Consider the following 108892-nt stretch of genomic DNA (forward strand, 5'->3'; position numbering starts at 1 on the left):
ATCAATCGCGGCGTCGGCAGCATTGATCTTGTCAGGCGACAGCGACGACGAATCCACCAGCGACTTGACGAGCGGCAGCGTCGCATTGACGATCGACTGGAGGTCAGGTTTCGTAACCGAGGCGCCGGCAGAGCAAACTTTGTCGACTGCGGGCTGAACGGTATCGGTCAGCGTCTTTTGGGCGCCACCTGTGAAAACGCCATCGCCTTTGAGAATAGCGATCTCACCATTGGCCGCGCCGCAAGCGATGCTGACTTGCTGAGCGAACGTGAGTTGAGGTGCGCCGGCGCAAGCGGAAAGGGTAAGCGCGACTGCGCCTGCCAGGACAACGGCTAGTTTGCGAAGCATGGTGACGTCCTTACTTGAGGATTTGAGCAGCCGAAATGGCCGTTTGACTTACAGCGCCAGCAACAGCGGAGGCCGTGGCACCTTCAGCAGCGATCGGAGCGGTCGCAACAACTGCGGACTCCGAGAAGTCGATGACGTAGTCGTTGCCGACCTTCGAAACGTGGACAGTTACGTTGCCAACGTCACGCCGAGAGAGAACGCGGGCCTCGCAGCAGAGAACCTGTCCTGACGCGGCGTCTACATACGGATGGACGTCATACACGGCAGTCCCAGCACAGCCACTGAGCAGGCAGAGCAGCGCTGCGGCTAAGGCTTTCATGCCGCAGGCGATTGCTTGGCGGCCGAGCGTGCTGCGACGACCTTGCTCACCCAATGGGCGCCAGCTACGACGAGAACGACGACTGCGCTTTGCACGTCGGCCGGCAACGTTGCATGGAAGAGGCTCGCGATATACGAGACGACAGGGGCGACGACTGCGCCGGCGCCAACGGCAGTTGCAGTGTTGAGAGGCGTGGAAGAATTCACAGATGCTCCGGGTCGTGGTGGATGGTTTCGGTGGGGCTAAAGACGTAGCCCTCGACTGCATACTTGGTGAACAGCCACACAGGGAATGGCAACCTGTGCAGCCCCTGGTCTTTTCCGATGTGCGGGCCCGCGCCGAGCAACATGCCATTGACGGTCATGTCGTCGACGAAGCGATATGGGTCGAACGGCTTGGCATTCAAAAACGAACCCCAGTCGAATGCCTGTGCATGAGGCCCCCATCTGCCGGCCTTGCAGTCGTCAGCGAAGCGTGGCCAATCCCATGCGGTCGCGAAGCAGCGTTCGACTGGATGGTGATGTGCTTGCAGCGGCGCACCGAGTTCTTCGGCGGTCATGTTGGTGATGAAGCACCGGCCGCCCTCACGCTCGATTAGCAGCTTGCGCGTGTGTTCGAAAAGGGCGGTCGTAGTGCGCGCTTCATGGCCGGGAACGAAGTAGTCGGCGGCTAGGGTGTCTTTGAGCTCGTGAGTGCCTTGAACGCTCATACTCAGTTCCCGTTCGTTAGTGTCCAGCTCGTGATGCTCACGGTCTGGCCCGTCGCGATACTCGTCGTGCCGGTCAGATTCAGGTCAGCGCCCGACGTGCCTATGCTGCCGTCGATGAGAGCGGTGCCGCCAGACGTGGTCAGGCGATACCAGGTCGCGGCGGTGCCTGCGCCTGCGCCCGCTGTGCCGGTGCCATTAGCGATCGCGCCAACAGTGAGGACGCCACTTGCAGCCGAACCGAACGTTGCGGCGCACGTGTGGGTAGAGAGCGCGACTTGCGACGTGATGGCCGTGTCGGGCGATGCGGGTTGTGTGCCGCTGTACAGCGTGAGGACAGCGGAGGCGCCGGCCTGCGTTGAAATAGCGGCCTGCATTGCGGTCTTGAGCGCCGAGCTGTATTTAAGATTCGATGCCATTCCTGCTCCAGAAATGAAAAACCCGCCAAGCGGCGGGTCTGGGTAATGAGCGAAAGATGGTTAGCGCGTAGCGCACTGGATCTGCAAAGATCGGCAGTCGGTGCGAGACGGGGTAGAGTTGGTTGTGAACTGGAAGCGGACGTTGTAAGTCGTGCCCGCTACTCCTCCTGCAAGCCATGCAATGAGAAGCGCGCCGGTCACGCCACTCGCATTCATGGCAATGCTCGAGCTATTGACTGTCAGGCCGCTATCCGCCGTGACGGTGAGTTCCACGACCTGCTCACCGGGCGCAAGCCAAGGCGATGCGAGTTGCGTTGCGACGGGAGAGAGGTCTAGGCCAAAATCCAGGACGGCATTCGGGTCTTTCGTAAGAACAGCGACTGAAGCGGAAGCCATCGAAGGCGCTCCAAGGTAAAACCGCACGCGGGGATCAGGCTGCGATTTTTATGATTCGCCTTTCAGCGGCGAGGGAAGCGATGCGTTTTTCAGAGGACGTGCTGACCGTGCGACGCTCTGCATGGATCGGGCGGATGCGACTTTCGGAGGTGATGCGTACCGTGAGATTGTCGGCATAGACCGAAAACGACAGCGGCGGGGCAGTGATGATGGCGCCAACATGGCCGCTTGCGTTACTAATGTCCGGCTGTTGCGCGCTTGCTGCTGTACCGCTAACTGGCGCCAGGATGCCTCCTGAACCAGCAGATGCGCCAGGGCTCTGAGTGTCAGTGGCGGACCCCGTAACGCTGACTGCGCCCGCCCCGACCGCAGTGTTTTGTGCCTGCGTTGCGCCGGCCAATCCGGACACCGAGACCGCTCCGGAAGCAGTGGAGATGCTACCAATCTGAATACTCGCGCCCGATCCACCAATCACGCTGCCAATCGTGGCCGCTGCGCTTGATGCGTTAGCCGTCTGGTTGCTTGATGACGTCCCGATGATGGCTAAGCCACCGATGGCCGCGCTCGCGTTGGTTTGCTGCGTATCGCTACAACTTCCGGAAATCGAGGCGGTGCCTGATGCTGTTGAGGTATTAGCCGGCTGGCTTGATGCCGCAGTGCCGCTCGTTGCGATGCTGGCCACGCCTGCGGAGGCATTCGCCCCTTGCGACGAAACGCCAGCGCCGTTAATAGAGGTTGCTCCGACTGCCGTCGAGCTGCTGCCTTTCTGGCTCGATGCTGCCGAACCGTTAGTGCTGATTGCTCCGGCTGCCAAGGTTGCATTGCCGGCCTGCATGCTGGATGCAGAGCCTGCGATCGAAACCGATCCTGCGCCAGAATCAGTGTTCGGGTTCTGTGGGTCTGATGCCGAGCCGGAAACGGACGCCGCGCCTGCCGCGGCCGATGTGTTGACCAACTGCGTGCTCGCGACCGATCCAGAGGCCTTGACTGAGGCCGCCGTTGACGAGGTATTAGCGCCTTGCGTCGAGGCACCAGAACCCGTGATCGCAGACGCACTTGCCAAATACTTAGCGGCACCGATCCACGTATTGCCGCCGCTCTGCAGCGTCTTAACCGTGCATGCAACGGTGAGTGTCTGGCTCGCGGAGTTCGCCGAGTACGTTAGCGTTGTGCTGAGATATTGCGGATTCCCGGCCCCCGCCGCTGTTGGCGTATGTGTGACTGCGCTCGCGCTACCGTCTGAGAGCGTCGCGACGAGTTGCGATGCGCAACTATTGCCACCCCAATAGATCGTGACCGTGCGCGATGTCGTATCGGCCGGCAGCGTGAACTGGAAGCCCTGTCCGACAGCCGGCGTCGTGGCCTGCTCAGCAATACCCTCTGTTACGGCGGTTCCGGTCGCCTGAGGCGTACCACCCGTCCACGTATAGCCGACACCAAAGCTGAATGTGCCCATCGACACACCCGAGCCAAGCAGGGTCGGCAGGCCGATGGTGGACCCGCCGCCACTCTTCCGGTTGGGCGTGGTCGACGAATGAAACTCGATCCAGTCCGTTTGTGCCGGCGACGAAAGATTGAAAGTCTCGGTGCCGGCGAGAACGGTTGTCGAACCTGAAAGGCTACCCATGCGCGTCTCTTAGGCGGTTCGTTGAAATATTTGCGACGCGAATAAACGGAGAATATTCGGTTCGCAAATATCAGGCTGTAGCCATGTCCAGAGCACTCAACCCATGCGCCTTGATGATCGAGACGATCTTCTGCCCGTACTGCGGATCGGTTGCATAGCCTGCGGCAGCCACTGCCAGCGCGAACGTTGAACCGCTCGTATAGGCGAAAGCGGGCCGGTAGCGCGGGTTGTCCATCAAGAATGCTGCATGGTCATCAATGCATGCCTGCCAGCCCGGATACTTGCGCCACTTGGCAGGCACAGTGATCCACTGGCCTTTCAGGAATTCACGGGTGTCCATCGTCAGAATGTCGCCGTGCCACGATGGATCTGCCTTTACACCAAACAGGTTGAAGGCTTGCTTCGACAGTGCAGAAGTGCCCCATCCGGACTCGAGCGCGCCCTGGGCGATTGAGAAACTAGCTGGAATCTTCGTGGCCTTCGCGGATGCCTTGGCGGCAGGAGAGATTGCGGCGATGAAGTCGGATGGAGTCATTTGTCGGCCTTCGTGTCGATGCGCCGGTGGATCTCCGCGAAGCCTTCGCGGGTTTCCTTCGAGTTCTGGTTGACCGCCTCAATCAGACGTTCGATGGACTTCTCAAGGCTGCCTACGGCCTTCGTCAATTCGGTCTGCGTGACGTAGTGCTCTGCGACGTGGAGCTTGTAGGCGCTCAGAGCGTCCGTGACAGACTTGATCGCGTCCCCCTGATCCTTAATCGTCTTGTCGCGCGCGGATTCGGAGCGCTGCCACAACCATCCAAAGACACCGCTAACTGCAGCAAATCCTGCGCACCCGACTTCAACAACGGCGGTGTAGTCCATTCGAATCCCGGAAATAAAAAGCCCTCCGAGGGAGGGCGTAGGTCGTGTGAAATTGTTGTTGACAGCGTACCCGATGGGTACCATAATCCGCATCACTGAGCCGCGCATTTCGTGTGGTTCGCTACTCCGAAAGGAACGACCTCAAATGAAGAAATCTCTTCGTGCGCACTTGTGCGCCTCTGGAACCGCCAATGAATTACAAGCCGCCCATCCCAGAAGACCTGGAAAGGCTGAAGAACGACCTGGGCAAGAGCAGCGGCGAAATGGCCGAGTTGTTCGGGCTTGCCAGCGGACGCCAGTGGCGTCGGTATCTGTCGACGGACGCGAGCAACAAGCGGGACATGGGCATGCACATGCTCTTCTTCGCGATAGCTCGACTGGAGCTCCCCCCAGAAGACATCGAGCGCGTCTTGGATCGCATGCGCAAAGTCGGCGCGTCGGTGGATCTATCGGAGACCACTGGAGAAGAGGACTCGTCGCAGCCCTGACTGCTTGCCTAGCGGCTTGCGGCGGTAGCGAGAAGCCACCCGAACAGGCTGTAGCGAAAGCGGTCGGTCCTGCGGTCATCGTGCCAGCGTCTGTAGCTTCGGATGCATCGGCGCCAGTGGCCGCATCAACGCCCGTTGCGCCAGCCACAGCATCGGAGCCAGCGGCATCCGCTCCGGTCTCAGCGTCTGCTCCTGAGCCTGCATCGACGCCGGTCCTGAAAATCGCCGTGTTCGGTGATGACGAGGTCGCAGGGATCGCGATCACGCCATACGGCATGCCGTCACTCGTCACGCCGACCGAACAAGCCAATCTGCAATCGGCGCTTCAGTCGCAGTTCAACGACACCGGCATCACAGTCTCGAACAATGCGACTGGCGGCACCTCGAGCAGCCTGCAAAACGAAATGGACGGGATGGATGGCGGCGGAGCAGGAGAGCCGCAGCGCATGATCGCGTCCGGAGCCGGCATCGTCATTCAGGAGCACATGCTGAACGACGCACTAGGCGGAGAAACGGTTGACCAATATTCCGGCTATCTCACGCAGTGGGTCGAAGATGCAAGGGCAGCCGGATTGACGCCAGTTCTGGAAGAAAGCGGACCTGTTTGCGATGGCAATCATCCGCAGCTTGCCAGTTACGTCGATGCGATGAACGACGTCGGAAGAAGACTCAGCGTCCCCGTCATTCATCAGTTTTCGCATATCCAAGGCATTGTCGGCTGGCAGGCTCACATGACGAGTTGCTTGTATCCCGATGCAACGCTGCTTGCCGCCAAAGCTCAACAGGAACTGGCAGTCATTGCGCCGCTAGTTCATTAGGTCATTTCTGACCGCTCCGCAAATTGCGGTAGAATCCGCGCGATCCGTCCGAGGAATAATCATGAGCCAGATATCAGAACGAAAGAATCGGCCGACTGTAGCGGTAATCATCCCGTTCTACAACGGAGCAGATTGGGTCGAACGCGCGATCAAGAGTGTGATGGAGCAAACTGTCCAGCCGAACGAATTCATCATCGTCAACGATGGATCGAAGCCTGAGGAGCGTTCAGCCCTCGGCAGGCTGGCTGAGCAGTATCCATTTAGCATTATCGACAAGGAAAACGGCGGCCAGGGGTCGGCGCGCAATGTTGGCGTCGCCGCCTCTACATCGGACTTCATTTCCCTTCTTGACCAGGATGATTACTATTTCCCGGATCACATCCGCGACCTGGTCGACGCGATCCCTGAGTCAGACTCCCGACTCGGATTCGTTTATGCCGATCTATGCGCCGCAGATGGCCCTGGCAACATCATGCATTCCAATATGCTGCGTCAGCAGCCCGGGATGCACCCCAAGCAAGGGCATATTGCAGATTTGCTGCGCCGCGATCTATTCATCCTTCCGTCCGCCGCTCTGATACGGCGTACAGCTTTTGATGCGGTGGGCGGCTTCGATGAGCAGTTCATGGGGTACGAGGACGACGATTTATTCCTACGGATGTTCCGCGCAGGCTTCACGAATCACTTCCTCGACAAGCCGGTGACGGCTTGGTGCCAGCACACCGGGTCAACGTCATGGTCTGTCAAGATGTCTCGCAGCCGATGGCGGTATTTCAAGAAGCTCGTCGCGTCATTCCCGGATGATTATTTTACGAAGGTTTATTTCTTTCGCGATTGTCTTGTACCGCGCTTCGGCCACGAATTTGTGAGGGAAGCTGCAAAGGCTGTTAAAACGTCATCGCCAAATCAGGACGAGCTTGTACAAATTCTGGTCGAGTATTCGGAAATCGTCTCGGCAAGTTCGAGCATAGACCGTCGTTACAAAAAACGCATCCGCTTGATGGCGTGGGCTCTTTCTTCGTGCCCGCGTGGACTGCTTCTGGTGGCCCGAAAAATGACGGGGCTGCCCCTGGTTGGAAGATTCGTTGCCTGACACGCGGTACGACCACACATCAAGAAGAAAGGAAAACCAAGATGCTGACCTTAGACGAAATGGTGAAAGAACTGGGAACCGTGACGATTCGTCACAGCGCAGGGATGTACCACGCAAATGCAGTCGGAATGATTAGTTGCGGGGATGCCAATAGCAGCGATTCCATCTCAGGCGCAGTCTGGAACGCCCTCAACCTGAAACGATCGCATGAGAGGGCCGCGCCGGACGCCGGGTATCCCATCGAATCGTCCGCTAACCTGTGACGGGAAGGTATTGGCGATATTCCGATCGCGGCCTTCGTCCTAACGAGCCGGGCTGCCTGTCGTCTGTAGACTCGTCGTCTGATTTACTGCGAACCACCACCAACCGTGTTGCCGGTGCCATTATTGCTGACGTTCGTGTTGTTGTTGAAGTAAGCATTCGACTGAACGTTCACACCGGAGGCGTTAGTATCCAGATAAATCGCCGGAGCCATATATCGGAACACGTTTCCGGTAATCACGCCGCCCACGCCCGAGGTGTTGTTGACATATATGCCCTGTGCACTACCCTGCGTCGGAGCGTTGACATTCTGAAACGTATTCCCGATGTACGAGAACAACACGGCAGCGCTGTTGTAAATCCCGACATTTCCAGCCGTGTTGAATAGGATGAAGAGATTGTGCGACACCATTAGATTCTGGTACTGCGACAGGATGCGGACACCAACCAGGGATGCAAACTGGCTATTGGAAATAGTCAGCTGGTCCATCCCAGTCTCACCGGTCGGGACATAAATACCCGAATAACTTTGCGCGGTGAAGTTGCACTGATTGACCGTTACCCCTTGCGTGTACGTGCCCAGAATCAGGCCGTTCGCCATAGAGTAGAAATTGCTCTCGGCGAAGTTGTACTGCACGCCGGGTGCGGTGCTCGTACTGTTGATCGTTACTCCCGTTCCCAACTGAGCAGTGCTTCCGATGATGTTCATCCCCCGGAAGTTCACATTGGAAACCTGATTCAGTACGATCCCGTTGGCCCAATAGTTTGCCTGAAAGTAACCATCCGATCCGCGAATCGTGACATTCGTGATATCAGATAGTGCTGTAGAAGCAGGGTTGGGGATCGTTCCCGTAACCTGTGATGCAACAATGGCAGCGCCTACAGCACCAGCCCCCGTCGTAGTCAGGGCAAGGTCACGGATATGGAAGGCCGTGGCAGTTCCGGAGGACGACGACGAACCTTGCAGCGATAGGGCAATGCCGTTAACTCCTGACGCGAACTGCAATTCAGTAGAATCAGCACCGGCTCCCAGAATGCTGATGGAGCCTGCCGACGACGGAAACGTGTATGAAAACTGGCTAGTGAATTTCCACAGCCCCGGACCAAAGTAGATGCAGGCTTTACTGGTCGGAGACGCCGCAATAGCCGCGGCCGCAGCCGTCGAATTGTCGCGAACGCCCGTATTGTCACCGCCGAATTCGGCAACATTCTCGCAATCGCTAGGAACAACGCCCTTTCCCGTTGAGGTGACGTACCACCCGTTCCCTGATCCGTTTGAGACAACGGTGATAGTCCTTCCCGGGGGAACATATAAGGTATTGGCTGATCCACTGGCAGCATTGATGATGACTTCGGCGGCATTGCCTTTGATAGTCCCGCCCGTAACGCCCCCCATGAAAGTCATGGTGGCACCAAAGGACACGCTGGACAGCGCGGGAAGCGTGGCAATGGCCGCATTAGCCTGAAACTGCGCCGTACCACCCAATTGGGAGGTTGTCAGCGTCGTATTGGCCGAAATTGCAATGATGTTCGACTGCTGATACGCGAAGCCCTTCGATGCCAGGAAAGCAGTAGTTGCCACTTTCGTGGAGTTGTCGCCAGCGCTCGGCGTGGGCGCAGTGGCCGAGGTCGAAGCAGCGAAGGTTGTGGTCGTAACGCCCTGCGCCGAAATAGCGCCAGTAAATGTAGCGCCGGTCAGAGATGCCGAATTCGTGTAGCAGGTAAATCCCGTTCCGCTTGTCCATTGCAGCGCGCTCGTAGATGTCGAGCAGGACGGCATTGCGAAAGCAGTGGGCGATGCGCTAGACCCCGTTGCGTTTGCAATAACGCTATTCGCCGCCTGCGCCGCCAGAGACGAAATCGTGACGAGGCCGGTTGCGGTAAAACTGCCGGTGAACGTCGGTGAGGCAATCGTTGGCGTAGTCAGTGCAGGCGAATTGGACAACACCACAGAGCCAGTCCCCGTAGACGTAGACGCGCCCGTACCGCCATTTTCCGGCGCAAGTGGGTTTTGCAGCGTCAATGAATTAAACGTCGGCGACGGGTATGTCTGCGCCAGCGCCGGAAATGCCAGCAATGCTGCCGAAAGCGCGGTGATGAGCTTTTTCATTTATGAGCGCACAAATAAAAAACCGCCCGGAGGCGGCTTATATTGATCTGGTTTGAATGTCAGGAGATTGAAACAACACCACTGTTGTTCCAGACGACTCCCGTCGAACCTGGCTGAGTGGTAGGTAATCCCGCCGCCCAGGCAGTCGAACTCAAGATTGACGCCAGATGAGAAAGTGGCATCGAGCACTGGGCTAGTTGACCGTTTTGCATCTGGTAAATCGTGACAAGTTCATCACCATTAATCGGTTGCGGTAAACCATATACGTGCATGTCAGAATCCAATGGCGAGATACACCAGCGCGAACGTGCCGGACGATTGCGTATAGAGGGACAACTGGACCTGTGATAGACCGGAAGGCGTGGCGGAAGGCGTTCCCTGAATCGGAGGAGAAATCCCGCCAAAGCTGGCTATGTCCCATAAATGCGAATTGGGAAACGGTATTGGCAAGTTGAACGTGCTGGACGTATTACCGATCCCGGATGAAACAAGTGCCGCCGTGCCATACTGGACAACCAGATTCCGCTTCGTGCCGGCGATGATGACGGGAATCTCGAAATATCCGGTGCCGCCGAGTGAGGCGACGAACTGACCGAGATTCACCGCATTTGTGGCTTCGGTAGGAGGTGCCACGTCGAATTGCTGCGTCGCCATGCCGGCCAGCAATGCAAACGTTGCATCGGCCTGTCCAAGCGTGATCGCCTGCCCAGAAGAAGCGGCGTTTCCAACTGCAACCGGATTGCTGAAAGTGTTATTTCCAGACCATGTGTTGTTATCCGCAAGTTGACCAAAAGACATTTGTTGGCCTGCGGTAGGCGGGCTGAATGCGAAGTCTCCGGTCAACCACGCGAGCGGCGATGTTCCGTCCTGTCCGCGCAATACAGTCAGCGTCGCGCCAGAAATGGCCGTAGCATAGACAATCTCGTAATTCCCTCGCGTGGCAGCATCGTTCAGCGTGAGAACTAGCGCCTTGCCGGCAGGAATCGATGCCGGCAGGTTTTGCGTGCTGGATAATGTGATAGTACCTGCGCTATTCGATACCGCCCCCGCCAACGTCGTATTGATGTTGTTGGCAAAAATGAAAATAGTCATGGGCCTGCCGAAATGGAAATTAGCCCGGAGTTATTCCAAAGCTGGTTTGTATTGTTCGGGTCTGACGTGGGCAATCCACCGCCGCCGAGTGCAAGCAGGCCTGCTGCGGTGACAACTCCGAAGTACACGGGTGCCCCGACTCCAGACCCTCCCGGCACGACCGCGACAGTGCCGCCGTTGTACCAGACGTCACCCGCAGACAGGCCGCCAGGATCGGTCGGATAGTTCAGTGGGGCTGTCATCCATAGCACGCCGCCATCATTGAAAAATCCAACGCTGTTGAAGGCGACGTCGTACTGGAATGGGAAAGCAATCAGACGCGCATTCAGCAATTCCTGAAGCGCGGAGAACACTGTGTTATCGAATGATGCGATGGTGAACGTGTTTCCCGATACCGTGATCGACGGAGGATTCTCCTGGACGGTGTAATCAGTCCCGCCTGCGCCATTTAGAAAGCGGTTAACGCGGTTCTTCAGCCATCCTATGGTGAACATCTGCCCGTCACCGCGGTACAGATTCCATGTCATCATCCGTTTATAAATGTCGTCCGATGCGATCTGAGCAGTGCCCGATGTCGAATGGGCGAGACCGTTATACGGCTCTAATTCGTTGTACGGAAACTCGTTGTACCCGGCTCGGGTGAAGCTTGTTTGCGTAGAAAGAACGGGGCGGGGAATGTTATAGATTCCCTGACCAATCCAGTCCAGCAGCGGACCCGATATATTGGGCGACGTGTAGAGCCCTAGCGGGGTGTTGTTGAACCAGTCCAGATACCCTTGCGACAGAGAGTTGTATGTCGCTACAAATGCCTGAAGGTCCTCATCATCGCTGTACTGCGCGTATAGATAACTCGGTATGATCTGCTGGAGCGGAGCCGTGCTGAATGACTCTATTTGCATGCCCTTACCCCTGTGTCACTGTTACGCCGGTAGAAGAGCAACTGAAATAACCTTCCGGGTCTGAGGGGACGATACTTGTCCCCGCAGTCGGACTGGCAACCACGCCATTGATCGTTATCACGAACTGCAGCGTAGTCACATTCGTCGGGTCAATCACCGCCGACACGGAGTCCCGGAAAACCGAACTCATATCGAGCAGATTGATCGGTTGGCCGACATAAATCGAATTGATATACGACTGGATTGCTGGCGATGCGACTTGCGCCACCGAAGTTCCTGCCGTGAAGCTGGGTAGCGTGGTATTCCACGTTATAGCAACGGTCACCGTCTGCTGCGGAGGATTCACGAACGTCACTGAATACGTGTCGGGATTCTGGTATAGCGAGACAGCCACATCGCGAGGGTTCGGCGTGAATTTGGCGCCGCCCGTATAGGCGCCGAATCCGGTCCCATTCGTTGTGGTTGTAATTGTGTCGCCGGCAATCGAGGAGACGGTATAGGTCAGGTTGTACGCGATCGGAGTTGCATCCGTCACCGTGAACGTCTGCCCGATTGCAAACCCACTCGGCAGGTTCGTGGTAATGACAACGGGGTTGGCCGCTGTCATGGTCGTAATGCCGAGTTGCGAGCCCTGAAGAACCGCGATATCAGGGACGCTTTGCAGAATTGCGGTCGCCACCGAATAGGCATCTCCGCCGCCGCAGACGATCTGCCAGCCGCCTGCCAATTGATTGATCGACACCAGGCGCTGTTGAACGCCGATGATTTTGCCAAGCAACGTTTTCACATACGCAGGCGTTCCCGTAGATGCAACTATGCCTGCTTGCAGCACGCGAGCGCGATAGTCCTGCGGGCTCTCGGTCGTGGTCGCTGGCGTCCCAGCTTCCGGGTTCGTCACTGTGACGGCGTAGGCGCTCGGAACGGACGTGACAAGCTTGGTAACCGTACCGGCCGGGATGGCGAAGGTTCCGCTGGTGGTAGCAACAGCAAACAGGAGGGGACTAATCCCCCCAGTCTCGATTACCCCCCCATCCTGCAAACTATACTGGTTAGAGCCATCGCCCACCAGAAATCCCGGCTGGAAGACATAACCGGGAGGACCGGAAAACTGCACGTAGACGCTACCGTTCGCCGCCAACCCCTGCGGAATGCCTGCCTGCGCGCCGAGTTGGGCGAGAATAAAAGCATTCGCGCCGTAAGGCGTAACACTGTTAATCGCATCGACTCTGGCCTGGTCGAGCGTGACCAGTGCGCCGACGTCCGTTGACGCGATGTCCTCAATTAAGCTGCCCGGAAGATTTGCAGAATAGTCGGGGTTTGTCGCAGCAACGCCATTGACGAGCGCCGACCGAAGCGTCGACGGCGGAGTCGTGACAGGCCCCGCACTCGTCATCACCAGAGGTATGGTCGTCGGGTTTATGGTAGATGCCATCTGGTCGGGCCATAAAAAAGCCCGCGCAAGGCGGGCTGTGCTGTTGTGGTTTCGAGGTCGGGTGGAGCGCGCTACGCTTTTAACGAATGCGGCGGGCTCGGAGAAATCCGTCTGCCGTGACAGATCCTCCGGAGAAGGTCATCTGTGCGACCAGGTACACTGTTGTCGTAGAGGAAAGGCTCAATCTCGTCACACCAGTATTGCTAACTTCGTTCGAACCCGTCGTGAAGGTTACTGAAGTATTGGCAATTCCTCCAGCGGGCCATGTCGGAGTGGTTGCCGAGACAGTGTTGATGCCTGAGATAATATTCACAGGTGCCGCGCCCGCCCCGACGTTAAATCGGATCGAACCGAATAAATCCCAATCCCCTGCTGTCAGGGAAACCGAAGTCGCATTGAAATTCGTGGCCGTGGTGATTGACGTGCCAGAGGTTGTGTTCGAGATCATCTCCCCCACACTCCCAGCATTCGCATTATCATTCGTCGTCGTGCCGACAATACCGGCAGTGCTTGACGGCGTAATCGTGCTTGTCGCTTGGAGGGTAGTGAACTTGCCGGAAGCGGCGGTCGTTCCTCCAATCGCTCCGGGAGATGCAAATGTCGCGCCTCCTAGCGTAGCCGCATTCACCGCAGTATTGCAGGTGAATCCGGTATTTATGGTCCAGTTCAGGGCGCTCGTCGCCGTGCTGCAACTCGGCATAGCAACTGCCGTGGGGCTGGCGGTGGATGCGGTTGCATTTGCCAACACCGTATTGGCTGCTTGCGTAGCCAGGTCAGTCGTTGTAACAAGGCCAGTTGCCGTGAAAGCGCTAGTGGCAGACAGTGTCGTCGCATAAACCGGCTCAGGCGTCGAACTTCCGAAACCAGTAGTCGGAGGATTTGCGAAGGTATAGCCGTTCAGCGTTGATGCATTGACGTTCGTGATGCAAGTGAATCCGGCTCCGTTTGCATACCCGAGCGCGCTAGTCCCTGAATTACAATTTGACAGACCCATAACCGTAGGAGTCGTCGTATTGTTCGTCGGGTTCCCAAGTACGGAATTCGGCGACATCGGCGCGAGGCTTGACGGGCCAACCGATCCGCTTGGTAGGGTGAATGAACCGTTGACAGTGAGATTGCCTGTTACTGTGAGAGTAGGAACCGTCAACGGTCCCGTCAGAGATCCCCCGCTCAGCGATAGCACATTGGCAAATGCATTGTTCAGTTGCTGAGCCGTCAGTATCTGTCCGGTGACGAACTGTGCATTAGCCGCAGAACTGGCAAACAGCAGGAGTAGGGCTAGTTTTCGCATTATCCGAGCGTCGAGCTATCGAGAATGAAAGTGTTATTGAGCTGAGGCGCAACGACCGAGGAGTCCACGTAGGGCGTGAGCACAGCTCCGCTGTGGCAGACGGCGTTGACCTGGTAGGCTGGAGGCCACTGGACCTGTACGCGAGAGATCGTCAGTGACGAGAAATACTGCGAGAACTGTGTCTGCGTTTGCATGACGTAATAGTCGGGAAGCACCTGCGTTACGATCGTCTGATATTGAGGAATCCCGTAATTTGCATAGAAGGGTGACTCTCCGAGGTTCAGCTTTAGGCATTGCGCAAGCGTGGTCAGCCAGATGCTGTCGTCGTAGCCTGCGCTATCCGTGTTGACCTGTACCCAAGTCTTGGTCCCGTCCTCGTTCGTGATTCGGCCATATGTACGCATTTAGTAGACCATTTTCATTTGAGCCATGCCAGATACCCGTCCGCCCAACTTCTTTTCACATGACAATCTTCTGAAGCTCTCAAGAGAATATTTGGTGCTCGTTCTGTTCCTGAGGAGCAGGTCGGACGCATTTGCATTAGCCCATGAAGTTGCCAGGCGCGCGCCATTGTTTGTGGTGCGAGATCTCGAGTCGCTGAAGATTCATGTTGCCGGGTTCGCAGCAACGTTTGACGGTGCCACCGAGGCTATGGACCTGATTCATTACGTCCGCGGATGGCGAGGGACGCACTTCTACGCACAGGGGAGAATGGTCATCGGAGAGATGGAGCAGGCATTCCAACTTGAATCGGTGTTGAAGTGCTTCGCTGACTCATGCGCAGTCCGGGACTATCGAGCTCACTGTTTCCGGCTGATAGATGATCCATTCAATCCGCTGGCTCCTTATCGAAACTTTGATCACATCGCGCCATACTTCAGGCACTATGAGGCAGCGGCAACCGAGGGGACTTATGTCTTTCCATGCCGACATATGCTTCAGTGGTTCAGGCCACAGGACGGACATCCAGCATCCATAACGGACCAGATTCAGGCTGAGGGCGTCGCCCGGCACTGCGACGTTTGCCCTCGGTTCGAGCCCAACGATTTTTTATTTAGAGAAGGAAAAACATGAAACACTGGATCTGCGTGTTACTAGCCGCATCTGTCTCATATGCCTGCAACTCTAGGACCGACGACCAGATGACGTCAGAGGACAAGCACAAACAGGAAATCTTGGCAGCAATCAAAGAGTGCGCGAACCAAGGAATCCGACAAGACTACAACCCAGGAATCTCTTATTTGAAGTGCCACGATGGATTCATGGACATGAAATTCAGCGGCAGCAACGTAAAAATTGGCGGATGAACGGAGACATTATGAAATTGAGTCGATCTGAAGATCTAAAAAAGACCGCCATTGCGTGCGTCTCGACGCTGGCGGTTCTATTTGCTCTCACGATGTTGTTTGCGATCGCTACTGGCGGCCTGTGATTCCTAGTTGATCGGCGGATCGGTCTGCGTTTTTGTACCGGTTCCCGGGAAGTATCCGTGCGTATGGTTCTCGTAACTTTCGCCGTTGATGCTGAGGCCCGAGCCGTCGAGAACGATGGTGTTCGTGCCAAACGTCATGGTGATGCCGCTCGCGTTCAGCACCAGAGAAGTCGTGCCGTAAGTCAGCGCCGTTTCCGTAGCATTCACGATGGCCGTACTGTTGCCGAACGTTATCGTCGTGCCGTTGGTGTTCGTGACAATTTCCGACGTCGTTCCGGTCGTCGTCCGGATAATCGCACCGTTCGGCCCCTGCATCTGCGCTGCGTTCTGGTCGATCGGCGGAGAACCTGAGTTGCTTACCGGAACGAAGACCAGCGCGCTTAGATTGCCGGGTTTCGTTAGCGTCGCTACGCCACCGCCAAGCCCTGATACACCACCTAGGTAGGCATCGGCAGGCATTGTCATGCCGAAGTCGCCTACCTGCGTCGGCATGCGAATCCAGTTGCTCTCAGCCTTCGGAATCGTGATCTGCGGCAGGTTAAACGGCGCAGCATTGACCTCGAACGCAACCGTCACGATCGCACCCGATACCTTCACTACCCGACACGGCAGCGCGCGGCCTAAATTCTGGATAGCCTGTTGGGCTCGATTGATCGCGACTTGATTCGCGTTCTTCTGTACCCATAGCTTGGCATAATTATCAGCCATTCCTATCCTTGACTAGCCGCTGGAACTGCTACGCAATTGATAATGGTTGACCATTGCGAGGCGTCAGGCGACCTGAAGTTTCCGACCTGACGAAGTTCAGTCACGATGAAGTTGTCCTGAAACGTCGTCTTGTATTTGATGCTGGACGAGTATGCGTTGCCGGTCGTAGTAACGAAGCCGGGCGCATTCTGCAATCCCTGAGGCATCTTTACGATCGACCCCATTTGCAGGTCGGCTCGAGCAACCATCTTTATCTGGATTGTGTTGACCGCAATCCATGTTGGCTGCCCGATGAAATCGTTAAAGTTCAGTTGGATCGGACCCGGCCGATAGGTGTTGTCATAGACAACGATCTTCCCGGCCTGTATCCCGATGTTGACCCGGTTATCGAATACGCCTTCGGTGATGTCTCCGACCATCTGAGCAAACTGATCCAGCGTCGCGCAGATGTGGGGCTCATCGTGATTCTGAGTCAGATTCGAACTGATGTTCATGACCACAGGGACGCCCGGATATGCGTTCGCGAACGTCTGCTTCAGGGCATCCGACAATTCCATGCCGGCCGACCAGTCAAGCAAGAGATTGCCCGGATTCGAGAGCGTATAGACGCCCGGGATCACAACGAAGTCCAGCGTCTGATTCGTTCCTTCCCAGTTGCCGAACGACTGGAAGATTGTCCCCTTCAAAATCGTCCCGGCCTGATTCGGGGAAATGAGCGGCAGTCCCGGCGCCTTCATTCCCGCTTTCAACTCTAGCGTCATGCCGGCGAACTGCTGCGCCTGCGTCAGGTCTTGCAGGGATATCCCGCGGACTGTGATTGTCGCGCTGTTGCCGGGGGTTCCGTAGGGCAAGACCAGAGCGTCGTATTCGACCTGCAATGCGGCCGGATCGTAGATGCCGTTTTGATGAGTCGACCATGTACGCGTTGGCGCTGTGGCACCTGCGGGCGTTAGCGCCAGTTCGTAAAATCGGCTCATGGGTTGACTTCCAGATTCCTCGTATCGGCTCGGTAAAGAATGGTTGAGGTGCCGAAGATTCCAGGCGCCAAGAGGATGTCATAGTCGAGCGGGGAGCCGATCAGAGCGCCAGTCCAGATGTTTGCTCCCGACTGATCCGTGATCGACGCGAAATATCGCTGCCCGGAAATATTCCATGCCGCGCTGAACGTATAGCTCGTGTTGTCCAGCGTAACCTGCGTCGAAAACGGAGGGGACGCGTTGTTGCTCGGCGTGAAGGGGATCAGTGTCATAGAGGTGTCGAAAGGTATTTATTGACAACACCCGACAGATTCGAGATGTTCGACACGGCATTCTGTGCAGCCGAACCGACTGCCACTGCAGCGTTAGACCAGATAGACGTCCCGGCCGTCGTCGGTGCCGTTACCTGCGCGCCCGAGGCCAGTTTCGACATCAATGAGGAATACGCCTGGATCGCCTGCATCTGCGTGGTGAGCGGCTGAACAAAATCCCACTGCGCCATAATTTGAGTTTGCTTTCCTTCGCCACCGGTCGTATCCGTGATGCTTTGCAAAATACAGCCGGTGTAGATGTACCATGGTGTGGCCACTGTGTACGTCCCACCAGCCGCGTTGTGCGCAACGAGCGAGTTTTGCAGCGAAGTCCAAATCGCAAGTTTCGTGAGGTAGCCGGCCGTATCTTTGACCGGTGCGATCATCCGGAGACTAATGTTCAACGGATTCTGAATCGTTGCATTCGCGGCCGTTGCCTGATTTGCAAATGGAAACGTCGCAGCCTGCTGGCTGATAAGCGTCGAGCCAGGGATCGGAACATACCGAGCAAAAAAGTCGTCCGTCGAAATCCCGTTTGTCAATGCGCCCTGCACTGCAGACAACGCTTGACCGCCTAATGCAATGATCGGAAGCATACCGCCAAGTGTATTCGACGCAATGCCGTCAACCAGGATAATGGGAGATATCTGGAATGCCAAGTCATATGCTATCGCGGCTGCTGGTTGTGCCATATTAGTTCGCCGCAGCGTTCATCGAGGTCGACACATTGGCTGTCGTCGAGTTGTTGATGTTGATGTTGACGTTCTGACCCTTCTGAAGAAGGAGTTGCATGAGCTTGGCGTTGTAACCCTGGGATTCTTTGGGCGCATACTTCTCCCAATCTTTTCCATGTGTAGCAATATCCTTGTCAAGGTTACCCATACCCCAGTTGTAGGCGGCCATTGCTTTCTTGACGTCTCCACCGTATCGCTTCAACAGGAAGGTGTCGTAGCGCCTTGCCGCATCTCTGGACGCCTTCGGGTCATTGACATCGCCATGCCCCCAATCCTTCCAGGTGGCGTCCATGAACTGATACGGACCTTTCGCGCCCTTCGGTGAGAGTAAGTGTTTGCCGCCAGCGGACTCCATCTGAAGCTGCGCGTCAAGAATGCTGTCTAGATTGGGCGCGGCTAGCGTGCCGCCGCTCCCTGAAAAGAAGTCTCGGATGCCGTAACCCATTCGCGCCAGGCCACTAACCACACCCCCTTGCGATGCAGCCTGTTCCCTGGACACCGGTGGGCCTTCAAGTGCGGCCATAACCGCCTTTGCCTCAGGGCCAGCGACTTTCAGCAGATTGACAGCCGCCGCTGCCGCTGCTTTGCCCATCGTCTCCAGTTCAGGAGACATTTTCGCGAGCTGACCGTTGAACTCATTCATCACCTGAGCCCAATCGGACTTGAGGGCGGCTTTGACGTCTGATGCTTGGTCGGCGGTGCCTTGATCGATCTCGTTGCGTTTTGCGTCGGCCATTTCCTTCTGCTGAGCTTTCACCCAGTCAGAATCGCCATAGCTCGCGCCAGTACGCAACTGCTGAAGCGAGAGCATGTCCGTGAAGCCGTAGGCTTGCGCCATCGAAGCGGCCGGCTTGCCGGATTTTTGCCACTCGCGGTACTTGCCGCTTGCGGCCCGCGCGAAGTCATACGTCAGTTGCTCGGCGTCTTCGTTCTGGACCTGTTGAGGTGTCAGGCCCGCCGCGATGAAGGCTCGCCACTTCGATACATCTCCCTGGGCATTGGCAACATTACCGAGGTCCGATGCGCCGAGTCCGAACTTCTCGAAGTTGGCACCGAACGCTTGCGTCTGACCGATTCTCAAGCCAAGTCCTCGGGCTTGCAGGTTCTGGCCGGCAAGCATGCTCGTAGCGCCATAAATTGCGCCGATTGCAGAGCCAATACCGCTTGCGCCAACCGTGCCCAGCTTGAGCAGGACCGAGCTCATGCCAGAGATAGATTTGTGCATTGCCGCCGACGCTTTCTGCATCCGCGTCATCTGGATAGCACCGTCTTTCGCCCGGGTGTTGAACTTGTCCTGCACACCGGTGGCGCGGTTCATCGCCTTAGAGATTGCGTCAGCCTGAACGGCTGCGATCATCAGGAATTCTTTGGACGACTTGGACGACTTGGAGAAGTCCCCCATGCCAGATCCGGCATCGTCGATCGCGCCAGTTACCTTCGCCCAGTCCTCTGGCATGCTCTCGAGCTTTTTCTGGTAGTCCTGAAAGAGAGCGTGGAAATCGCGAAAAGGTCCGTCATTAATTTCGACATCAATTATTGCTTTTTGTGTCATGACGGTCTCTTTAGGGCTTCCAACAGGTATCGATTTCTGAACTGCTGCGCCGTGTGATACGGGCTGTCGTACCGCTCGAACACTTCGCCAAAGCCCTCAGTGGCGACGTAGTTCAGGATGGAATCGACGATGGTGTCTTTGTCGTAGGCGCGTCCTGCGTCAATGTCGGCAAAGAGGCGAGGAATTCCGTAGGTGTGGATGACGTGATCGACGCACCCAGAAAGGATGCCGTGCCATTCGCTGCCGTCGCGCGATCGGCCTTTTTCGCCATCGCATAGTGACAGGTAAAAAAAGTCACGGCGGCGACCGTTTCCTCCCAATCCTCGGCGTCGATCTTCCCGCTAGAAATTGCCGTTTCGACCGGCAACATGTCCCATCCATTTGGACCCGGACACAAGATGGTAGTCAGGCGCTTGAACTCAGCGAAGAGGGCGTCTGTCTCGTCGTCATTCACGTTCCCGCGCTCGTCGATCATGCCTAGGCTGATAGCCTCCTTACGCCCTTCATCCTTGAGCGTCAGCGCTGCAATGCGCGGCCCGGAGCCCATTAGATAGTGAGCGCCCTTACTTGACAATGATGCCTTGGTTGCCGCGAGAACGCGGTAGTGCTGCTCAAAAACGGCGCGCGACACGGGCGTATGGAAGGCATGGATTCTCACCACGTCTTCGGTCACTTCCTCGGTCACGTCTTTGCCGTCAACCTTCTTCGTGACCTTCCGCGTGATTTTTTCAGTCACGACCGGAAGAACAAGATTTCTGTTTTCATCGATGCGCATCTCAATCCCTTTAATCGAGCCTTATGAGGTGCCACGGCAGCCGGTAAGGTGCCGGCGTTTCGGGTCGCGTCCCCAGCCGTGGCGTGAGGTTGTTACGTGAAACTCCAGAGGGAGGCGTTCACGTTGAACGAGCCGCGGAGTGTCAATCGAACCACTGGATCAGTGCCGTCGAATGCGCCCGGGCTGATCATGCGAATGCCCGTGTCATTCAATGTGATTGCTGGCCATGCCGAGGTATCGCTGTGAATCGTCACATCGCCCAGAACGCTGTTGTCTTGCGCCTGAGCTAGCCAGTTCGCTGCCAGCGCCTGCGATCGGAGCAGACCCACTGTAATCGTCGCCATCACATAGGGTTCGGGCGAGTTCACAACACCAGTCGCCGTCTCGATCTGCTGATTGAAATCACCCTCGAATTCAATGTGGCAGAAAGATTTGCCCATGTACTGACTCGTGATGTTCAGCGTGGGGGTTGCGGGAACAACTACCGAGCATCGGACGCGGTTCAGCGGTCCCGCATTCAGATAGGGATTAGCCATGTTGCGTCCTTAGTTCACAATCTGGGTGGCGTCGAGGTTGAAGGTGAGCGTCAGGAATGCGTTCTGACCAACCACCGTCGCCGAGAAGCCGTTGTAGATACCGGCGTTGTAGTCGTTCGGGTTTTCCGTCGTGTACGTCGAGAACGGCACAGCCGTCACAACGGCGCTCAACGCACAACCGAACTTCACAGCCGAGTTCGCTACGTTCTGCGCAACGGCGAGAAGCGTGTTGATGCCGTTCTGGTCATACAGCAGCGGGGGATTGCTGTTGGAGCCGTTGATGACTGCTGCAGCGAGCGCCTGCTTGACCTGTATGCGGAACCAGTCGATCCCGTACCACCACGCAGCCTGCTCACCATCCATCGTCGTGCCCTTGAAGACACATGCGGTGGAAATGCCGCCTTCGGCACCTGTGTAAATCAGATTGCCGTAGTTCGTCAGAACCGTATTGATGCTCGTCTGATTGCTTTTGTCCCAAGGCGTAACACCAAACGCGTAGCGATAAGACATCGGCGCAAGCGGATTGGACGAGCCCGGCTTATTTACCAGCCAGTTGTAGAAGTCCGCCGATAGTTGATGCTCGGTCGACGCCTTGGTAGGGCTCGGAACCTGCGCGTAGACCGCCTTGTTCGTGGCGTAGGTAGGTAGATTCGCAACGGTCGTCGTGACGAAGAAATACGTCTGGCCACTCGGGCTCTCGTAGTTCGCCGTCATCGTGTTCAGTGCTGCAGCCGAGGCCGCATCCCACGCAGCGGGCAGCAGGTAGGCATAGAACACTTGCGGATTGCTATTTGCCGTAATCCACGTTTGCAAGGCCGTGATTGCCGATGCGGCCGTGGTCTGCGCGCCCAGTTCGAGCACGTAGACGCCGACCGAGTTGCCTTGCGCGAAAAACGTCGTTGCGGCGTTGCTGATGAATCCAGCGTTCGACGGGAGATAGGTTCCCGGAACTGTCTCGGTGCCCGGATTCGTCGCGATGGCGAACGTGAACGTGTTGGTGCCGGTGACCGTCGCCGCATACGTCCCGTTGTAAGCCGCAGGCGTAGCGCCGGCAATGGTCGTGGTGAATGTCTGGCCCGTCGCCAGACCGATCGTGGCCGTGGTGGTAGCCGTGACCGTGCCGCTAGACCAGACCATGCCAGTCAATGCGAGAGGCGCGGCGAGCAGTGCTTGAACGGCAGAAAGCGTGCCGCAGTACTGATACGTTCCGCTGGTGAGAGTCGTGCCGCCCGCAGACACAATCGCACCACTCTGCTGCAGTTGGGAGACGGTCGGCGCGCGCGTGACGGTCGTGTTGACCGTGACGATCGTCGGAGTGATGGTTGTCGCCATGTGGGCGGACTCCTGTTATTAATCGAACGAGACGGCAACTTGACCGCCCGTGCCCGGATCAACCACGATCCCGGCGAGGCAGGGGAAATCAAGGGGGATGACGGTGCCGACTGCCGGCCACGAAGCGGTGTATTTGATGATTGCGTTTGCGGTAGCCGCGGCGCCCGTAGTGGCCACGTCATAGACTGCGAAGTTGCCGGCCGTAGCGACAGCAACGACGGTGACTTTGCAAACTCGTCCGGCGCTGGCCTTGACAGCCGTGATCGCGGTGATGTTCAGCTTGTTCGTCGAGCCATTGCCGATGAGCAAATTGCCGCTCTGGTCCATCTGAAGCGGCGAACTCTTGTTTGCTGCGCTGAGTGCTACGTTTGATTTAATGGGGCTTTGGGGCATTTTTGAAACTCCAAATGAAAAACCCCGCCGTAGCGGGGTGTTGATCTAGTCGGGGTGCCCCGCGCTAGGAGGTGGTGATCGAAGAAAATCCAGCGGACAGAATCAGTCGTCGCGCGATGGCATCAGAGGTCGTCTGGAAATACCATGCGTCAATATCGAGAGTCTTTTTCATCGCGATCACATTCAACTCGGATTGCGTTCGCTTGGCATCCTTGATAACCGGCGAGTTGCCGAAGCCAAAGTTGTCCGTGTTCAGCGAGTAATCGATCAGTGATGCATAGAACTGGATCGCCTGCTGATTTGTGAGTCCGTACAGCGTCAAACGAACCCGGTCTTTGGCTAGTTGCGAGCTCGGCATGTCATGCAGTGGAGACGCGCCCGAATTCGCCTCAACCGTTCCCGGCCAGACATAGATCGGAAACGATGGCGCCTCCGTCATATCAGGATCGACGTGCGCCACGATGTACGGAGGCACAACGTTAGCGGGCACTAGATACGACGGATACACGGGAAGCGATACGGTGCCTTGCGCCAGCCAGATCGGCAGGCTATTCGAAACGATCGGGCCATCCGGTAGATCCGCAGCACTGTCAACTAGCTGCGAAGCGAGGGCGGGATAAACCGCGTTGCCGAGATAGTGATAAAGGTTCGCCTGCTCATAGAACGAGCCGCGAACATTGAAAGAGAAACGAATTCCGTTGAAGGAACCGAGCCACATCGTATCAGGCGATACCGTGTTGAACTCGTCAATCTGGCTCAGCGCAGTGAAAATGACACGGTTGATGTCGATTGTCTCGTCTTCATTCTGCTGCTGGTCCGTGGCGTAGTGCAGCGAACCTTGGACGGTCGTTGTGACGCCAGTGTTGACCCAGAATACCGTACCGTCTTCGGAGATGACTTGGCGGGCGTACTGCGTGAATACCACGCTCTGATTATTCGAGAGCGTGTTGACGCCCGCGGCTAGATCGTTCGCAAGCTGGCTTTGAGACGAGAGTGACTCAGCTATGGATGGCATCTATTTTCCTAACTCATCCACGCGACGAAATTGGCCATATACATGCCAGTGTCTACAAATGACGGGCGCCGCGGGTTCCCCTTGGCATATGGATGCTTCAGGCGGTGATTCACGCCGTCTAGCGCTGCTTGTGTCGGCACGCCAGCGATACCCATGCTCTCAACTTGCTGCGTGAAAATGAACTGCTTGAACATGGCAGTGATTGCGGATTCAGCAGAGGCGAACGGATTGGGCGAAGGCTGTCCGCCCATCATCATCGTTTCCAGCGAACCGGCAATCGACTCCTCGAGTTCCTTCGCGATGTCAGGCAACCGGGCGAAGGCGAACGTATCCATGATGTGATACTTCTCTTCGAGGATTTCCGCGATGTCGCCGGTCGTCTTCGTGGCTGCGTCTGACTTTGGCTTGATCGGCTTGTTCGCTTTGCCTTTCTTGGCCTTCGGGACTTTCTCGTCTGTGGCGCGATCCTGATAGGGTATGTCGATGATTCCGAGGTGCAGCGTGATGCGGGCCGGCGCAGTTCTCGCGTAAATCTTGGGCGCCGAATAGCTTCCGCCGCCATCTGCGATCGGTGATTCAAAGTCGCGACCGGCTGCCATACTTCATCCTAGGAGATGCCCCAGATCGGGCCGTTATCTGCCATAGCTGCAAGCCACTGGCGCCCGAATGGGTCCTTTAGCGCCTGGAGTTGGCCGATCGTTAGACCGCTCAAAAACTCGGGCATTAGCATCGATTCCGACGTGCTCTGATCTGCCGTCGACTGGATGATGCCGCCAGTAAAGCCGGTCAGATTCCACGTCTTCCGCAGATCCGCAAAGTACGTTTGCCCCGGCTGATCCGGGCACCAGTTGATGAGGAACGACGTTGCTAAGCAGTAGACCGCGAAACAGTAATAGTCCTGCCCAACGAAACGCAGGACTTGCAGCGTCATTTCCTCGGCGTAGCTCAGCGCCCACGGTATGTAGGCGCTATCCGAAGGAAGGGCACTCGTCGGAATGCCCGCCACGGTCGTCAGGAACGTGTACAGGTCCGTGACGTTTGGTGTGGTCGACGTCTGCCAAGGCGCGAGCGCGCCCATACCCGGCAGCGGGGGAAAGCAGAACGCGCTCATGTTTGCCTTTAGTTACGACGGGGACGGCCACGCCCGCGGCGCTCTTGCGGAGCATCGTCGCCAACGGAGATGACTTCGTGAACAGTCGCTTCGACGCCCTTCTGTTCGACTTCCTGAATCTCAACTTCGAAGTTTCCGAGATGAGCGTCGGTTTCCTGTGCAGCGCGCTTCATCAGGTCATCGGACGATACAGCGGCTTCCTTGCGACGCTCGAGAGCCTGCTGCACTAGCGCATCTTCGTTTTTCGTCATGCCTGTATAGAGGCGATCGAGCGGGATCGGCGTATCGTACTGATACAACTGGCCGACAAACTCGCGATGCCGGTCCATTTCCGAAACCGGGATCAGGCCATACATGCGGTGCTGGTCGACAATGCGCTCGTGATCGACGCGATTGCCTTGCGGATAGACGCTTTCTTGTTGGCCCGGCTTGATCTTGGTGACAACCGGTTTCTTGCTGTTTTCAACCCAGTAGATCAGATTGAATTCTTGCTTTGTGAGGTTCGCAACGTATAGAGCCATGACAGTCCCTGTTAAAAGTTATCCCTGTAAGTGCCTGCGGAAACACGACAGGGGGCGTGCTTGTCAGTTGCGCAACCTATCCGCAGGGCGAGCCTTAATACGCTGCGCTGATGAGCGTGAGCGCTTCCGGACGCGGGCTCCAACCCGAAGTCGAGCGCAGTTCCGACACGACATCGACAGCGCCAGCCGTGAGCGGAGCTGTGATCTCGGTCGGAGCTGCACGGTCGACCAGCTGGATCGAGCATGCTTGCAGGCCCGGAGTGAGTTCAGCGAACGCGTTGGTGTTGATGCGGCCACCGTTCGGCTTCTTCACTTCCGGCATGGAGATGATGATCATGTCCGTGCCGCCAGCGCCCTTACCCTTGAGGGTGTCGTCACAGGCCCACGTGATCTCGTCCTCATTCCAGTCGAGCACATCATCGATCAGGCCACGCGACGACTTCGAACCCGCGCCTTCGCGCTGGAACTGGGTCAGTTGCACGATGCCCTGATAGCTGATCGCTTCGAGGATTTCCTGCGTGGTCGTGACGGCGAAACGTGCCGGCATGCCCATCTGCATCGTGCGGACCTTGATCTGGCCGATCTGCTGCAGCAGGAAGAACGCGAGTTCGCCGTTGTCGTACGTCGAGATGGTCGTGTTGCCGTTCGAGTCAGCGGGCAGGCTGATTGCCGTTGCGCCGTTCGCGTTCAGCAGACCTTCGCCGTTCGACGGGTTCGCGCCGTACAGCAGCAGGTTCCGTTGTTGCTGGAACGTTGCCTGACGCATTGCGAGACGATGTGCTTCGACCGTCGATGCGCCAACGCGGCCGAGTGCAGCCGTGTCGTGATGGTCGTATTCCGCGCGCGAGCGGATCATGTACGTCGGCGTGCTGATTTCGCTGTACACGACCGAGCACGACGGAAGCTGGTTCGACGCGAACTGGCCGGTCTGCACTTGCGTGCGAACGTCCATGCGCTTGATGTAGACAGCCAGGTCGCCTTCGCCGAGACGCACGAGCGGATCGCCCGTTGCGATCAGGTCGAACGCGCCCGATGCCTGTTGATATTGCAGAAGCAGTTCGGGGACCAGGTAATGCGGCGAGACCCGAATCTGTGCCGGTACGATATTTGCCATGTGTAGTTACCGCCTTAGATGAGAATGAGGGCAGTCGTACCCTGGCGATTCCAGGTTGCCGCACCGGTATTTGCGTTGAAGGAAACCGTCATGCTGTTGCCGACGTTGACCGAAAGAACCTTGACCGGGAGAACGGCCGTGTTCTGGACGAGGGTGATCGTGCCGGTGAGTGCGCCGGTTGCGATCGCGCCCGAAGCCGCCGTCACCTGGAACGAGAAGTGCGTGTTGTCGGTGAAAGACGTCACGGTTTGAACGCCGTTGACGAGCGCTGCGCCCGTGCCGGTCACGCCAGCAACGTCGATCGTGTCGCCAACTGCGGTGACGTTCGTTGCTGCGCCTGCGACCACTGCGAAGGTGTACACGCCGTTAGCGAACGACGAGGTGATCGACGTAACGGCAACGGTTGCCGTGCCGCCAGTCGGGACCAGCGTTTGCGTGTTGAAGTCCCAGTTCACCGCTTGCGAGACGAGACCGCCGTCCAGCGAGACGAGACCCGGGTCAGCAGCGACAGCGATACGCGCGCCGCTACCCATGCGGAAGTACGCAACGGTGGCGCCAGTCGAGCCAGCGAGCGGGACCGGGCTTTGCGGCGAGCCAACCATCGAATAGGCCTGGTTGAACACCGAGAAGCCCGCGAGGTTCGCAGATGCCGTTGCAGGAGCAATCATGCTGCCGAGCGTCACGTCGTTGCCTGCGACCGGAATGTATTCGCTGATCGCCATTCCGCCCCAGACCGGGCTGGATGCGCTTGCCGAAAGATTGCCGAGCGAGAGCGCATAGCGCACTGCCGGGTCGTCCATGAACACGCCCTGCACGTAGCCGGCGCTTTGTACCGAAAACGAGCCTTGGGCATTCGTCGTCTGGTACGGGTAGAAAGGGGTATTAATTGCCATGTTTTCTATCCAGAAATGAAAAAGGCCCGCTCAGTGGCGGGCCTCAGATGACGACGATTGCCTTAGTGGGCTTTCGGCTGAATGATCTTGCTCTTCATGCGCGGGGGACGATGTGCGTCCATCCACGACGGACGGCTGTCGAAGAACTCGGTGATCTTGTGGCCGGCTTCGGAGGTGCGGGTGCGCATGACCGGGCCGTTTTCCGACACAGCCGGGCGGCTTGCGGCGTCCATCGCATCAGCGTAGATGCGTTCTTCAGCGATCGAGAATACGGAAGCGTCGAGCTTCGACAGATCAACATCCTTCCATTGCGAGCTGTTCGACTTGACCGACGAGGCCAGGCGCTTGCGATAGGCCAGAAGGTCTTCGCCATTCAGCGCACGAGGAGCCGACTTGCCGAATGCCGAAAACACGCTATCGGCCTTGGCTTGAGCGTCAGCCATCGCCGCGTAGTCGCTATCGTTCAGCGGCTTCGGCGTGAGTTGAGCGGTCTGGACGAGCAGCTTTTCGAGGTCAGCAACGCGGGCGAGGAGGGCGCCTTCGCGCTTGGCAGCGTCAGCCTTGGCTTCCTCCTTCTCTTTCTCTTCGGCGTCGGCCTTCTTCTTTTCCTCTTCCTCGTCGGCCTTTTCCTTCTCGGCGTCGGCCTTCTTGTCGCCAACAGCGAGTTCGTCGCCAGGCATGCCATCGGCCTTCTTGCCTTCGAACGCATCGCAGCGCTTCGAGAGCGAGTCCACAGCCGACATCAGCTTGTCCCACTTCTCGGCGTCTGCCTTTGCCTTCTCTTCCTCGGCATCAGCTTTCGCCTTCAGCTCGGCGTCGGCCTTGGCACGCGTTTCGAGTTCTTGCTTCGCCTCGGCGTCCGCCTTGGCCTTACGCTCTTCTTCATTCATCTCAGGTTCCTGAACGTTAGTGGTAGATACGCCAGTCGGCGGACCGCCCTTGTCCCACACGCCAGCCTCGCAGATCGCGATGTGGTCGAGCAGTTTGGGGTTCCCCTCTATTAGCAACTTTTGCCCGCCGTCGAGGGTTACGGTGGAGTTTTCAATACTCGGATTGCGAAAAACGACGTTGGGTGATGTCGACAATTGATCCTGCGACATTAGCGTCGCGGTCGCTTCATCGTAGACGCGCGCGATCGCCCAGACCTCATCGCCCTTGATGTAGGGCAACAGAACCGAACCTACTGAACGCCTCTTGAATTCGGCGGAGTCAAGGTTGCAGTTATCGGGGTGGTCAACAATTACCGGCAAGCCGTTGCAACGCGCCAGAAACTCGTCGTTGAGGTATTCCTCGGGCGGCCGGTAGACATACTCCTCATCCTTGGATCGGTACGATGTTCCGGTGCCAGTGATGCGGATGTCGAAGAGCCACATGTTCGTGAAGAACTGTGGTGACGAATATTCACCTGAAACCATCGCACGCGCGAGGTCCGTTTCCGTCATTTGCGCTTTCTTGATCGCCTTGAAAGTGTCAGACTCGAGCACGTATCGGCAGCCCGGATGCATCGGTTCGGGCCACGATCCAATCGGCGCCCACATGCATTCCGTGCTCTCGTCGCTCAATGCGACTTCGAAGGGGCGGCACTCGTGATAGAACGTGGTGAATTCGACAGCGCCGTCGCTGGTAGCCCCGAGCCTGACTAGCTTCTCAGGCTCGTATCCGGCTTCCTCTTGCGTCTCGCGGCGGGCGGCTTGTTCGGGTGTTTCGCCTGGCTCGATCTTGCCTCCGGGTATGCACCATTCGCCAGGATGATCGCCATCAGGACCGCGGCGCAGAAACAGGACTTTCCCGTCAGCGATAATCAGCGTGCCGGCGGCTTGCATCGGCGCGCCGGCCGATCCTTCTTCTGTTGCCATAGCGTTATCTCATTGCTGCGATTTTGGAGCGGGCCTCGGCCAAGGATTCTTCACCTTTCTTGGTCAGCATGTCGCCGGGCAAGTCGCGGAGGGCATACAGCCAGGTAGCAAAGCACGAACACGAAACTTCTTGCCCGACGCTCGTAATGTCGTCGTAGTAACCGGTGGGACCGGGCTTGACCAGCCCTTTCTCTTTCGCCCAGCTATTGCGCAGCAGGTAGATTTTCTGGTCGCGTTCTTTATGATCAGGACGGGCGGCATACCCGGGCCTGCGCCACATCGAATTCCAGCGCATTGCGAGTGCGCCGCCGTCAGTGGCGATGATCTCGTTGAGGGCCGCGGTGAACTTGTGCGATTGATCAATAACGCATCGCCGCTCTTCAAACGGCATCGACGTTAGCGCCTTCCGGATGTTGTCCTTCACATCCTTAGTCTCGACCGCCCGCGAGCCTCCAGCCGGCACCGAAGAAGCCCAGCCAGCAAAGCGACGGGTCGTCTTCTCGATCATCTCTTCGCGATTTAGCTTGATCAGGTTCCGCGAGACCATGCGGCGACGGTCTAGCTCGGCGCGGAGTTTTGGTTTGAGGCGTTCGACGGTGAAGCGTGCTACGCCCTGGTGAGTCTTGAGTATCTGACCATCGTCGACGAGTCGCTTATAAATGCCGCCTAGCGTTCGGTTCAGTTCCTCGTTTAGCACGCTCTCGGGGACGAGGGAATCGATCGCCGCGCGCCTTATCAGATCCGTCCAATAGGTGAGGCGCTCGACGCTATCGAATCCGTTGAGCTCGAAGTCTCGGATGGCAGCAGTGACAGTCTCAAAGAAAGTTGCCATCAGCGTCCAAGGGAGAGTGCCCTGCCGGGTTTCGGCTCCTCATCTGGGGATGCCTCGGGAGTGGGCGGAACGTATTCGCGCAGCTCGTCGTAATCTAGAACAAGCGGATTCGTGATGAGGTGCTTGCTCTCATTCATGTTGTTCGCGAAAAACTCAATGGCCCGAGCCTGGTTGTTTGGATCGAGCGCGGGAAGCAGGATTTCAAGTGCAGACACAAGTGTCTCGAACTTAACTTTTTCCACTTCGACGAGTTTGCTTTCAGGCTCGACGAGGAGCGAAGGCCACGTTGCCTCAAAGGAGTTCGACCACTCGTAAAATGCCTCGTTGTATGACATGCCTTTGTATTTCGGCATATCAGCCTGGACCGTGGCATAAAACTCGGGGGTCCACGCCAAACGCATCACGATGCGCTCGAAGAACTTATACAGCGGCTCTACTGACAGTCGCTCGTTATCGATGTAGCGGACGACTTCCTTGGCATCTTCAGAGCCCTCGCCAAACCCCTCGGCATACGACTCCGAGTTGAGCAGCTTCGCCGGCTGAGGAACCGCTGCGGCGATGTTCTCGAGGATGTTCTTTCGCGCCGTCGTCAGTGCGCCGTCAGCGTTCAGCAGATTCAGCGTCTCGATCGCCTCTTCCGGCGTGATATTGATGACGTTGTTCGTCTGCGCTTCCTTGACCACATTGCGCTTTACACCCTGCAGCACAGCCATCGCACGGTCAGCAATCGACCCGGCTGGCTTCATCTTCGCCACGATCACGCCGACCTTGCGGGCGACCATGTCGTCAGCAATGAGCGTCTGAACGAACGATTTCAGCGGGAATAGGGCGCGCTGATAGACCGAGCGGCCCGTGTAGCCATAGGCCGAATTCGTGTACTCGATGTAGAGCGGCGATTCGTTGAAGAAAACGAGGGCGCGCGATGGGTGATATGTTTGACCCGCGGCAGTGACTAGCGTCGGCTTCTGGAAGTCAGGCGCGTTCGGATCTTGATTCAGGACCAGCGAGCCGGCCGTGTTCAGTGGGTCGAGCGCATTGAAATACAGTTCTTTCTTGGCGAGTTCCTCGGGCTTGATCGGCGTCTTGGTGTCGACACCCTTGGCGCCAAAGACGATGGCCGATGCACCGTAAATCTTCGCGAGCCGCCACGTGTTGGCGATGTACGTGTCAGCGTTGATCTCGTTCCACTTGCGCTCGAAGGCTTCGCGTACGCGCTCCTCGGGGCTGTTCGGAATCGAAATCTTGCGCTTCTGCGACATCGCCAGCTTGATCGGCTGGTCGACGATTTTGGACCCGAGGGGGTGAAACGAATAGATGGTCTTGCAGAGGTGATACGAAGGCTCGCTACCCGGAATTATTCCATCGGCCATCAGAATATCCATCAGGCTCGAACTCAGGCTAGAGCCTAGGATGGTGATTTCTGCCATGTGTGTGCCGTGAGTTAAATACTAGAGGCCGTCCGAATCTCCGAGGCCGATTGCAATTCCGTAGACTGTGGTGTCGTACGCGTCATCCGCTTGATTGGGAATGCCAAGGCGATAGCCGAATACCTGGCTCAGCAGGTGGTTCTGAGTTCGGCCCTTGTACGTGACCGTCTTGTTGTAGGCGTGCTCGCTGAGCTTGACCTTTCCGTGATGGACAAAGTCAGACACGCCCGTACCGCGAGCGTCCTTACTCATTGAGGTCAATTTGCTGTCAATTGCCTGCGCCGGCCAGCCACTACGCGCCGCACGCTGGAGTAGGGTGATACCGCTTCCCTTGTCCTCAACGAAGCTGCCGGCGCTACCTAAGCGGGCGCCGGTGAGCTTTGCCAATTCCTCGACGCGAGCCATGATGGACGGAAACCAGTCAGCAATCAGGTCACTCTCGATTTGAGTGATGTCCCAATCAAGAATGATTAGCGGATGGCCGACATATCGATTACGGGCGAAGTAGGTAACCGCCGTGCCGTCGTTCTTATCGCCTGCCTTCAGCGCTGAGTCAAGAACGGCGAATACATAGTCGCAATGCGTCGGCATCGGCACAGGAGCGCCATCCACCAGCATATTCGCCAGTTGGAACAGCGAACCCTCAAGCGGCCGCGGCAATTGCTGATAGAGCGATGCCCACGTGCGGACATTGCTCTGGAATTGCGCCCAATGCTTTTCTGTGAACCATTCCGGCCAGAGATATTCGCCAATCTTGCGGCCGAGCGGGTCGTTCTGGACTTCGCAGCGCGCCTGCAGACAGACGACTTCCCAGACGTTGCCATCGCGGCAGAGGATCGGGCCTGATTCGCCTTTCCAGTCTTCAGGAAGGATGCGGCCGGATAGGTCGTCTTCGTGCCAGCGAGTTTGTATTACAACTATCCAGCCGCCAGGAATCAGACGCGTCTTAAGGTCATCTTCGTACGCCGACCATGTCTTATCGCGGATCGTTGGTGAATCAGCCTGTTCGCGGCCTTTCACGGGGTCATCAATGATGATTCCGTGCGCGCGATTGCCGGTGATGCCCGACATAATCCCGCACGCCATGTACTCACTGCCATTGGTCAGCGAGAACTCTTGCGCCGCGGCGGAATCCGATGTCAGTTCGCAGCCGAATATTCCCTTGAACCGCTTCTGGCGAATGATCGACCGGGTGCGCCGGCCCATCTTGCGAGCGAGGTCGTCGCCGTAGCTGGCGAGAATGACCTTGCGGTTGGGCTTCTGGCCGAGAAAGCGCGAGGGGAATACTACAGATGCGTAGGTTGACTTGGCGCTACCTGGCGGCATGAATACCATCATGCGGCCGTGTTCTTTGTTGCTTACCTCATCCAGCTTGGTCAGCAGGAGCCGGTGGTGATCCGCCAGCGTCGTTTCGATCGGCTCGAAAAACTCTGTGTCCGGATCATCCGTAGCGGGCTTGCCGGGGACGTCGATCGCATTGACATAATGGAGAATGTCCTCCCGAGCCTTGCGCCTAATCAGCAGTTCGCGCGCTGCCTCCTGCGGCGATAGCGGCGAGTTCGTCATCCGTCATTTCCTGCGGCTTGCGGTCAGATTTAATATTGGCGTTCAGATTGACCTCTTGCGGCGTCGAAATTCCGTATGCCTCACGCTCCAACCCGATCAATGTCTTCAGGGTGTCCGATAGTTTTTTCATGCTATCAATCCGGCCCACGCTGGAAATGACCTTTTGATATAGATCATTGCGCCGGTCCTGCCCCTTCTCATCATCAGAGCGGAGCATCTCGCCCAATTGCTCGAACAGTTCAATATTGCTGGTTTCCGCTTCCAACTCAGCCAGTAGCGACATTGCCAACGTCCGGGCGCGGCCAACGTCTTTTCTCTGCGTGAGATGGACGTGAGCCAGCATGTCGGCATTTGCATCGACGATCGACCGCTCGGTTGCCGCCTTCGTTTCCGTGGCAACCTGATTGGCAACCTCGCGCTTGGCAACTAGCGCTTCCGCCTTTGCCTGTATGCGTTTGGAGAGATCTCGCTCCCATCCTTCGGCCTTGGCCTTCTTCTGGATGGCGGTATGAGAAATACCCTGCAAGGCTGCGATTTCCCGAACCGACAACACGCCGGCCCGGTAATCACCTTCGATACGCTCCCAATCCGGCGCCGCTTTCTTTTCTGTTGCCATACCCTATCTGGGCATGACGCCCTTCTTGTGATTACTCGAACACCCAGTTCGCCCCATTGCAGAACACTGGGTACGTGGTGGACGTCGCTTGCGTACCCGTTCCCGCGGCTAATGCACCGTGCCATGCGGGTGTACCGCCTGCATCAAGTACAGTGGCCTCCAGGCCCGTATTGCCAGCAGAGCAGGTAGGCAGCGCAGACGTCAGGAATGTTTGCGATTTGACGCCGCCACTAGCTTGGAACGTTCCGGTCACGGTCATTGGACCGGTATGCGCCCATGCTCCCGAGCCGCTATTCGATGTGATGCCCGTGATACCAGAACCAGACCCGCCCGATGCAATCAGCCAGTTCAGCGGACTGCTTCCACTATCGTTGACGAACCGGAAAGTCATGCCGCTATTGATGCCAAGAATCTGCGAAGTGCGATTATTCGCCGTTTGGGCTTGGTCGTAGAAACTCGCGATCGCCCACGACGGAGAAGCCCCCAGCGAAATGCCCGAGTTTGTCGGAGATGCTGGCTGCGTGTTGCTGGTGGAATTCAGACTGCCCTGGACGTTGACGTTCCCCGTCGCGACCAGATCACCAGTAACCGCCGCGCCACCCTGAGCCTGGAGCTGATTCACGACTTGTACAGGACCGGAACCCTGCGTAGAAAGTTTCAGCGTGACGTTCAGATTCGAACCGGTCGCGGAAATTGTCGGGACTGAACCAGTTGCACCGCCCGTGAAAGTGAGATTGTTCCCACCCGATATAGCAGTGCCAATGGTGCCGGCAGTCGTGATGTTGCCGGTGACAGCGAGCGGACCATTGAGCGTTCCGCCCGATTTGGGCAGATAGCCGCCATAGTACTGGGCATGCGCGAGCGCCGGAAGAAGTAGAAGGATCAGTGCGAACTTGCGCATTTAATACCCCACAACTGCGAACGACGTTCCCGCGCCAGAGCCGACACCACTCAAGGCATTCGTCGGACCGAATGGCAGCGTCAGTGCAGCGCCGGGCGCAATGGCGAAGTCGCTCGTCGTTGCGGTAGCTCCGAATGACGCATAGAGCGTGTTGGACGCGTGCGTGTTCTGCACGGTCAGCCAACCTTTGTACGCGCCGGCCGCGACGAGTTGCGCCGATGTCGTGCCGACAGTGCCGGATGCGCTTACGCCGGCTTCGGCGGGGCCTGCCGAGGTGATTGGGCTACTGTCACCCGAACCGGCCGTGATTCGTACCGGAATCGCTGCGGCGTCATTGTCCTGCGCGTTCGGGAAGTTATAAAGTGCCATCGTCTACTCGTGAATTTGTGCCGGCGAGCCGACGAGGAAAACTATGCTTTCAGTCAATCGGCCCGCGGCGGAATCACCACCACCGCCAGCAGAATTGCTGCGAATGCGGCTTTGAGAGTGAGGATAGCGATAGGGGTCATGCTGCAACCTCAAACATCTCAGGCACCACCGTATTGCGGGCGACCTGCCCGAACTGCGAATGGTACGTAATGGCCGTGGCTGATCGCTCCGACAGCCACCCGCCGCGGGCCGCATATGCATCTCGAGCGGCAAGCGTCGGATGCTGGATCACAGTCATTCCAGAATGCTCTTTCTCTTCGACGTGGTGTCTGTGGCCTGTCGCGCAGTAGCGCTTAGTCGTTGCGCCCCAGACCTTCGGGAACTGGCTGGCGAACAGCAGAGGCAAAGCCTCGTTGCGCTTGAGGTGCCCGTGATGGAATGCCAGCATGGTCTGGCCGTGCTGATAGACGTAGTAGGGCAGCGCCGAGTCAATCACCTGGACACGCGGCTCATTCTCGTACAGCGCGGCGAACATGGCGCGGAGCCAGATGCTCGACGCCATGTCGTGATTGCCTTCGGCGAGCAGGACAACGACTTTGTCGTGCCGCTCGAGCGCGAAGTCTACGATGCGTCGCAGGATGCGAATGGACGTCGAAACGATCTTCGAGAATCGCCCGTCCTGGTCGAGAACGTGACCATGTTGGGGCGTTATCGGCAGGAGGCCGCCGGAACCGTCACTGTGTAGCCAGTCTCCGAGTTGCGCTACCACGCCGACACCCGCCTGAGGCGCCGCATTCACCATGTGGCAGAACGCAGCAGTCAGCGTGCGCTCAGCGATCTTCAGATCCCAATCAGCGTCAAGCGTTTCTTTCGCGGACGCCAACATGCCCACGTGGCAGTCGGTCAAGGTGTAGACGTTGCACAACGACGAATCGGTCTTGGCCGGACCCGGCGCTGCCTTAACCCGCGGCAGCGTCTCCGCCATTGCAGCGAAGCCTTCTCGCATGATCACTTCCCAGCGATCATTGTCCCGCTCAGTCTTGACCCACTGAATGGCGATGCCATCGTCGGTGTAGGCCGTAGACACGCCCTTAACGCGAAAGCCGTCCGGCACTGCGTGCGTCATGTCGTAGGAGGGCGCATACCCCATCTTCGCGGCCCTACGCTCCAGATTATCCAGAGCGCGAATCAGAACGCTGTGATGGACGCCGAGCGTCTTTGCTGCGATCGTGGGCTTGCCGTGCTGCTCGACGGCTTCGAGGAAGGAAATTTCCCTGGCATCGGCAAATTCTCGCAAACGCGGGTCAAATTGACGTGCCACGGTTTCCCCTAACTATTGAGTTGACATTTATATTCGCCACACCATGAATCGGCATCGACGAGTGGCCATGCAACCGCAGTGCAGCCCGTCGCCACGTCATAGACGAACGACGGAGGGTTGCGCCGGCACTTGATTTCCTCGCCGCGCTTGTAATCGCTGAACCTGCAGTTCTTGCATATCTCCGTGCGCTCAGCGACAACCGTGATTTTCGGCTTGCGAGCAGGCATTGGAGACTCGAATAAAAAAGCCAGCAGCCTTTCAGCGCGGGCTAACGTCGGAGAAAACGACGAGGGGATTGGGTGACGGCTTGACGCTTGCCCCGCATGGCGCAGTGGCCTCCTATCGGAGCGCGCGAGCAACTCTGCCTTACCTTCGTGGATGGCGACCACCAGATATCTTGAAACGGACTCACACCGTTGCCGATCGCCATGCATGAAAGCCGTCCGTTGTGCCGCAGGGGTGGACGATGCCCTAGTACTATCGGCGGTTCAGGTGCTCCACCGCCCGTGTGTGATTCTGCCGGGCCTACCGGCTGGCGGCGGAGCGGGGGATCAGGGCTTGGGTAGCTTATCGCGCATTCGTTCATCCCTTCCGATTTCGATGCCCAGGCGGATTCCCGCAAACAAGGGAACTCCGGTCAGAAATAGCACTAGCACTAATGCGTAGATGAAGGTCATGTCTAACCTAACTTGCGTCGCTTCCCATCACAAGTCCCAGCCTTCCGCCAGGTCGAGCATGATCTGCGTCATTCCCATGTTCCACGTCGCACACAGGAGCAGGTACGCCGTTACTGGATTCATCGCTGGAGTTTCCGAAGTTCATCGAGGCGCGCGATCATCGAAGCCCTGAGCGCCGGATCAATGTTGCGCATGCGCTCCAGATCCAGTTCGAGGCTGTCGATTAACTCTTGAAAGTTCATTGCTTACTCGAATTCTGGCCGGCTAACCGGCAAGAGACACGTTGCATGTCTGCGGGCGGGTTACAGCTCACGAACGGGCTGCGGCGGGGTGAAAAGTGCTTCGGCTGCCTTGCGCGCTTCGCTCCAACCGGATTTAACCGTGAGCGTTCGGCGCTTCTCGGCGCGTTTCTCAGCATTGGCTTGTGCCGCCTGCTTTTCCTCAAGTACGCGCTCTGGATTCCCGTACATTCGGGATTCGAGAGTAGTAGGGAAGCGCATGGCGGGGCCGGAAATGAAAAAGCCCGCGAGGCTTTCACCTGGCGGGCTTCTGGAAATTCAGGGCGAGTTTTACCGCTCGCTGCGGGAAATATTTGAGCCGTTCGGCTCTACTGTCGATCTCTCATCCCGTTCGGCTGAGACAACCACTACCTAACAGTACGTGCCCAGTATAAACACAATATCTGGTGTCGCGCAAGATATTTTCACTAAATGGGCTATTTTGCCATCGGCGCGCCTTCAGGGAGAAGGCCTTGCCGCTTCGCTAGATTCCACGCTTCGCGCATGAACAGATGGAGCCGGCCGTGTCGGCACCCAACTTCCAGCCTAAATGAACTTATTCCGTCCTCAAGTCGAAGGAGGACAAATGCCACGCCGTTAGCTCTACGCACAGAGAAGTGCGGCTTGCCAGGACGCGGCGTCTCCGGCGTGTGCCAAGGGCAATTCATGCCGCATCCCTCATCAGTGCACTAACCCTGCCGCCCGTTGCCGCGACCGAAGCCATCATGCATGTCATCACCTGGTCGAACTTCTTCTGATGCTTCGACCAAGACTCCACCGGCAAAGACGCGGCAAGTGCCCGCTCACTATCCGAATGTCGCTTCACTCCAGAGCCGTCGCACTTCGAGCACTTGTCGTAACGCGAGCCACTGAGGATAAGGCCAGTGCCATTGCACGACACGCAGTTGTCCAGCACGAACTCCTTGATGCATGCCGTCGCCAACTTCTGTGCGTAACTCAGTTCGACGCCGAGACTGCACTTGGCTTTGTGCGAAAGAAGATGAATCGCGCGCTTTCCCGCTGCTGCGTCCGATCCAAACTTGAACCGGAACAGGGCGGCTCCGAGCGGATCAGAAAGACCCATGGCAGTGAGGCGATCGATGGACTTCACCTCGCGCTCATTCCACGCGAGATTCGAACTTCTGACGTCGCTTGCGTACTTGTCTTTGAACATTCCGAACCCCGCAGGTGAGACACTATCTGTTGTGAGAAACAACGCTTCCTAGAGCACATATTGTATCGTAAATCAATTAGCACTACAAACGGAGTGACCTGTCAATCACCCGTTTCGCGAATCATTCTTCGAGTCCCGTAACGCCGTACATGTACATCGGCTCGGCCGGCTTCTCCACCTCTGCCACCGGCGCATCCCGCCACTTCCGGTTGTGCATCGTCGGCGCCACATACTTGGGGCGGTGTAGGAGGCACAGACCAACGAGTCCGCACATTGAGGCGATGCCGAGGATGTAGCCAATGAGGAAACCGGGCAGAAATGCGCTCATGGCATCACCTTCGTTAGCCAAATAGCTATTCCAATCCCCATAAGAACCATGCCAATCATTAGGGCGGCATGCAGGAGGCACTCGTGCAATTTCACGCGGCCAGGAGCTAGCAGAACGCATGCAATCGCGACGAACCAACATAAAGAAAACCCAACGGCTGTCATGCGGCGCCTCGCGCGGCTTTTGCATAATTGAGACCACTCTGAACGTTCATATGTATCGCGTTGGCATGAAAATTCATATTGAGGAGATGATTTCTAAGTATGGTATTTACCTCCCGAAGCGCCCGCACCTCTGCGATCAGTTCAAGCAGGACCTCGACAGTGTGAGAAGGTCCGTATTCCTTGGCCCAATGCCCGGCCTTCGCCAACGTTTCCAACGCATCGATGTCGATAGTCATTTTTCTTCCTTACTGAACTTGGCGATGTATTCTTCGACCATCTGTACAGCGTCGTCGGTTGACATGTCGATCGATTCAAACATCAAGAACCAAAGCTTCGCTCGCTCCTCCTCAAAGTTCCGCGCGACAACCGCAGTCGTTGAGCTGTTCGCACTATCGCCCAGCCATTTTTGATGAAGAGCTGCAGCATGCGCCTCCATGAACATATAAAGCTGCCTCGATAAGTCTGCATCAGTACATGTCTTTCGCTCTGCCAGTGCAGATGCAACGACATATCTCATCTTTTGAATGTCCTCCTTGGCATTCTCGGAAATCATCTCCAAGTAGAGCATCTTGCTCTTTTCATCTTGATTGAACGATCTCTTCATTTCCTGTTCATAGAACTCGGTTGATAGAAATACGGGCGATTCTTTCCGTAGATTTTTGAACCATGCTGCGATTCTCATGCTCGCTCCCTGGCGCGATCTTCATCGATTGCCAATACGAGGACCTGCGCCACCTCGTCACCGGCATCCGCAGTAAACAGGTGCATGTACGTCGCCCATCGCTCCGCATCCACCCGCAACCTCTCACACTCCGCCTTAAGCGCCTCATAATCAGACGCCTTCACGAACAGACCGCCTTCACGCTCTGCGCACGACGTTCCGTATCTCTTCGCCATAATTCCTCCTATACCTTGCTATGCGTTGTTAAGGGATAGAGCGGTCATGCCGCTTCCTTAGTAAGACCTCGCCATTCGCGCATTTGCCAGAAACTCACGCGGCCGTCAGCGGCTTTTTTGATGGCGACGTCTTTGTTGTCTGTCGCGTAGTGCCACGATCCGTCTTTCCATACAGACCAAGTAATTCCGCCCTCGACGCGCGTCTGGTATAGGCCATCGTGAACCGGCGTCTCGCTATCGGGAAACCAATCCGTCTTTGGTATTTGATCAACATTCATCATTCGCCTGAATGACTCAATCTCTTTGTCGACAATCTTTCCTGCCATCTCGAATGCTTCGTAGTGGGCAAATTTCACGCTGCCTCCTTTCGTTGTTCAATCCGCCGCTCCAACCGGCGAGCCTTCTTGTTCATCACCTTCTTGAGTCGCTGCAAGTACTCGATGGACCACTTGGCCGTCCACTGCATTGATTCGATTTCCTCGACGCGGTCTATGCCGATGCGCTCGACTAGGCCCATGCGGTAGTTCACAACCGAGCCGCCGAGGTCGCGGTTACACCGCTTGCACTGCAATCTGATGTTCGGCAGGTAGAAGCGGGCGTGGGGAGCACTCCCGACAGAGCGATAATGTCCGGCATCCATCGCACCGCCGAACCTCGCATCAGGCCTCGATCCGCATGAGATGCACCCGTGGCCGGCGAGAATGTCGCGCAGGCGAGCCACCTTATTCACGGCGGCTTGCGCCTCCCGTATCCACTCACCTCTAGTCTTGATCTTGGCTTTCCGCTCGGCGAGCGACTTTCGCTCCTCTCGGTTTGCGCGGGCTGCTTTCTGGGCTTTCTGCTTCTCCGCAAGAGCGATTGCGCAGGGGACCGAACAGGCGGCCTGCATGCTGCGAACTGGCGTGAACGTCTTTCCGCAATCGCGGTTACGGCATTTCTTCGGCTTCAAACTGGCGCGCATCATAGGGCAGCGGCCGCCACAATCAGATACAAGCCGATCACTTCGTTAGTGCTTAGCTTGGGAGAAAGCAGGCACTCGGCAGCGAAGAGGAACACAGCTCCCACAACTATTTTCACGATCAGCTTTTTCACACGAACCCCATCATTTTTTCTACGATCGAATCCAAATCCGCTCGCGTGTAATTCCGAAGCACCTTTTGCAGCAGCACATTCGCGACTGCCGAATACACCCGTTCGAACTCAGCGTCGTCCATGCTGGCAAAGCTGATGCTGTGCGCCTCGGCGCGAACCTCGCCGTTCAGGTTCGCTACTGCGTCATAGAATCCCGCCGCGATAATGCAGTCCTTGCGGAACCGTTCGCGGTTCTTCTGGACGGGCATTCCTCTATGCTCCGATTCGGGCGGATCGAACGCATCAAATCCGACGTCGAGCATCGCGAAGAACTTCCGGTGAAACTTGTGGTTGCGCATGGCGGACACTTCGGCGCGCACCGTGGCGCCTACCTTGAAGCGCTTGCACTTGTCGGCCTCGCTCTCGCTGAGCGGGATCATGTAGCCTTGGGGCGTTTTGGTCAGAAGGACTTCCATTACGTTGCCGCCTTATTTATCGCCGCGTCCAAGGCATCGCGAGGCGTGTCATGGACTGCTCTAATGACAGTCTCAAACTCAATTTCGTTATCGCCGTAATAGGCGCGCGCGATTCCAAAGTACTCGCCGTCTTTCGTCTGGGTGACGAGCCAGTTTTTCGCCATGATCCAGTCGAGCCGTTCGTTGTCGGTCATGCCGTCTCCCTCGCTCTCAGGGCCTCAAGTTGGGCATACGATTCCCACATGCGTAGGCTCGCGAGCCTCGCCAGATTCACTGCAGATGCTGGCGTGATGGGCTGAGCGTCGCGATTAGGCGTCGCCTTGCGCGCAACCTTGACGTCGAGCCCGCGCTTGCCCTGGCTAAGCAGAATGACGCCTGATGCGGGGCTACCAAGACAGTCGAAGAGCGAATCCATCCAAATTTCGGCAGGCACGGCGTAGTAGTGTTTCCAGATGCTGCGCGGCCACTGCAAACGAAGTTCATCCCATATCGCCGGCTGCTCAATACGAATCAACCGCCCGTTTTCCTCAACACGTTTCTCCGGTGCGTAGCCCGCAAATGTGCGATGCACCCATTTGTCTTTGGAGGCGTCAGCCTTGAGATCGGAGCGGCTAATCTTGATCTCGACGTCGATCAGGCGTAGGTTTCCCGTCACGGCTAGTAAATCGGCTTCGTATCCGGTCCAATTGCAGTTCGGCACGACGACCAGGTACTTTTTATTGAACGTTTGAGTGGCCAGTGCGCGACCAATCATTCGCTCGTTCCACGGGGATGCACTCACGCCCGCACCTCCGACTCCGCAAGGTACTCAGCCGTCGCCACCGACAGCAGCGCGTCGACCGTGGTTTCCAGCGAGTACAGAAGGTCCATTGCCGCCTTGTTGCGGAAGCCTTTGGCGCTCGCCTCTTCTATTTTTCGCGAGAGGGCCGCTACGTTGACAACCAGTTCAGCACTTTGCATTTAAACCTCTCCACGTTTGGTTTTGATCGATAAGGGAATTGCCACGCGGCTTGTCGCGCCACACAGCGCCGTCCCACCACACGCGCCACTCGTAGGGCCAGCCGCAATCGAAGAACGAACAGTCGAACCAACCAACTCGCACCGGCTTTTGATGCGGCTCGTACCAGTCAGTTACCATTGGTTGGCTCCTCGATCACGATTCCGGCGATGCCGTACTTACGCGCCACCTCTTTGCATTGCTCACACGCGTAGGTATGGCCTTCTAATCGAAGCGACGCGCCCTGAGCAGCGCCGCCAGCGAACAGGATCGCGTTGACCTCGGCATGTGCGGGCTGCTGGCAGATCGACTTGCACAACTCATATCCTTGGCCGGTGGCCATTCCGGCGCGTGGGCATACCGTCTGCGGATTCATGCAATGGTTCGTTGCTACATACCGGTCTCCGCGCTTCGATACCACGGTAGCGGTCACAGTCTGCTTGGCGCATGGCCCTGATCCATCCGGCGCGAACGTGTAGGTCTTCGGCTCGTCGTTGAGGTTCAGCGACTCCGCATTCGCCGTCATGCGCTCCAGCGCTTGTGCAGCCAAGGCCCGGCGTTGCGCGTCCTGAAGGATTCGCGTGAACTTATCCACGGAACAGAAAATTCCTGCATCAGCCATCAGCGATAGGATCTCCTTGTGGGTTATGCCGGCGACCAGCTGCGTTGGCTCTTTGAGTTCTGAATTCATGCTGCTCTCCCGAAAAATGCAGCCATTGCGTCGATAAGGGAATCGTTCGGTTGATCCGCTGCAACGTGCGCCGCGAGACGTGGCCGGCCGCGGCAGTCGCCAACGAGTTTCAGATCCGGCGCTACGTCGGCCAGCACGAAAATGATTGCAGGGCTTTTGCGCCATTCTTTCGCCGTCATGCCGGCGCGCTTGATATAGCCCAGTCTCTCGAGCTTGCGAATGCCGCTATCAACGGTTCGTTCGCACAATCCGAGCGCCTTTTCCATCTCGGGGCGGGTGCCGCTGCCGTTCTTCTTGATGAACGCGAAGATTTGATCGGATGCAGTCATTGAGTCACCTGTGCAATCAAAATACCGAAAGGGTTTCCGGCTTGAACCTGACGCAGAATCTTTTTGCCGTGCTTCGTCCGCTCATAGTAAAGACGCGAAACGAGGGCTTTTTCCATTCGCTTTGCGTCGGGTTTTTTCCCTGCCGCATAAATGGCAGGTACAGCGTTGCTGCCGGGCTGGAAGTCGTACGCATAGACATAGAAGTACTTCTCTGGCTTTTTTCGGGCGATGCAGATCGCAGACGCAACGGTCTTGAGATGCATGCCCAACTCGCACGCGATTTCGTCTGCGGTCATCGGCCCGAACTCGGTCAGAAGGCGAGTAATGGCGTTTCTCGTGGTAGGTTCCTGTGCCATCACGCGGCCTCTTTCAGTTGTTCGCGCTCCTGGCGCGCTTCAAGTTCAAACTTGATTTGGATGTCGCGAATAAGGCGGTATGCGTAATCGGCTTGCATGTCGCCGGACTGTTTCTTTAGTTCCGCGATCGACCAACGCGAATTGGCAATGTCGTATTGATCGAGCATTTCGCCCCTATCGAGCTTCACGCAAACTTGCTTGAGCGGGTCGGTCACGATCGGCAGGGCGTTGCGCTCAGCGTGCAGGTCGAATGCATCGATCAGACCGCAAAGCGACGGCACGAACTCGTAGACGTCGTTGTGTGCCAGTTCGCTGAAGATCGGCTTACCCTCTTCAGTGACGCTGACCATGCCGCTTTGCTCGATTTCTTCGAGAATGGCCTCGACGGGCTCGAATACGGCGTGAATCTTCCACGGCTGTGCTCGGAGCTTGACGTGGCCGGCGCGGGATTGCGGGTTGTACTTCTTGCGCGGTTTCTGGCTGCGGCTCATGCGACCTCCAATTGCTCGTCGGACCTCAGGTAGGTCCATCGATAGCCGAAGGCAGTCTTGAGATCACCGCGACCGGCTTTACTTATCGAATCCACCTTAGCGGTGGGATGCCCATTCTCAACAAGCCACCTCGCGGCAGCGCTGGCGGAATAGAAAATCTGACCCGTTTCCTCGCACCGAACCGGAATGCAGCGCGGATCATTCTTGCGCCTCATATCACGCGTTTCTTCGTGCCACCGACTATCAGTTGCTGGCGTTTTCATGGCTCGTTCCGGAGCCCATTTCAGCGCATAAAGGCGTTGGTACAGAACCTTGTATGGAATTCCGGTTTCCTGCTCCCACCCCTTGATCGACAAGGTTTTTCCGTCGACCGTGTATCTCAATGTGATAGAGCGGTTTTCGTTTTGTTGTGCTGGAGTGGCCCACCGGCAATTACCGGGCTCATAGTTGCCTTCACAATTCGGATAGCGATCCAGAGTTGTGCCCTCGGGCCGCTCTCCCATGTCCAATAGAAAGTTGTCGAATGACTCTAGCCACCGATCACAAACGCGGATGCCTCGACCTCCATATTCTTGATACGACTTGTGGTTCTTTTTCAAGCATCTTGCCTTCATGGCTCCCCACGACTCGTAAGTCCCCGTTCTGCTTGCCTTGCGCGCGTGTCCGTGACCAATCGCTCCTCTATGTAGGCAGCCGCATGAACGGATTGCGCCGCTCCTGATTCTCTTACCTAGCGCCACGACCTCGCCGCCACAATCACATGCGCAACGCCACCACGCACCACGATCTCCTACATCAACGATGGCTCTTTCGACAACGTGAAGCTTTCCGAACTTCTTTCCTTCCATCGGAACAACGTTATGATTGCTCATTCTTCGATCCAGTGGATTAGGATTACTAATCGCAATCGCGCCAACTTTCCTCATTTTCTCGACTCCCATAACCGCTTCAATGCTGCTTTGATCTGTTCCGCCGCGCCTTCGCCGTATTCTCGTCGCAGCACTTCGATGTACGATCTTCGCTCGTCCAATGGCCACGGCGCTATCTCTTCGAGTACTTCGGTTAGTTGGGCGGGAGTCATTCAAAGCCCCGTTTCGATTTCCGTGGCGCCTCATCGCCCGGCTGTTCCCCGAATCTTGTTCCGGGCATCAGGTCGGCAAACAATGTGCGCTCCCCGATGTAAGCCGCCGCCACAGTCCCGGTCGGGCCGTTCCGCTGCTTCGCGATGTTGATCTCACCAATGCCGCGATCGCGCGTGTTCGGGTGATAGACCTCGTCGCGGTACAGGAAGAGAACGATGTCTGCGTCTTGCTCGATTTCGCCGGAATCACGGAGATCCGATAGCATGGGGCGCTTGTCGCCGCGCTCCTCGAGCTTGCGGTTAAGCTGGGCAAGCAGTACGACCGGCACGCCCATTTGCTTCGCTAGTGCCTTCAGTCCGCGGCTGTTCGCGCCGACTTTCTCGTTTCGTGTGTTGCCTTCGCCGTCAGCCATCAGGCCGAGATAGTCGATCACGATCAGACCAAGACCGTAGCGGCGCTTCGCAGTGCGCGCGCGGGCGCGGATCTCTTGCAGGCTGAGCGCCGGCTGTTCGTCGACCAAAACTTCCAGTTCGGCAACCTTCACCGTGCCGGCCGTCAGACGGCTGAAGTCTTCGTCGCTTTCAAACTTTCGACCGTCGAGAATCTTGTCGAGCGGCAGCCCCGAGGCACGAGAAAGGGATCGGTTAGCCAGTTCCTCGCCAGGCATTTCCTGCGAGAAGAACAGGGTGGCACCGCCTTTATGTGCCGCCGACTCTGCGACGCCGAGAGCGATCGCCGTTTTACCCATCGCCGGGCGCCCTGCGATGACGATCAGTTGGCCCGGCCGCATTCCTCCGCCCAGCTTGGCGTCCAGATCTCGCAGGCCCGTCGAGAGCGCTTTAACGGTCGTTGGCTGGCCGTTGTATTGAGCATCGATGCGCTCGATGACGTTCGTCAGGAAATTCTTGATGAACTGAGGCTCTTTCGCCGTCGTCACGACGAGCGGTTCGAACTTCGATTGCGCCTCGCTGATGACTTGGGAAACCGTCTTGCCACCGCGGTTATGCACGAGTTCGACAATCTCATCTGTTGCCGCCAGGACACCGCGAAGCTTCCAGCGATCAACAACGATGTCGGCCCAGCGCTTGATGCCCGCCGATCCGGGGGTGTTGCTTGCCAGCGAGTTCAGGTAGGGCAGGCCGCCGACGTCGCCGGCTTGATCGCCAAGCGCCTCGAGGACCGTGATGATGTCGGCATTACGATTCGACACGACGAGCTTTTGGATCGCGTTGAAGATCGTCCGATGATCGAAGCGGAAGAAATGTTCCGCGCGCAGATGGACGATGCGGTCCAGCGCGTCGTTGTCGATCAGTAGGGCTCCAAGTACGGATTGCTCTGCTTCGATGCTGGCCGGCACTTCGCGCGGTTGTTCGGTGAATCTGTCGGGTGCGTTCATTTCGCTGCCTTGTTCTCGTAGTTGCCTTGGACGACCTTGGCGAAATTCTCGGACTTGACCAGCCAGCCAAGATCGCAGCCGCCCCATTTCCCATTCCTGCCGCTAAGAAAATCGCTCTCAGCGACGTACGAAAAAAACTTGTCGAAGTAGGCGACGGCACTCGCCTCATCCGTGGCGTATCGACTTCCATCCTTTCGTCTGGCCGTCAAAACCCACCGCCATCTAGCACGCATCGACTTCTGCCGCTCTCCCTCCCAGATTCGCGGGTAGGGAAGTTCAGGTAGATGCTGCGCATACAGGTCAATCAACTGCTGGTGAGGGCAGTCAGGAATCGGGCTCTTGGCAGGCGATTCGGCATCGCCGATCGCAACCTCTACGTCAGTAGAGGAATTACCGTCCTCGACTCCGTCTACGTCTCCGTCCTCGTCTAAGTGGGCAGATTCACGCATTTGCTTTGCATCTGCTAAGCAGTTGCTAGCACCCGTTATCGGATCGGGATATTTGCTAACTTTTGAACGCACCTGCTGACGAAAGTCTTGCACCTCTAAGTACTGCTTACCGCCGATTTCATAGCAAAGCACGAGATTCGCACTTGCACACTCCTTCATCCATTCGGCGATATGTTCGTCGAATACAGTGTCCAACTTGAGCGGATAGCAGGCGGCTCTAACCAGCTTCGGGTTGGCAGAGAAGCGGCCGTAGTCATCCACTACCGACATGAGACGGCGGTAAAACACCTCTCCGGCCGGGCTGAGCATGTCTATGCGCTCGCTCGTCAAGATTCCTTCCCGGAGCATCCGTACTGGCATTTATTTACCCTTGATCATTCTGACCAGCGACACACAAAGCATGTGCGCCTGGTGTTGCTTCGATTGCTTGGTCTTCAGGTGGCTGATGTTGCGGGCCATCTCAAGTTGGCGCTCCTGCTCGGGCGTCTTCGTCGACAACAGATCGCGCTTCATTCAAATCACCCCCATCGCAGCCAGCAACGCCGCCACAACACACGCAACAAGCCCCGCCACCGCGACATAGAACGTCAAGGGCGAGCCGATCACACGATCAAACAGCGAACGGTTAGCCATGCGTTTCTGGTATGCAGCCCATTGAGCCTTCTGGAACTGGTCGCGGTGGTGGAGGTTCATGCTGCGATATCCTTCGATTGGCGCGATTTCTTGACGGCATCCAGCTCGGCTGCCGCGGACACCAGGCGCTCGTATTCGTCACGAGGCACTGGCACCAGACCAAGCTCAGCGCATTCGAACTGAACCGGCGCATACGTGCCGCACAACCTCATAAGGGCCACACGCTTCTGCATCAGAGCGCCGGCATTACCTTGCAATAAGCGCGACATATATCCCTTGTCGATCGACAGTTGCTTTCCAACGTAGTCATGCGTGAACTTCGAAAGCTGTATGCAAAGACGCACAGCATCGAGCTCGTCGTCGCACATATTCACCAGCTCGCTAGGGGCTGCTTTCACTTTCTGCACCTCGCCGTGCATGGGCATTTCACGTTGCATGTTGTTCACCTTTCCTATGGTTTGTGCCTCTTGCGAGGCGTTGACGGTCCATACTGGAGAAAATGGCGACAGTTCAAGCCGCCATTTCAGGCTCTACAACTTATGAAAAAACGCCCCCATGCTTCGGTGAAACTGTTATCTCCCGGACTCCTTTCTGGGAGCGGGCTTTTATTGAACCGCCATGCTTTGTTCGCTATATCTACCCGGCCTCCCGAGCACTTCGATGATGCGAGCCCAGTTAAAATCGGGCCTCAAGTCTTGACAGCGGACTCCGGTGAGCTTGGCGATCGTTACGCACCGCTCGACCGGAACGCCGCGCTTAAGCCAATTCGCGATGGTTTGAGCCTTTGTGGTGCCGCCGATGCTGTTTGCGAGATTCGTTATGCCACCCATCAGATCAATGGCACGCTGAAGTGCTGGCGCCCCGCTGTCCAAGTCATCGCCACAATCCAACGCCTCCGCGGATTCGTGCGCAATGCGGCAGGCAACATCGAAGGCAATGCCGTAGAACCACTCATTGCCGCGAACTTCGGCAGCGATGCGACGGCACTCACGCAGTGCGCGCGCTTCGGCAACTTGCATCACGCCGGCACATTCGAAAACCGCGCTATCAACCAACTCGATGCGATGGCAGGCAAGTTGCTCGGCATGCTGAGCAATGCGACGAACGGAATTTTTGGAGCGACCGAGCTTGACGCATCCATTCGAGAACAGGCAGACGTAGAGACTGTTCATTTACGCCGCCCGCATTTCTTTGGTCTTGCGACTCGTCGTGCCGCCAGCGTTCTGCTGCGTGTCGTCAATCGCCGCGATACGGTCAATCCCGTTTCCCCAGATGTCAGGGCGCAGTTCGGCAAGCGTGAAGCGGGAGTCCAACTCCACAATCAAGCGGCAGAGCTTGGCTCCCGGCTTGCGCTCGCCACGCGAGCAGTGATACAGGTAGTCAATGTGCACCCCGAGCTTGTCGGCGAACGCTTTGCGCTCTGCCGGCTTGGTTTGCTGAAAATACGTTCGAAGGTCCATTTGGCTACCGGTCAGTGTTTAGATCGTATAGCCATGATAGACCAAAAAGGTCTACACAGCAAACCTTTTTGGACGTTTATCAATTTGGTCCATGCAGGTAACTTTTAGGTATGAAAACGTGCAGGCAAATACGATACGAAAACGCCCGCTCGCTAGCGTCTGATGGGCCGGCAGAGTTCGCCCGGAAGATCAGTGAGGTATCGGACAAACCCATGTCCAACCAGCAGGTGAACTCGATCATCGGCCCGAACGCGGTTCGCGGGATCGGAGATGACATAGCCCGGAGGATCGAGCAGGCGTATGACAAAGAGGAGGGCTGGCTCGATCACGAGCACAATGTTAAATCCTCGATCAAAGACGATTTATCCCCTCTTAGTGATGAAGCAAAAAGTTTGATTCTGTGTGTCGAACGCCTGGATGGCCTCGGTGATCTGGCCCGTAAAACGTTTGCCCTACACCAGGGTTTACTCTTACTTTCCTCCGCGGCCGCTGAGTTGCAGACTGGCTCCGTGCGGTCCCAAATGCTGGCAGAACTAGAGCAACATCTTGGTCCCGCGCATTCCGATTCCTCGGGGGCCACCAGTGAACGAAAGAACAGGAAGTAGTGCGGTAATTGACATGTCCAAGTACAGGACGCGAGCTGCTATAAAACAACCAAAACCAGTGCAGCAGCCGATCCCGGATAGCCTTCTCGACACCATCACGTATCACCTCCTTATGGCAGGGAGGGCTATTGCCGCTTACTCGAACAAGTAAGCAAACGTTTGCATTCCACTCCAAGCCCGCCGAGCGCGGGCTTTTTCTTGTCCTCGGAAAAGCAGGCTATCGAATTCACAAGTTCGATAAATATCTTTTCTCCACGTGGCACATCAAAAAGGTGTGCAACGTAGACCAAAAAGGTCTATGATTCATCCATACCAACCAGCAACGCAGCGACAACGGAAGGGGAAGGGTGATGAGCCACGTACCGATGAAAGAACGCGCCCTGAACGGCGGCACGCAGAAGGTCTACCGCTTCGACAACGGCTTCGGCGCCAGCGTCGTGCAGCACTCGTTTAGCTACGGCAGCGAGTGTGGCCAGTGGGAGCTGGCAGTCATCAAGTTCGACGATGACGACTGGCATCTAACCTACGACACAGAAATCACCGATGACGTGATTGGTCGACTCGAATGGCCTGAAGTCGAGACTTACCTTGGCCAGATCGCAGCGATTCAAGTCGCTTAACAGGTCGAAACCGCTACGGCGGTAAGCACGTAAGGCGTGCTCTGACGAGACCGTGAATTACCCGTAGTAGAAGTAACCGCCCCAACAGAGTTGGACCGCGGTTTGGTTCTTTAACCTGACTAGAAGGGATACCCTTAAGGGAGCGCCCAACGCCCTACCGCTGAAAAGATCGGGGCCTATCAGTTATCCGCCTGACCGCCAGATGCGGTTATAGAACGGATCGCTGATTGATAACCGCGTGCGGGGCCGGGAGACAGACCGGTTTCCGCGCGCAGCAGTATTTCGTGAATGGCGTTGTGCGGCTCTTTACGAGCTGGCGACGTGCGCTGGCAGACATGGAAACGGCGATGCCTCGGCATTTAGGTCCGCCCATAGCCGACCGGAACCACAGGCCGGTCCGCAGCGCCATTCACGAAGTGCTGCAAGCAGTTCTCAGATGAACGCATTGCATTCCCTGCATTAGTAACTCGGCGTAAGGCCTGCTGGCCCGGAGGATATTAGCCCCGGTTCTTACGGCAGGAAGCACCAGTAGAGAGCTTCCATGCATAGCGTAGTGCGTTCACCTGAGCACTGTTTATCGAGTCCCCTTGCATCTGCTGGTTCGCTGAGCCGGTAGGAGCTAGGGGTCTTTCACACTAATGCGGTTAGTACGACGAATGGAGCAAGACATGGAACAACGAGCATATCAACCGCATCAGATTCGCGTTTTGGATGAACAGCACACTCTCGACTTGAATCGCTCGAAGCTCAAAGAGTTCATCGATTCGAATCCGGCGTTTGCGGGTCTACCCGACGACGAACGTGGGCGCCTGATCGCCCAATACCGCGTGATGACCGAATACTCAGTGATTCTCGGCCAGCGCATCGCGGCGTTCTGACCGCCACGCAGCATAGGAGGAGAGATGAAATTCAGCACCAGTGACGGGCACTTTCTTGGCGATTGGGGCGTGATTGAGATCAACGCGTTGTGCGACACGCTGAAGACGCTGAAGGGCTCGCTAATGGTCGCATTTGGCGAGCACCGAGACGCGACGCACTACAAGGTGATCGAGGACGAAAAGACCGGCGGCAACATGCTGGCACTGTACTGGACGAAGCGAGACGACGCATTTCCGCTTCCGTTCAAGATCGACGCCAACCTAGCCGTCGATTTCGTCGCACAGTGGCTGGAGGCGAATGGTAAGTGGCCTAAGCAGCGCCCCGACACGGACGGCGACTGTCACGCCGGATTCCGAATTCAATCCGGCTGGAGCCAAGGCAAAAGCGAGCACTGCGATTTCTACGTCGCTGCGCTGATCATCCCTGGGTGGACTGTCTACGGTAAGTGAGCAAAACCATGAACGCAATCCGCGCAGTTCACAGATGGATGTCCGACCTAGCCAAGATTCCGCACCAAGGGTGGTGCTTCCGCTCCGAAGCAGTGACGCGGACGGGGAGGGTGATTGAGAGTCACCTGGTGAAATTGGATGATGTGGTTTGGTGTTGAGGAGAAACCCATGTCTCAGGATGCGAGAGATTTGACCGAACTCCGCCGTGAATATCCGGCGTCCCCTGAATTGCGCAAGATCGCCAGTGCATTGATTGGCGCTGGCGTGAAAGATGAGCGCGAGGGATGCTGACATGACCACAGACCAATGGCGCCATCGCCCGATGACCATCCGCGTGACCGAGCTGTGCGACCAGTGCAACAAGATGGCTGAGGGTGTCGAAGCCCGCACGCACAAGTCTTACTGGCCGACATTCGAGATAGCCATGAAATCGTGCGCGCCCTGTTTTGAGATGGCCAAGCGCGAGGCGTCGGCTGAGTACAACGTGACGATTTGTTAGGAGTCGACATGCTACGCACCATCCTCGCAGCACTACTGCTCGCATGGCCGGTGGCTGCGGTCTTGTGCATCTGGTTTATTCAGGGTGCGACGGGGCGGCCGAAGCGGGACCCGATTACACAAACGGAGTTTCAACGATGAGCGAAGTTCAGCAAAAGAGTATTGAGGACCGAGTCAAGAAGATCATCCGCGAACAGATGGCGCAGTACGGCGTTGAAGTTGACGACATCGCCAGCGACGCCAATCTCGCTAACGAGGGATTCGACTCGCTCGACCTAGTCGAGGCAACGATGGGCGTCGAAGATGAGTTCGGCATCTATATCGATGACGGCGAGATGCGAGCGATGCTGACGGTTCAGCAGGTCATTGACACGGTTCGGGAAAAGATTGGGCCGTAGCGCTAACCAAAACCCTTCCGGGAGGGGTGCCCGGAGCCCTGAGTGGTGACGACTTAGCGCCGATTACGCAAGCCGATGCTCCGTCGATAACAGGAACGACCCGGCCGGGATCGGGACTGCGCGGGGAGTCGTTACCACTGAGGGCAATCAACCTTCAACAGAATTGAGGAGTCCATATGGGCAAGCACGCAAACAGTGCGGCGTACCGCGAATGGGAGCGCCAGCAAGACCGTAAGCAGGATGAGTATTTCGGCGAAGACGAGCCACTGACGGAGGCTGAACGTGCCAGTCAGTGGGATTCTGAATCCTGGCAGGGCAAGGACGACCTGGCGAGCGCTATCAAGCGATACGCACTCCCCGTTACCCGTGTCGATCTGTGGGATGAACCGAGGGTTATGAAATGTGCGATATGAAAAGCGCCTTCGACGCAGCGAGCGGGAAAAAGACTCCATGGAATCCCTCGCGAACAGCAACCGCGCGCGTCACGAACCCGCTGCCAGTGCCAACTACATGCCCGAACTGCGGAGCAGCCGTTGGGCTCGTGAACAACGAGGAAATCTACGGCATGCCTTATGGCGACTGGCCGTGGGCATATCGCTGCGCCGACCTGGCGTGCAACAGCTACGTTGGCCTACACCCATTTACGAGCATTCCCCTTGGCACGTTGGCTGATGCGCCGACGCGCGAAGCGCGGAAGAAAGCAAAGTCCGCATTCAATCCTTTGTGGCAGTCACGTCGCATGAGTCGAAAAGAGGCTTATGCGTGGCTGGCGAAGGCGATGGGCATTAAGAGCGTAGGCGATTGTCACATTGGTTGGTTCGACATTGCGATGTGCGAGCGCGTCATGAAAGTCGTGAATGCGAGGAACAAGAAATGAGCGCCACATATTTTGAGGGCGACGGAGTTGCGGTCTGCATCTCGGACGCTGGTTACGAGCGCCTTGCCAGTGAGCAACGCATGAACCATGCGACTAGCGTCAACACCGCCGTGCTGATTGGTGCGGGCGCGGGCCTTGTCGTGACTTTCGCGGCGCTTGTCATCACGAAGATTCTGGGAGCCTGAGCATGTTTTCACGCGACATCCAGCAGTACCGCTATCGCACAGCACGCACGATGACCGAGGCGTTTGGCCCGAACAGCAAACTGCACGTCGAGCGCGAGAGCGATGTTAAGGCGTGGATCTGGGCGATTGGCTGCGGTATGGCTATTGGCTGCGTCTGGTGGCTGTGCGTTGCGCTTCGGGCGGGCGCGGTATGAGCGACTTCTACATCGTCAGCGTAAAGCACACGCACCGGACGGACCGCTACGTCACCCTTTGGAAGCCGAATGATCGGGGTTACTGCTTCAGGACGACGAATGCGGGCCGGTATCCGGAGGACATGGTGCGCGCACACCTTGGCTATTACAACTCGGGTTGCAGCATCGCCGTTCCGTGTGACGTGATCGACTCCCGCCTGGTCATGACGACGCCAGCGGATCAATTCGACGGGCCGGATGGCCCCGCGTTTCTGAATACCGCCGCTAACTGGAAGTTGCTGCTCGCCAATGTGATTGAGCCGCCTGCTTACCCACCTAAGCCCAAATACAAGGGCGCACCCAAACAAGAGGAGTTCGCATGAGTGAGTCAAAACAACTGACGGTAGTCGAGCAGCCGCAGCAGGTCGCACTGACCGCACTGGACCGCGCAGTCATTGCCTTGGGCGGCACGGAACGTGAAGACGCGCTTAAGGCACTTGCGAAAAAATACGCCGACATCACCGAAGTTAAGAATAAGGCGGGTCGCCAGCAAGTCCATGCCGCCGCAATGGAACTGGCGAACGAACGCATCGCCACCAAGAAGACCGGCGAGACGGCTCGCGAGGATGCCAATGCACTTCAGAAAGCGGTAATCGATCGGCAGAAGGTGCTGATCGGGATCGTGGAGCCCGAAGAAAAGCGCCTGATTGCTTTACGTGACAAGTTTGACGAGGCCGAAGAAGCGGAGAAGCAAGCCAAGGCCGCCGCCGAGCAAGCGCGGATCACAAAAATCAAAAATCGCATCGAGGCTTTCATGCTCGACGCGGTGAGCGCAATCGCCGGGACGGCAGCCGAAATCGACGCATATGCAACACGTCTTTCCGAGACCGTGATTTCGCTCGAAGAATTTTCCGAATTCGCGGGGGAAGCCCAGGTAAAGCGCGACAACACGGTCAAGTGGTTGCGAGAACGACAGCAGCAGGCGGTCGAGCAAGAGGCGGAAGCCGCCCGGATCGCTGCGGAGCGGGTCCAGCTTGAGCGAGAACGTGCCGAAGCCGCCGAGCGTGAGCGTATCGCTGCGTTGGCTCGAGCTGAGCGGGAAGCGAAGGATCGGGCCGAGCGCGAGCGCGTCGCAGCGGAACAGCAGGCAGCGCAAGAACGAGCGGCCGAAGCCATGCGCCAGCAGCAGGCGGAACACGAAGCCCGGATGGCGGCGCAGCAGGCCGAAATCGATAGGCAGCAGGCAGCAATCGACGCCGAGCGTCAACGACAGGCCGACGAGGCCGCCCGGGTCGAGCGCGAGAAGCAGGCGGCTATTGCAGCAGAGGCCGCGCGGGTTGCTCAGGAAGAACGACGGAAGCGGGAAGTGACAGAGGCGGCAGCAAGGGCCGAAGCGCAGCGAATCGAGAGCGCCCGTATTGCAGCAGAAATTGAAGCCCTGCGCCGTGAGCGCGAACAGTTCGCAATCAACGGGCCGGGCGACGTCGAGATCATCGAGACGCTGGCGAAGCACTACAACGTCGAAATTGGCGACGTCATGGAATGGATCAAGAAATTCGACTACGCCGCAGCAGATGAGCATTTTGCTGCCGCGAACGTCGCCGCAAATCACCTGGAGAAGGCAGCATGAACACAGCAACGATGGCAGACATCACCGACATTGAGATTGCCACACCGGCCACGGCGAAGCCGCCAGCGGTGCAGCAGACGCGAGCCGTCACTGCATCCGCTACGCCCGCCGATCTTCTACGCATCGCCGTTGAGAGCGGAGCGGACCTTGACCGACTTGAGCGTTTGATGGCGCTCCAAGAGAAGTGGGAGGCGGGTGAGGCCCGCAAGGCATACGTGGTGGCGATGACTGCATTTAAGGCCGAGCCACTGGAAATTTTCAAGAAGAAGACGGTCGAGTTCAGTGGCACGAAGTATAGCCACGCCGAGCTTTCGGACGTGACGGAGGTGGTCTGCCCGGCGATGGCAAAGCATCAGCTTTCGCACCGCTGGGACGTAACACAGAACGCTGATCGGATCACCGTCGATTGCGTCATCACTCACGTCCTGGGGCACAGCGAGAAGGTGACGATGGAGGCCATGCCGGATAGCAGCGGCAAGAAGAACGCCATTCAACAGGTGGCGTCGACCATCAGTTACCTGCAACGCTACACGCTCCTGGCTGCTACCGGCGTGGCAACCAAGGGCATGGACGACGACGCGCAAAGCTCCATCGCCAAGGTCGACACGGACGAGGTGTGGATGAAGTGGGAGGGCGCGTTGAATTCCGCCGAGACCGCTGAAGACGTCCGGAAGGTCCGAGCTCTGGCGGGGACGGCATTCGAAACCATTGGCGACGTCGAAAGCTGGAACCAGTTCAAGGTGATGGCCGACAAGAAGAAGGCCGAACTGGGAAGGAGCGCGCAATGAAACAGAATTTCATCGTCTCGGAGCACCCACAGGGAACCGCAGAATGGCTGGCAGATCGTTCCGGTCGTGCCACCGGCTCTAAAGCGGATTGTGTAACCGCCAAGGTCAAATCTGGCGAAGCAGCAACGCGTGCCGATTACCGTGTCCAACTCGCACTTGAGCGCCTTCTGTGCAAGCCGTGCGGCGACGAATTTTCGACCGCGGACACGGAGCGCGGCCAGGAGCGTGAGCCGTTTGCCCGCATGCGGTACGAGATTCAAACCGGCATCACAGTTCAGGAAAGCCCGTTCGTCTATCGCGAAGACATGATGGCCGGTTGCAGCGTCGACGGTTTTCTCGAAGATGCCGGAAAGTTCGGAATCTGGGAGGCGAAGTGCCCAAAGAGCAAAACGCACTTCAAGTACCTCACTGAGGCGCGTGTACCGCCGACCTACGTAAAACAGGTGCTGCACAACATGCTCATTACCGGCGCGGAGTTCGTCGACTTCGTTTCGTTCGATCCCGAAATGCCTGAAAAGCTTCAGTTGTTCGTGTTCCGCTGGGAACGTGACGAAGAAATGATTCGGGAGTACGAGGCCGAGTTGCGACAGTTCCTTTTCGAAGTCGACGCCACCCACAAACAGATTGCGGCGATGGCCGCCTGATTCACCTTACACAAGAGCGAAACCATGATTCAGATTTTCGGATTGGCCCGAGTAGGCCGCGACGTTGAAGTGCGCAACACCACGGGCGGCGATGCGGTCGCAAGCGTCTCGCTGGCGTTTTCATACGGTCGCAAGGGCGACGATGGCAAGAAGCCGACGCAGTGGGTAGATGCAGCGTTGTGGGGCAAGCGCGCTGAGGCGCTGGCGCCGTATCTCACGAAGGGAACGCTTGTCACTGTGACGCTTGAAGACGCGCACATCGAGACTTTCCAGAAGCAGGGGGGCGGAGAGGGCGTGAAGCTCGCCGCTCGCATTACCGCAATCGACCTCGCGGGCGGCGGAGAAAAGAAGCCCGCACTAGCGCCCGCACCGAAGCCTCAGCAACGGCAAGCACCGCAACGCGCTCCGGCCGGTGGCGGATTCGATGACATGGGCGAGGACGTGCCGTTCTAGCCCTCACGCGCCCACCAGCAGTGGATGAAGCCTACTGGCGCGAATCTCTGCGTAAGTCTGGTGGACGCGCCCATACCCCGAACCGTAGGCAGCACTGCTTGCGGCGTGCTTGGGGAGGTCACCACGACTCCCGTTTTTTCCGCGACAGATGAGAAGACATGGAAACCGTGAAGACATTGAAGTTGCGCATCAAGGACAAGCACGCGAAAGCGATGCTTGCGATGGCACGCGATGTCAACATGGTCTGGAATTTCGCTAACGAGACCCAGTACCGCAGTCTGAATCGTTACTGCGATCGTCCGAAGACATGGCTGAGCGCGTACGACATGCAGAAGCTCACGGCCGGATTCGTTAAGTGCGAAGGGGTTGTAGTCGGCGCTCAGACAGTCCAAGAAACATGCGAAGAGTTCGTTACACGTTTGAAGCATGCCAAGAAACAAAAGTTGAGTTGGCGCGTGAGCAACCGCAAGTCGCCTAAGTACTCGCTTGGCTGGGTTCCATTTAAGAAGGGCGCGCTCAAGTACAAGGATGGACAGATCCGATTCAACGGTCTGAACATCGGCTTGTGGGACTCATACGGCCTTTCGAAATATGAGTTGCGCGCCGGCAGTTTCAACGAGGATTCGCGCGGGCGATGGTATGTCAACGTGGCAGTCAAGGTCGACGTCGAAGAGAAGCGCATTCCGGACGGTTCCGCATCTATCGGCATAGACCTCGGCCTCAAGACTATGGCGACATACAGCGACGGCGGATCGTTCAACCCGACTCGCTGGTATCGCGCGTCAGAGCAGAAGCTAGGCATTGCTCAGCGGGCGAACAAGAAAAAGCGGGTCAAGGCTATTCACGCCAAGATCGCAAATCAGCGCAAGGACGCCATTCACCGGGAAACGTCAGCGCTAGTCAAGAAGCATGCAGCAATCTTCGTGGGCAACGTGAACGCTCAAGCGCTGGCGAAAACGAGCATGGCTAAGTCTGTGCACGACGCCGCGTGGAGCATGTTCCGAAATCAGCTGAAATACAAAGCCATCAGGCATCAGGTGATCTTCGAGGAAGTCAACGAAGCGTTTTCAACCCAGACCTGTTCGAGTTGTGGTGCTCTGCCCGATTCGCGGCCGAAAGGTATCGCAGGCCTTGGAATAAGAGATTGGACGTGCATCGATTGCGGAGCGGTCCACGACCGAGACGTAAATGCCGCACGGAACATTCTCGCGCGCGGACATGCGCGTCTCGCAGGAGGAATCCTTGGCAGTCGTGCCAGGGAGGATGTCAAACGACCCTCTGATGCGATCAATGAAACAGGAGAACAGAAATGAGCAAAGACTGGAACGGGATCAATGAAGGGACCGCATCTACCGCATCCACGCTCCCCGAAGGTGGGGATGAGCGGGCGGCGTTTGAGAAATGGTGCAGGGACAACGGCGTACATGGCACGACTGATTACGCTACATACGCAAAGTGCGAGAAAGCCTGGATCGATTCGCAACTCTACGCCCGCGCCGCATCTACTGCCACTGTTCTCGCCGAGCAATCCGCCGCTCCGCAAGCGAAGCTGAGTGAGGTTCAGATAGAAGCCGTCACCTACGATGAATACGCAAAACGCCAAGATGGCGAATCGGACCTTGATTGCATTCTGAAGGTGGTCAAGCGTTGCATGGGATTCTCTAATGAGCCGCGCAATGTTGAAGGTCTGACGCGCGCAGAGTTTGAGCATCAACTGCGCGTGGGACTTCAGCACGACAACGTTCGCCGGAAAGAGCGCGGCATTCCTGAAATGACTGTGGAGGCGATGGAGGCGGAAATCACAGAGCGCGTCGAGCTCAACTACCCGACGCCGAAGCGTTGCCCCGGCTGCGCCGCATTCGACAACCCGGAAACAGCGGAGGTGGATTTCGTGCAGGGCTGCGAAGGCTGCAAAGCGCGTATGCAAAAGATCGCGGGCTTTGGACCGTTGGCTGCCACTCCCCTTCCGCGCGCCAGCGGGCAAGCAGACGAGGCGGTGACGTAGATCAATCAAGCTTCGGCGGCTTTGCGCGGTCAATTAGCTTGCGCAACCACGGTATGCCATAGGCGTCGATCTTCGCCCACTGAGCAGGAGTAAGCCGGATAGAGCGCTGTTCTAGGCGTTCGCCGGGTGACTTGGGCGGTCGGCCCATCTTCGGTTTAGTAGGTTCCATGGCCGGATTGTACACCCACTTATCGGGTCACAAAAAGCGCTTGCAATCACCTACATATTGAATCACAATAAGTACCAACAAAAGCATCGGTGCTTCGACTTGAAAACGTTACGACTCAAATTGCGCGATGGTCAGGAATGGCTCGACGAAGCGGCCAGGGAAGTCAACATGGTCTGGAACTTCGCCAATGAAACCACGGCCAAGGCCGCGCGCCCGTTCTATGGGAAGCCTAGGTATCTGTCTGGTTTCGATGTCGAGAAGTTGCTGACCGGCGTCCATTCTGAACTGAAGTATTTGCAGGCGAATACGGTTATCCGCATTGCTCATGAACACGCTGATCGACGTTTGCAGTTCCGGAGATCGAAGCTGCGGTGGCGCAGTTCTGGCGGCTCCAAGCGGTCCTTGGGTTGGATTCCGTTCAGGCATCCTCAGGTCAAGTTCGTGAAGGGCGCAATACGCTTCTGCGGGAAGCGATTTCGCGTGTTCGACAGCTATGGCCTGGACAAATACGAACTGAGGTCCGGGGCCTTTTCGCAAAACGCTCTCGGGGAATGGTTCGTCAACATAGCAGTGAAAACAGCGACTAAGGCTCCCGATATGCCCCGGCGCGCAGTTGGCGTCGATCTGGGTCTGAAAGCGTCAGCTACAACGAGTGATGGCCAGATATTGGCCGCTGGTGACTTCTACCGCGGTATCGAGCGGAAGATCGCCGAGGCACAGCGGCGAGGGCATAAGCGCCACGCAAAACGATTGCATCAACGTGCTGCGAACCGCCGTAATGACGCGCTGCACAAGTTCAGTACCGCCATGGTGAACAACTATGGGGCGATTTACGTTGGCGACGTGAGCAGCCTGAAACTCGCAAAAACCAAGATGGCGAAAGCTGTCTTGGACAGCGGGTGGGGGATGCTCAAGACCATGCTGCACTACAAGGGCCATCAGGCCGGCAGTCTGGTTGAAGTCGTAAACGAGAGGTTCACAACTGTGACTTGCTCTAACTGTGGCCAGCACACCGGCCCCAGGGGTCTAAGGCAGTTGCATGTAAGGGGATGGTTCTGTTCGGCCTGTGAAACCGATCATGACCGAGACATTAATGCGGCCAGAAACATCCTCGCCCGTGGGCTAACGGGTCCGTCAGCGGGAACCAACTTTAAGGAGCAAAAGCATCATGTGCACTGAAAAGAAACCGGCGTCACCCGCCGGGGAAGCCAAATCCCCCGACGCGCGCGAGCCCCTGGGCGCGCAGATTAACGGTAACGACATCGAGAAACTGTTCCTCACATGGTCCGAGTGGACGACTGAACTCGGGGAAGCGATCTCGCGCAAGAACATCGACGGATTCGTGAGCGACTTGCGCGCCCTTCTTCGTGAGGCGGGGAGCGGGAAATGAGCAACGAACTCACACCGAATCGACCATCGCCGGAAGGTCGCATGCTCGGAGGGCAATTGGCGCGTCTCACCGACAAGGCCGAGATTGAAGCTCGCGCCAAGTTTCCGAATCATAAGGCCCGCTGCAAGAGTTGCGCATTCATAGCAGGCACTGTGCCGAACGGATGCTTGCCGACCGTCATGGACGCTCTGAAATGCGTCGTCGATGGCACACCTTTCCATTGCCATCAGGAATTCGACGACAAGGGTATCCCGACCGACCTGTGCGCGGGATGGTCCATTGCTTCAATGGCTGCGGATTCCAAGTTGCGTGAGCGCATGCAGCCAATTGTTGACGATTGGGAGTTGAGTTGCATCTACGACGAATCGACCGTTCTTTCCAAGGACCAGACGACATGAGTGACAACCAGAGGTTAATCGACATGCTGCAGTACTGGGAAAAGGAACCTTGCCTGCCGGGTCCTGCGGCTACGTGTCGCGAAGCGCGAGTCGTGATCGAGCAGCAAGCCGCCAAGATAGCCGAATTCGAGCGCATCCTCGACGGCCTACCGCAAGACGCGATCGACGGAGGCTGGACGGCGCGAGGCATCAGCGCATATGCGAAGAAGCTCGAAGAACGGATCGCCGCCCTCGAATCCGCTGCAAAGTCGGAGCCGGTGGCAGAGTTTGAATGGCCGAAGCTACCGGGATTTCCGGCTCCTTCGATGTACTCGCCGCAAAACGGAGCAGGTCTTTTCACTGATCATCAAATGCAGGGCTACGCGAACGCCTACGGCGAAGCAGTCCGCGCCGCTCTTGAGAAGGTAGGCGGGCGGGATGCGGAGCGGGTGACGGTGACGCCAGCGATGGTGAAGGCCGCTATGCCATGGCTCACGGGGTTGCAACACATGCGCAAGACGGACAAAGAATCGCACGTCGAAGAGGCGATTAAAGCCGCCCTGTCTCAACAGGAGTTGAAATAATGGTCGTCCCACATCGAATCATTCGCCCGCGCATCGTTATTCAAGCTGGCCACTATCAGGTCAAAAACTGGAAATTGTCTAAGCCATCTTCAGGTGTGAGGCTAACTCTGGACGAAGGCTGGTCCTTTAGAAAGGCACACATATGGTGTGTCGAGCGCAACGATGCTGCCAAGGCTACGCGTTCCCTGTCACAGAAAGCGGGAGAGCAGGATGACTGACCTCTACCTATTCGCCCTATCCCTAGGAATATCCTGGCTATGGGTGTACGTGGCGCAAAGGGATTTCTTTGAGGGGGCGGCATGAAACCGTATGCGATCACGATGAGCGTCACGGCCGTAGTTATGGCTGAAAACGAACAACACGCGCGGATCGTCGCTGAACGTGACAAGCGCGAGATATTCGGCGACGTCTATGGCGACCAGATCAAGTATTCGCCGGCCACGGAAATGACGTGCGAGGCTGACCTTGAAAAAGTTGGCTGGGATGACCTTTGCATTCCCTACGGCGGCGACGGCAACACACGCCTGAGTGACATTCTCGCCGCGGTCGAATCTGAGCCAGAGCGGGACACGCGGACGATAGACATGTTTCAGGAGCAGGCAGGATGAGCAAACAACTACTATTCAGCGCTCTAATAGGCATCCCAACGAGTTTGATTCTGGCCACGACCCGCTGGGCTGCCGACAGCCACTGGTGGATTCTATGGGCATCCGTGGGGGCCGTTCACATCGCGATCATTGCGGACGAGATCAGGCCTGATGCAACAAAACGCGCAATCGGATTCGCGGCCGCATGGCTGCTATTCGGCGTTGGCCACGTAGTCAGTCGACCGATGCTCTGGTGGGATTGGCCGGTCTACCCGATGTTTAACTGGCTGATGTGCGCCTCGACCGATCTTCAGGACTGGGGTGGCGCCGGGCCATGGGAGGAATTCAATCGTGCACTGGATTAAATCAACGCTAATGGCCTGGTCATTCCGGCGAGGCTATTGGTTCCAGCCATTCTTCGACGGCAGGGACGACGGCATCGACTGGATGACGTGGTGCGGCGGCGGCCCACTCGATAACGAGGTGGCGCAGTGAACCACACCACCAACCACCGTACCTTCAACGAGACCTACGACTCATACCGCAAAGCGCTCACTCCCACGTCGCAACAGGTAGCCGGGTTATGCGCGTCGTTCGCCCAGATGATGGCTGACGACTCGCGCGACAAGGTATCCGTGGGACTGTCTGCGGCGGGGATTGCGGTTGTCAGGGAGCCGAGGAAATGACGGACATTAACCAGTGCGATGGCTGCCGCGTCGGAGCCCCACTGAGCGATAGAGGAAACCACATCATGCCGGACGGCGGATATATGGGATGCACCAAGGATCGGTATGCGAAATCAGACCTGCCAGAAGTGAAATCTGAACTGCGCTGGTGTCTCGAGAACGGATCGTACGGTCCGCGTACCGGCGCAGCGCTTCAGTGGGCGCTTTCGATGATTGAGGCGATGGAAGAACAGGGGGTAAAAGCGTGAAGGCTCAATTCAAAGCGGAAATCCCCAAAGACATCCAGATGACAATGACGCTCAGCATGACCTTGGGCGAATGGACCGAGATCGCTGAGCACTTGACCGACACGCGTCACTATCGGCCGGATGGGAAGTTGCTCGACGCAATTCGGACGATGACCCGCAAGGCGTCGCAGCATTTTGACGAGACGACGGAGCAATCATGAGCACGAGCTACATCATCTTCTGCGACGTCTACGACGACCCCATATGGGGGCCGCAGTTTATCGAGCACCTGAACTCTGGACTGGTGAGGGTTTTCAGGAACCGACTTCGCAAGGCGGTCTTTGAGTATGTCGGATGCCCAGCCATCAAGTTCGATCTTGATGCGGTTCGCAAGCGATACCCGGTTTGCAAGTACGCAGACGCGAACGAGTCGCCAATCTCGTACGGGCATAGGCGCGCGCCATTACCGGATAGGAAGTCAGAGGAGGTGAGGGCATGAAGGTTAGCGAACTGAGCGGCGTAGTGCTGGACTATTGGGTTGCGCGGGCCGAAGGCATGAGCCACGAGGCGGCGACATTCGCCGTGCCGGCGCATGCCTACTCGACTGAATGGGCCTATGGTGGGCCGATTATCGAGCGCGATCAGATATTTATCCAGCCGCCTAGCGAAGTGCATTATAACGGCGGACCTAACCATGGCTGGCGTCGATATGACCATTGGCGCGCAACGGTTTCCGCTCGCACGCGCACGCTGCCGCCGAATGAAATGGGTATCGGTGGCGTCGGCCGCGGCGCCGGCGAGACACCGCTGATCGCCGCGATGCGTGCGAAGGTAGCGAGTCACTACGGCGATGACGTGCCAGAAGCGGAGAAGCAGGCGGCATGACGGAAGCGCTGGAGAGGATTTTGACAACTACGCGACGCGATTGGTTTGGGAGGGAGTGAAAGATGAAAATGCGACTTGGTGACTGGCTGGCAAGCCAATTTACACCGGCTCCGGCCATCAGGACGGCTCGCCTGTGGATCAAGCAGGGCAAGATTTACCCCGCGCCGACGAAGGTAGGGCGAGCCTATTACGTTGAGCAAAACGCAATATTCAACGACGGCACGATACGGCCTCGCCTGGCTAACCGCATCCCCCGATAATGGCAGCGCGTCCACGAATCCGCAGGCGGGCAAACTGGCCCGCCAACATGCATGAGCCTCGCCCAGGATACTACACTTGGCGCGATCCGCGAGACGGGAAGACGCATATCCTGGGGCGTATCGACCTCGCTCAAGCCATCTATGAGGCTCAGGAAGCTAACGCTATTGTAGAGAGCGGGAAGGCCACAAAGACTCTCGCCCAGCGTCTGACGGAGGAACACAAGACAATTGCGGACTTGATCGAGAAGATGCCGAAGGACGGCAAGCCGAGCACCGTTTCCGCCCGTAAGTATTACGACGAGGCGATCAAGAAGGAGATCGGCACCAAGGACTGTCGCGCGCTCACGGTCAAGGATGTATCCGACATCGTCGAGGCGATCAAGGACCGCGGAAAAATGCGCTGGGCTCAGGCCGTCCGTAGTCGTCTGATTCAGATTTGCGCCAAGGGAGTGGCGCTCGGATGGATGGAAAAGAACGTCGCCGAGATTACCGAGACCATGAAGGTCAAGGTGCAGCGAAAACGCCTAACGCTTGCGGAGTTCAAGGCGATTCTCGACAAGGCACCACAGGTGGCGGAATGGCTGCCGAATGCCATGCTTCTTGCACTGGTTTCCGGTCAGGACCGCTCAACCGTGGCGCGATGGGAGAGGGATTCGATTGTTGGTGACGTCGCTGTCGTGCGGCGGTCGAAGACGGAGGTTCGCATCGCCATACCGCTGAAGCTTTACATGGATGCGATCAATATGTCGCTCGCCGATGTTATCAAGCTCTGCACATCAACCGGCATCGAGAGCAAGTACCTGATTCATCACCACCGCAAGCACGTCCACGTCTATCGCGGATCGCATGTGAAGATCGGCAGCGTATCGCAGGCGTTTGCTGATGCTCGCGAGCTCGCTGGCATCGCTGGCGCGAACGCGCCGACCTTCCATGAAATCCGAAGCCTGACGAAGCGCCTTTATCTTGAACAGGGCGGCGTTGACACCAAGGCATTGCTCGGACACAGCGACGATCAGACCGCAAATCTCTACGCGAATTCGCGCGGGCTTGAGCCCATCAAGGTCAAAGTCGACTGAGGTGGAACGTGTCGTATTTTGAACGAGTTCTGATCAACCTTTAAACTCGCTAAGCCAGCACGGGCTTTGCAGGCCTGCGATCTCTGTTGCAACGACATGTACCACGCGCTGGCCAACGCAAGCAGGGCCGCCGTGAGCGGCAAGCCGAGCTCGCGCGCATGTGTCGCGACGGCGAACCATCCGCCGTAGATCGCGACGATCAGTACCCATGTCGGCCATTGCGTGCGCCATGTCCAGGTCGTTGCGAGGCTGGCGATTGTTTCGCGCTGTGTGTCGTCGAGGTAGATCGCCATCGGAGGAATCGGTCGAATGTACGTTTCGAGCGATCCTACCGGGCAACACGCGGCGCCAGAACCATTTTGTTCAGGATTGCATTGCGCCAAAACGGGCAAGGGTTGACGAGAAAGGCCAAGCAGTACCGCAGCGCCGCCGTCGGTATCAGAACTTATGCGTCATCCCGACGATGACACTGCGCGCGTAAGCCCCCGGCTCGACCGCGATGCCCGAATACTGCGTACCGTCCAGCGTGTAATGCGCCCGATTGCGGTTCTCGATGAGCCCGGCAGCGGTGTACAGGATCGTCGATTTCGACAGATAGTATTCGTAGATCAGGCCGAGCTGCTGCGCGTTGTTGCCTGGCCCGTCCGGTCGTGCGCACGGCAGCCGGCGTTGTTGTTTAGGCGCTGTCGCCGGGAATACGGCTCGGACTTGGGCATTCGCGTCACGGCATTATGCGGTCGCCGTTTTCGCTGCTCATTGCAGGCAACGCATACCAGCTATGAATTTCATGGCGCGTTGCGGCGTTGCGGCGTTGCGACCCAGCAGTCCGTACACGCTTTTCTGCCGCGATTCGTCCGCCGTCCCCTTCACCTCGACGTCACCCGCGCACATCAGGAATGCGGCATGCGGCACGATCGTAATTTCGTCAAAGGAGACACGAAATGCAGATCGCGACGAAGACGCGGCCGATGCTTGCCGTATTGGTGCTTTCACTCGCCGGCTGTGCAACAGGCGGAATGCAGGGAGCGGCCCAACCGCATCTCAGCGCCGCGCAATGCCGCGACCTGACCGCGCTCCGCAATAAGGCGCCGGCCACGCACGAGCGCAGCATGAGTGAGCTCGCGGCGCTGCGCACAGCGGGCTATCACCCTGAATGGCGCTTCGATCCTTATTATCCGGCGGATCTGGAGGCGGCCCAGCGTCAGGTAAACATCTGGTATCAGACAGAATGCACGCAGGCACAACCCGGCTGAATGCCCGAGAGGCGTCGGGCGCAATGAGAACGGCTATCGCGCCCGCTTCATTGCATGGATGGATACGGCTTGGGAGTACGGCTTGGCTGCGACCGGTCACGAAAAAGATAGGTAAGTCATCGTCTCGTCCGCGCCTGCGCGAAAACCAGCGTGACTGCCCACAGCAGGAGCGCCGCCATGCTGACTGCAAAGCCAAGCATGCACACGCCGGCCCAACCGGCACGCGCATATATGTAGGTGGAAGCGGCCCCGCCCAGACCGCTTCCCGCCGAATAGAAAAGCATGTAGCAACCGACCAGACGGCTTTGCGCTTCAGGCCGAAGCCTGAAAATCATGCTCTGGTTGATCACATGAACCGCCTGGCCGCCGATGTCGAGCAACACGATGCCCGCGAGCAACGCAAGCATGCTGTGCTGCATGAAGCCAATCGGTATCCATGACGCGAGCAGACAGACCAGCGCGGCCCCGGTAGTCCACTGTCCAAGGCCACGATCGGCCAGACGTCCGGCTCTGGGTGCCGCCAACGCTCCGATCGCGCCAACCAGCCCGAAGGCGCCGATCTGCGTGTGCGACATGGAGAACGGCGGTGCGCTGAGCGGTAACACGAGAGCGCTCCAGAAGATACTGAACGCGCCGAACATGAGCAGCCCAATCGTGCCGCGGACCTGTAGAACGCGTTCCGACGCGAACAGGGTGAGCATCGAGCGGAGCAATTGCGGGTAGGTCAGTTTGACGGAGTGCATGCGCGGCGCCGGTAACGAAATGCACAGCACGATCAGCATGACTATCGTCAACAGCCCTGAAATCAGATAAACGGACCGCCACCCGAGCAGGTCGGTGACGAGGCCCGCGAAGGAGCGCGCCATCAGCAGGCCGATCACCACCCCGCTTTGTGCTGCGCCGACCACCCGGCCGCGCTCCGATTCGTGTGCAAGCGCTGCGGCGTATGCAATGAGTCCTTGCGTCATCGCCGTGCCGAGCATCCCGACTCCAAGCATGCCGATGCCCAGTGTGAGCGGGGAGCTCACGAACCCCGTCATCGTCAAAGCGGCGGCCAGCAGTATCAGTTGTACGCAAATCAAGCGTTTGCGGTTCACGAGATCGCCGAGCGGCACGAGAAACAGCAAGGCCAACGCGCAACCCAGCTGTGTGGCGGTGATCACTGCGCCGACCGCTGCCTGACCGATGCCAAAGTCCGCCGCAATCGCGTCGAGCAGCGGTTGTGCGTAGTAGACGTTGGCGACGCTCATCGCGCAACACACTGACAGAAGCAAAACCAGCGCTGTGGGTATGGTGTGCCGCGTCTGAACTGCACGCGACCCGATCGGCTCCGTCGCAACGGACGATGTGCATCCAGAATCCATATGTTGCCCTTCCGCGAACTCGGTTGAGTAGTTGCAAAATAAAACTACATGAAGTGTATTCATGGATGTTTTAAAATGCAACTAGTTCAAAGGCGTGTCGCACTCGCAGCTTCAACGGCGAATATTCCGATTCAACAGGAGGTGGTGCAGATGGCTGTGCGTAAGAGTCTTGCGGATTCATCATGTCCCGTCGCACGAGCACTTGATATCGTGGGCGACCGGTGGGCATTGCTGATCGTACGCGATGCATTCGACGGCGTGCGCCGCTTCGGGCAGTTCCAGGAAAACCTCGAGATTGCCCGCAATATACTGACGGACCGTTTGCGGCGTCTCGTCGAAGCGGGCGTGCTGGAAGTAATTCCCGCGTCGGACGGCTCCGCCTATCAGGAGTACATCCTGACGCCCAAGGGCGAAGCGCTGTTCCCGGTGATCGTCACGTTGCGTCAGTGGGGCGAAGCCAACCTGTTTCGACGCGGCGAAAAGCGCTCGCAGCTACTCGACCGTACGAGCGGAAAACCCGTGCCGAAGCTGACACTACGCGGCCAGGGCGGAGAGATGCTCGCGCCGGCTGATACGTTCGTCAAGAAGGTCGCAGTTCGGATGTAGTGCGGGCGCCAGCTTCGTAGCGACAGGTGACGCCTGGTCGAACGTAGTCCGGCTGTAGCGGTGCTGATTGCCTGTCGTCGCTCAGCGCGGTGTTACGCGTCGCAGAAAATCGAGCGTCAATGCGGCGATCTCGTCACTCGCTTCCTCGAGCGCGAAGTGTCCCGCATCCAGCACGTGCACTTCGGCATCGGCAACGTCGCGCTGGTAAGCGTGCGCGCCCGACACTGTGAACGACGGATCGTACTTGCCCCACGTTACGAGCGTCGGCGGCCGATGTTCGCGCAACCAGGCTTGCCAGCGCGGATACGATTCCAGATTCGTGCGGTAGTCGTAGAACAGGTCCGTCTGGATTGCTGCCTGTCCGGCACGCGCCAGAAAATGTTGCTCGTCGCGCCAGTTGTCCGGATCGTAGCGCTGCGGATCGGGACTCGTGCCCACGTGGCGCAGTTTTAACGCGTCCGGTGACGCCAGATTGGCCCGCAAGCGTTCTTCATACTGGGCGCGGTCTTTCCAGAATGCCTTGCGCGTTTCCCACAACGGTCCCAACCCTTCTTCATGTGCGACCGCATTCTGAATCACGATTCCCGCCACTTTTTCCGGCCGCGCCATCGCAAGACGGAATCCGACTGGGCCGCCGTAGTCGGCCATGAAGAGCACATAGCGATCGAGCTTCAACGCGTCGGTGAAGCGTTCGATGGTTTGCGCGAGATGGTCGAACGTGTACGCGTAACGATCCGGCGCGGGCGCCTCGCTGTTGCCGAAACCCGGATAGTCCGGCGCGACCAGATGAAACTCCGGCGCGAGAAAAGGCATCAGCGGTTCGTACATCCGCGAGGACGACGGAAAGCCGTGCAGCAGCAAAACCGTCGGCGCGTCTTTCCGTCCGGCCTCGCGATAGAAGATATCGACGCCGTCCACGTTGACGGTCGGGTAGCGGAAGGTAGAGCGGGTTGCGTCCATGATCGATTCCTCGAGTCGGAAGATGCGGTTAGGCAGTTTCAGCGCCGATGCTTGCCCGCAGGCGGCGCGGGTGCTGGCGATTGTGCCGGTGCGGGGGTCTGCACGACGTGCAGCACGCCGGCCGCCAGTGCGAACGCAGCGGCGGCGAGGCATACGCCCGTCCAGTGGCCGTGCGCCCACGCAGGGCCGGCCAGCAGCGCACCGATTGCGCTGCCGACAAAAAACAGTCCGGTAAAAAGGCCGTTTACGCGGCCGCGTGCATGCGGATTCAGCAGGTTGACCGCGCGGCGCCCCAACGCCTGATCGCCGATCACGCCGAGATCGAGCAGCAGCGCCGCGACGATCAGCAGCGTTAGCGAAGCGGCGGGCGGCAGGCCGTCGCTGCCGCCGAGCAGCGCGATGCCGGTCGCGAGCACGACGATCGCGTGGAAGACGATCGTGGTTTGCCGGTCGAAACCACGGTCGCCGAGGCGTCCGGCGATCGGCGCGATGATCGTGCTGCCGGCGCCGGCCAGCGCGAACAGGCCGATGCCGGTGTGGCCGAATCGCAGCGGCGCGCTGGCGAGCTTTAACGCGACACTGGTCCAGAACAGGTTGAATGACACCATCAGCAGGCCTTGATAGAGCGCGCGGCGCCGCAGTACTGGCTCGTCGCGGATCAGATGCAGGAGCGAGCCGATCAGCGCGGCATACGAGCCGCGGTGCACCGGACGCCGCTCGGGCACATGCGTCCAGAGCCACGCGGTCATCGCGGCGAGCGCGGCGGCATCCATCGCGTAATAGCTACGCCATCCGAACGCGCCGGCGATCAGGCTCGCCGCCGGCCGGGACAGCAGCACGCCGAGCATGAGCCCGCTCATCACGTCGCCGACCACGCGGCCGCGATCCGCCTCCGGCGCCTGCGAAGCGACCACCGGCACGAGCATCTGGATGGCGCTCGACGTCAGGCCGACGAAGAACGACGCAACCAGAAACGCGACCGGTTCGCGCGCGGCGGCGATCACTGCTAGCGACATCACCTGCGCGCCGAGTGTCGCGATGATGAGCGGCCGGTTGGGCAACAGATCGACGAGCGGCACCATCAGCAAAAGGCCAGCGGAATAGCCGGTCAGCGTCAGCATCGTCACCAGATTGGCCCACGCGCCGAGTCCAACAGACGTGGCAAGATCGTTGACCAATCCTTGGGACGCGTAAAGACCGAGTACCGCGATGCCGACGGCAATCGCATAGGGGCGCGTCGAAATGCGCGACGCTGTGGCGACGGCGGCGGGACTCAGTTCGCTCTCTGGCATGTGCGTGCACTCCTGAAAAACCATGCGTTGCATCCTACTCGCGTCTGTCTGATAGATAATCGGTGCGTAAATTGACTCTTTCTCCTTAAAAAATGGATAGTGGATCGTTACGCGACCTCGAAACCTTTGTCGCTATTGCGGAAGAGGGCAATCTGACCGCCGCGGCACGACGCCTCGACAAGTCGTTGCAGGCGGTGAGCCGCTCGCTGCGGGTGCTCGAACGCGAGGCGGGCACGCTGCTCGTCGCGCGCACCACGCGCACATGCCGGCTCACCACCGCGGGCGAGAAGTTCTATACGCGGATCAAGCAGGTGCTCGGCGATCTTGCGATGGCGCGCGCGGAACTCGCCGACTACGCGACGACCGTGTCCGGGCGTTTGCGCATCTGCGGTCCGACACTGTTCGGTCCGCGCTACATCGCGCCGCTGCTGGCGGCGTTTCTGGCGCGCTATCCCGAACTCACGGCATCGCTGGATCTTTCCGAGGACTACGACGATCCGGCGACAAGCCGAGCCGACGTCACCATCCGTATCGGCGAGACGCCCGACTCGAATCTGATTGCGCGGCGGCTCGGCACTATCCGCCGCGTGACATTCGCGTCGCCTGCGTATCTGGAAGCGCGAGGGCGTCCGCTGCGGCCAGTGGATCTCAGGCAGCACGACTGCGTGGTGCGCTCGGCGCTACCGGATGCGTCGCTCTGGCGTTACCGCAGCAAACGCGGCGAGGAGGAGTCGGTGCAGGTGCGCGGCCGCTTCGAAAGCAACAGCACGGCGGCCCTGAACGATGCGGTGGCCAGCGGTCTCGGCATCGGTCGGGCGGCGTACTGGCAGATCGGTGAACTCGAGCAGCAGCGCCGCGTGGAACTTGTCCTGAGCGACTACGAACTCTCTCCGCTGCCGTTACAGGCACTATGGCTACCGACGCGGCGTCTGCCGGCGCGCACGCGTCTGTTCGTGGAATTTCTGGCGGCGCGGCTCGAAAACGTCGCGCTGTAGTACGGCGGGCGGTCGGGCCGATCAGCGGCGCGCGTTCTGCAACGCCTCGCCGGGACGCAGGATAAAAAGACGACGCAGTGCCTTTTCAGTTGCAATGTTGCAATGTTAATGGCGCGCGTTTGCATCGCGAACACGTTCTTGGCTGTCGGCGCGCGCGGCTCCTCGTTCGGCGTCGAGCCGATATCACGGCGTGTTCAGGATTGCATCTTCGTCGCGATGAGTAAGCGCACTGCGAGGACGTTGCAGACCTTCGACGTCTCCACAAAAATCGACGACAATGTTCGTAACCAACGACTGCGAATCGTGCTCCGCGTGCGAAAACGCCGCTCAACTGAAAGGCAACATGAGAAGACTGCTAGTTGCTGCGCTTGCAGCCACCTCTTTCGCGACTTGCGTTCATGCGCAAAGCAACGAGTCCGGCCCGCTCGATACGCCCTCGGGCAACCTGCAATTCGTGCGCGTCGACCGCGATTTCACGGCGATGCTCGACAAGGAGGTTTTCGATCGTTTCAGCGCGAACACGCTCACGCATTTCGACGACATGGGCCGCGCAAACGACACAATCGCGCGCGCGCTCGTGCAAACCGATTCCGGTCCGGTGCTATACGACTTTCGCCACCGCCCGCCGCTTGTTCAGCGCGTTGGCATGCGCATCACAGTCAGGCGCGTATTCTGGCAGGGCGATGAAGTCGTGATGCAAGGCTCGCAAGGCTGGTTCGGATTCAAGCGCGGCGTGCTGACGAAGTTGCAGTCGTCCACGACGACATACCATTGAATAACTCCATGCCGAGGGCACGCTCGCGCGTGTGCTGCGAGGAGCCATCCGCGACGCGGCACGCGTGATCGAGCAAATCTTCGGCAGAGCCGCTGCCATTGTTCGCATCGAGACCGCTGTTCAGAACTAGCCAGCCGTCTTTTTCCGCAGACGGGCCCGCGCCCGTCACGAGGATGGTTTGCATCGCCATTGCGTCGGAGCCGGGGTTGTCGTGCGAAACCAGGTGGAACGGATCGCTCGCTCCGGTCAGCGCGGTGACTCGCATGATCCGGTAACGGTTGCCGTTAAGCGTGTCCCAATGCCACTCGCCGGGCGCGTCTTTCGCGTGGCTGGCGAGTGCGTCGCTGATATCGCGGCGCATGCAATCGATATGAATGTGCAACTGGTTTTGCGAGCGGCGGAATTGCGAATTGATTTCCAGGCCTAACTGATTGTCGGGCAATGTCCGCTTGACCGAGCGATTCACGTAGCTGCGCGCGGCCCACGCATCGGACCAGTAGCTCGGCGCTTGCGGCGCGAGCACGAGCGGGCTTTCGATGCCGCTAATACGATCCGTCGGAATCAGCAGATACTGCGAGCGTCCAACGATGTCTTTCAGGATTGCATAGCGTTTGTCGAGATCCACCAACGTGCATTGGCCAGGCGTGCCGGTCGCCTGTTGCGACGGCACACAGCGCATGTTGACGATCTTCCACAACGCGTTTGAATCGACGGCTGCGAGGCGCGCGCATCCGGCAGCGGCAAGCGCGATGCCGACTGCCGCTATGACCCGCCGGAAGTAACTTGCGCGCTTATGCGATGGTCCGTGGTCATCGGGTTCCGAGAGTGAAAGCGCGTTTTCGGGCGTTGTTATCGGCGCGTGAGCGTGAGCATGAGCACGAGCATGAGCCAGGGCATTTTCCATCGGCATGTTTATCTGGTTTAAAGCACGGGCGGCGGCAATTGACCGAGCACCTGTTCGAACGCCACGCCGATCGCGAGCAGGCGCCTGTCGCTGCCGAGCGGTCCATCCAGTTCGAGACCGACCGGCAAACCCTGTGCGCTTATTCCCGCGGGCAACGACAGTCCCGGAATGCCGGACGTGCTGGCCGGATCGGTGTTGTGCAGGAACGCCTCCATCGTGTCAACAGGCGGCGCGCCGTCAATCGATACCGTCGACGAACCGCTAATCTCGTCGATTGGCACGGCGGCAAGCCGTGTGGTCGGAAATAGCAGTGCATCGAGACGTTCGTCGGTGAAAGTGGTGGCGATGTAGGCCTGCAACAGCGGCCGCCAGTGATTGAGCGCCGCCTCATAGTGCGAGTCGAGGGAGCCCGCGAGCACCTCGTCATAGATTGCGCGCACATCGGGACTCGCGATGCGGGCCGCCAGTTCGCCGACCGTCTGCACCGGCGCCTGGTTCGCGGCGAGCCACGCGTTCACATCGCCGAGCGCTTCGTGGATAGCAATCGGGCCGCCGACCATGCCGTTAAGCCGATCGAGTTCGCTCATCGCCACCGGCACGAAAACCACGCCCGCTGCTTCGAGCCGTTTGAGCGCGGCGCGCGCGACGTCCTCGACCTGGCGCTCCAGCCCCTCCCACAGCGGCGCCGGCAAGCCAACGCGCAAGCCGTTCAGCGCGACGGTGGGCAGTGGACCTGCACCGGTAATCACGCCGTCGAGCAGCGCGATATCGGCAGCACTGCGCGCCATCGGCCCGACCGTATCGCGCGTATGGCTGATCGGCACGACGGCGTCCGGATCGTGATAGCGCCGCTCGGCGCCACCGTTGCCGACCGACGGACGAAAGCCCGCGGTGCCGGTCAACGCGGCGGGAATGCGCGTCGAGCCGCCGGTGTCCGTGCCGAGGCCCGCGGGGACGATGCGTGCGGCAATCGCCACCGCCGTGCCGCCCGACGAGCCGCCAGGAATCAGCGTGGGATCGTACGGGTTACGCACCGGACGCGCATGCGTCGCGAAATTCGTACTCGTGATGCCGAACGCGAGTTCGTGCATGTTCGCTTTGCCGAGAATAATCGCACCCGCGTCGAGGAGCCGTTGCACCGAACGCGCATTGGTCTTTGGCACGAAGCCTTCGAGAGCCGGCGTGCCCGCCGAGGTTTGCAGTCCCACGGTATTGATGTTGTCTTTCACGACGATCGGCAGCCCCGCAAGCGGCAGTTGCGCCCGGGCTGCGGCGGGCAGCGCGTCGATGCGTCGCCCGGCCGCGAGTGCGCCGTCGAGGTCGATCACGGTCAGTGCGTTGAGCGTTTCGAGCGCCGCCGCGCGCGCGAGTAATGTCGCGATGTAGTCGGTTGCCTTGAGCCGGCCCGACTGGATCGCGGCGACGGCTTCGGTTGCGCTCAACGCGAGCTGTTCATCGACGGTCCATGTCATGGACGTACTCCTTATCGTTCAGTGTCCGTTCGGCGCGAACGTTTGATGGAGCGCAGCGCGAATCGCGCAAGCGCAGGCACGAGCCGCGGACGCAGCAGCCGCGCGTCGTAGCCGCTCATGCGGCGTTCGTTTTGCGCGAGACATAGCTCGATGAGCTCGGGCGTTTCGAGCCCCTTGCCGATCACGCTGCTGTTCGCCGGCAGAAAGTTGGAGTCGCGCGCGACGCCGTTTGCGTCGATGCCCTTTGCGATCGCCAGACGTTCCCAGATCAGCACCGCCCAGATCGCGGTCACCCGCAAACGCGTGCCACGGCCTGCGCGATAGCGGCATGGTATGTCGATGCCACGCGACCCAGTTGATGAAAAACAGAATGTGGCGCGCCTCTTCCTGAATTGCGGGCTCGAACGTTTTGACGACGGCTTCGGGAAAATAGCCCGACTGCCGCGCGGCGCGAAAGAGGCCGAACGCGAAGAAACTGTCGATGCACTCGCTGTAGCCGGTGCGCATCTATGCCCATTCGGGATCGCGCGGCGGGGGATAGTGCGGCTCGGCGCGATCTCGATACCGTATGCGGCAATCAGTTTGGCGAGCACGCGTTTGTGACGGGCCTCTTCGTCGCCGTCCATCGTGATGGCTTCGCGCAGCAGCGGGTCGCTCAATTGCGCAGCGTAGGTGTGAACGTTGATCGATGCGCGGCCTTCGGTTTGCACGGCGATGTCCCAGATCGGTAGCGAGCAGAGCCGCTCCAGCGCATCCGGCGATAGCGCCGGCCAGTCGACCACGGCGGGTTTGTAGGGATCGTGAGTCTCGAGCAGCATGCGGCAGAACATGTGCTTGTGCGCGTCGGAGCCGATCTTCACGCGGGCAGTGCCGGTGAATGTCCAGCGGCGCAGGCTGTGGTCTTCGGCTACATCTGTCAATGTGTCGGACATGGCATGCATACAGAGAGCGAACTCGAAGTGTCGCCTATTCTGTCACATTGCCCCGAAATACGGCGCCAGCGGTGCACGGGCGCAGGCGCTCGATCGTCAGTGCCGGTGTCACTGCTGATTATCGACCCACATGCGTCCCCAGCGAAACGCGTAGGCGAGCGCGTGTTCTTCGTCGAAAAAATAGTCGAGCGCATCGAAGCAATACGCCTGGCTACGGCTCGCGCTGGCTTTTTCGATGGTCAGGTTGGCGGCGAACAGCCCATTGGGCAAACGTTGCACCGTCGGTGCGACTTCGTAGCCCTTGTAGCGGAAATGTGAATTCATAGTCGTGGCAGTGAAGATGCCCGCGTCAGTTGCAAGAAGCCGGTGCATATGACGCCACGCATTGGTGTTTGCGTTGACATCAGGCGGCGGATGAGTCGGCGGGCAGGCTCAAGCGTAGGCCGCACTGAAGGGGCCCGTGAACCAATCATTCTTCGCCAAGCAAATCAGCGGATATCCGGAACGCTTGTCGGAAGATCGGGTAACGGCGTGTTTGCCGGTTCGGACACACTATCGCGCCTGGAGCGCGATGGGTCTGTTATGTGGCGCACGGTTCGTGCGAGCGTGAGCGCCCCGGGTCCGCGAATGCGGCCGGGGGTGCCGTAGAAGAGGGCTTAAACCGCGTGCAGCAGACGCGCCGGTTGCGCGTGCTGGATCGAATTGCCCGATGCGTTCGGGCTCGTGGCGCGATGCGCATTGAAGGCAAGGGCGAATTGCGCGGCTTGCTGGCCGACGATGGCGAGCTGGTCGACGACCTTGGCGTCGGAACAGGTGTCCACACTGTCGAAGCGCGTTTCGAGCGTGTTGATGCCGGCGCCGAACGGCGTCGGCCAGCCGCGCAACGCGTGAACGATCGAGCGCAGCGAAGTCAGCACCGAACCCGCGGCCTGCCAGCCATAGGCGGTGACGATGCAGCCGACCGCGCGGCCATCCAGATACGGGCGCTCGTCGGCGCGTAGTTCTTCGAGCGTGTCGAGCGCATTCTTCACGAGACCGGAGACGCCGCCGTGATAGCCCGGCGTCGCGATGATCAGCGCGTCGGCGTGGCGCACGGCTTCGATCAGTTCGAGCTGTTCGTCGGTGCGTTCGCTGTGCTCCGGCGCGTAGTGCGGCAGGCAATGCAGGAACGTGCCGCCGAACAGCCGGGTGTTCGCACCGGCCGCCTCGGCGCCGCGCAACGCGAAGCCGAGCGCGCGTTCGGTCGACGAGGCTGCGCGCGTCGTGCCGCCAATACCGACAACGAGCGGCCGGCGATGATGATCGAAACTGGTCAACGAAATGCTCCTTCGGTAGCGGCTCGCGCGCTCTCGCGCGAGTCCGCGCTGAGGCGGCCGGTCGAACCGGACTTTGAAGCACCATCTTAATGAGCGCGGCGCCCGGCACGAAGCGACTTTTTGTTCTAACCATATAACCGCGAGGTGTGAGCGCCCGGCAGCGCACACGCCGCCCACATGTGATTGTTTGCACGTGACCATGCCCGATAAGCATATGGCGAACAATTGTTTTGGAGCACGAGGGCTGGCCGCTATGATCGAAGCGTCTCCTCCATGACACTCCTTGACATGGGACTCGGCCTCGCCACGTTGGTGGCGAGGCTTTTTTTTCGCCGGTCTGGCGCGAAGTGTAGACACGTGCGTTCACGATCCGGCCGTTTATCGCGTGCTACGATGGTCCGCGACACCATAGCGGCGAGGTCTAGCAGGCAAATGGCAACTCTTTATGACACGCTCGGCGTGCCCATGCACGCCACCGGAGAAGAAATCAAGCGCGCTTATCGCAAGGCCGCGATGAAATGGCATCCCGACCGCAGTGTGGGCGCCGAAGAAGTTGCGCGCGCCACCTTCCAGGAGATCAGGGACGCCTATGCGATCCTCTCCGACGCCGAACAGCGCAAGGTGTACGACGCCGTCTACGCGGAGCAGATGCGGGAATGGGAAGCACAGCGCGCGCGCCGTGAAGAGGCGCAAGCAAAGCGCGAAGCGGCGGCACGCGCAGCGGACGAGGCGGCCTACGCCACGATGGTCGCGCTCGCAATGCGTTTCGCCGACGCGGGCCATAACCGCGATGTGCTGTTCGGCGTGCTGCTCGGTCGCGAGTGCGAGCCGCGGCGTGCTGCGCAGATCGCGGACAGCGTGGCGGCGTTGCAGGCGTCGCGGCGTGACGCCGCTGCGAGCGCAACTGCTAGTGCGGCCGCGAGCGCCGAAGCGAGCGCCGATGAATCGTCTGAACCGGCAACGGCGGGCGCCGGCAAAGAGGAAACTGGTGATCCCGGTGCGCATGCCGCTCGCGCAAATCACGGCAAACGCGACGAAGCCCGCAGCCAAGCGACTACTGCGGGCGGCTTGGGCGGGCTGTGGTTCCAGTTCCTCAACGGGCTCAAGTTCTGACTACCCGGCTTCGCTCGTCCTTTTCAGGGGCATTCCAGGTGCAATTCCGGTAGCGCGCGGAATAAAGACATCGTAGTGTCACGGGGGCGCAAGACTCAGCGGGCACAATCGCACATACAAGATACGAAAAACAGAGTACGGGGTAAGCGTGACCAAGAAATATAAAGTGCTGTTTCTCTGCCGCGAGAATTCAGCACGCAGCATCATGGCAGAAGCTTTGTTGCGGGAACTGGCTGGGCACCGGTTCGAGGCATTCAGCGCAGGGCCGGAACCGGCGTTGCGGGTACATCCATTCGCGGTGGCACAATTGCGGCCCGGCGTTTCGGACCTCGGCGTGCTATGCCCAAAAAGCTGGCTCGAATTCACCGGCGAATGGGCGCCGCGCATGGATCTCGTCATTGCGCTCGACGAAAGCGTCGCGGCTTCGCATACGCCCGTCTTTCCGGGAGATCCTGAACTCGCCGCCTGGCATTTAGCCGATCCGCTCGCCGACGACGTATGCGACCCGGAACGCATTCGTCTATTCGAAAAGGTTTTCTGGCAAATCGTGCGTCAGTTGAGCGCTTTTATCGAAGCGCCGCAAGATGCGCTGCCCGCGCGAACGACGCCGGTCCGCGGCGCGCGCACTCGCGCACCGGCCAGTTTGCCCAACGTGTGATGTGCCGCGATAGCGCGGCGCTTGCCGCTCAGTGGTCGTTCGAGCGCGCGAGCGGACTGCCTGCAAACGGATCGTTTTTCCAGTCGACGCGCTTTTTCGGCTGCGGCGTGGGCGCCGGCGGAGCCGATAATTCAAAATGGTCGATTGATTGGCCTGCGCTGATTGCCTGCTTGAGCCATTGAGGCATTTCGCCCTGGCCGTCCCAGCTATCTCCGGTCGCGCTACGGTAGCGTGCATTCTTTTGCGCGGCCGGTTCGGATGCCAGTAGGGCGGCAAGGTCTTCCGGTTTGATGCCAAACTCTTCCATGCGATGGCGGAGATACGCAATCATGCTATCTCGCTTCCTTTCGTCCATAAGATATTAGTCCTTCTAAAGCGTCCAGCGTTCTGTCAAATGCAGATTGCGAGGAAAACCCGCGAGAGCTTCGAGTCCATTTAAATGGCGCCGGTCCGCGGTGAGGTTATTGATCGAAATTGGAAAAAACGATGATGACGATGCACTGACTTCGGGCGGCTGGTCTCACGTCCACGCGCCGTCTTGCGACGGCGTTTCGCGCGGGGGGCCCTTTCTTGTGGTTATGGCAGCATCATAACGCACTGCGAGCCCAATGCACGCACCGTTTCAACTGATTTTGTCGCATTTGAACACCGCGCGGAGAGTGTCCGCTCCGCCCCCGGTATCGTTTGCCGGTTTGCGCTCGCCAGTTTGAATTCCTTCGCGCCCGAACTATAAAAGAAATATCGGAGAGAACAATCCGTATTTTCCAGCCACAGGCGCCTGGTCCGGATCGTGGAAAGCGTATCGGGCGCTGGCCTCGGCGTGGGCGACTCGTCGCTGGCTGCATTCGACGGGTCGATGCAGCAGGCCCGCGTCAATATTGGCTCTTCCGTCGGCCCTGATTGGGCCAGCTGACACATTTACACGGATAGATTCTCAGGAGGGACGATACTGCTGCGCCGGATTCAAGGAGTCTGGACATGAAACTACGTTTATTGATGGCAGTCGTCAGCGCCGTTCTTTTTCTGGCGCCCCGGGCCGCGAGCGCCGACGACATGACGACTCAACCGGGCGCAGGCACATCCGCCGGTCACAGGCTGATGCAGCATGCCAATGAATCGGCACAGGCAACGACCGATATGCCGCTGAGCGAACCCGCGGGAACAACCTCGCAGTCGGTGCAGAACGTCTCTTATGGCGGAACGGCGGCCGGGCGGTCTGAAGCGGGAGGCCGGCAAAATATGCATTGCTCCAATGGATGGCAATGCAGGATTTACTTCGGCCAGTGACGCAGCGGTGTCGCCGAGGCGGTGCGCCGGAGCCGCACCGCCTCACGGTTCTCTCACGCTAGCGCCGTGTGTGCCGTGCAGTCCTCGGTGCCTTCCACGATGTGGCTCACCATTGCCTCGACCCCTGGCCCTTGCATTGCAGCGCGCTCCCCGAAACGGCGGAACTCGTCCAGCAGCGAGCGCCACGACGCGTGCCACCGCGTTTCCTTGATGCATGCTCCCGACGGATCGGCGATTCGCAGTACGCCGTTGTCCGGATAGAAAGTGAGGGTCACCGGCATGCCGTCGATCACGCAAGTCGCGGTGCAGGGGCGGGCGCTAACCATGTTCAATGTCCTTTGATAGAGCGATGAGTGCACTGGATACTGTCCGCGCTTGCAGCAAGCACTATGCCCAACGCTTTCGCAGGCGAAACGGGTACTGTGTCCCGCACGCGGCACAGAGTGTTGGAGTCATCGATGTCTCCCGCGAGATAAATACCTTTACAGCACGACTGCTATCGACCTGCCCCGGCTATCGGCGGCCTACGCTCGTGCGCTGCGCGCCGTGATCGCCGAGATATCCACCGCCGCGTGGCAACGGCGCGTTGGTACGGGCGCACATCAACCGCCGCCGCCCGTCACACGCCATACCGTGTTGCCGACGTCATCGGCAATCACAAGACCACCGTCCCGGTCCTGAGCGACGCCCACGGGTGCGCCATAAAGCTCTTTCTGATCCGCCGATGTGAAACCCGTCACAATATCCTTCGGCGCGCCGACCGGCTTGCCGTTCTCGAACGCCACATAAGAGACCACGTAACCGCTCAACGGCGAACGGTCCCAACTGCCGTGCTCGCCGATGAACGCGCCGCCGCGATACTGCGCCGGCAAATTGTTGCCCGTATAGAACGTCAGGCCCAGCGGCGCGACGTGTGAGCCGATTGCGAAGTCCGGAGGAATCGCCTTGGCTACGAGGTCGGGACGCTGCGGCTGCGCACGTGGATCGACATGCTGGCCGTAGTAACTATACGGCCAGCCGTAAAACGCATTTTCCTTCACCGATGTCAGATAGTCGGGCACGAGATCCGCACCGATTTCATCGCGCTCGTTCGCGATTACCCATAGTTGTCCCGTCTTCGGTTCCCACTGCAGTCCAGTCGGATTGCGAATGCCCGCGGCGTAAATGCGGCTCGCGCCCGTGGCTGTATCGACTTCGAGCACGTCCGCGCGCCGGTACTCGACATCCAGGCCGTTCTCGCCGACATTGCTGTTCGAACCGACGCCCACGTACAGCTTCTTGCCGTCGCGACTCGCGAGCAAGGATTTGGTCCAGTGATGGTTGATCGTATCTGGCAGATCGGCAAGCTCGACGCCGCGCTCGTTGATCCTCGTTTCGCCGGTCTTATACGGAAACTTCAGGATTGCGTCGGTATCGGCGATGTAAAGCGTGTCGCCGACTAGTTGCATGCCGAACGGGGAATGCAGGTTCTCAATGAACACATGCCGCTCCCATTCGCCGTTGCCATTAGCAGGTTTTCTCAGCAGCGTGATCCGATTCGCGCCTTCTGCCTTCTTTCCCGATTTGCTTTCGATGAGCCCGGCGACGAGCTGCTTCGGCGTCGTCACGGCCTCTTCGTTCGGACTATTGGATTCGGCCACGAGAATGTCGCCATTGGGAAGCGTATAGACCTGACGGGGATGCACAAGCCCTGAGGCAATCTTCTCTATCTTCAGACCGTCGGCCACCTTGGGTGTTGCGCCGTCCTTCCATCCCACGTGTTCTGGAACCTGCATTGGCGGTGCGAAGAAATTGCGTGCCTCCGGCATTGGCGGGTTCGCTCCTGCCTGATGCGCGGCGTCATACTGTGCCTGTTCGTTGCATCCACTCATCAGCGCCAGAACGGCAACCGTGAGCGCGCTCCCGGCGATGAACTTACTCATGAGCCACCTCCGCGAGATTGAGTCTGTTTACCGCCATCGCGACGTGAGCGATGCTCAGCAGCACGACCGTGATCACCGAAAGAATCACGTTGTCCGGGACCATTGCATATGCATCGCGGCTATGCACGAATGCATTGATGACTGCCGCGACGATTGCGAGCAGATTGAGCCAGAAGTCCACTCTCTCGATACGCGACACCGCGCGGCGCCGCTGCAACCATACGTGAGCGAGATTGAGCAGGCGTGGAATGATGGCGATGATGAGACCGGCCGTGACAAGCCACGCGGCGCCTTTGCCCCAGAACACGTTGCGCGTGCTCATATAAGTGATGTCGAAGATCAAGGTGCCGACGAACAATCCATACGGAATGGGGTTCAGCAGTTCGAAGATCGCCGGTGTGATCCTGGAGGGATGTCTGGTAACCGTAGGCGTGGTGGACATGGCTTTGCCTTTCGATGTCGTAGCCGATGCAGATTCTCTGCATTGCGCGTGCCTGAATCCTTCGTTTAGCTGTCAGAACAGGCGGTTTGAGTGCAGGCATATGCACTGCTGCGACAAGGAGTGCCATGCTGGCTGTATGGCAATAACAGACAAGGAGCAAAGATGAAACGGCTCATAGGCGCACTATTGCTGCTTACGCCATTGGCCTTTGGCGTAGCAGGCTGCAAAAAGGCTCACAATGCCGGCAACGACAGCATGAGCGCAGGCGGCAGCAAGATAGAGGCTTCGGCACCGGCAACGGGGAACGGCGCCCGCGCGATACGTCGTGAATAGTGCGGTATTCGTTGTCGGCATGGTAGTAATATTTGCACAGCGAGATCTCGCCGCTGCGGTGTGCAACTCACTTGCGCGGACTTCCCTTTTTTCGTTCACGCGATGGCTCGCCCGTGTCGACAGGAGTAAACGGTGCCTGGAATCGACTGACCAGGAAATCGATAAAAGCTCTTGCGCGGGCCGTTTGATTCTTTTGCCGTGGATAGTAGACAAACAGGTCGGCAGAAGGAAGAACAGTATTCGGCAATACGAGATGCAGCCGGCCGCTCTGCACATACTTCGACAGATCCCATTCGGAGCGGATCAGGATTCCGTGGCCATCGAGCGCCCAGCGAAGCACGATATCGCCGTCGTTGCTCGAAAGGGCGCCTTTTACTTTGATTGCCTCGATATGGTCATTCACGATGTAGCGCCACACGCCGTACGCGTCGTCGTTCTGGCGGTGAATGATGCACCGATGCTGAGCCAGCTCTTCAACGCGCTGCGGCGACCCGTATTTTTCGAGGTACTTCGGCGACGCGCAGAGGAACCGGCGATTGCTCATGATGCGCCGCGCGCTCAGGCGGCTGTCGGGCAACTCGCCGAATCTGATCGCCATATCGAACGCGCCCTCGACCAGGTCCACCGGGCGATCGGTCACTTCGAACTGAACTTCGACGCTCGGAAATCGCTTGGCGAACTCGGAAACCAGTGGCGCAATCGTGGTCCTGCCGAAGCCAAGCGTGGCATTGATGCGCAATAAACCCTGCGGATCGCGATTCGCGCCGGAAATCGCTTCCTCCATCTCGCGCACCTGTCCGACGATTTGCGTTGCATATCGCAAATAGGTCTCGCCCTCCGGGGTGAGACTGACGCTGCGAGTGGTTCGATTGACGAGGCGTACTCCAAGCCGCTGCTCGATCACACCAAGTCGCTTCGTTGCGGCCGGCGCGGACAGGTCCAGTGCGCGCGCGGCACCGGACAGGCTGCGGAGCTTCGCCAGAAGAATGAAGAACTGGAAATCAGTGGCGGTTTGCGTTTCAGTATTCACTAAACGTGAAAAATGAAATGAACAGAAGTGCAGTTTAGCAGCAATCTTCGCAGTTAAGCTACGTCTCACATTGCGGCCGGCGCGTCGCAATACGCCTTCGAAACCCTGGAGACAGTGCTGTGAGAATCGTTGAAATCCGCGAAAAGACCGTGCCTATCAGTTCCCCGATACGCAATGCCTATATTGACTTCAGCAAGATGACGCTGAGTCTCGTCGCCGTCGTTACAGACGTGATCCGCGACGGCAAGCCGGTAGTCGGCTACGGCTTCAACTCGAATGGCCGATACGGGCCGGGCAAATTGATGCGTGAACGCTTTATCCCCCGCATTCTTGAAGCCGATCCTGCATCGCTCGTCAACGACGCGGGCGATAACCTCGACCCGCACAAGATCTGGGCGACGATGTTCACGAACGAAAAGCCGGGTGGTCATGGCGAGCGTTCGGTCGCTATCGGCACGATCGACATGGCCGTATGGGATGCGGTGGCCAAGATCGAAGGCAAGCCGTTGTTCCAGTTGCTTGCCGATCGCTACGGCAACGGTCAGCCCGACCGCAAGATCTTCGTGTACGCCGCGGGCGGCTATTACTACCCCGGCCAGGATCACGCGAAGCTGAAAGACGAGATGCGTAGCTATATCGATCGCGGCTATACGGTAGTGAAAAAGAAGATCGGCGGTGCGTCGCTCGACGAAGATCTGCGACGCATCGACTCGATTCTTGGCGTGCTGCAAGACGGCCAGAAACTCGCCGTGGATGCGAATGGCCGCTTCGACCTCGATACGGCGATCCAGTATGCCAAGGCGCTCTCGCAATACGACCTGTTCTGGTACGAAGAGCCGGGCGACCCGCTCGACTTCGAACTGCAAGCCACGTTGCGCAATTACTACGATAAGCCAATGGCGACGGGCGAAGACCTGTTCTCGATGCAGGACGCACGCAATCTGATTCGTTATGGCGGCATGCGCCCGGACCGTGACTGGCTGCAATTCGACTGCGCATTGAGCTACGGGTTGGTGGAATATCTGCGCACGCTCGACATGCTTCGCCAGCACGGCTGGTCGCCGAGCCGTTGCATTCCGCACGGCGGGCATCAGATGTCGCTGAATATCGCTGCCGGCCTTGGACTCGGCGGCAACGAGTCCTACCCCGATCTGTTTCAGCCGTACGGCGGATTTCCCGATGGCGTCAAAGTCGAGAACGGCTATATCACCATGCCGGATCTTCCCGGCATCGGCTTCGAGGGTAAGTCGGATCTCATCGCCGAAATGAAGAAGCTTTCCGCATAAACCAGAAAACAGCGGCAAAGGTTTGCACCGGCGTTCGCGCCGGTGCCGCGCATAAAAAAAGCAATACACGCGAAATATAGCCGCGCTTGGCCACTGCAACGCATTCGCCATGAGCGCCCGCCGTTTCCACAGAAGACGCCAGTCATAGGAGACAGACATGCTGGTATCACGCGTCAGAAAATCGCTCTCGAAGCTCTATGTCCAGGTTCTAATCGGCATCGTCGCAGGCGTGCTGGTGGGACACTTCTACCCCGACATTGGATCGCAGTTGAAGCCTCTCGGAGATATCTTCATCAAGTTGATCCGGATGCTCCTCGCACCGATCATCTTCGCGTCGGTCGTCGTGGGTATCGCCCGCATGAACAATCTTCACGAAGCGGGCCGCGTCGGCGCGAAAGCGATCCTGTACTTCGAAGTTGCATCGACGATCGCGCTTGTCGTCGGAATGGTTGTCGTAAATGTAATCAAGCCGGGTAGTGGAATGAATGTCGACCCATCGCACATGGACGGCTCCGCGATCTCGATGTACACCACTGCCGCGAAACAGCACGGCATGCTCGACTTCCTGATGAGCATCGTTCCAAACAGTGTTGTGGGCGCCTTTGCGAATGGCCAGATGCTACCGGTCATTTTCTTCTCGGTTCTGCTCGCCATATCGCTCGCGAAACTGGGGCCTCGCACCGCGCCGTTCGTCGATATGCTCGACATGTTTCTCCAGGGCATGTTCGGCGTGGTGCGGATAGTCATGTACGTCGCGCCCGTTGGCGCTTTCGGCGGCATGGCGTTCACGATCGCGAGATACGGCATTGGCACGTTGGCGTCATTCGGCCAATTGATGCTGTGTCTTTACCTGACGTCGATCTTCTTCGTGGTTGTAGTTCTCGGCTTTGTCATGAAGTTGTGTGGACTGTCGCTCTTCAAGTATCTCCGCTACATCAAGGACGAAATCCTGATTACGCTCGGTACGGCCTCGACGGAAGCCGTGTTACCTCAGATGCTGATCAAGATGGAGCGCATGGGTTGCTCGCGTCCGGTTGTGGGCATGGTGCTACCTACCGGATACACGTTCAACGCGGATGGAACGGCCATTTATCTGACGATGGCTGCTCTCTTCATTGCGCAAGCCATGAATGTGCATTTGTCAATCTGGGACCAGTTGCTTGTGCTTGGCGTCCTTCTGCTTACCTCGAAGGGTTCGGCGGGCGTTGCCGGAGCGGGGTTCGTTGCACTGGCGGCGACGCTCGCCTCGATGCACAAGATCCCGGTCGGGGGTCTGGTCTTGCTGCTTGGTGTCGATCGCTTTCTTAACGAAGCACGAGCCGTGACCAATCTGATCGGAAATGGCGTCGCCACTGTCGTCGTCGCACGGTGGGAGGGGCAACTGGACATGAAGGTTGCGCGCGCGGTGTTGAATCGTGAGAATGCCGGCGAATTGGACGATTTGCGGCCTGCTACCGGTTCGGCTACCGAGCCCGTGCCGGCGGGCGAAGCGAGCGTACGGTCGAACGCTCATTGAATCTTTCACCGAGGCAACCGGTGACGAAAGGGTGGGGCCATTGACGTTGCGATCCGCTATGGCCCGTCTATGCCGATTCACATGATTCCGCATTCCAGATTCGCGGCAGAACATTTCACGCGGTGTAGACGGCATCGACCGCATTCAGCACCAGTCCGAAGAAATCGTTGGCGGCGGCCGGATTCAACCACCGGACTACAACGGTCATGCGCCGCTCGGGTTCGATCCACGTAAAAGAACTGCCCGCGCCAACGCCGAAATAGCTCGATGCCGGCACGCTCGGAAACACTTTGCGGTCGGTATTGAGCCATACGAGATAGCCGTAGAACGGCGCGATTGCGCAAGGCGTGCGCATGCGGGCGATCCATTCGCAGGAGAGAACGCGGTGGCCGTTCACCATGCCTTCGTCGAGCAGCATCTGTGCGACCTTGAGCTGATCGTTCGCGCTCACCGACATGCCGCCGCCCCAGTGTGTGCCGCCCGGCACCGATTGCATGCGCCGCCCGTCTATCTCGACCCACGCGTTGTCGTAGCCGACCCATTGCCAGTTTTCGCTCGCGCCGGCAGGGCGCATGATGGCTTCGCGAAACACTTCGGGCAACGGTCGACGAAACAGATGCAGCAGCGCGAGCGACAACTGGTTGATCCGCACGTCGTTGTATTCCCAGTACGTGCCGGGACGCTGTAACGGACGCAACTCGCCCTTGTTGCCATTCGGCGGCGCAGCAAAATTGACGGCCCGGTAGTGATCGGCCTGATCCGACAAACCGAAATAGCTCCCTTGCCACTCGCTCGTTTGCTGAAGAAGTTGCGCCCATGTGACGGCCGCGTTGTGCTCGTCGTCGAAACCGATGTTGGGCACTCGCAGACGAACCGGCTCGTCGACATCGGGGAGCAATCCGCGGTCGTGCGCGACGCCTGCGAGCAACGCGAGGTACATCTTCGCGACGCTAAAGGTCAGGTCCGCGCGATCGGGCTCGCCCCATGTACTCAACACCCGACCGTCGACGGCGATCGTGCCCGACACTGGCCCGCGGTCGTGTACGGGGCCGAGCAAGCGGTTCCACGGCGGCGGATCGTTAACATGCACACCCCAGACGCCGTCGACGTGACGATCCCAAAGTGACTCGTGTTCAACGGCAAACTGCACGGCTCGTTGCAAATCTTCTTGCATTCCAGGTTTCCTGCGATTAGCGGGTTCTACGTGATTGAGAGGTCAACGCGCGTTCAGCCGCGCGCGCGCCCATATGAGTGTGCCAAGGCTGACGACGGCCGCGAGCATCAGATAGAGGCCCGGCGCGAGATTGTTGCCGGTTGCCGCGATCAACGCCGCGACGGCGAGTGGCGTGAAGCCGCCGAACACCGTGGTGCCGATGTTGTAGCCGAGCGCCATGCCGGTTGTGCGAGTGCGGGTTGGAAACAGCTCCGACATCAGCGCGGGAATCGGCGCAAAGTAGGTCGCTTTCAGCAGTGCCACCCAGACGACGGCGGCCAGCAGCGTCGCGAGCGACGGATGCGCGTTCATCAACATGAACGCCGGATAGACGGTGACCAGGAACAGCGTGCCGGCGCCCAGCATGATGCGCGTTCGGCCCACCTTGTCGGACCAGTGGCCGACCATCGGCGTGAGAACCATCATGATGAAGCCGGCCAGCAAAGTCGCAACGAAACCCGCCCACGGCGCGAGGCCCAGTTGACGCGATGCATACGTCGGCATGTACAGCAGCATGTAGTTGGCCGTGGTGGTCAGCACGAGCGCGCCGATCGACACGAGCACGCGCGACTTCTGCGTGGCCAGCAGCTCACGCACTGGCGAGGCGGCTTTATCCGCGCGCTCGAACTCCGGCGTTTCGTCGATGCGTCGGCGAATATAAAGCCCGACCGGACCGATTAGCATGCCGAACAAAAACGGAATGCGCCAGCCCCAGCCCTCCAGTTGAGGCTGTGTCAGCGTGCGGGTGAGCACCGCCCCGAACGCGGAGGCGAGCAGCGTGCTCGCGCCCTGACTGGAGAACTGCCAGCTCGCCATGAAACCTTTGCGCTGCGGCGCATGCTCGATCAGAAACGCCGTCGAACTGCCGAATTCGCCACCGGCGGAAAATCCTTGCAAGAGCCGCGATGCGAAAATGCCGATCGGCGCGAGCACACCGATCGACGCATACGGCGGCATCAGCGCGACGAGCCCGGTGCCGAGCGTCATCATCGCGATGGACAGCGTAAGCGATGCTTTGCGGCCCTTGCGGTCGCTGAACGAGCCGAGCACGAGCGCGCCGACAGGCCGCGCCAGATACGACAGAGCAAAGGTGCCGAGCGTCAAAAGAAGCGACACGGTTTTGTCGTGAGCCGGAAAAAACAGCCGCGACAGAACGGTGGCGAAATAGCCGTAGACGACGAGATCGTAGAACTCGAGCGCGTTGCCGATGGACGTCGCGAGAATTAGACGCGACAGGTGCGCGTTCGATGCGGGCGCGGCGATCGTGCCGGCCGTGGTGGCGGAATCGGTGCTCATGACGGTTGTCCTTGTGCAACGTTTCGTGGAAGTTGCGATGCAGTGTTCGCGCGATGACGTGTGTCGGCATGCTGCTCGCCAAGATCCCAGAAAAGCCCTGCCATGATGCCGAGGCCTTCCCGAGCCACTGTACCTAGCAGATGCTCGTCGGGCGCATGTTGCGAGCAGCCCGGGTATGAATGCGGAACCCATAGCGTGGGCATGCCGAGTACGTCGGCGAACGCGTCGTTGGGCAAGGTGCCACCGAGATTCGGCAGCAGTACGGGCTCGACGCCCGTCGTCTGGCGCAGCGAGCGCAACGCCCACTGCACCCACGGATCGAGAGGATCGACGCGGGTCGCGGGCATGCCGCGTTCAACATCGATATCGACCATGCTGAAGCCGTGTTCGTCGAGATGCCGACGCACGATCTGTTCGAGGTTTTCCCAATTGGTGCCGACCACGAAGCGGATCTGCATGTGCGCAAACGCGTGCGGCGGGATGGCATTGACCGGTTTCTCGGGATTACCGGTACGGAATGCGAGCACCTCGAGATTGTTCCACCCGAACACGCGTTCGGTCGGCGTCAGGCCCGGCTCGCCGTAGTCGGCATCCACTTCCGGCTCGCCCGGATTCCCGCCCACGGCGATATCGGCGAGCGCGCGGCGGACCGCATCGGGCACGGGCGGCGGGCGCAAACCTTCAACGAGGATGCGGCCGTCCGTGTCGACCATCGAAGCGATCGCGTTGGCTAGTACGACGGCGGGATTGCGCAACAAGCCGCCCCAATTGCCCGAATGATGGCCGCCGTCGCGCAGCTTTACGTCGAGGCGGAAGTTCACGAGGCCGCGCGAGCCGAGGAACAGTGTCGGACGTCCTGCCGCGAGGCGAGGGCCGTCCGAGGCGATCAGGACGTCGGCGGCCAGTTCGTCGCGCAACTGTGCGCAAACCGCGTGTAGACCCGGCGAGCCCACTTCCTCGCCGGTTTCGAACAGCACTTTCAGATTGAAGCCGAGCTTGCCGCCGCGTGCATCCAGCACCGCTTTTAGCGCCGCCAGGTTGATGCTGTGCTGGCCCTTGTTGTCGGCGGTGCCGCGTCCGTACCAGCGGTCGCCCTCGACCGTCACCCGCCACGGTCCCAGGCCATCGCGCCACTGGGCGTCGTAGCCGCGCACCACGTCGCCGTGGCCGTAGCTCAGCACGGTCGGCAGCCCGTCGCCCTCGTGCCGGTGTCCCACGAGAAACGGCCCGGCTCCCGCAGCGGGATTCTCGACGATGCGGCAAGTGAAGCCCAATTCCGTCAGCGTCGGCGTGATTTCGTCGCTCAGATAAGCGTGCAGACGCGCGCCGCTGTCGGCTTCCTGGCTTTCGGTGCGAAGCGCGACGCGGCGCTGCAGGTCATCGAGAAAGCGGCCGGAGTCGTACTGATCCGTCGCCTGGTGGATTGCGGTGTCACGTGTCAACATGGTTCCCCGAATTGCGCGCCGCAGCGCGAGCGGTTAATAAGGACGAAGACAAAAAGGACGAAGACAAAACAACGAAGCCGGGAGCGAAAAGGAAGCATTTCTGCAATCCTGGCGCGGACGATATTTGTGGACAATTACAATATTTGGCACCGATCGTTGCCGAAACGGCAAAGGGGCAGCTCGACGGATATGGACAACACCGCATTGCGTTATTTTCTGGAGGTGGCTCGCAGCGGTTCGCTCAGCCAGGCATCCACCCGGTTGTTTGTGGCCGTGTCCGCGCTGAGCCGGCAGATTGCGAAGCTCGAGGAAGAGGTCGGGGCGGCGCTTTTCGAGCGGCACCCGCGTGGAATGGTATTGAGCGATGCTGGGCGTTTGCTGGCCGAACATGCGCAGCGCAGTCTGCTCGACGCCGGGCGTGTGACGGAGGAAATCCGCGGGTTGACCAACGGCGGGCGCGCGACGATTCGCGTGGCGAGTTCAGAAGGCGTCGCGCCGCATTTTTTGCCGCAAGTATTCGCGGGCTTTCTGAAGACCCATCCGGCGACGCATTTCCAGCTCGACGTAGCCGCGCCGTCGGTCGCGACGCAGCGTGTACGCGAAGGCACCGCCGACATCGCCGTGTGTTTCAGCATCGCGCCGGAGAAGGACATCAACGTCGTGTACTCGCAGCGCGCTCCGATCTTTGCGCTTGTCCGGCGTGATCATCCGCTTTGCGAGCGTGATTCAGTGTCGCTCGCGGACCTTTTGCCGTGGCCGTTCGCGATCAACAATACGGGCGTGACGATCCGCCAGTTATTCGACATTGCGTGCAGTCTCGAAGGGCTCGTATTCGACCCCGTGTTCGTGAGCAACTATCACCCGGCACTGCAAAGCTTTGTGCGCCATACCGATGCGGTGACGTTGACCGGGCTGCTGACAGTACGCAGCCGGTTGGCCGCCGATGGACTTGCCGCGCTGCCGATTCGCAATCCCGCATTACACCAGCGCACGCTTCAGATCCAGACGATGGCGGGTCGAGCGTTGCCGGCCGCGATGCGGGCGTTTCTTCAGATGCTGACGGGGGCGATTGATGATCCCGGTTCAACCATGGGCAACTCGAATTCGTGACGCCGGCAAGGCTATCGTGGTGTGCGCCAGCCCCAGTCCGCGCTCGGCCATCATCTCGACCCGATCGCGCAGGCTGGGCTTGTCGCGAGGGTGCCAACGCGTGCATAGAACAATGATCTTACGGTCAGAATGCCGACAATCGAATTAGCCCCTTCATACCTTTGCGCTTGCTCATCATCGGCTGCCTGTTTGTCAGACGGACTACTTTTGCCGAGTGCCCGAGCCTGTTTGCACTGAACCAGACGTTGTGTGTCCAGCGCGGATAACGCCGTTCGTCGGCGGAAAGTATCGGGAAAGCCGATATTTTTCGTCCGGAATGGCGATTTTTATTTTGCGTTATCCCCCTATACGCTGGTAAGCACTCAGCCTAGGGAGGCTCATGGAACACCACGCCCGCACCCAGAATGAAACGCTCGATGTCAAAACGACAACCTGTTACATGTGCGCGTGCCGATGCGGTATTCGGGTGCATCTGCGGGACGGCGAAGTCCGCTATATCGACGGCAATCCGGATCATCCGCTGAACCAGGGCGTGATTTGCGCGAAGGGTTCGTCGGGCATCATGAAACAGTACTCTCCGGCCCGCCTGACCCAGCCCCTGATGCGTAAGCCCGGTTCCGAGCGCGGCAGTGGGCAGTTCGAACCGGTGTCGTGGGAGGTGGCATTCGACACGCTCGAACAGCGCCTCGCCCATCTTCGCGCCACCGATCCAAAAAAATTCGCGCTTTTCACCGGGCGCGACCAGATGCAAGCGCTGACCGGTCTGTTCGCCAAGCAATTCGGCACACCGAACTACGCGGCGCACGGCGGGTTTTGTTCGTCGAACATGGCGGCGGGCATGATCTATACGATCGGTGGATCGTTCTGGGAATTCGGTGGGCCAGATCTCGATCGCGCGAAGCTGTTCTTCATGATCGGGACTGCCGAGGATCATCATTCGAATCCGCTGAAGATCGCAATTTCGAGATTCAAGCGCGCGGGCGGCCGGTTCATCGCGATCAATCCGGTTCGCACCGGATATGCCGCGATCGCGGACGAATGGGTGCCGATCCGTCCGGGCACCGACGGCGCGTTGTTCATGGCGTTGATCCACGAACTGCTTGAAGCCAACGCTTACGATCACGAATTCGTCACGCGCTATACGAACGCAGCCGAACTGCTGGACATGAACGCCGACGGCGATGCATTCGGCCTCTTCGTGGCCGATCCCGCGCTCCCCGAAGGCAATCCGCTGTTTCCGCAAAACCGGCTCTGGTGGGACACGAACACGCAGCGCGCGGTGGCGCATCACACGCGTGGCGCGGTGCCCGCGTTGACGGGCCGCTATACCCTCGACGACGGTACGCCGGTCACGCCATCGTTCGCATTGCTGCGTGAACGCGTCGCCGACTGCACGCCGGAGTGGGCGGCCGACATCACCGGCATTGCCGCCGATACGATCCGCCGGCTCGCAGCCGAAATGGCGCAAACGGCACGCGATCACAAGATCACGCTGCCGGTCCAATGGACCGACGCCTGGGGCGAACAGCACGAGACGGTCACCGGCAACCCGATCGCCTTTCACGCGATGCGCGGGCTTGCCGCGCACTCAAACGGCTTTCAGTCGATTCGCGCACTGGCCGTGCTGATGTCGTTGCTCGGCACCATCGACCGGCCCGGGGGCTTCCGCCACAAATCGCCGTATCCGCGCGCGGTGCCGCCATCGGCCAAACCGCCGAACGGTCCCGATGCGGTGCAGCCGAACACGCCGCTCGCAACAGGGCCGCTCGGCTGGCCGGCCGCCCCCGAGGACCTTTTTATCGACGCTGCCGGCGAGCCGGTACGTATCGACAAGGCGTTCTCGTGGGAATTTCCGCTCGCCGTTCACGGGCTGATGCACAGCGTGATTACGAATGCCTGGCGTGGAGACCCGTATCCGATCGACACCCTGATGATCTTCATGGCCAACATGGCATGGAACTCATCGATGAATACCGTGGAAGTCCGCAAGATGCTCGTGGACAAACACGAGAGCGGCGACTACAAGATTCCGTTTCTGGTCGTGTGCGACGCGTTCCAGTCGGAGATGACCGCATTTGCGGACCTGATTTTGCCTGACACGACGTACCTGGAACGACACGACGCCATGTCGGTGCTGGACCGGCCCATTTCCGAATTCGACGGTCCGGTGGATTCGGTGCGGGTGCCGGTCGTGCCGCCGACCGGCGAATGCAAGCCGTTCCAGGAAGTGCTGATCGAACTGGCCGGCAGACTGAAACTGCCTGCCTTCACCACGCCCGCGGGGGGCCGCAAGTTTCGCGATTATCCCGACTTCATCGTTAATTTTCAGACCGCACCGGAGTCGGGCGTCGGCTTCCTGATCGGCTGGCGCGGCAAGGACGGTGACAAGGCGCTCGTGGGCGAGCCGAATCCGAGGCAGTGGGAAGAGTACGCGAAACACAACTGCGTGTATCACTACACGCTGCCTGAATCGCTGCAATATATGCGCGGCTGCAACGGACCGTATCTGCAGTGGGCGGTGGAGAAAGGTTTTCGCAAATTCGGCGAGCCGATAGTGATCCAGCTTTACTCGGATGTGATGCAGAAGTTCCGGCTGGCGGCTCAAGGCAAGACCAAAGGCCGTCAGCCGCCCGACAATTTGCGCGCGCGCGTCGAGCGTTATTTCGATCCGTTGCCGTTCTGGTACGCGCCGCTCGAATTCGGCGCCACGGACCTCGAGCAATTCCCGCTCGCGGCCATCACGCAGCGTCCAATGGCCATGTATCACTCGTGGGACTCGCAAAACGCATGGCTGCGGCAGATTCATGGCGAGAACTACCTGTTCATGAATCCGTTGATGGCGCGTGAGCAGGGCATCGACGACGGCGGGTGGATCTACGTGGAATCGCAGTGGGGCAAGGTGCGCTGCATGGCGCGCTATAGCGAAGCCGTCGAGCCCGGCACCGTATGGACGTGGAACGCGATCGGCAAGGCGGCCGGCGCGTGGAATCTCGGCCCCGGCGCGAACGAATCGCAACATGGTTTTCTGCTCAACCATCTGATCACCGACGAGCTGCCGGGCGCGAAGAACGGCAGCACGCCCGATCGTTCGCGCGTGTCGAATTCCGACCCGATCACCGGTCAGGCCGCATGGTACGACGTGCGCGTGCGCGTGTATCCGGCCGAAGCGGACGCCGACCACACGCTGCCGCAATTCCCGCCGATGCAAGCCTTGCCCGGTTCGACCGGCGTCGTCCAGCGCGTGGTGCAGGCGTATTTCGCGGGGCGGGGCGAATTTGCGGCGCGCTTGCGCAGTGCGGCCAAGACCAAATGAGAAGGAGCGTGCGATGACCCAGATGGCGCTGGTGATCGATCTGAACGTCTGCGTGGGATGCCATGCCTGCGTGACGAGCTGCAAGGAATGGAACACGTCGGGCGAGGCCGGCAGCCTCGCGGATTTCCGTCCTTACGACGACGATCCGTCGGGCACGTTCTTCAATCGCGTGCAGACCTTCGAGGCGGGCGAGTATCCGCTAACCGACACTATCCATTTCCCGAAGTCGTGTCTGCATTGCGAAGACCCGCCGTGCGTGCCCGTCTGTCCGACCGGCGCGAGCTATAAGCGCAAGGAAGACGGGCTCGTGCTGGTCGATTACGACCGCTGCATCGGCTGCAAGTACTGCGCGTGGGCTTGCCCGTACGGCGCGCGCGAGATCGACGAGGAACGCAAGGAGATGACCAAGTGCACGCTGTGCTCTGACCGCATCAATAATGAAGCGTTGCCCGAACGGGATCGCAAGCCGGCGTGCGTGCTGGCGTGCCCGACGTCGGCGCGATTGTTCGGCGACATTCACGATCCGGACTCGGTCGTGTCGAAAGCGATTCGCGAGCGCGGCGGTTATCAGTTGATGCCGGAATGGAACACACGTCCCGCGAATCATTACCTCCCGCGGCAAAAGACGGGCGGTTGCGGGAGCAGTTCGTGTTCATGCGGTTCCATCGAAGCCGAGGCCGCTGGCGTGCCGCTGTCGTCTGTCGATCCGATTGAGTCCCAACTCGAACGCGGGATGCTCAACCTCGTGAGCGCGGCGAAACGCATCTGACGCGGGGAACATTGTTCAGATAATTGGCCCAAGGCGAACACTATGAAACCCGCATTCTCGGTTGTTTTTCTGACCACGCTCAGCGGCGCCGCGCAGGGCTTGCTGATCGCGCTCTTCGGCGTCGAACTTGCTGCTCGGCTCGGGCTGATCACGGCGGGCGCGTTGCCGTCACAGATGTTCTTTGTGGTCGGCGCCGCGCTGTCCGTACTGCTCGGCGCATTGGGGCTGCTTGCGTCGTTTTTCCATCTCGGGCATCCCGAGCGCGCGTGGCGAGCGATTGCGATGTGGCGTACGTCGTGGCTGTCGCGTGAATGCCTGTGTCTGCCGGTCTTTCTCGGCTGCGCGTTCGCTTACGGCATTGCGCACTGGTTCGGGTCGCCGTGGTCATTCGCGATCGGTGCGCTTTGCGTGCTCGCCGGCGCCGCGCTGTTCGTGTGCACCGCAATGATCTATGCGTGCCTGCGCTTCCTGCAGGAATGGGCGACACCGCTTACGCTCGTGAACTTCGTGCTGCTCGGTTGCGCGTCCGGCTTCACCGTCGCGACGGCCTGCGCGGCGTGGCTCGCGCCGGCGCTTGTCGCCGTGCTTGCCGGATGCGCGTGCGTGCTGACGCTGGCGGGTTGTGCGAGCCGCGTCGCGTCTTTGCGGCGCAATGCGCGCTTGCGGCCGAAATCGACTGTGCAAAGCGCAACAGGTATCAAGGGGCCGAACGTGGTGCAGAAGTCCCGCGGCTTTACCGCGGGCGCGTTCAACTTGCGTGAGTTCTTTCACGGACGGACCGCGCAGACATTGCGACGCATCAAGATCACGTTTCTCGTGGGCGCCTTTGCGTTGCCATTCGCGCTCATCGCGTTGGGCGGTGCCGTGCCATCGGCCGCCATCTCGCTGTGGCTACTGTGCGCGGCCGCTTTGATCCAGTATGCGGGGCTTGTCGCCGAGCGGTGGTTTTTCTTTGCCGAGGCGCGGCATCCCCAGAATCTCTACTATCGGCAGGCGTCCTGAAGATATTGCGCCGTGGATATTCCATGGTGCAAAACTTCTACGGCTGATCTACTTGCGCCGCTTGCAACGCAGCCTTCGCCCGCAATTCGTCTTCGGCGCTGAACCTTCCGATAAGAACGATGGAAGACTCGGCAGACGTTCGATCCGGGCGCGCGCTCATTACCACGCGGCTGCCGACGACATGCAACTCGTGCAATGCGCCGCCGCCTTCCAGACGCACGAAGCCCTTTGCTCGCAACAGTTTCGCGGACAAACCTCGAAGCGCTGCTTTCAGCCTCGTTCGATCCAGGCGCGCGCCGGTGACGAACGAGAAGCTGGTCAGATCCAATGGAGGAGGCGTGCCCGTCAGTGGCGCGCTGCTGGTATCGCGCCTCGCGTGCCGTACGTTCTGATCGAAAATCAGGCCGAGCGGTATCGCACCGCGCGTCGCTTGCAACATCACACAATGACTCGCCAGTTCTTCAACACGCGCGACTATCGCTTCCCTGGAAGGCTCGTCGAGCAAATCCATTTTGTTCAGCACAATGGCTGTTGCACCGGCAATCTGCCGTCGTGAAATATCGCCGACATAGGGATCGGCAAGCGTGTCCGCAATGCGCTCGGCATCCACGAGCACGACGATTCCGTCCAGCCGGAACGCACGGTCGAGTAGGCCGATCTGCGCAATTCGCAGCGGATCGGAGACGCCGCTCGCTTCGATGATCAGCAAATCCGGCGCATCGGCCCGCGAGCTGATGGCGAGAAGCGCCTCGACCAGCCGGCCGCCGATCGAACAGCAGACGCAGCCATTCTCCAGATTGATCACGTCGTCGGTGCGCTCGCGGATCAATGACGCGTCGATATTGATCGAGCCGAAGTCGTTGACGAGCACCGTGATACGTCGGGTTCCCGCGTTCGTCAGCACATGATTGAGCAGTGTCGTCTTTCCCGCGCCGAGATAGCCGCCAACGACGACGAGCGGAATCCGGTTCATCCCGCCGGCGACTGAAAGATGCGGCCGCCGAGCACCGTGCCCCACACTTCCAGATCCTTCAGACGCTGCGGCGCGACTTCCGCCGGATCTTCCGCGAGCACGGCGAAGTCCGCGAATTTGCCTACCTCGATGCTGCCCACCAGATGGTCCAGCCTGAGCGTGTAGGCGGCGCCCAGCGTGATGGCGCGCAACGCATCCGCGATCGGCACACGTTCGCCCGCGCCCAGAATGCGGCCCGACGACGTTTCGCGTTGCGACGCGCACCATGCGGTGAAGAGGGGGTTGAGCGGGGTGATGGGCGCGTCTGAGTGAAATGCAAACGGAATGCCCAGACGGCGTGCCGATTCAGCCGCGTTCATGCGATTCGCGCGGTCGGCGCCTATGGTCTGCATGTAGTGCGCGTCACCCCAGTAGTAGAGGTGATTCGAGAAGAAGTTGATGCACAGGCCGAGACTCGCCGCACGCGCAAGCTGGCTCGCGTCCGCCATCTGGCAGTGCTGAAGCGTATGCCGATGATCGCGGCGCGGATGGCGTGCGAGCATCCGCTCGACGGCATCCAGCACGAGTTCAGTTGCCTCGTTGCCGTTGGTGTGGATATGGAGCTGCAGACCCGCTTCGTGAAACGGCGTGAAGACCTCGACAAATTGGCTCGGAGGAATCAGCCATAGGCCATTGGGCTTGCCGTTGAGATAACCGGGCCATTTCAGGCGCGCGGTAAAGCCCTGGATCGAACCGTCGACGATAAACTTGACTGGCCCGAAGTGCAGCTTCGGCGTAGCGGTTTTAATCGCGTCCAGCACCTGCTGGACACCGCCTTCAGGACTGCGTTGCGGCGCGAAGGCGGGCACGATTCGCACCGGAAAATTCGGGTCCGCGGTGGTTTCGCGCAGGTTGCGGTTACCCACTTCGGAGAAGTCGTTGACGAGGTCGGTGGCCGTCGTCACTCCCGCAAGTTGTGCGACGCGGCCGAAATTCCAGATGGCCTCCTTGCGCTCGCTCGCGGCAATGGAAAGTCCGCTTCCGATAACCCGATACACGGGGAACATCGCGGCGAACTCCTGCAACTCGCCGGTAGGCTGTCCGTTTTCGTCCTTGTCGATGCCGTCGATATCCGTCTCTTCGTCTATGCCGGCGCGGGACAGCATCGCCGAATTGACGTTCATCAGATGCACGCTCGCATGGAGGATCACAATTGGCCGCTCCGACGACACCGTGTCGAGTTCGCGCACCGAGAGGCGGCTCGTGCCGAAGAAGATCGGATCGAAGCCCCACGCAAGAAGCGGGTCGTCCGGCGATGTCATCTCCGCTTGCGCCTCGCGCAGGCGTTCGATCACCGCGTCCAGCGTCTTCAGGCCAGGCCAGCGCCGACCATCCGGTCCGCGGCGGTCGTAGTAGCCGAGATAGACGGCGTCCCACATCGCGCCTTCCATCAGATGACAATGGCCTTCGACAAAACCCGGCAACAGCACCTTGTCGCGGAAGGTGTCGACGATTTCGGCGGGGCCCCATTGCTGCACGTCTTCGGCGTTGCCCACCGAGAGAATGCGGCCGTCGCGTACCGCGACATGCGTGGCATGGGGCTGGGCGGGATTCATCGTCACGATTTTCCTGGCGACGAAAACGTGTATCGGGCTCGTGATGCTTGCGATTCCTGTCTGGTTCATTGGGCGTTCATGGAAGGCGGTCAGGACAATGCGTGCGCACGGCTCGGTTTCGCCGTGAGATTGACCGCGGTGAGGACGAGCAGGTTCACGCCGAGGCACAGCAATCCCAGATTGAAGCCGCCAAGATCGATTTGCAGCACATAGAGGATGATCGCGAGGATCTGTCCCGTCAACATGCCGGCCGCAATCGCGGCGGGCCGCACACGCAGACCGAACAGAATGATCATGACACCGGGGAAGAACTGCGTTACGCCGTAGTAAGTGGTGTTGATCAGCGTGAGCATGAGATTCGGCGTGAGCAGCGTCATGACGATCGATATCAGCAGGTACAGCACGATCACCATCTTCGCACTCTTTTTCTGCCGGGTTTCGGGCAGGTTCGGCAACAGGTTGCGCGTCACGATCGGGCCGATAGCGAGGCAGATGCCGGCCAGCACCAGCAAGCCGGAAAGCGACGCGCCCGCCGCGACGAGTCCGAGCAGCCAGCCGGGCAAGAGCCGAACCGCGGCGGCGAAGAACGCTTCGTTCGGCGACGCCAGATGCAGATTCTGGCTGATAGCGTAGTACGACGCGACCACCAGAAACGGGTACATCAGCATGTAAAGCGGCATTGCGACCTGCGTGCGGCGGATCGTGTTGGCACTCTTCGCGGTGAAGAAATTCTGCACCGCGAACGGCATCACGTAAAAGCCGAGCGACTGGAACAGCATGGTGCTCATCGAGAAGGTCAACTGGTGCGGATTCATCCGGTTGCTCACATGCAGGCTTGCCGCATGAAAAACATCGGTCACGCCGACTTCCATCGACACGGCCACGCCGGTTACGACGATCGCGGCGACCATCAGGATGTCCTTGAGTACCGCAATATAGGCGGACGCACGCACGCCCGCGATGGCGATGTACGTGAAGGCGAGCAGCGCCGATATCAGGATCAGGTACAGGGGCTCGAAGTGCCAGCCGAGCCCGTTCAACGCGGCGACGAGCCCGGTGAACTGCAACTGGCCCCACGGCAACAGAAAGAGGATGGCCGAACCCGCGACGATCAGTTCGAGCGAACGGCTCTGGAAATGACCCTTGAACAGATCAGGTAGCGTAATCGCGTTATAGCGCTTGCCCGCTTGCCATATCTTCGGCCCGATGAAATAGCCCACCGGATAGGCCAGCAGAATGTAGCCCAGAAACCAGACGCCATAAGTGGGTCCCTTCGCATAGATGCCGCCAGGAAAACCGACCATCGTGCCGATGCTGTAGATCTCGCCGGCTGCGAGGAAGAACACCAGATAAGCGCCGAATTGCCGCGACGCCACGAAGAAGTCATGCACGCTCTGCGGGCCGCGTCCCTGTTTCGAGCGAACCGCGAGATAGAGCGAGAAAGCGATGAAGCCGAGGAATACGGCGGTGGCCATCCGGGAACTCCTTTAGCGGTTTTGCGGGTGGGTATCGTCGTGGCGGCTGTCGAATACGCGCCAGCAGATCAGCAGGCAGCCGGACGTGAGAACGAACCACGCGAAGATCCACGCATAGATGAACGGCACGCCCAGTACGAATCTGTCGACGGATGCGACCCACGGTAAAAGGCCGATCACACCCAGATAAGGGACGCCGAGTCCGATAAACAGTTTGAGCACATCGACTCCATGCAGCGTGAAGTGAGGGACACGCGCTGCCATCGCATCTGGCGTTCGCGCAAGGACAAACAATAAAGACAGGCCAAAGAACCGCGGAAAACAAAACCGCTAAATGTCCGTTTCGCCAGTGTTGCCGAACAAAAAAACACAGCCATAGAGCCAGTTGAGGGGAGTCGATGAGTCCAATTCAGCGGACGCCGGACAAGTGCTCGTGACCCGCCCCACGCGCGCCCTGGGCGCTGCACCAACCGAAAGCAGCGCACTGGACCTACCGGCCGGACAAACCCCCTGCCTACAATTTGCCCACGGATCGCCGGCCGGTCGCGGCATCCCACGGCTAATCGAAAATCATCCAGGAGCAGAGAGAGCAATGGCTCAAATACAGACCCCAGTACGTCAGGGTACGGCCGATACGCTGGCCGCGTTTTCCGATGCATTCAATCGTCACGACGCAGAGGCGTTGATGACCTTCATGACCGACGATTGCGTGTTCGACGCAGCAGGCGGACCCGAAGTGTTCGGCACACGCTTTGTCGGCAAGGCCGCCACCCGCGCAGCGTTCGAAGCCGTGTTCAAGACCTTTCCGGATGCCCATTGGGGCAACGGCCGGCACTATGTGATCGGCGAACGTGGCGTATCCGAATGGCTGTTCACGGGGACGCACGCGGAAGGCTGGCGTATCGAGGCGGAAGGCTGCGACCTGTTCGAGTTTCGCGATGGACTCATCGCGGTTAAGCGGGCATTTCGCAAGGAACGTCCGAAACAGAACGTTTGACGCTGATCAGGAGCTTCGTATGGAGCACAGTGAAATGGAACGCGTCGCGCAAGGCGTGCCGTCCAGCCGGGAAGACGACACCCGCTATGACCCGACATACGACCCGCTCGTATCACCCGGGCCCGGCTGGGGCAAGCAATATGCGCCGACGTACTGGGTCGCGACCGCCGGCACGCCGCCGGCCGACGACGGCCCGATCACCGGCGACGTCGACGTGGACGTGGCGATCATCGGCGGCGGTTATACCGGCCTCGCGACCGCGCTCTGTCTCGCGCGCGAGCACGGCATCAAGGCGGTCGTTCTCGAAGCCAACAAGACGAGTTGGGGCTGCAGCAGCCGCAACGGCGGGCAAGGTCAGAACGCTTCGGGACGGCTCTCGCGTTCGCAATGGATTGAACGGTGGGGCAAGGACGTCGCGCTAAAAATGCACGACGAGATTCAGGAAGGTTTCGCCAACTTCAAGTCGCTGGTCGCGGAGATCGATTGCGATCCGCAACCAGGCGGCCACTTCCTGATCGCGCATCGGCCGCGCATCATGGAGAAACTCGCCGCTGAAGCCAAGGTCTGGAAGGACGTATTCGGCTACCCGTCCGAACTCATCGACAGGCGCACTTTCCAGCGCGAGTATGTCAACGACGCGGAAGCCGCCGGCGCGCTGCACGAACCCGAGGGGATCGGCATCCATGCGTTGAAACTGGCGTTCGGTTATCTACGGTTGGCCCGCGAGGCGGGCGCCAAGGTGCATCCGGCGAGTCCGGTGCTGGGCTGGGAAACTATCAACGGCATTCATCATTTGCGCACGCCTGGCGGCATTGTGCGGGCTCGCGCGGTTGGCATCGCCACAGGCGCGTACACGGCCCAAACGCTGCACCCGGCGCTCAGGAGCCGCGTGATGCCGATCCTGTCGAATTCGATGGTCACGCGTCCGCTCACGCAGCAGGAGATCGCCGCATGCAACTTCCGCACGACTCAGGTGCTCACGGACACGCGCACCTTGCGGTTCTACTATCGCTTCCTGCCGGACAACCGTCTGCAGATCGGCAGCCGTTCCGCGATTACCGGTGCCGATGCGCCGAATACACGCCACTATGAGTTGCTGGTCGAAGGCATGTGCCGCAAATTTCCGGCCTTGCGCGGCGTCGCGATTGACTACTCGTGGTGGGGCTGGGTAGATGTCAGTCACGACATGATGCCGCGCGTGTACCAGCCCGATCCGAAGCAGTCCGTGTACTACGCGCTGGGCTACGGCGGGAACGGCGTGTCGTATTCGCAGCAGGCCGGCCGCCGGCTTGCTGAGCGCATCGCGGGAAAGGGCGCGAAGCAGACGCTGCCCATTTTTACGTCGCCCCTGCCGGGCCATCCGTTTGCACCGTTTCGGCGGATCGGGCAACGGATGCTGTACCAACTCTATTTCCGTCGCGACGAGAAACCGTGATACGCCGGGTGAATCTCCGCCCAGGCGTCACGCGGCGCCGAAATCACAACATGCCGCGCACCGTTCGGCGGTGCGCGATCCCTTGAACGACAAAAATAGATGGCGAGACGCGCAAGCGTCCTCGCCTCATCCAGTATCGAAGACGTCGAGAGGCGGGCGCCGCGAATGCGCAACGACCTGCCCGGCGAACGGATAACGGAACGTGGAGGTGACATGCAACCATCGGTAGACAAGACTCAATTGAAAGCGGGCCTCAAGCAGCGTCACATGACAATGATCGCGCTTGGCGGCGTGATCGGGGCGGGCCTGTTCGTCGGCAGCGGCGTCGTCGTCCAGCAGGCCGGGCCCGCTGCGGTGCTGTCGTTTCTGATTACCGGCGCGCTCGTCGTGCTGGTCATGCGGATGCTGGGAGAAATGGCCTGCGCGATGCCCGCAGTCGGCTCGTTCTATGAATACGCGCGCCTCGCCTTTGGGGGCAAACGCGGGTCCGGCAACCTTGCCGGTTTTCTGACCGGCTGGATGTACTGGTACTTCTGGGTGATCGTCGTCGCGGTCGAAGCGGTGGCAGGCGCGAAGCTCGTTCAGTTCTGGTTGCCGGACGTCCCCGCGTGGGCGATCAGCATGGTGTTGCTGGTGACGCTTACCGCAACCAACCTCGTGTCGGTCGGCAGCTATGGCGAATTCGAGTTCTGGTTCGCGTCGATCAAGGTCGCGGCGATCATGGTGTTCCTCTTCCTTGGCTGCATGTATGTGCTGGGACTGTGGCCCGCTGCGAAGCACGTGACCGCGGTTCTGCCCACTTTGCTCTCGCACGGCGGGCTGATGCCTAAAGGTATTGGACCCGTATTGAGCGGCGCCGTCGCCGCCACGGGTTTTTACTTCGGGGCGGAGATCGTCACGATCGCGGCGGCCGAAGCGCAGGAGCCGGCCAAGGCGGTCGCCAAGGCGACCAACTCGGTGATCACGCGCGTGCTGGTCTTCTACGTGGGCTCGATCCTGCTCGTGGTCTCGCTGGTGCCCTGGAACTCCCCGCACATGGCAACGCCGTATGTCAGCGCGCTCGATGCGATGGGGATCCCGGCCGCCGCAAGCGTGATGAACGCGATTGTGCTCACGGCGGTGTTGTCAGCGCTCAACTCCGGGCTGTATGCGGCGTCGCGGATGATCTTCGCATTGACGCGTCACGGCGACGCGCCGGCCGCGCTCGCCAGGGTCAACCGCCGCGGCGTGCCGGTTCGCGCGATTCTGATCGGCACCGTATTCGGCTATGCGTCGGTCGTGATGTCGTATGTGTCTCCCGACACCGTGTTCGCGTTTCTCGTGAATTCATACGGCACGGTGGCGATCTTCGTCTACGTACTGATCGCGATTTCGCAACTGAAGCTGCGCGCCCGGATCGAGCGCGATGCGCCGCAGACGCTGCGGGTCAGAATGTGGTGCTACCCGTATCTCACGTGGCTGGCGATTCTCGGCATGGTGGGAATTCTGGTGGCGATGGCGTTCATCCCCGAACAGCGGCAACCGCTATGGCTCGGCGTGGTGAGCCTCGGCGTGCTCCTGCTGGCGTACTTGGTGCGCGCTCGCCGGAACAACGCTGTGTTTCTGACACCGGACACCGTCGAATATCGGCACAACCATCGGTGAAAAAACGATATGATTTGTATCGAAAAAAACAAGCGGGTAAGATGAGGCATCACGCGGCGCTCGTAGTCCGATGCGCATACGGTCGTCGTGACGAAGTGGCAAGGAGAGCGAAGTGACCGATATCGTGACAGGCAAGCCGGACAGAATGGTTCCGGTACGCACGTTGTTTGGCATCGACTCGAGTCTGATGGCGCCAGCCTTCAGCGAGCGCGACGACCATGTGCCGGACATCGACGAGGCGTACCGGTTCAACCCTGAAGTGACGCTGGCGATCCTCGCCGGCTTCATGCGCGACCGGCGGGTGATGGTGCAAGGCCTGCACGGTACGGGTAAATCGACGCATATCGAACAGGTTGCGGCGCGGCTCAACTGGCCGTGCGTGCGCGTGAATCTGGACGGCCATATCAGCCGCCTCGATCTGGTGGGCAAGGACGCCATTGTCGTGCGCGACGACCTGCAGGTGACCGAGTTCCAGGAGGGCATCGTGCCGTGGGCGCTACAGCGGCCGGTGGCGCTGATCTTCGACGAATACGACGCGGGCCGCCCGGACGTGATGTTCGTGATCCAGCGCATTCTGGAGCGCGCCGGCAAGTTCACGCTGCTCGACCAGAACCGCGTGATCCATCCGCATCCGTACTTCAGGTTGTTCGCCACCACCAACACGGTCGGCCTCGGCAATCTGAATGGCTTGTATCACGGCACGCAGATGCTGAATCACGCGCAGATGGACCGCTGGAACGTGGTCGCCACGCTCAATTACCTGCCGCGCGCCGAAGAGGCCAGCATCGTGCTCGCGCGCGTGCCGGATCTCGCGAACGATGCCGGCCGCGCGCTCATCGAGTCGATGGTGAGCGTCGCCGAATTGACGCGCAAAGGCTTTGCTGCCGGCGACCTGTCCACGCTGATGTCGCCGCGCACCGTCATCGACTGGGCGGAGAACTGCCAGATTTTCCGCGATCCTGCGCTGGCGTTTCGCCTGACCTTCGTCAACAAATGCGACGAGGCCGAACGGCCCATCGTAGCCGAGTATTTTCAGCGCTGCTTCGGCGCGGAGCTTGAAGCCGGCACGGTTATCGAGCGCGAGGACGCGTGAGCGCCGACGCCACGACAGCCGCCGCCCGGCGAACGGCCCGCCGCGCGGAACGGCGTCAAAATTTATGCGCTGCGGCGGCGCGTGCTTTGACGGGCGACGCCGAGCTGCACTACCGTGGCGGGCGTTTGTGCCGCGGACTGCGGCCTCTGCCGCTCCATGCGCCGCATCTGCGCGTCGATCCGGCCGCGGACGATCTTGCCTCGCTACGCGGCGCCGCAGACGGCGCGGCATTGCGTCTTACACACTCCGACCGCGCTTTGCACGCGGGTCTGCGTCCCGACGATCCGGTTGCCCGGCTGGTATTCGAACTGCTCGAACAATTGCGTTGCGAAGCGCTGGCGCCGGCCGGCATGCCGGGCCTCGCGCAGAATCTGCGGCACCGCTTCGAGACGTGGTCGCGTGCCTTTTGCCGCTCGGGGCTGGTGGACGGGCATCTGGGCATCCTGCTCTATACGGTCGCGCAGATTTCGTGGTCGCGCCTGTCGGGCTGGCCCGTGCTGGAGGAATCCGAAGGCCTCATCGAAGCCACGCGCGCGGCGATCGTGCCGGCGCTGGGCTCCTCGCTTGCGGCGCTGCGGCGGCATCGCGCGGAGCAGGGTGCGTTCGCCGTCCACGCGCTCGAGATGGCGCACCTCGTGAGCCGGATGATCAACGCCGAGCGCGCGCAATGGGCCGGAGATGACGCGCAGAATCCGGACGACGACGAAGCCGCTCGGACCACATTCACGCTGTGGCTCGATCCCGAGGCCGGCGAGCCGACCGAGATGGGTTTTGCCGCCACCGGCGAGAGCCGCACGTTAAGTGCCGCCGGGCAGAGCTATCGCGCCTACACGACACGCTATGACCGCGAAATCGTGCCGGCCGCATTGATCCGCAAGGAACTGCTCGCGGAGTATCGCGTGCGTCTCGACGAGCGTATCGCCGCGCAGGGCATCAACGTGGCTCGGCTCGCGCGTGCGCTCAAGGCCGCGCTTGCCGTAGCCCAGCGCGACGGCTGGTCATTCGGCGAGGAACATGGCCGGGTCGACGGCCGGCGTCTCGCGCAAGTGGTCAGTTCGCCGGCCGAGCGGCGCGTCTTCCTGCTCGAACGGCACAGGCCGCTGGCCGATTGCACCGTGAGCTTCCTGATCGATTGCTCGGGCTCGATGAAAGCCCACATCGAGCGGGTGGCGATGCTGGTGGACGTGCTGACGCGCGCGCTCGATCAGGCCGGCGTCGCCACCGAGGTGCTGGGTTTTACGACCAGCGCGTGGAACGGCGGCCGGGCGCGGCTCGACTGGTTGGCGGGCGGACGACCCCGGCATCCCGGCCGGCTCAATGAAGTTTCGCACCTCGTTTTCAAGGACGCGGCGACGAGCTGGCGGCGCGCTCGCGCCGGCATTGCAGCGCTGTTCAAGGCGGACCTGTTCCGCGAAGGCGTGGACGGCGAGGCGGTCGACTGGGCGTGCTCACGGTTGCGCGCGCGCGCGGAAGCGCGGCGCATCCTGATCGTGATTTCCGATGGCAGTCCGATGGACAGTGCGACCGCTCAGGTCAACGACGCCTTCTATCTCGACCATCATCTGAAGCAGGTTGTGGCGCGCAACGAAGCCTTGGGAGACGTGGAGTTGCTCGCCTTTGGCGTTGGACTCGATCTCAGCCCGTATTACCGCCGCTGTCGCGCGATCGATCTCTCGGCGCCGCCCGGCATGCCGCTGTTCAATGAACTTGCCGGCTGGATCGGCGCGCGCCGTTAGGCGCGTGCGGGCACGCTGCGGCGTGCGTTGGCGTGCCGTAGTTTTAAACGGCCAGATGCGGTAACGCGTGCAGTATCAACGAGACGCCAATCAGCATCAGGATTGCATAGGCAATGCGCCGCGTCACCACGCCCGAGAGCGGCGGTGGATAGTGTCGCGCGACGATCGTCATCAGCGCCACCACCGGGATCGCGAGCGCCGCCTGCATCCAGATTTCGGCGTCGAGTTGACCTTCGTAGGCGCTGAGCAGCGTGCGGGCCGTCGAGGTCACCGTGAATATCAGAATCAGTGCGTAGCGGATTTGCACTATCGGGAGCGGCTGTCGATAAAACTGAAAAATCAGCGGCGGCCCGGATACGCCGAACATGCCGCTGAGCAGCCCTCCGAACAAACCGCTGACGAAGAAGCTGCGGTCGCCGGAGCGTAGCGCCAGCGGCGCGGGACGCAACGCCGCGCTCAAGCCGCCGTACAGCACCACGGCGCCCAACAGCAAT

General features: G+C 59.2%; 138 protein-coding genes and 3 pseudogenes (2 of these 141 cut by a window edge). 56 read left to right on the top strand and 85 right to left on the bottom strand.

The window, feature by feature from the left end; translation table 11 throughout:
• The 8 genes from F759_RS0101125 to F759_RS0101165 all read right to left on the bottom strand — a co-directional run.
• Positions 1-348 carry the 5' portion of a hypothetical protein gene (locus tag F759_RS0101125; RefSeq protein WP_027798223.1) on the bottom strand. 105 nt of this gene lie to the left of the window's left edge, so 348 of the gene's 453 nt are visible here — the first part of the coding sequence; its start codon is at positions 346-348; its stop codon lies beyond the left edge, outside the window.
• 315 nt (positions 349-663) lie between these two features.
• Positions 664-873, bottom strand: coding sequence for a hypothetical protein (locus F759_RS0101135; RefSeq protein ID WP_027798225.1), 210 nt, complete (start codon positions 871-873; stop codon positions 664-666).
• Positions 870-1376, bottom strand: a complete 507-nt coding sequence (locus tag F759_RS0101140; protein ID WP_027798226.1) for a hypothetical protein — start codon at positions 1374-1376, stop codon at positions 870-872. The genes F759_RS0101135 and F759_RS0101140 overlap by 4 nt, the downstream gene beginning before the upstream one ends.
• Positions 1377-1378: 2 nt before the next feature.
• Entirely contained in the window at positions 1379-1792 is a 414-nt protein-coding gene (locus tag F759_RS0101145; protein WP_027798227.1) for a hypothetical protein, read from the bottom strand.
• Positions 1793-1852: 60 nt separating this feature from the next.
• A complete protein-coding gene (locus tag F759_RS0101150; RefSeq protein WP_027798228.1) occupies positions 1853-2188 on the bottom strand; it encodes a phage fiber-tail adaptor protein in 336 nt (111 codons plus the stop codon).
• Between the two features lie 34 nt (positions 2189-2222).
• Positions 2223-3815, bottom strand: a complete 1593-nt coding sequence (locus F759_RS41935) for a beta strand repeat-containing protein (protein WP_152530558.1) — start codon at positions 3813-3815, stop codon at positions 2223-2225.
• 70 nt (positions 3816-3885) lie between these two features.
• Positions 3886-4350 (bottom strand): glycoside hydrolase family 73 protein, encoded by a 465-nt coding sequence (locus F759_RS0101160; protein ID WP_027798230.1) that lies wholly within the window; start codon positions 4348-4350, stop codon positions 3886-3888.
• Complete coding sequence (locus F759_RS0101165) at positions 4347-4676, bottom strand: hypothetical protein (protein ID WP_152530559.1); 330 nt, start codon at positions 4674-4676, stop codon at positions 4347-4349. Before F759_RS0101165 ends, F759_RS0101160 begins: the two co-directional genes overlap by 4 nt.
• A gap of 191 nt (positions 4677-4867) precedes the next feature.
• On the opposite strand from F759_RS0101165, the gene F759_RS0101170 reads away from it, so the two are divergent.
• From F759_RS0101170 to F759_RS0101190, 4 genes are all read left to right on the top strand, one after another.
• Entirely contained in the window at positions 4868-5164 is a 297-nt protein-coding gene (locus F759_RS0101170) for a hypothetical protein (protein WP_036023303.1), read from the top strand.
• 227 nt (positions 5165-5391) lie between these two features.
• Complete coding sequence (locus F759_RS37030) at positions 5392-5982, top strand: SGNH/GDSL hydrolase family protein (RefSeq protein WP_244438765.1); 591 nt, start codon at positions 5392-5394, stop codon at positions 5980-5982.
• Between the two features lie 61 nt (positions 5983-6043).
• Positions 6044-7075: a glycosyltransferase family 2 protein gene (locus F759_RS0101185; RefSeq protein ID WP_036023305.1), complete on the top strand. Its 1032-nt coding sequence runs from the start codon at positions 6044-6046 to the stop codon at positions 7073-7075.
• 41 nt (positions 7076-7116) lie between these two features.
• A complete protein-coding gene (locus F759_RS0101190; RefSeq protein WP_027798234.1) occupies positions 7117-7338 on the top strand; it encodes a hypothetical protein in 222 nt (73 codons plus the stop codon).
• 83 nt (positions 7339-7421) lie between these two features.
• On the opposite strand, the gene F759_RS41940 is transcribed toward F759_RS0101190, so the two are convergent.
• The 4 genes from F759_RS41940 to F759_RS0101220 form a co-directional block, all read right to left on the bottom strand.
• Positions 7422-9446, bottom strand: coding sequence for a hypothetical protein (locus F759_RS41940; protein ID WP_152530560.1), 2025 nt, complete (start codon positions 9444-9446; stop codon positions 7422-7424).
• A 273-nt stretch (positions 9447-9719) separates the two neighbouring features.
• Positions 9720-10538: a gp53-like domain-containing protein gene (locus F759_RS0101210; protein ID WP_027798238.1), complete on the bottom strand. Its 819-nt coding sequence runs from the start codon at positions 10536-10538 to the stop codon at positions 9720-9722.
• A complete protein-coding gene (locus F759_RS0101215; RefSeq protein WP_027798239.1) occupies positions 10535-11437 on the bottom strand; it encodes a hypothetical protein in 903 nt (300 codons plus the stop codon). The genes F759_RS0101210 and F759_RS0101215 overlap by 4 nt, the downstream gene beginning before the upstream one ends.
• A gap of 4 nt (positions 11438-11441) precedes the next feature.
• The gene (locus tag F759_RS0101220) at positions 11442-12869 is read right to left on the bottom strand and encodes a baseplate J/gp47 family protein (protein ID WP_244438766.1); all 1428 of its coding nucleotides are present in this window, start codon (positions 12867-12869) and stop codon (positions 11442-11444) included.
• 116 nt (positions 12870-12985) lie between these two features.
• Here F759_RS0101220 and F759_RS42775 point away from each other — a divergent pair, with 116 nt between their 5' ends.
• On the top strand, positions 12986-13705 hold the full coding sequence (locus tag F759_RS42775; protein WP_027798241.1) for a hypothetical protein: 720 nt from the start codon (positions 12986-12988) through the stop codon (positions 13703-13705).
• A 454-nt stretch (positions 13706-14159) separates the two neighbouring features.
• Here the strand turns inward: F759_RS42775 and F759_RS37035 are convergent, their stop codons facing one another.
• The gene (locus F759_RS37035; protein WP_063829640.1) at positions 14160-14564 is read right to left on the bottom strand and encodes a hypothetical protein; all 405 of its coding nucleotides are present in this window, start codon (positions 14562-14564) and stop codon (positions 14160-14162) included.
• A gap of 666 nt (positions 14565-15230) precedes the next feature.
• Here F759_RS37035 and F759_RS0101240 point away from each other — a divergent pair.
• Entirely contained in the window at positions 15231-15467 is a 237-nt protein-coding gene (locus tag F759_RS0101240; protein WP_027798243.1) for a hypothetical protein, read from the top strand.
• Positions 15468-15595: 128 nt separating this feature from the next.
• On the opposite strand, the gene F759_RS0101250 is transcribed toward F759_RS0101240, so the two are convergent.
• From F759_RS0101250 to F759_RS45115, 49 genes are all read right to left on the bottom strand, one after another.
• Positions 15596-16300, bottom strand: coding sequence for a hypothetical protein (locus tag F759_RS0101250; RefSeq protein ID WP_027798244.1), 705 nt, complete (start codon positions 16298-16300; stop codon positions 15596-15598).
• 2 nt (positions 16301-16302) lie between these two features.
• A complete protein-coding gene (locus tag F759_RS0101255; RefSeq protein WP_244438767.1) occupies positions 16303-17277 on the bottom strand; it encodes a hypothetical protein in 975 nt (324 codons plus the stop codon).
• Positions 17274-17549, bottom strand: a complete 276-nt coding sequence (locus F759_RS0101260) for a phage baseplate plug family protein (RefSeq protein ID WP_036023308.1) — start codon at positions 17547-17549, stop codon at positions 17274-17276. The genes F759_RS0101255 and F759_RS0101260 overlap by 4 nt, the downstream gene beginning before the upstream one ends.
• Positions 17546-18280, bottom strand: a complete 735-nt coding sequence (locus F759_RS0101265; protein WP_027798247.1) for a hypothetical protein — start codon at positions 18278-18280, stop codon at positions 17546-17548. The genes F759_RS0101260 and F759_RS0101265 overlap by 4 nt, the downstream gene beginning before the upstream one ends.
• A gap of 1 nt (position 18281) precedes the next feature.
• Positions 18282-19874 (bottom strand): lytic transglycosylase domain-containing protein, encoded by a 1593-nt coding sequence (locus F759_RS0101270; protein WP_027798248.1) that lies wholly within the window; start codon positions 19872-19874, stop codon positions 18282-18284.
• A gap of 112 nt (positions 19875-19986) precedes the next feature.
• A complete protein-coding gene (locus F759_RS0101275) occupies positions 19987-20649 on the bottom strand; it encodes a hypothetical protein (RefSeq protein ID WP_244438768.1) in 663 nt (220 codons plus the stop codon).
• Between the two features lie 92 nt (positions 20650-20741).
• The gene (locus F759_RS37040) at positions 20742-21185 is read right to left on the bottom strand and encodes a hypothetical protein (protein ID WP_152530561.1); all 444 of its coding nucleotides are present in this window, start codon (positions 21183-21185) and stop codon (positions 20742-20744) included.
• Positions 21186-21194: 9 nt separating this feature from the next.
• Positions 21195-22517 (bottom strand): hypothetical protein, encoded by a 1323-nt coding sequence (locus tag F759_RS0101285; RefSeq protein ID WP_027798250.1) that lies wholly within the window; start codon positions 22515-22517, stop codon positions 21195-21197.
• An 18-nt stretch (positions 22518-22535) separates the two neighbouring features.
• Positions 22536-22910, bottom strand: a complete 375-nt coding sequence (locus F759_RS37045; RefSeq protein WP_244438769.1) for a hypothetical protein — start codon at positions 22908-22910, stop codon at positions 22536-22538.
• A 64-nt stretch (positions 22911-22974) separates the two neighbouring features.
• On the bottom strand, positions 22975-23925 hold the full coding sequence (locus tag F759_RS0101295) for a hypothetical protein (RefSeq protein WP_027798251.1): 951 nt from the start codon (positions 23923-23925) through the stop codon (positions 22975-22977).
• Positions 23926-23933: 8 nt separating this feature from the next.
• The gene (locus F759_RS0101300) at positions 23934-24524 is read right to left on the bottom strand and encodes a hypothetical protein (RefSeq protein ID WP_051377032.1); all 591 of its coding nucleotides are present in this window, start codon (positions 24522-24524) and stop codon (positions 23934-23936) included.
• 8 nt (positions 24525-24532) lie between these two features.
• On the bottom strand, positions 24533-25036 hold the full coding sequence (locus tag F759_RS43900) for a hypothetical protein (protein ID WP_051377034.1): 504 nt from the start codon (positions 25034-25036) through the stop codon (positions 24533-24535).
• 8 nt (positions 25037-25044) lie between these two features.
• On the bottom strand, positions 25045-25557 hold the full coding sequence (locus F759_RS0101310; protein ID WP_027798253.1) for a hypothetical protein: 513 nt from the start codon (positions 25555-25557) through the stop codon (positions 25045-25047).
• A 94-nt stretch (positions 25558-25651) separates the two neighbouring features.
• A complete protein-coding gene (locus F759_RS0101315) occupies positions 25652-26671 on the bottom strand; it encodes a major capsid family protein (RefSeq protein WP_027798254.1) in 1020 nt (339 codons plus the stop codon).
• Between the two features lie 14 nt (positions 26672-26685).
• Positions 26686-27564 carry a hypothetical protein gene (locus tag F759_RS0101320; protein WP_027798255.1) on the bottom strand — a complete coding sequence of 293 codons (879 nt, stop codon included), beginning with the start codon at positions 27562-27564 and terminating at the stop codon, positions 26686-26688.
• 62 nt (positions 27565-27626) lie between these two features.
• Complete coding sequence (locus F759_RS37055) at positions 27627-29387, bottom strand: NUDIX domain-containing protein (protein WP_161633303.1); 1761 nt, start codon at positions 29385-29387, stop codon at positions 27627-27629.
• Between the two features lie 37 nt (positions 29388-29424).
• Positions 29425-30252: a hypothetical protein gene (locus tag F759_RS0101330; protein WP_027798256.1), complete on the bottom strand. Its 828-nt coding sequence runs from the start codon at positions 30250-30252 to the stop codon at positions 29425-29427.
• Positions 30252-31679 carry an anti-CBASS protein Acb1 family protein gene (locus tag F759_RS0101335; RefSeq protein WP_027798257.1) on the bottom strand — a complete coding sequence of 476 codons (1428 nt, stop codon included), beginning with the start codon at positions 31677-31679 and terminating at the stop codon, positions 30252-30254. The genes F759_RS0101330 and F759_RS0101335 overlap by 1 nt, the downstream gene beginning before the upstream one ends.
• A 21-nt stretch (positions 31680-31700) precedes the next feature.
• Positions 31701-33245 (bottom strand): terminase large subunit domain-containing protein, encoded by a 1545-nt coding sequence (locus tag F759_RS37065; RefSeq protein WP_051377040.1) that lies wholly within the window; start codon positions 33243-33245, stop codon positions 31701-31703.
• On the bottom strand, positions 33193-33861 hold the full coding sequence (locus F759_RS37070) for a hypothetical protein (protein WP_051377042.1): 669 nt from the start codon (positions 33859-33861) through the stop codon (positions 33193-33195). Before F759_RS37070 ends, F759_RS37065 begins: the two co-directional genes overlap by 53 nt.
• Positions 33862-33892: 31 nt before the next feature.
• On the bottom strand, positions 33893-34762 hold the full coding sequence (locus tag F759_RS0101355; RefSeq protein WP_027798258.1) for a hypothetical protein: 870 nt from the start codon (positions 34760-34762) through the stop codon (positions 33893-33895).
• Positions 34763-35131 (bottom strand): hypothetical protein, encoded by a 369-nt coding sequence (locus F759_RS0101360; protein WP_027798259.1) that lies wholly within the window; start codon positions 35129-35131, stop codon positions 34763-34765. It lies immediately after the preceding gene.
• A 136-nt stretch (positions 35132-35267) separates the two neighbouring features.
• Positions 35268-36428, bottom strand: coding sequence for a hypothetical protein (locus F759_RS0101370; RefSeq protein ID WP_209440466.1), 1161 nt, complete (start codon positions 36426-36428; stop codon positions 35268-35270).
• Between the two features lie 820 nt (positions 36429-37248).
• Entirely contained in the window at positions 37249-37371 is a 123-nt protein-coding gene (locus tag F759_RS44770) for a hypothetical protein (RefSeq protein WP_274533459.1), read from the bottom strand.
• A 60-nt stretch (positions 37372-37431) separates the two neighbouring features.
• Entirely contained in the window at positions 37432-37629 is a 198-nt protein-coding gene (locus F759_RS41950) for a hypothetical protein (protein ID WP_152530562.1), read from the bottom strand.
• Between the two features lie 442 nt (positions 37630-38071).
• Positions 38072-38518: a hypothetical protein gene (locus tag F759_RS0101395; protein WP_152530563.1), complete on the bottom strand. Its 447-nt coding sequence runs from the start codon at positions 38516-38518 to the stop codon at positions 38072-38074.
• Positions 38519-38702: 184 nt separating this feature from the next.
• Positions 38703-38909: a hypothetical protein gene (locus tag F759_RS0101400; protein ID WP_027798263.1), complete on the bottom strand. Its 207-nt coding sequence runs from the start codon at positions 38907-38909 to the stop codon at positions 38703-38705.
• Between the two features lie 160 nt (positions 38910-39069).
• A complete protein-coding gene (locus F759_RS0101405) occupies positions 39070-39309 on the bottom strand; it encodes a hypothetical protein (protein ID WP_027798264.1) in 240 nt (79 codons plus the stop codon).
• Positions 39306-39755, bottom strand: coding sequence for a hypothetical protein (locus tag F759_RS0101410; protein WP_027798265.1), 450 nt, complete (start codon positions 39753-39755; stop codon positions 39306-39308). The genes F759_RS0101405 and F759_RS0101410 overlap by 4 nt, the downstream gene beginning before the upstream one ends.
• On the bottom strand, positions 39752-39970 hold the full coding sequence (locus F759_RS0101415) for a hypothetical protein (RefSeq protein WP_027798266.1): 219 nt from the start codon (positions 39968-39970) through the stop codon (positions 39752-39754). Before F759_RS0101415 ends, F759_RS0101410 begins: the two co-directional genes overlap by 4 nt.
• Positions 39971-40014: 44 nt before the next feature.
• Entirely contained in the window at positions 40015-40326 is a 312-nt protein-coding gene (locus F759_RS0101420; protein WP_027798267.1) for a hypothetical protein, read from the bottom strand.
• On the bottom strand, positions 40323-40934 hold the full coding sequence (locus tag F759_RS0101425; RefSeq protein ID WP_036023311.1) for a recombination protein NinG: 612 nt from the start codon (positions 40932-40934) through the stop codon (positions 40323-40325). The genes F759_RS0101420 and F759_RS0101425 overlap by 4 nt, the downstream gene beginning before the upstream one ends.
• Complete coding sequence (locus F759_RS44775) at positions 40931-41062, bottom strand: hypothetical protein (protein ID WP_274533460.1); 132 nt, start codon at positions 41060-41062, stop codon at positions 40931-40933. The genes F759_RS0101425 and F759_RS44775 overlap by 4 nt, the downstream gene beginning before the upstream one ends.
• Positions 41059-41517 (bottom strand): DUF1367 family protein, encoded by a 459-nt coding sequence (locus tag F759_RS0101435; RefSeq protein ID WP_027798269.1) that lies wholly within the window; start codon positions 41515-41517, stop codon positions 41059-41061. The genes F759_RS44775 and F759_RS0101435 overlap by 4 nt, the downstream gene beginning before the upstream one ends.
• Positions 41517-41711 carry a hypothetical protein gene (locus F759_RS0101440; protein WP_027798270.1) on the bottom strand — a complete coding sequence of 65 codons (195 nt, stop codon included), beginning with the start codon at positions 41709-41711 and terminating at the stop codon, positions 41517-41519. The genes F759_RS0101435 and F759_RS0101440 overlap by 1 nt, the downstream gene beginning before the upstream one ends.
• Positions 41708-42271 carry a hypothetical protein gene (locus tag F759_RS0101445; protein ID WP_036023312.1) on the bottom strand — a complete coding sequence of 188 codons (564 nt, stop codon included), beginning with the start codon at positions 42269-42271 and terminating at the stop codon, positions 41708-41710. The genes F759_RS0101440 and F759_RS0101445 overlap by 4 nt, the downstream gene beginning before the upstream one ends.
• 23 nt (positions 42272-42294) lie before the next feature.
• Positions 42295-42477: a hypothetical protein gene (locus tag F759_RS0101450; protein ID WP_027798272.1), complete on the bottom strand. Its 183-nt coding sequence runs from the start codon at positions 42475-42477 to the stop codon at positions 42295-42297.
• A 167-nt stretch (positions 42478-42644) separates the two neighbouring features.
• Complete coding sequence (locus F759_RS0101455) at positions 42645-43205, bottom strand: cytidine/deoxycytidylate deaminase family protein (RefSeq protein ID WP_027798273.1); 561 nt, start codon at positions 43203-43205, stop codon at positions 42645-42647.
• On the bottom strand, positions 43202-43534 hold the full coding sequence (locus F759_RS0101460; protein ID WP_027798274.1) for a hypothetical protein: 333 nt from the start codon (positions 43532-43534) through the stop codon (positions 43202-43204). The genes F759_RS0101455 and F759_RS0101460 overlap by 4 nt, the downstream gene beginning before the upstream one ends.
• On the bottom strand, positions 43531-43890 hold the full coding sequence (locus F759_RS0101465) for a sigma-70 region 4 domain-containing protein (RefSeq protein ID WP_027798275.1): 360 nt from the start codon (positions 43888-43890) through the stop codon (positions 43531-43533). The genes F759_RS0101460 and F759_RS0101465 overlap by 4 nt, the downstream gene beginning before the upstream one ends.
• Entirely contained in the window at positions 43890-44381 is a 492-nt protein-coding gene (locus F759_RS0101470; RefSeq protein WP_027798276.1) for a hypothetical protein, read from the bottom strand. The genes F759_RS0101465 and F759_RS0101470 overlap by 1 nt, the downstream gene beginning before the upstream one ends.
• Positions 44378-44980, bottom strand: coding sequence for a hypothetical protein (locus F759_RS41955; protein WP_152530564.1), 603 nt, complete (start codon positions 44978-44980; stop codon positions 44378-44380). The genes F759_RS0101470 and F759_RS41955 overlap by 4 nt, the downstream gene beginning before the upstream one ends.
• 478 nt (positions 44981-45458) lie before the next feature.
• A complete protein-coding gene (dnaB, locus tag F759_RS0101485; protein ID WP_027798277.1) occupies positions 45459-46859 on the bottom strand; it encodes a replicative DNA helicase in 1401 nt (466 codons plus the stop codon).
• Positions 46856-47617, bottom strand: coding sequence for a hypothetical protein (locus tag F759_RS0101490; RefSeq protein ID WP_152530565.1), 762 nt, complete (start codon positions 47615-47617; stop codon positions 46856-46858). The genes dnaB and F759_RS0101490 overlap by 4 nt, the downstream gene beginning before the upstream one ends.
• Positions 47618-47668: 51 nt before the next feature.
• Positions 47669-47821, bottom strand: coding sequence for a hypothetical protein (locus F759_RS42780; RefSeq protein ID WP_154670896.1), 153 nt, complete (start codon positions 47819-47821; stop codon positions 47669-47671).
• The gene (locus F759_RS0101500; RefSeq protein WP_027798279.1) at positions 47822-48001 is read right to left on the bottom strand and encodes a hypothetical protein; all 180 of its coding nucleotides are present in this window, start codon (positions 47999-48001) and stop codon (positions 47822-47824) included. It abuts the gene before it with no gap.
• Complete coding sequence (locus F759_RS0101505) at positions 47998-48378, bottom strand: hypothetical protein (protein ID WP_027798280.1); 381 nt, start codon at positions 48376-48378, stop codon at positions 47998-48000. The genes F759_RS0101500 and F759_RS0101505 overlap by 4 nt, the downstream gene beginning before the upstream one ends.
• A 168-nt stretch (positions 48379-48546) precedes the next feature.
• A complete protein-coding gene (locus tag F759_RS45110) occupies positions 48547-49113 on the bottom strand; it encodes a YdaS family helix-turn-helix protein (RefSeq protein ID WP_051377045.1) in 567 nt (188 codons plus the stop codon).
• The gene (locus F759_RS45115; RefSeq protein WP_036023314.1) at positions 49114-49401 is read right to left on the bottom strand and encodes a hypothetical protein; all 288 of its coding nucleotides are present in this window, start codon (positions 49399-49401) and stop codon (positions 49114-49116) included.
• Positions 49402-49613: 212 nt separating this feature from the next.
• Here F759_RS45115 and F759_RS0101520 point away from each other — a divergent pair, with 212 nt between their 5' ends.
• The 32 genes from F759_RS0101520 to F759_RS0101680 all read left to right on the top strand — a co-directional run bounded on the left by F759_RS0101520 (position 49614) and on the right by F759_RS0101680 (position 65846).
• Positions 49614-50006 (top strand): hypothetical protein, encoded by a 393-nt coding sequence (locus F759_RS0101520; protein WP_152530566.1) that lies wholly within the window; start codon positions 49614-49616, stop codon positions 50004-50006.
• Positions 50007-50356: 350 nt separating this feature from the next.
• Positions 50357-50626, top strand: coding sequence for a hypothetical protein (locus F759_RS0101530; protein ID WP_027798282.1), 270 nt, complete (start codon positions 50357-50359; stop codon positions 50624-50626).
• Between the two features lie 668 nt (positions 50627-51294).
• Complete coding sequence (locus tag F759_RS37090; protein ID WP_051377046.1) at positions 51295-51504, top strand: crAss001_48 related protein; 210 nt, start codon at positions 51295-51297, stop codon at positions 51502-51504.
• 24 nt (positions 51505-51528) lie between these two features.
• Positions 51529-51954 carry a hypothetical protein gene (locus tag F759_RS0101540; protein WP_027798283.1) on the top strand — a complete coding sequence of 142 codons (426 nt, stop codon included), beginning with the start codon at positions 51529-51531 and terminating at the stop codon, positions 51952-51954.
• Positions 51955-52122: 168 nt separating this feature from the next.
• Positions 52123-52245, top strand: coding sequence for a hypothetical protein (locus F759_RS44780; protein WP_274533461.1), 123 nt, complete (start codon positions 52123-52125; stop codon positions 52243-52245).
• Between the two features lies 1 nt (position 52246).
• Positions 52247-52453 carry a hypothetical protein gene (locus F759_RS37095; RefSeq protein WP_152530567.1) on the top strand — a complete coding sequence of 69 codons (207 nt, stop codon included), beginning with the start codon at positions 52247-52249 and terminating at the stop codon, positions 52451-52453.
• Between the two features lie 136 nt (positions 52454-52589).
• Positions 52590-52850, top strand: a complete 261-nt coding sequence (locus F759_RS0101555; protein WP_027798284.1) for an acyl carrier protein — start codon at positions 52590-52592, stop codon at positions 52848-52850.
• A gap of 176 nt (positions 52851-53026) precedes the next feature.
• A complete protein-coding gene (locus F759_RS0101560) occupies positions 53027-53263 on the top strand; it encodes a hypothetical protein (RefSeq protein WP_027798285.1) in 237 nt (78 codons plus the stop codon).
• A complete protein-coding gene (locus F759_RS0101565) occupies positions 53260-53727 on the top strand; it encodes a zinc-finger-containing protein (RefSeq protein ID WP_274533462.1) in 468 nt (155 codons plus the stop codon). The genes F759_RS0101560 and F759_RS0101565 overlap by 4 nt, the downstream gene beginning before the upstream one ends.
• Positions 53724-53912, top strand: coding sequence for a hypothetical protein (locus F759_RS0101570; protein WP_027798287.1), 189 nt, complete (start codon positions 53724-53726; stop codon positions 53910-53912). The genes F759_RS0101565 and F759_RS0101570 overlap by 4 nt, the downstream gene beginning before the upstream one ends.
• Positions 53913-53914: 2 nt before the next feature.
• Positions 53915-54106, top strand: a complete 192-nt coding sequence (locus tag F759_RS43175; protein WP_036023318.1) for a hypothetical protein — start codon at positions 53915-53917, stop codon at positions 54104-54106.
• Positions 54103-54468: a hypothetical protein gene (locus F759_RS0101580; RefSeq protein ID WP_027798288.1), complete on the top strand. Its 366-nt coding sequence runs from the start codon at positions 54103-54105 to the stop codon at positions 54466-54468. Before F759_RS43175 ends, F759_RS0101580 begins: the two co-directional genes overlap by 4 nt.
• A complete protein-coding gene (locus F759_RS37105) occupies positions 54465-55715 on the top strand; it encodes a coiled-coil domain-containing protein (RefSeq protein WP_051377048.1) in 1251 nt (416 codons plus the stop codon). The genes F759_RS0101580 and F759_RS37105 overlap by 4 nt, the downstream gene beginning before the upstream one ends.
• Positions 55712-56503: an ERF family protein gene (locus F759_RS37110; protein ID WP_051377050.1), complete on the top strand. Its 792-nt coding sequence runs from the start codon at positions 55712-55714 to the stop codon at positions 56501-56503. The genes F759_RS37105 and F759_RS37110 overlap by 4 nt, the downstream gene beginning before the upstream one ends.
• Positions 56500-57147: a lambda exonuclease family protein gene (locus F759_RS0101595; protein ID WP_027798289.1), complete on the top strand. Its 648-nt coding sequence runs from the start codon at positions 56500-56502 to the stop codon at positions 57145-57147. Before F759_RS37110 ends, F759_RS0101595 begins: the two co-directional genes overlap by 4 nt.
• A 24-nt stretch (positions 57148-57171) precedes the next feature.
• On the top strand, positions 57172-57600 hold the full coding sequence (locus F759_RS0101600; protein ID WP_027798290.1) for a single-stranded DNA-binding protein: 429 nt from the start codon (positions 57172-57174) through the stop codon (positions 57598-57600).
• A 158-nt stretch (positions 57601-57758) separates the two neighbouring features.
• On the top strand, positions 57759-58913 hold the full coding sequence (locus tag F759_RS37115; protein ID WP_244438772.1) for an RNA-guided endonuclease InsQ/TnpB family protein: 1155 nt from the start codon (positions 57759-57761) through the stop codon (positions 58911-58913).
• Positions 58910-59605 (top strand): hypothetical protein, encoded by a 696-nt coding sequence (locus F759_RS0101610; protein WP_027798291.1) that lies wholly within the window; start codon positions 58910-58912, stop codon positions 59603-59605. Before F759_RS37115 ends, F759_RS0101610 begins: the two co-directional genes overlap by 4 nt.
• A gap of 268 nt (positions 59606-59873) precedes the next feature.
• On the top strand, positions 59874-60953 hold the full coding sequence (locus F759_RS37120) for an RNA-guided endonuclease InsQ/TnpB family protein (RefSeq protein WP_051377082.1): 1080 nt from the start codon (positions 59874-59876) through the stop codon (positions 60951-60953).
• Complete coding sequence (locus tag F759_RS0101620) at positions 60943-61164, top strand: hypothetical protein (protein ID WP_027798292.1); 222 nt, start codon at positions 60943-60945, stop codon at positions 61162-61164. Before F759_RS37120 ends, F759_RS0101620 begins: the two co-directional genes overlap by 11 nt.
• A complete protein-coding gene (locus tag F759_RS0101625) occupies positions 61161-61562 on the top strand; it encodes a hypothetical protein (RefSeq protein ID WP_036023320.1) in 402 nt (133 codons plus the stop codon). The genes F759_RS0101620 and F759_RS0101625 overlap by 4 nt, the downstream gene beginning before the upstream one ends.
• Positions 61559-62125, top strand: coding sequence for a hypothetical protein (locus tag F759_RS0101630; protein WP_036023322.1), 567 nt, complete (start codon positions 61559-61561; stop codon positions 62123-62125). The genes F759_RS0101625 and F759_RS0101630 overlap by 4 nt, the downstream gene beginning before the upstream one ends.
• Positions 62126-62424: 299 nt before the next feature.
• The gene (locus tag F759_RS0101635) at positions 62425-62733 is read left to right on the top strand and encodes a hypothetical protein (protein WP_027798295.1); all 309 of its coding nucleotides are present in this window, start codon (positions 62425-62427) and stop codon (positions 62731-62733) included.
• Positions 62730-63077 carry a hypothetical protein gene (locus F759_RS0101640; protein WP_027798296.1) on the top strand — a complete coding sequence of 116 codons (348 nt, stop codon included), beginning with the start codon at positions 62730-62732 and terminating at the stop codon, positions 63075-63077. Before F759_RS0101635 ends, F759_RS0101640 begins: the two co-directional genes overlap by 4 nt.
• Positions 63064-63207, top strand: a complete 144-nt coding sequence (locus tag F759_RS42785) for a hypothetical protein (protein WP_154670897.1) — start codon at positions 63064-63066, stop codon at positions 63205-63207. Before F759_RS0101640 ends, F759_RS42785 begins: the two co-directional genes overlap by 14 nt.
• Positions 63204-63398 carry a hypothetical protein gene (locus F759_RS0101650; protein ID WP_027798297.1) on the top strand — a complete coding sequence of 65 codons (195 nt, stop codon included), beginning with the start codon at positions 63204-63206 and terminating at the stop codon, positions 63396-63398. Before F759_RS42785 ends, F759_RS0101650 begins: the two co-directional genes overlap by 4 nt.
• Positions 63395-63646 (top strand): hypothetical protein, encoded by a 252-nt coding sequence (locus tag F759_RS0101655; RefSeq protein ID WP_152530568.1) that lies wholly within the window; start codon positions 63395-63397, stop codon positions 63644-63646. The genes F759_RS0101650 and F759_RS0101655 overlap by 4 nt, the downstream gene beginning before the upstream one ends.
• On the top strand, positions 63643-63846 hold the full coding sequence (locus F759_RS0101660; RefSeq protein ID WP_027798299.1) for a hypothetical protein: 204 nt from the start codon (positions 63643-63645) through the stop codon (positions 63844-63846). Before F759_RS0101655 ends, F759_RS0101660 begins: the two co-directional genes overlap by 4 nt.
• Positions 63843-64124 (top strand): hypothetical protein, encoded by a 282-nt coding sequence (locus F759_RS0101665; protein WP_027798300.1) that lies wholly within the window; start codon positions 63843-63845, stop codon positions 64122-64124. Before F759_RS0101660 ends, F759_RS0101665 begins: the two co-directional genes overlap by 4 nt.
• A complete protein-coding gene (locus tag F759_RS0101670) occupies positions 64121-64510 on the top strand; it encodes a phage protein NinX family protein (protein ID WP_027798301.1) in 390 nt (129 codons plus the stop codon). The genes F759_RS0101665 and F759_RS0101670 overlap by 4 nt, the downstream gene beginning before the upstream one ends.
• A gap of 68 nt (positions 64511-64578) precedes the next feature.
• Entirely contained in the window at positions 64579-64770 is a 192-nt protein-coding gene (locus F759_RS0101675) for an excisionase (protein ID WP_244438780.1), read from the top strand.
• Positions 64770-65846: a tyrosine-type recombinase/integrase gene (locus tag F759_RS0101680; RefSeq protein WP_084534180.1), complete on the top strand. Its 1077-nt coding sequence runs from the start codon at positions 64770-64772 to the stop codon at positions 65844-65846. Before F759_RS0101675 ends, F759_RS0101680 begins: the two co-directional genes overlap by 1 nt.
• Positions 65847-65932: 86 nt before the next feature.
• Here the strand turns inward: F759_RS0101680 and F759_RS41960 are convergent.
• Positions 65933-66139: pseudogene (locus F759_RS41960) on the bottom strand (fatty acid desaturase); the annotation flags it as partial.
• Between the two features lie 648 nt (positions 66140-66787).
• On the opposite strand from F759_RS41960, the gene F759_RS0101695 reads away from it, so the two are divergent.
• The gene (locus F759_RS0101695; protein WP_027798305.1) at positions 66788-67099 is read left to right on the top strand and encodes a DUF4148 domain-containing protein; all 312 of its coding nucleotides are present in this window, start codon (positions 66788-66790) and stop codon (positions 67097-67099) included.
• 116 nt (positions 67100-67215) lie between these two features.
• On the opposite strand, the gene F759_RS0101700 is transcribed toward F759_RS0101695, so the two are convergent.
• Positions 67216-68463, bottom strand: a complete 1248-nt coding sequence (locus tag F759_RS0101700) for an MFS transporter (RefSeq protein ID WP_027798306.1) — start codon at positions 68461-68463, stop codon at positions 67216-67218.
• 150 nt (positions 68464-68613) lie between these two features.
• On the opposite strand from F759_RS0101700, the gene F759_RS0101705 reads away from it, so the two are divergent.
• Entirely contained in the window at positions 68614-69069 is a 456-nt protein-coding gene (locus F759_RS0101705) for a winged helix-turn-helix transcriptional regulator (RefSeq protein WP_027798307.1), read from the top strand.
• Positions 69070-69150: 81 nt separating this feature from the next.
• Here the strand turns inward: F759_RS0101705 and F759_RS0101710 are convergent, their stop codons facing one another.
• Positions 69151-70029 carry an alpha/beta fold hydrolase gene (locus F759_RS0101710; RefSeq protein ID WP_027798308.1) on the bottom strand — a complete coding sequence of 293 codons (879 nt, stop codon included), beginning with the start codon at positions 70027-70029 and terminating at the stop codon, positions 69151-69153.
• A 38-nt stretch (positions 70030-70067) separates the two neighbouring features.
• A complete protein-coding gene (locus F759_RS0101715) occupies positions 70068-71321 on the bottom strand; it encodes an MFS transporter (protein WP_027798309.1) in 1254 nt (417 codons plus the stop codon).
• 92 nt (positions 71322-71413) lie between these two features.
• Here F759_RS0101715 and F759_RS0101720 point away from each other — a divergent pair, with 92 nt between their 5' ends.
• Positions 71414-72316: a LysR family transcriptional regulator gene (locus tag F759_RS0101720; RefSeq protein WP_027798310.1), complete on the top strand. Its 903-nt coding sequence runs from the start codon at positions 71414-71416 to the stop codon at positions 72314-72316.
• 343 nt (positions 72317-72659) lie between these two features.
• Positions 72660-73091, top strand: a complete 432-nt coding sequence (locus F759_RS0101725) for a hypothetical protein (protein WP_027798311.1) — start codon at positions 72660-72662, stop codon at positions 73089-73091.
• Here the strand turns inward: F759_RS0101725 and F759_RS37125 are convergent.
• From F759_RS37125 to F759_RS0101750, 5 genes and pseudogenes are all read right to left on the bottom strand, one after another.
• Positions 73039-74001, bottom strand: coding sequence for a CDP-diacylglycerol diphosphatase (locus tag F759_RS37125; RefSeq protein ID WP_084534181.1), 963 nt, complete (start codon positions 73999-74001; stop codon positions 73039-73041). The two genes, F759_RS0101725 and F759_RS37125, sit on opposite strands and share 53 nt — an antisense overlap.
• Before the next feature lie 11 nt (positions 74002-74012).
• A complete protein-coding gene (gene iaaH, locus F759_RS0101735; protein ID WP_027798312.1) occupies positions 74013-75467 on the bottom strand; it encodes an indoleacetamide hydrolase in 1455 nt (484 codons plus the stop codon).
• An 11-nt stretch (positions 75468-75478) separates the two neighbouring features.
• A pseudogene (locus F759_RS37130) lies at positions 75479-76399 on the bottom strand (ferritin-like domain-containing protein).
• A 108-nt stretch (positions 76400-76507) separates the two neighbouring features.
• Positions 76508-76723 carry a hypothetical protein gene (locus F759_RS0101745; protein ID WP_027798313.1) on the bottom strand — a complete coding sequence of 72 codons (216 nt, stop codon included), beginning with the start codon at positions 76721-76723 and terminating at the stop codon, positions 76508-76510.
• Positions 76724-77055: 332 nt separating this feature from the next.
• The gene (locus F759_RS0101750) at positions 77056-77715 is read right to left on the bottom strand and encodes an NADPH-dependent FMN reductase (RefSeq protein WP_027798314.1); all 660 of its coding nucleotides are present in this window, start codon (positions 77713-77715) and stop codon (positions 77056-77058) included.
• Between the two features lie 432 nt (positions 77716-78147).
• On the opposite strand from F759_RS0101750, the gene F759_RS0101755 reads away from it, so the two are divergent.
• Both F759_RS0101755 and F759_RS0101760 read left to right on the top strand, forming a co-directional pair.
• A complete protein-coding gene (locus F759_RS0101755) occupies positions 78148-78828 on the top strand; it encodes a J domain-containing protein (RefSeq protein ID WP_027798315.1) in 681 nt (226 codons plus the stop codon).
• A 148-nt stretch (positions 78829-78976) separates the two neighbouring features.
• Positions 78977-79486, top strand: coding sequence for an arsenate reductase ArsC (locus F759_RS0101760; RefSeq protein ID WP_027798316.1), 510 nt, complete (start codon positions 78977-78979; stop codon positions 79484-79486).
• 28 nt (positions 79487-79514) lie between these two features.
• Here F759_RS0101760 and F759_RS0101765 read toward each other — a convergent pair whose 3' ends face one another.
• A complete protein-coding gene (locus F759_RS0101765; RefSeq protein WP_027798317.1) occupies positions 79515-79841 on the bottom strand; it encodes an H-NS histone family protein in 327 nt (108 codons plus the stop codon).
• Between the two features lie 623 nt (positions 79842-80464).
• On the opposite strand from F759_RS0101765, the gene F759_RS0101770 reads away from it, so the two are divergent.
• Positions 80465-80773: a hypothetical protein gene (locus tag F759_RS0101770; protein WP_027798318.1), complete on the top strand. Its 309-nt coding sequence runs from the start codon at positions 80465-80467 to the stop codon at positions 80771-80773.
• A 53-nt stretch (positions 80774-80826) separates the two neighbouring features.
• Here the strand turns inward: F759_RS0101770 and F759_RS0101775 are convergent, their stop codons facing one another.
• The 4 genes from F759_RS0101775 to F759_RS0101790 all read right to left on the bottom strand — a co-directional run bounded on the left by F759_RS0101775 (position 80827) and on the right by F759_RS0101790 (position 84500).
• A complete protein-coding gene (locus tag F759_RS0101775; protein ID WP_027798319.1) occupies positions 80827-81099 on the bottom strand; it encodes a hypothetical protein in 273 nt (90 codons plus the stop codon).
• A gap of 276 nt (positions 81100-81375) precedes the next feature.
• Positions 81376-82695 (bottom strand): PQQ-dependent sugar dehydrogenase, encoded by a 1320-nt coding sequence (locus F759_RS0101780; protein WP_027798320.1) that lies wholly within the window; start codon positions 82693-82695, stop codon positions 81376-81378.
• The gene (locus F759_RS0101785) at positions 82688-83137 is read right to left on the bottom strand and encodes a DUF2231 domain-containing protein (RefSeq protein ID WP_027798321.1); all 450 of its coding nucleotides are present in this window, start codon (positions 83135-83137) and stop codon (positions 82688-82690) included. The genes F759_RS0101780 and F759_RS0101785 overlap by 8 nt, the downstream gene beginning before the upstream one ends.
• A 400-nt stretch (positions 83138-83537) precedes the next feature.
• Positions 83538-84500, bottom strand: a complete 963-nt coding sequence (locus F759_RS0101790) for a LysR family transcriptional regulator (RefSeq protein WP_027798322.1) — start codon at positions 84498-84500, stop codon at positions 83538-83540.
• Positions 84501-84619: 119 nt separating this feature from the next.
• On the opposite strand from F759_RS0101790, the gene F759_RS0101795 reads away from it, so the two are divergent.
• Positions 84620-85786 carry a mandelate racemase/muconate lactonizing enzyme family protein gene (locus F759_RS0101795; RefSeq protein ID WP_027798323.1) on the top strand — a complete coding sequence of 389 codons (1167 nt, stop codon included), beginning with the start codon at positions 84620-84622 and terminating at the stop codon, positions 85784-85786.
• Between the two features lie 157 nt (positions 85787-85943).
• A complete protein-coding gene (gene dctA / locus F759_RS0101800; protein WP_027798324.1) occupies positions 85944-87302 on the top strand; it encodes a C4-dicarboxylate transporter DctA in 1359 nt (452 codons plus the stop codon).
• A 115-nt stretch (positions 87303-87417) separates the two neighbouring features.
• Here the strand turns inward: dctA and F759_RS0101805 are convergent, their stop codons facing one another.
• The 3 genes from F759_RS0101805 to F759_RS37135 are packed head-to-tail and all read right to left on the bottom strand — an operon-like array spanning position 87418 to position 91253.
• Entirely contained in the window at positions 87418-88476 is a 1059-nt protein-coding gene (locus F759_RS0101805; protein ID WP_027798325.1) for a serine hydrolase domain-containing protein, read from the bottom strand.
• 42 nt (positions 88477-88518) lie between these two features.
• A complete protein-coding gene (locus F759_RS0101810; RefSeq protein WP_027798326.1) occupies positions 88519-89811 on the bottom strand; it encodes an MFS transporter in 1293 nt (430 codons plus the stop codon).
• Positions 89808-91253, bottom strand: a complete 1446-nt coding sequence (locus F759_RS37135) for a M20 family metallopeptidase (protein ID WP_036023494.1) — start codon at positions 91251-91253, stop codon at positions 89808-89810. The genes F759_RS0101810 and F759_RS37135 overlap by 4 nt, the downstream gene beginning before the upstream one ends.
• Before the next feature lie 192 nt (positions 91254-91445).
• Between F759_RS37135 and F759_RS0101820 the strand changes: the two genes are divergently transcribed.
• Positions 91446-92366, top strand: a complete 921-nt coding sequence (locus F759_RS0101820; protein ID WP_027798327.1) for a LysR family transcriptional regulator — start codon at positions 91446-91448, stop codon at positions 92364-92366.
• Positions 92367-92378: 12 nt separating this feature from the next.
• Here F759_RS0101820 and F759_RS45395 read toward each other — a convergent pair.
• Positions 92379-92483 (bottom strand): annotated as a pseudogene (locus F759_RS45395) (IS6 family transposase); the annotation flags it as partial.
• Between the two features lie 262 nt (positions 92484-92745).
• Between F759_RS45395 and F759_RS0101825 the strand changes: the two are divergent.
• From F759_RS0101825 to F759_RS0101835, 3 genes are read left to right on the top strand one after another with little or no spacing between them, the layout of a single operon-like run.
• Positions 92746-95679, top strand: a complete 2934-nt coding sequence (locus F759_RS0101825; protein WP_027798328.1) for a molybdopterin oxidoreductase family protein — start codon at positions 92746-92748, stop codon at positions 95677-95679.
• Between the two features lie 13 nt (positions 95680-95692).
• Positions 95693-96448, top strand: coding sequence for a 4Fe-4S dicluster domain-containing protein (locus F759_RS0101830; RefSeq protein WP_027798329.1), 756 nt, complete (start codon positions 95693-95695; stop codon positions 96446-96448).
• Between the two features lie 42 nt (positions 96449-96490).
• A complete protein-coding gene (locus tag F759_RS0101835) occupies positions 96491-97450 on the top strand; it encodes a dimethyl sulfoxide reductase anchor subunit family protein (protein ID WP_027798330.1) in 960 nt (319 codons plus the stop codon).
• 37 nt (positions 97451-97487) lie between these two features.
• On the opposite strand, the gene F759_RS0101840 is transcribed toward F759_RS0101835, so the two are convergent.
• From F759_RS0101840 to F759_RS0101855, 4 genes are read right to left on the bottom strand one after another with little or no spacing between them, the layout of a single operon-like run.
• Positions 97488-98423: a CobW family GTP-binding protein gene (locus F759_RS0101840; RefSeq protein ID WP_027798331.1), complete on the bottom strand. Its 936-nt coding sequence runs from the start codon at positions 98421-98423 to the stop codon at positions 97488-97490.
• Positions 98420-100087, bottom strand: coding sequence for an amidohydrolase (locus F759_RS0101845; RefSeq protein ID WP_036023331.1), 1668 nt, complete (start codon positions 100085-100087; stop codon positions 98420-98422). The genes F759_RS0101840 and F759_RS0101845 overlap by 4 nt, the downstream gene beginning before the upstream one ends.
• A gap of 20 nt (positions 100088-100107) precedes the next feature.
• The gene (locus tag F759_RS0101850; protein ID WP_027798333.1) at positions 100108-101493 is read right to left on the bottom strand and encodes a sodium:solute symporter family protein; all 1386 of its coding nucleotides are present in this window, start codon (positions 101491-101493) and stop codon (positions 100108-100110) included.
• A gap of 12 nt (positions 101494-101505) precedes the next feature.
• Positions 101506-101715, bottom strand: coding sequence for a DUF3311 domain-containing protein (locus F759_RS0101855; RefSeq protein WP_027798334.1), 210 nt, complete (start codon positions 101713-101715; stop codon positions 101506-101508).
• Between the two features lie 370 nt (positions 101716-102085).
• On the opposite strand from F759_RS0101855, the gene F759_RS0101860 reads away from it, so the two are divergent.
• The 5 genes from F759_RS0101860 (at position 102086) to F759_RS0101880 (ending at position 108398) form a co-directional block, all read left to right on the top strand.
• The gene (locus F759_RS0101860; protein ID WP_027798335.1) at positions 102086-102490 is read left to right on the top strand and encodes a nuclear transport factor 2 family protein; all 405 of its coding nucleotides are present in this window, start codon (positions 102086-102088) and stop codon (positions 102488-102490) included.
• Between the two features lie 34 nt (positions 102491-102524).
• A complete protein-coding gene (locus tag F759_RS0101865; RefSeq protein WP_036023332.1) occupies positions 102525-103925 on the top strand; it encodes an NAD(P)/FAD-dependent oxidoreductase in 1401 nt (466 codons plus the stop codon).
• A 213-nt stretch (positions 103926-104138) separates the two neighbouring features.
• On the top strand, positions 104139-105569 hold the full coding sequence (locus tag F759_RS37140) for an amino acid permease (RefSeq protein ID WP_036023497.1): 1431 nt from the start codon (positions 104139-104141) through the stop codon (positions 105567-105569).
• A gap of 112 nt (positions 105570-105681) precedes the next feature.
• Entirely contained in the window at positions 105682-106662 is a 981-nt protein-coding gene (locus F759_RS0101875) for an AAA family ATPase (protein WP_027798337.1), read from the top strand.
• Positions 106659-108398: a cobaltochelatase CobT-related protein gene (locus tag F759_RS0101880; RefSeq protein WP_027798338.1), complete on the top strand. Its 1740-nt coding sequence runs from the start codon at positions 106659-106661 to the stop codon at positions 108396-108398. Before F759_RS0101875 ends, F759_RS0101880 begins: the two co-directional genes overlap by 4 nt.
• A 43-nt stretch (positions 108399-108441) precedes the next feature.
• Here F759_RS0101880 and F759_RS0101885 read toward each other — a convergent pair whose 3' ends face one another.
• Positions 108442-108892, bottom strand: partial view of a sulfite exporter TauE/SafE family protein gene (locus F759_RS0101885; protein ID WP_027798339.1) — the 3' portion only. The gene runs 311 nt beyond the window's last position; the window shows 451 of its 762 coding nt (coding positions 312-762); its start codon lies off the right edge, out of view — the gene reads right to left on this strand; the stop codon is at positions 108442-108444.

The sequence above is a fragment of the Paraburkholderia dilworthii genome, from assembly GCF_000472525.1.
GTDB lineage: Bacteria > Pseudomonadota > Gammaproteobacteria > Burkholderiales > Burkholderiaceae > Paraburkholderia > Paraburkholderia dilworthii.

Bases quoted from the DNA above. Each gene is read 5' to 3' on its own strand.
- F759_RS0101140 (WP_027798226.1), bottom strand. From the start codon at position 1,376: ATGAGCGTTCAAGGCACTCACGAGCTCAAAGACACCCTAGCCGCCGAC.
- F759_RS0101145 (WP_027798227.1), bottom strand. From the start codon at position 1,792: ATGGCATCGAATCTTAAATACAGCTCGGCGCTCAAGACCGCAATGCAG.
- F759_RS0101150 (WP_027798228.1), bottom strand. From the start codon at position 2,188: ATGGCTTCCGCTTCAGTCGCTGTTCTTACGAAAGACCCGAATGCCGTC.
- F759_RS41935 (WP_152530558.1), bottom strand. From the start codon at position 3,815: ATGGGTAGCCTTTCAGGTTCGACAACCGTTCTCGCCGGCACCGAGACT.
- F759_RS0101160 (WP_027798230.1), bottom strand. From the start codon at position 4,350: ATGACTCCATCCGACTTCATCGCCGCAATCTCTCCTGCCGCCAAGGCA.
- F759_RS0101165 (WP_152530559.1), bottom strand. From the start codon at position 4,676: ATGGACTACACCGCCGTTGTTGAAGTCGGGTGCGCAGGATTTGCTGCA.
- F759_RS0101170 (WP_036023303.1), top strand. From the start codon at position 4,868: ATGAATTACAAGCCGCCCATCCCAGAAGACCTGGAAAGGCTGAAGAAC.
- F759_RS0101185 (WP_036023305.1), top strand. From the start codon at position 6,044: ATGAGCCAGATATCAGAACGAAAGAATCGGCCGACTGTAGCGGTAATC.
- F759_RS0101190 (WP_027798234.1), top strand. From the start codon at position 7,117: ATGCTGACCTTAGACGAAATGGTGAAAGAACTGGGAACCGTGACGATT.
- F759_RS41940 (WP_152530560.1), bottom strand. From the start codon at position 9,446: ATGAAAAAGCTCATCACCGCGCTTTCGGCAGCATTGCTGGCATTTCCG.
- F759_RS0101210 (WP_027798238.1), bottom strand. From the start codon at position 10,538: ATGACTATTTTCATTTTTGCCAACAACATCAATACGACGTTGGCGGGG.
- F759_RS0101215 (WP_027798239.1), bottom strand. From the start codon at position 11,437: ATGCAAATAGAGTCATTCAGCACGGCTCCGCTCCAGCAGATCATACCG.
- F759_RS0101220 (WP_244438766.1), bottom strand. From the start codon at position 12,869: ATGGCATCTACCATAAACCCGACGACCATACCTCTGGTGATGACGAGT.
- F759_RS37035 (WP_063829640.1), bottom strand. From the start codon at position 14,564: ATGCGTACATATGGCCGAATCACGAACGAGGACGGGACCAAGACTTGG.
- F759_RS0101240 (WP_027798243.1), top strand. From the start codon at position 15,231: ATGAAACACTGGATCTGCGTGTTACTAGCCGCATCTGTCTCATATGCC.
- F759_RS0101250 (WP_027798244.1), bottom strand. From the start codon at position 16,300: ATGGCTGATAATTATGCCAAGCTATGGGTACAGAAGAACGCGAATCAA.
- F759_RS0101255 (WP_244438767.1), bottom strand. From the start codon at position 17,277: ATGAGCCGATTTTACGAACTGGCGCTAACGCCCGCAGGTGCCACAGCG.
- F759_RS0101260 (WP_036023308.1), bottom strand. From the start codon at position 17,549: ATGACACTGATCCCCTTCACGCCGAGCAACAACGCGTCCCCTCCGTTT.
- F759_RS0101265 (WP_027798247.1), bottom strand. From the start codon at position 18,280: ATGGCACAACCAGCAGCCGCGATAGCATATGACTTGGCATTCCAGATA.
- F759_RS0101270 (WP_027798248.1), bottom strand. From the start codon at position 19,874: ATGACACAAAAAGCAATAATTGATGTCGAAATTAATGACGGACCTTTT.
- F759_RS0101275 (WP_244438768.1), bottom strand. From the start codon at position 20,649: ATGCGCATCGATGAAAACAGAAATCTTGTTCTTCCGGTCGTGACTGAA.
- F759_RS37040 (WP_152530561.1), bottom strand. From the start codon at position 21,185: ATGGCTAATCCCTATCTGAATGCGGGACCGCTGAACCGCGTCCGATGC.
- F759_RS0101285 (WP_027798250.1), bottom strand. From the start codon at position 22,517: ATGGCGACAACCATCACTCCGACGATCGTCACGGTCAACACGACCGTC.
- F759_RS37045 (WP_244438769.1), bottom strand. From the start codon at position 22,910: ATGCCCCAAAGCCCCATTAAATCAAACGTAGCACTCAGCGCAGCAAAC.
- F759_RS0101295 (WP_027798251.1), bottom strand. From the start codon at position 23,925: ATGCCATCCATAGCTGAGTCACTCTCGTCTCAAAGCCAGCTTGCGAAC.
- F759_RS0101300 (WP_051377032.1), bottom strand. From the start codon at position 24,524: ATGGCAGCCGGTCGCGACTTTGAATCACCGATCGCAGATGGCGGCGGA.
- F759_RS43900 (WP_051377034.1), bottom strand. From the start codon at position 25,036: ATGAGCGCGTTCTGCTTTCCCCCGCTGCCGGGTATGGGCGCGCTCGCG.
- F759_RS0101310 (WP_027798253.1), bottom strand. From the start codon at position 25,557: ATGGCTCTATACGTTGCGAACCTCACAAAGCAAGAATTCAATCTGATC.
- F759_RS0101315 (WP_027798254.1), bottom strand. From the start codon at position 26,671: ATGGCAAATATCGTACCGGCACAGATTCGGGTCTCGCCGCATTACCTG.
- F759_RS0101320 (WP_027798255.1), bottom strand. From the start codon at position 27,564: ATGGCAATTAATACCCCTTTCTACCCGTACCAGACGACGAATGCCCAA.
- F759_RS37055 (WP_161633303.1), bottom strand. From the start codon at position 29,387: ATGCAAGCCGCCGGCACGCTGATTATCGCTGACGGGAAAGTCCTGTTT.
- F759_RS0101330 (WP_027798256.1), bottom strand. From the start codon at position 30,252: ATGGCAACTTTCTTTGAGACTGTCACTGCTGCCATCCGAGACTTCGAG.
- F759_RS0101335 (WP_027798257.1), bottom strand. From the start codon at position 31,679: ATGGCAGAAATCACCATCCTAGGCTCTAGCCTGAGTTCGAGCCTGATG.
- F759_RS37065 (WP_051377040.1), bottom strand. From the start codon at position 33,245: ATGACGAACTCGCCGCTATCGCCGCAGGAGGCAGCGCGCGAACTGCTG.
- F759_RS37070 (WP_051377042.1), bottom strand. From the start codon at position 33,861: ATGGCAACAGAAAAGAAAGCGGCGCCGGATTGGGAGCGTATCGAAGGT.
- F759_RS0101355 (WP_027798258.1), bottom strand. From the start codon at position 34,762: ATGCGCAAGTTCGCACTGATCCTTCTACTTCTTCCGGCGCTCGCGCAT.
- F759_RS0101360 (WP_027798259.1), bottom strand. From the start codon at position 35,131: ATGGCACTTTATAACTTCCCGAACGCGCAGGACAATGACGCCGCAGCG.
- F759_RS44770 (WP_274533459.1), bottom strand. From the start codon at position 37,371: ATGAACTTTCAAGAGTTAATCGACAGCCTCGAACTGGATCTGGAGCGC.
- F759_RS41950 (WP_152530562.1), bottom strand. From the start codon at position 37,629: ATGCGCTTCCCTACTACTCTCGAATCCCGAATGTACGGGAATCCAGAG.
- F759_RS0101400 (WP_027798263.1), bottom strand. From the start codon at position 38,909: ATGAGCGCATTTCTGCCCGGTTTCCTCATTGGCTACATCCTCGGCATC.
- F759_RS0101405 (WP_027798264.1), bottom strand. From the start codon at position 39,309: ATGACTATCGACATCGATGCGTTGGAAACGTTGGCGAAGGCCGGGCAT.
- F759_RS0101410 (WP_027798265.1), bottom strand. From the start codon at position 39,755: ATGAGAATCGCAGCATGGTTCAAAAATCTACGGAAAGAATCGCCCGTA.
- F759_RS0101415 (WP_027798266.1), bottom strand. From the start codon at position 39,970: ATGGCGAAGAGATACGGAACGTCGTGCGCAGAGCGTGAAGGCGGTCTG.
- F759_RS0101425 (WP_036023311.1), bottom strand. From the start codon at position 40,934: ATGATGCGCGCCAGTTTGAAGCCGAAGAAATGCCGTAACCGCGATTGC.
- F759_RS0101435 (WP_027798269.1), bottom strand. From the start codon at position 41,517: ATGGAAGTCCTTCTGACCAAAACGCCCCAAGGCTACATGATCCCGCTC.
- F759_RS0101440 (WP_027798270.1), bottom strand. From the start codon at position 41,711: ATGACCGACAACGAACGGCTCGACTGGATCATGGCGAAAAACTGGCTC.
- F759_RS0101445 (WP_036023312.1), bottom strand. From the start codon at position 42,271: ATGATTGGTCGCGCACTGGCCACTCAAACGTTCAATAAAAAGTACCTG.
- F759_RS0101450 (WP_027798272.1), bottom strand. From the start codon at position 42,477: ATGCAAAGTGCTGAACTGGTTGTCAACGTAGCGGCCCTCTCGCGAAAA.
- F759_RS0101455 (WP_027798273.1), bottom strand. From the start codon at position 43,205: ATGAATTCAGAACTCAAAGAGCCAACGCAGCTGGTCGCCGGCATAACC.
- F759_RS0101460 (WP_027798274.1), bottom strand. From the start codon at position 43,534: ATGACTGCATCCGATCAAATCTTCGCGTTCATCAAGAAGAACGGCAGC.
- F759_RS0101465 (WP_027798275.1), bottom strand. From the start codon at position 43,890: ATGGCACAGGAACCTACCACGAGAAACGCCATTACTCGCCTTCTGACC.
- F759_RS0101470 (WP_027798276.1), bottom strand. From the start codon at position 44,381: ATGAGCCGCAGCCAGAAACCGCGCAAGAAGTACAACCCGCAATCCCGC.
- dnaB (WP_027798277.1), bottom strand. From the start codon at position 46,859: ATGAACGCACCCGACAGATTCACCGAACAACCGCGCGAAGTGCCGGCC.
- F759_RS0101490 (WP_152530565.1), bottom strand. From the start codon at position 47,617: ATGCTCAGCCCGGCCGGAGAGGTGTTTTACCGCCGTCTCATGTCGGTA.
- F759_RS42780 (WP_154670896.1), bottom strand. From the start codon at position 47,821: ATGAAGCGCGATCTGTTGTCGACGAAGACGCCCGAGCAGGAGCGCCAA.
- F759_RS0101500 (WP_027798279.1), bottom strand. From the start codon at position 48,001: ATGAACCTCCACCACCGCGACCAGTTCCAGAAGGCTCAATGGGCTGCA.
- F759_RS0101505 (WP_027798280.1), bottom strand. From the start codon at position 48,378: ATGCAACGTGAAATGCCCATGCACGGCGAGGTGCAGAAAGTGAAAGCA.
- F759_RS45110 (WP_051377045.1), bottom strand. From the start codon at position 49,113: ATGAACAGTCTCTACGTCTGCCTGTTCTCGAATGGATGCGTCAAGCTC.
- F759_RS45115 (WP_036023314.1), bottom strand. From the start codon at position 49,401: ATGGACCTTCGAACGTATTTTCAGCAAACCAAGCCGGCAGAGCGCAAA.
- F759_RS0101520 (WP_152530566.1), top strand. From the start codon at position 49,614: ATGTCCAACCAGCAGGTGAACTCGATCATCGGCCCGAACGCGGTTCGC.
- F759_RS0101530 (WP_027798282.1), top strand. From the start codon at position 50,357: ATGAGCCACGTACCGATGAAAGAACGCGCCCTGAACGGCGGCACGCAG.
- F759_RS37090 (WP_051377046.1), top strand. From the start codon at position 51,295: ATGGAACAACGAGCATATCAACCGCATCAGATTCGCGTTTTGGATGAA.
- F759_RS0101540 (WP_027798283.1), top strand. From the start codon at position 51,529: ATGAAATTCAGCACCAGTGACGGGCACTTTCTTGGCGATTGGGGCGTG.
- F759_RS44780 (WP_274533461.1), top strand. From the start codon at position 52,123: ATGTCTCAGGATGCGAGAGATTTGACCGAACTCCGCCGTGAATATCCG.
- F759_RS37095 (WP_152530567.1), top strand. From the start codon at position 52,247: ATGACCACAGACCAATGGCGCCATCGCCCGATGACCATCCGCGTGACC.
- F759_RS0101555 (WP_027798284.1), top strand. From the start codon at position 52,590: ATGAGCGAAGTTCAGCAAAAGAGTATTGAGGACCGAGTCAAGAAGATC.
- F759_RS0101560 (WP_027798285.1), top strand. From the start codon at position 53,027: ATGGGCAAGCACGCAAACAGTGCGGCGTACCGCGAATGGGAGCGCCAG.
- F759_RS0101565 (WP_274533462.1), top strand. From the start codon at position 53,260: ATGAAAAGCGCCTTCGACGCAGCGAGCGGGAAAAAGACTCCATGGAAT.
- F759_RS0101570 (WP_027798287.1), top strand. From the start codon at position 53,724: ATGAGCGCCACATATTTTGAGGGCGACGGAGTTGCGGTCTGCATCTCG.
- F759_RS43175 (WP_036023318.1), top strand. From the start codon at position 53,915: ATGTTTTCACGCGACATCCAGCAGTACCGCTATCGCACAGCACGCACG.
- F759_RS0101580 (WP_027798288.1), top strand. From the start codon at position 54,103: ATGAGCGACTTCTACATCGTCAGCGTAAAGCACACGCACCGGACGGAC.
- F759_RS37105 (WP_051377048.1), top strand. From the start codon at position 54,465: ATGAGTGAGTCAAAACAACTGACGGTAGTCGAGCAGCCGCAGCAGGTC.
- F759_RS37110 (WP_051377050.1), top strand. From the start codon at position 55,712: ATGAACACAGCAACGATGGCAGACATCACCGACATTGAGATTGCCACA.
- F759_RS0101595 (WP_027798289.1), top strand. From the start codon at position 56,500: ATGAAACAGAATTTCATCGTCTCGGAGCACCCACAGGGAACCGCAGAA.
- F759_RS0101600 (WP_027798290.1), top strand. From the start codon at position 57,172: ATGATTCAGATTTTCGGATTGGCCCGAGTAGGCCGCGACGTTGAAGTG.
- F759_RS37115 (WP_244438772.1), top strand. From the start codon at position 57,759: ATGGAAACCGTGAAGACATTGAAGTTGCGCATCAAGGACAAGCACGCG.
- F759_RS0101610 (WP_027798291.1), top strand. From the start codon at position 58,910: ATGAGCAAAGACTGGAACGGGATCAATGAAGGGACCGCATCTACCGCA.
- F759_RS0101620 (WP_027798292.1), top strand. From the start codon at position 60,943: ATGTGCACTGAAAAGAAACCGGCGTCACCCGCCGGGGAAGCCAAATCC.
- F759_RS0101625 (WP_036023320.1), top strand. From the start codon at position 61,161: ATGAGCAACGAACTCACACCGAATCGACCATCGCCGGAAGGTCGCATG.
- F759_RS0101630 (WP_036023322.1), top strand. From the start codon at position 61,559: ATGAGTGACAACCAGAGGTTAATCGACATGCTGCAGTACTGGGAAAAG.
- F759_RS0101635 (WP_027798295.1), top strand. From the start codon at position 62,425: ATGAAACCGTATGCGATCACGATGAGCGTCACGGCCGTAGTTATGGCT.
- F759_RS0101640 (WP_027798296.1), top strand. From the start codon at position 62,730: ATGAGCAAACAACTACTATTCAGCGCTCTAATAGGCATCCCAACGAGT.
- F759_RS0101655 (WP_152530568.1), top strand. From the start codon at position 63,395: ATGACGGACATTAACCAGTGCGATGGCTGCCGCGTCGGAGCCCCACTG.
- F759_RS0101665 (WP_027798300.1), top strand. From the start codon at position 63,843: ATGAGCACGAGCTACATCATCTTCTGCGACGTCTACGACGACCCCATA.
- F759_RS0101670 (WP_027798301.1), top strand. From the start codon at position 64,121: ATGAAGGTTAGCGAACTGAGCGGCGTAGTGCTGGACTATTGGGTTGCG.
- F759_RS0101675 (WP_244438780.1), top strand. From the start codon at position 64,579: ATGCGACTTGGTGACTGGCTGGCAAGCCAATTTACACCGGCTCCGGCC.
- F759_RS0101680 (WP_084534180.1), top strand. From the start codon at position 64,770: ATGGCAGCGCGTCCACGAATCCGCAGGCGGGCAAACTGGCCCGCCAAC.
- F759_RS0101695 (WP_027798305.1), top strand. From the start codon at position 66,788: ATGCAGATCGCGACGAAGACGCGGCCGATGCTTGCCGTATTGGTGCTT.
- F759_RS0101700 (WP_027798306.1), bottom strand. From the start codon at position 68,463: ATGGATTCTGGATGCACATCGTCCGTTGCGACGGAGCCGATCGGGTCG.
- F759_RS0101705 (WP_027798307.1), top strand. From the start codon at position 68,614: ATGGCTGTGCGTAAGAGTCTTGCGGATTCATCATGTCCCGTCGCACGA.
- F759_RS0101710 (WP_027798308.1), bottom strand. From the start codon at position 70,029: ATGGACGCAACCCGCTCTACCTTCCGCTACCCGACCGTCAACGTGGAC.
- F759_RS0101715 (WP_027798309.1), bottom strand. From the start codon at position 71,321: ATGCCAGAGAGCGAACTGAGTCCCGCCGCCGTCGCCACAGCGTCGCGC.
- F759_RS0101720 (WP_027798310.1), top strand. From the start codon at position 71,414: ATGGATAGTGGATCGTTACGCGACCTCGAAACCTTTGTCGCTATTGCG.
- F759_RS0101725 (WP_027798311.1), top strand. From the start codon at position 72,660: ATGAGAAGACTGCTAGTTGCTGCGCTTGCAGCCACCTCTTTCGCGACT.
- F759_RS37125 (WP_084534181.1), bottom strand. From the start codon at position 74,001: ATGCCGATGGAAAATGCCCTGGCTCATGCTCGTGCTCATGCTCACGCT.
- iaaH (WP_027798312.1), bottom strand. From the start codon at position 75,467: ATGACATGGACCGTCGATGAACAGCTCGCGTTGAGCGCAACCGAAGCC.
- F759_RS0101745 (WP_027798313.1), bottom strand. From the start codon at position 76,723: ATGAATTCACATTTCCGCTACAAGGGCTACGAAGTCGCACCGACGGTG.
- F759_RS0101755 (WP_027798315.1), top strand. From the start codon at position 78,148: ATGGCAACTCTTTATGACACGCTCGGCGTGCCCATGCACGCCACCGGA.
- F759_RS0101765 (WP_027798317.1), bottom strand. From the start codon at position 79,841: ATGGACGAAAGGAAGCGAGATAGCATGATTGCGTATCTCCGCCATCGC.
- F759_RS0101770 (WP_027798318.1), top strand. From the start codon at position 80,465: ATGAAACTACGTTTATTGATGGCAGTCGTCAGCGCCGTTCTTTTTCTG.
- F759_RS0101775 (WP_027798319.1), bottom strand. From the start codon at position 81,099: ATGGTTAGCGCCCGCCCCTGCACCGCGACTTGCGTGATCGACGGCATG.
- F759_RS0101780 (WP_027798320.1), bottom strand. From the start codon at position 82,695: ATGAGTAAGTTCATCGCCGGGAGCGCGCTCACGGTTGCCGTTCTGGCG.
- F759_RS0101785 (WP_027798321.1), bottom strand. From the start codon at position 83,137: ATGTCCACCACGCCTACGGTTACCAGACATCCCTCCAGGATCACACCG.
- dctA (WP_027798324.1), top strand. From the start codon at position 85,944: ATGCTGGTATCACGCGTCAGAAAATCGCTCTCGAAGCTCTATGTCCAG.
- F759_RS0101805 (WP_027798325.1), bottom strand. From the start codon at position 88,476: ATGCAAGAAGATTTGCAACGAGCCGTGCAGTTTGCCGTTGAACACGAG.
- F759_RS0101810 (WP_027798326.1), bottom strand. From the start codon at position 89,811: ATGAGCACCGATTCCGCCACCACGGCCGGCACGATCGCCGCGCCCGCA.
- F759_RS0101820 (WP_027798327.1), top strand. From the start codon at position 91,446: ATGGACAACACCGCATTGCGTTATTTTCTGGAGGTGGCTCGCAGCGGT.
- F759_RS0101825 (WP_027798328.1), top strand. From the start codon at position 92,746: ATGGAACACCACGCCCGCACCCAGAATGAAACGCTCGATGTCAAAACG.
- F759_RS0101830 (WP_027798329.1), top strand. From the start codon at position 95,693: ATGACCCAGATGGCGCTGGTGATCGATCTGAACGTCTGCGTGGGATGC.
- F759_RS0101835 (WP_027798330.1), top strand. From the start codon at position 96,491: ATGAAACCCGCATTCTCGGTTGTTTTTCTGACCACGCTCAGCGGCGCC.
- F759_RS0101840 (WP_027798331.1), bottom strand. From the start codon at position 98,423: ATGAACCGGATTCCGCTCGTCGTCGTTGGCGGCTATCTCGGCGCGGGA.
- F759_RS0101845 (WP_036023331.1), bottom strand. From the start codon at position 100,087: ATGAACCAGACAGGAATCGCAAGCATCACGAGCCCGATACACGTTTTC.
- F759_RS0101850 (WP_027798333.1), bottom strand. From the start codon at position 101,493: ATGGCCACCGCCGTATTCCTCGGCTTCATCGCTTTCTCGCTCTATCTC.
- F759_RS0101860 (WP_027798335.1), top strand. From the start codon at position 102,086: ATGGCTCAAATACAGACCCCAGTACGTCAGGGTACGGCCGATACGCTG.
- F759_RS0101865 (WP_036023332.1), top strand. From the start codon at position 102,525: ATGGAACGCGTCGCGCAAGGCGTGCCGTCCAGCCGGGAAGACGACACC.
- F759_RS37140 (WP_036023497.1), top strand. From the start codon at position 104,139: ATGCAACCATCGGTAGACAAGACTCAATTGAAAGCGGGCCTCAAGCAG.